A 110931-nucleotide genomic window follows, 5' to 3' on the forward strand; every position below is an offset into this window, starting at 1 on the left:
TAAAAACTCAGCTTTTTTATTTGCCCTATCATATTTATAATATTTCACCGGTGCATTATCAGCCATATAAGCAACGATCCAAGTTTTATCGTCTAGCGTCCTACTATTAATAATTAAATCACCGCGATCAATAGATTGCAAATATTTAATATCATCTTCAATATCTTTATCTAATATTTTATATGAGACTCTATCATAATCTATAGAGACTGCTTGCGGAGTTTGCTTTGTGGGATGAACTGTAAATAAGCCAATATCGGCTTTTGCATCTTCGGCTAATATTTCTTCACTACCTGTAGCTAGTGTTATAGCTTTAAGTGCGGAGGTATTACGATTACGTCCCTCTAGCATATATAAAGTTTCACCGCTAGCATCAAAACCAAGTATGGAAGTGTTAAAAGAATCTTCCATTGATATCTTAGTAAATAACTTTGGTTCTCCGTCTTTTAATTCATAATATTCAACAGCTCCGTCTTTATCTAGTAAGCTACCGAATCTTAAATTTAAATTTTCATCGGTTACATAATCAGTAAATCTATCATTTTTATAAATCAGTTCTTTTTCTAGAGTATCTAGATTTAATTTGTAAATATCAAAATATTCAGGATTACGCTCATTTAAATATATTAATATCTCATTTGGCTTCTTATGACTTGCTCCGGCTATTTTGGCTTTAACTCCTTTTGCGGGAGTAAGTAATTTTATCTCTTTTGTCTCTATGTTATAGCTATAAATTCGGTCATTTTCATCACCGTTAAAATCTTGGGTATATAAAATATTTTTATTATTATAAGCTTTAGCATAAGACCAAATACCGCGTCCGTTGTCATGGGTTATGGCTTCTGCTTTACTAATATCATCTGAGGGTGCTAGCCAAATGTTTAATACACCGTCTTTCGGTGCAACATATAGAATATATTTGCCGTCGTGGGTTAGAGAAACCCTTGCTTTATCAGGGTTACCGAATAAAACTTTTCTGGGGATTATTTGATTGTTATCCGTTATCGTTTGCGTTTGAAACATAAAAATACCGACACTTATTATTAATATAGTGCCAATAATATAGAAAATTTTACTCATTACTAATAGTTTGTTATTTAGTTTTGTAGTCTTTTGATGTCATTCCCACTTCCGCGGAAATGACATTCAGGTCATAAAATATAATTGCTACACTCTCTCAATATTGCTTAAAAACCAATCAACTTCTTTGGTATTAGCATTACGTGTAAATGTCCATTCTTCTTTTAAATCTTCGATTTTGTCAACTACATTTTTACCTTGAAATAGTAATTTAATAAATATGTTATTACCGAACATGTAAATTTCTGAATATTTTGCACTTAAAGCCGATGAGTCAAAAAAATCACCATAGGACGGTGTTATTTTTTCAAATTCTTCCAAGTATCTTTTATCTATCAGCTCAGATAATTCTTTAGCATCTTTTTTATAAGCAGCTTCTATAATCATTTGAAAAGCAGTTTTAGCATTATTTATGAATTTAACCGGATCAAAGGAGTAAAGGCGTTTATGGACTTGTTCCATTCCATCTACAACCGTAGTTATATTATGTTCTACTATTATATCTTTAAAAGCTTTAATATCTTGGGCTGTTGGAATATTTTTTTCTTCTTTATTAGATTTAACTGTACTGTAAGTTACGTCCTTAATAACCGGTTCGCCAAAATAAGATTTTTGCTTTGTCTGTTCCTCTTCTGAAGTAGAACCGAGAGTCGTAATTAATTTGTTGATAATGTAAAAGGCAATAACGGTAAAAATTAATAACTCTATTATTTGAGGAGACATTATTCTATTTATTTTTATTAAAAGATTATTCTTATATCTTAATATAAAAAAATAATCTTTTAAAGTTATTTAATAAAAATAAGGATTTATTTTTATTTGAGTTAAACTTAAAGTTTAAAAAATAACTAAAATATCTTGATTATTTTAATTATTATGATATTATCGTTTTGTAAACGATGTTTAAACTCCATCATTGCAAAACATTTATAGCCTTTAGTCCATTTATGCTAGGGGCCGTTGTACTAAAGCTTAATTTTTAAGCGTTTTTAGTATAACGGATAATTATTGTTTTCAATGATTGAGTTTATCCCCTAGCACCTATCTATCTATTCACTTTTAATTGACGAATGAACTGGCGAGCTGGTAATTCAATTATATAATACAAAATAGTAGCTATTGTAACCGAAGTAGCAAATTTAAGCCATAAAGGAGTTGGATAAATCCAAGTAATATGCTACAAAAAATTCTGTAGTTAAAGCAGAAAGGTATAAAGCATATGAAATTTGACCTAGAAAATATGTTATTGGATTATCGAAAATAAGTTTACTTAATCCTGAATCATTAGATGTTCCAATAATTATTAAGGATGAGCCAACTGCAGGCCGCCAAAGTGTTTCTGCATTAATTATAATAAAAATATAAGCAAAAACAGCAATTCCTACAAATGTAATAATATCATAAATAATATAATTAAGTTTCAAAGATTTTATATATTTTGTAATAAAAAATGTTATACAACCAAAAATCAATACACCTAAAAACATTATTAAGCTTTTACCGTAAGCAAATTGTACTCTTTCGTTACTCTAATATGGGTCTGCAGCCATTGAAAAGCATAAGGAGCAGAAATTATCCAATAAGATATAAATAACAAGATTATCAATAATTAAGTTATTGATAATCTTTGCATCAATGATATTAAAAAAGGAAATAATTAATATACAAACATTTCCGTACTTATTGAACATGAAGGTTGATTCCAAGATACTAAATCCGTGAACCCCCATGCTTGAATAAGGAACACATTAAGAAGAAAAGTATAAGAATTATCGGAGGGTGAAAGAATTTCTGGAAAAATCGACTCTGCATTAATACGCATAAAAACATAAATAAATGTAAGGGATAAACTCTGGCAATACGTGCAAATAAAAAACTTTTATAACTAACGGTATGCGTATAAAATCTAGTATTATATACATAACATAAAATAAAGCCGGATAACACAAAAAATATTACGACCCCAAGACCGCCAAGTCTTGCTATATTCATTCCAATTGAGTTACCTGGCCAATTTTATATGTGGCGTGTAAGAAGAATACCCATAATGCAGCATACCCGCGTAAACCTGTTAATCCTTTTATTTCTTTTAAGTTATCTATTTTATTATGCCATATTTAAGTTATAACATTACTGATTAAAATATGGCATGATACAATAACCTAAATATTAAAACAATTTATTAATAATAATTTTTTTAATAAATTATTAGATTCTTATATTCAGAGATCTTTTAATAAGTGTGCCACTTTTATAGCATTATCAAATCCGTGATCGTAATGAAATCTTATATCAGGCGAGAATTTCATATTTATTTTATTAGTAATAAAATTTCTGATAGCATTTTTAGAATTATTTAATGCATCCATAATTTCATCTATTGTTAGTTTAGTATTAAAAGGCAAGAAATAACAATTAGCTATTTTGAGATCAGCAGTAACTATAACTTTCGTAATAGTGAGAGGACAATCAAAAAGTCTGCTATCCAGCATTTTGCCACGCCTTAGAATTTCTATTAATGCTTCATTTATAATGCTTGCTAATTTTTGTTGTCTATGAGCATTAGTTTTGGTTAATTTTTTCATGAGTTAAAATATATACAATTCTAAGGCATAATAGCATGCTTTTGCCAAACAACCAATACCTAAAAATTTTAGAAATTTTGTTTTAAAAAAACCGGAGAATAAAGAAATAAAGCTTCCCCAAAAAGAAAATGCCATTAAGAAAATTATAAATATCTCATATTTATAATATAGTTTTGTTAAATTTTTATGTCTTAAAATATTTTGTGCATTTTTGGAAGCATAAAAGATATTTAAAACTATTCTTCCAAAAATATAATTGACTGTATTACCGCTAAGAGAAGCACAAATAGCTACTAACAGCATTATTAAACTATTATAGCCTCCGAACATTTTCATAGAATGAAATATTAATTCATTCTGAAAACCTATAACAAGATTTGAGACAAAACTATCAACAAATAATAAACTATATGCTTCAAATTGATTCATGAATGTAATATATTGAATTTTGATTAGGGGCATTAATCGTCATTGCGAGGAAAAACTGTAAGTTTTGACGAAGCAATCTCATGCCAAAATCCTGAGATTGCTACAACCCTTACTATCTAACACCAAAATAAAGTAACTGGCAATGAAAAAGCAAATTATTTATCCTGATTTTATAGCACGCATTTTTTCTACGGCACTTGATTTATCATTATTTGCCTTTATAGCAATCCCAATATCACAATTTTGTTCTTTTAATTTATTATGGTTGTTCTTTAATGATTATTTCCTTAGCATTAACATTAATCTTCATAATCCCAATGAAATGTTTAACTCGGTTATGAGTCAGGAATTTTATGAATATCTTAAAGCAGGAAATTTTAATAAATATATTTTGTTTAATATTTCAATTTTTGCTACTAATATATTAGTAATAGGCTCATATTTCATAACGCTTTGGTATTATAAAGGTGCAACGCTTAGTAAAATGTTTTTACGTATGAAAATCGTAGATGCCGTAACATTAAATCGTCCGACTTTAAAGCAGTTAATTAAAAGATTTTTAGGGTATATGACTTTTCCTATCGGTATTTTTTTCATACTTTTTTCTTCTAAAAAACAAGCATTACATGATAAAATAGCCGGAACCGTCGTTATTAAGTCTTAAATATACTCCTAAGTAATAGACGAAGTCTAATTTGGAAAAGAGCAAGGAGTATATAAGGCGAGGAGCGGAGCGTATACTTAATAGGTGAGTACCGAGTACTTATAATACGACGTAGCTCATTTTTCAAATTAAACGAGTATATTTATGAATGAAACAAATGATAATGATATAGATCAGCTAATTTATCTTTTTTCAAAATTACCCGGTCTTGGTAGTAGATCGGCAAGGCGTATAGCGCTTTACCTATTGCAAGATAAAGACGTAAGGTTAAAAAGCCTGATTAATAATCTTGTAGAGATAGATAAGAAAATAGTAAAATGCGAGATTTGCGGTAATATGGATACGGAAAATATTTGCCGTATTTGTTCTTCTGAATACAGAGATAAATCAATTATTGCTATTGTCGAAACTGTGGCTGAATTATGGGCAATGGAGCGCAGCGGTAATTTTAAAGGTTTATATCATGTACTCGGTCATAATCTATCGGCAGCTAGTAGACAAAACCCTAGCATATTTCGGTTACCTGAACTACTTAAAAGATGTTTTGCAGAAAATATTAAAGAAGTTATTATTGCTACTAATGCTACTTTAGAAGGTCAGACTACTGCTTATTTTATTACAGAATATTTAAAAGAGCATCCTGCTAAAATTTCTCGCCTTGCTAGCGGTATACCTATTGGAGGTGAACTTGATTATTTAGATGAGGGTACCGTGTCTGCCGCTATTAACCTACGCCAACCTTTTGAGTAAAAATTAATAATTTTATTAAAGTTATAGTGAATCTTGATGAAATTCTAGATGATATTCGCCGGCGAATTTTATTACATCATTATGATTTCCTTGATGATCAAAATGTATCAGTAATTCACCTTGTTCGTTTGAATGTAATATATTTGTAATAAACGCTGGTCACCATCAATCTTAATTTCAACTACTTTTTTACCGATAAATTTAACACCGTTATCCCCCTGTTGTCTATATATTATATCTTTCTTTAAGGCATTTATAAATTTATCACATTGATTCTTATCTAATTTTTCTTGTAATTTTTCGCTAATTCTTCCATAACATTCAAGTCCTTGATATTTGCCTAAAGCAGTAGTGTTATTAATTGTAATTTCTCCTTTCTGATTAACTTTCCAACTGCTGTAACAGGAATAACCTGCCCGATAGTATGAAGTAAATGTGCATTTTTTATTGATTGATAATATTCATGAATTTCTATAGGATTTTGATTTGCATACTGCTCTAGCTCTTCTTTAAGTGATAATCTTATTAATTTTTTCTATAGCTTGTGCTTGTGCAAAATTCAGGTTGCTAACAAGAGCTTCGATATGAATTTGGTTAATATATTCTTCAGGATTTAATAAAAATTCTATTGCCTGGAAGATATTACTGAGATATGGAGTTATTTTATTTTTAGGTATTTTTTGTATAAATTGTTTAGCTAATTCATATTGTTTGGTATATAAGGCTGTTGTAGATAGTAATATAACACCACCAATAGAGTTGCTAATTTCGATTCACTCATCCTTTAGGTTTTCTTCATTCACAATTTTCTCAGCAGCAGAATATTGATTGTATTTGGCAATATATTGAAAACATCGAAACTGCTCTTTACTATCTTTAGATAAATTGTCTTGGTTAATTAGATTTAATTTAGCTTCAGCAATTTCAGCTAAATTAAAACTCATTGCTGTCAAAATTTTGATATCTGTAGGAGCATTTTTGATTAAATTTTTTGTTTCTGTTGCCCTTTCGTTAAGTAAATAAATATTAAATAAGCTATAGATTGAATCGCTATCGTTTGGTCGATCCTTTAAAATGCGTAATAATTGCTCTTCGTCTAATGATAATTTTCCTGTATTATTATAGGCTACTGATAGATTATAACGGCAAAAATAGATGAATTTACTTTCCTGTTTTTGCTCATTGTTTACTAGATTCGCTAGTCGTGGTGCAAGTAATGTTATTATTACATCATATTTTTTGGTAGCAAGCAATATTTCAGAAAAAGAGCTTAGAATAGCAACATCTTCTATATTTGCTAATTGTTTAATAATATCAGGTTGAAATTCAGGTTTTACAAATAATAAAATTTAGATATTTTTGATACCATTCTCCTTGAGTTTTAAGTAAATTTAAAACTATAGGTGCTGATTTAAGTATATCTTTAGCTACTGCTTCCATTAATGAAATATTCTTTTCTATTACGGCTAAACGAAAAATATTTTCCTTAGCGATAAATTTATTGATAATCTTAGTGATAGGGTTAGAAGAATTGGAGCTAGGTTTGTATTCAAAAAATATTTCTACTTTAGAATTTTTATTAATTAAAGCATTATATTCACTAATCTCATTATCTTTAAATAACTCATGATTTTTAAGTTCTTTATAACTGTATTTTTTAATACACATTCCAATAGCTTTTTTGGGGGTTTTTACCTCTTTTATCTTCTTAATTGCTAAATTAGCAAATTCTGAAGCTAATTTTGAATTTTTTATTTCTTCAATAGTTCTTAAATAATTATTTTTTATATCAAAATCCTTAACTATTGCTGAGTACAATTCTAAGCTGTATTTAAGGTAATATTGCGAGTTTCAAGTGGCAACCATAAAATATGGTTATTTTCAGAAAAGTTAATAGAAGACTTTTTTGATTTTATATATGATGCCTAGTTATTTTTAACAAGGCATCATACATTAGTTTAATTCTTAGTCAAAAAATTATTAATATTTTTTAATAATTACCCACCGAATTGCTCTTTAATAATTCTATCTTCCAGCGTATGGTTTTTATTAAAGAGCAGTTTGATAGGCTTATCCTTAGTAGATTTAACGGTAACATTTGTGATATTATTAAACTCCTGAAAGTCGGCAGTAGCATTTACCGGTCGTTTATTTGTATTAAGTATTTCAAATTTAATCATAGCAGATGAAAGCAGTAAAGCACCGTGCCATCTACGCGGTCTAAACGAGCAGATAGGGGTTAGGCATAACATGTTTGACTCAAGCGGTAAAATAGGACCGCCGGCAGATAAATTATAAGCACTACTTCCGGCAGGTGTTGCAACTAAAGCTCCGTCTGCTACTAATTCGCTCATTCTCTCTATCCCGTTTACGTCTATTCTAAATTTAGCAGCTTGATTAGTTTTGCGAAATATCGATACTTCGTTAATAGCAAGTGCCGTATATATTTGACCGCTCGTATCTTCGACTTGCATAAGAAGAGGATTTAGGATAGAAACCGTACTTTCGTGTATATTTTGTAATAAATTTTTGGTATCTAAAGGATTCATTAAAAAGCCGAGGCTTCCTAAATTTACTCCGTAAAAAGGTATATTAAGATGCATATAGCGGTGAATATTATGTAGTAATTCTCCATCCCCGCCTATTACGATAATGACCTCCGCTTCCTCTATTTTACAATAATTATAGAGTTTTTTTATTTCCTCTATAATAGCTAAATGTTTGGAATTTTGGTTATAAATCAATGCTATTTTATTTATATTCATTATATGAATTTCTTTTTTAATATATAGACGCTTAACTAATTATAAGTTATAAGAATAAAGTAATAAAATAAATATTAAGTTAAATTATGTCATCATTCAACATCAAAAATCATAAAAATGATCTGCTATTTGTACCGCTAGGGGGATCTAATGAAATAGGTATGAATCTTAATCTTTACCATTATCAAGGTAAATGGTTAATGATTGATTGTGGTAGCGGTTTCGCCGATGATTATTTACCCGGTGTTGATATGATAATTGCTGATAGCAGCTTTATCGAGAAATATAAAAAAGATATAGTAGGTCTGATTTTAACTCATGCTCACGAGGATCATTTAGGTGGAGTCCAATATTTATGGAATAGCCTTAAATGTCCTATTTATACTACTACTTTTACAGCAAATTTTTTAAAAATTCGTTTAAATGAATATGATTTTGCTAAAAATATAAAAATTCATGAAGTAAAACCCGGTAGTAAAATAAATCTAGATCCTTTTTCCTTAGAGATGGTGCCACTGACTCACTCGGCTCCTGAAATGCAAGCAATTATGATCCGTACGGATGCAGGTAAGATTTTACATACGGGAGATTGGAAATTTGATAACGATCCGATACTTGGGAAAAAAGCCGATGAGGAGCTTTTAAAATCTTACGGAGATGAAGGGGTTCTTGCACTTGTTTGTGATTCAACTAACGTATTTAATAAAGGAAGCTCAGGTTCTGAAGGGGATGTTAGAAAAAGTTTAGTAGATATTATAGCCGGTTGTCCTCAAATGGTAGTAGTTTCAACCTTTGCCTCTAATTTAGCACGGCTTGATACAATAATTCATGCTGCAGGGTTTGCGGGTAGAAAAGTAGTCTTAACCGGTAGAAGTTTGCACCGTATGATGCTTGCTGCGCAGGAAAGCGGCTATTTGAAAGATATTGCTCCTCTAATTAGTGAACGTGATGTTAGCAGATTTAGAAGAGAAGAATTATTAGTAATTGCTACCGGTTGTCAAGGTGAGCCTATGGCTGCCACCGCAAAACTGGCTAGTAATTCTCACCCGTCTATAAAGCTTGTTCCTAAGGATACAATGATTTTTTCTTCAAAAATTATTCCGGGTAATGAAAAGAAAATATTCAGGCTATTTAATATATTTGTTAAAGCCGGTGTAGAAGTTATTACTGAGCGAGACCATTTTGTACATGTTTCAGGACATCCATCGATTGACGAACTACAAAAAATGTATTCTCTAATTAGACCGAATATTTGTATACCTGTTCACGGCGAGCCTGTACATATTCATGAACATGTTAAGCTTGCTAAGCAAAACGGCATAAAACAGGCAGTAGAGGTTGAAAACGGTAGTGTAGTACTGCTTGAACCTAATAATGCAAAAGTAATTTCAAAGGTTGAAAACGGTTATTTAGCTGTTGACGGTAATTATTTGCTGCCCGTTGAATCTCCGATTTTCAAAGCTAGAAGACGTATGCGTGAGTCGGGTATCGTGGTAGCATCAGTAGTCATTAATAAAAAAGGACTGCTTGCTGCAAACCCAATGCTGTCTATGCCCGGGTTGCTTGATCCGAAAGAGGATATGGCATTAGTTAACCTCATTAAAAACGACATTAAAGAACTTGTTACCATTCAAAATAAACAGGCTAAAAAAGCATTGTTGGATGAACAAGTAATCGAGGCAATAAAAGGAACAATCCGTAAAACCTTAAAACAAGAAATTAATAAGTCACCCGTTATAATAGTAAATCTTGAGAAAGCTGTGGAGTAGTGAAATTGTTATTGTGAGTAGGTATTGTTTTATGGTTCGAGAAATTCGCTCGATGTCATTCCCGCGGAAGCGGGAATCCAGAAAAACAACTTCAATATTGATACAGAAGTTACATATTTGATAAAAAAACCATATAAAAACAAGTTTTTATATGGTTTTACTGGATTCCCGCCTTCGTGAGAATGACATAAACAAGCCAAGCAAAACGATACCTACAAACCTGCAAGTGACAAAGAAAAAATAAGCACATGAACAAATTTAAAAATATTGCGGTTTATGGGGGAGGGAGTTTCGGTACTAGCCTTGCTTCTTTAGCAGCACAAAACTGTAATAACGTTACTTTATTTTTACGTGATGAAGCAATAGCAAAGGAAATTTTACATAACAAAACTAATGTAAAATATTTAGGGGATATTAAATTATCTGCTCATTTACAGGCTACTACAAACTTAGATATAATTAAGGATTTTGAACTAATTATTATTGCAGTGCCGTCTTACGCTTTTGATGACTCAATAAAATTATTAAAAACTCATAGCATTTCTAAAGATAATACTCTTCTAATTGCAACAAAAGGCTTTGCCCGTAATCCTACCGCATTATTTTCAGATAGGTTAAAAACTCTATTACCGCATAGCCCTACAGCGTTTTTTGTAGGTCCGAATCTAGCAAAAGAACTTGCTAAAAATTTACCTGCTTCGGCAAGTATTGCAAGTTTAGATATAGATATAGCAAATAAAATAGCTTATAACCTAAGTTCAAAAATTTTTACTACTAATGTGTCAAGCGATATTGTAACATTGCAGGTAGCAGGAGCTTTAAAAAATATTTTTGCTATTAAAAGCGGGATTGATTTAGCAAGAAAGCAGGGCCAAAATGCAAGAGCAACGCTTATAGTAGCTGCCTTAAAAGAAATTGCTATTTTATCGAAAGCTTTAGGTGGTATGCAAAAAAAATCTGATATTTTACTAGAGGGCGTAGTAGGCGATTTAGTGCTTACTTGTTATTCGTTAGGCTCACGTAATACAAAATTTGGTTATGAACTTGGAATTAGTAGCGATAAAAAGAAATTTTTACAGGAATATAAAGAGCTAGTAGAGGGAAGAGAAGCATTAAAATTAGTTTGGGATTTGATAAAAAAATATAATTTACATATGCCTATAATTTCTGAAGTAGCTTCGTGTGTTATTCCTTATGTCATTCCTGCAAAAGCAGGAATCCAGAAAAAAGTATAAATACAGCAAATTTTTGAAATTAAAAGCTCGATTCATCTCGCTTTATGCTGGATTCCTGCTTTCACAGGAATGACATAGGTATCCACGCAACAATGCCTCCGCGGGAATGACATATGACTCCACGCGAGCAATACCAATCAAGTATTACAGCAATCTCTTCATCTGTTCTTGCTCTAATTTTTCTTCTTTATCTAGTTTGTTTAAAAATTCTTTATAAAAACCGTTTGTTATATATACAAGTTCCATTTCGGTATTTAATTCAGAAGATTCAAGTATGATTACACATTCACCATCCTTGAAAGTAACCACTTTATCATTTTCTTCTTCTAAACTATATTTATCTTTTAAAATGTTATAAAACTCTTCAAATTTATTTTGATCTATAGTTAAAATAACGGCTTCTATTACATATCACTAAAGCTTTAGATATAGTTTTTGTATTTGGTTCTATATAATAATTATATCCTTGCCAATAATTAGGTTCTTTATTGATGATTTTGTATTTTTTTGTTAGATCTATATTAGTAGTTTTATTTAATTTTAGCCCAAGTGGTATAGGATTAGAATAGATATTTAAACAAAAAAATATAATGAATAAGGATAATAGATTTTGCATAAATAATATGAAAATTTCATATTAAATTAGACATCTTAAATAACATAAAATTTTTAAAGTTTCAATTAAAAATTTATTTTGGTCTGATGAAGTAAAAATCTTTACAAAATTTAGTGAAAAAAAATAAAACCTCATATATTATAAGTAATTATATCTTTAGCTCTTTAGCTCATTACATGATAATCTTTAGTATAGTTTTTTTTAAAACCGTTTCGGTATTATTAAGTGTAGTAATAGGATTTTTAGCAGGTAAATATTCAAATGTTGAAAGAGATAGTATCTCTTCGTTACTATTCTATTTTATATCGCCTATAGTATTTTTTACGATACCTGCTAGTACAACCTTAACACTTGCGGCATTAAGCGTTACGGTTGTAACATTTGTAATTGCAACACTCTTATCGCTCTTTTCTTATTATTTTTTTGGTAAATTTTGGCAGGATCATACACGTAATATTATAGCTTTGTCTGCAGGTACGGCAAATGGTGGGTATTTTATGTTGCCTATAGCTGCAGCACTTTTTGATGATTATACATTAAGTATTTACATGATGGCTGTCATAGGAGTGAATATTTATGAATGTTCCGTCGGCTTTTATATTTGTATGAGGAGCTTTGCTAATACCACCGATAGTATATTAAAAGTAGTAAAATTACCGATTTTAAACGCTTTTTTCTTGGGATGTTTATTTAGTTTTTGCGGTTTTACTTTACCGGATTTTTTAGATGATTTTATATATAATATGAAAGGCTCTTTTTCGATACTCGGTATGGTGATGGTGGGTCTTGCTCTTTCGTCTCTACAAAAATTTAAAGTCGATATCAAATTTACTCTTGCTACTTTTGCTGCTAAATTTCTATTCTATCCTTTGGGAGTAGGGTTATTTGTCATGTTTGATCATTTTGTAACAAAATGGTATAACAATGATTACTATAATGCCCTAAAACTACTTTCTACGGCACCACTCGCAGCAAATACTATAGTTATAGCGAATTTACAGAAATTTTACCCTGAAAAAGTTGCAGCTGCTGTGTTTTTATCTTTGCTTTTTGTAGTTATATATATGCCGACCATGGTCAGTATATTTTTAAGTGACTTAAATTAATAACATGATGTCAATTGATGACAATGATTTTTTTAAAATTTATTCTAAATTGGTATTAATAGGTTCATATGAAAATTAATTCAATAAAAATTGGTCCCTATATTAATTTATTACCTCTTCAATATATACCGAAACATAAAATTTCTTATGTGGAATTCGGTGATTCTAAAAATAGAAATATAATAGTATGTGCTCACGGTTTAACTAGAAATGCTCATGATTTTGATAAAATAGCTAAAGAGTTGAGTAAAAATTATAGAGTAATTGCAATAAATTATCCCGGTCGCAGTGATAGCGAAAATTTTAAAAAAGCTAATCATTATAACTATACGACTTATATTAAAGATACGTTATTTTTTTTAAAAAGGCTAAATATCAAAAATCCTATTTGGCTTGGTACTTCAATGGGCGGTATTATAGGTATGGTACTTGCCAGTAAATATAAAAATATTTTTAAAGCCTTAATATTAAATGATATAGGGGCATTTATTGATGCTGCTCCTTTAATTAAAATTGGAGGTTATGCTAAAAAAACGATGCTCTTAGATGATTTGGCTAGTGCAAAAGAACATTTAAAACTTATTTATGCACAAAGCGGTATTAAAGATGAAGAAGATTGGGATTATTTAACAAAATATAGTGTAATTTTTACATTCGGCGGAAAATATAAAATGAATTATGATCCTGCTATAACAAAAGGAATGAAAAATGCTAGTAACCAGGAAGATATTAAACTATGGTCTGTATGGAATAAAATAAAATGTAGAATATTAGTAATTCATGGGATGAAATCTCAAATTTTAACAAAATCTACTATTAAAAAGATGAAAGAAACAAAAGTTTTTGATCTTTATGAAATAAAATATGCCGGTCATGCTCCTTCTCTAATGAACCCTGAAGAAATTAACTATGTCAAATCTTGGTTAGAAAAGAAGTCTTAGATTGTGTGACCTTGTGTTGTACGAACGTTCAGGATGTCATTCCCGAGGAAGCGGGAATCCAGAAAAAATAACCTTAATCTTGGTACAAAAATTACATATTTAATAAAATAAACATATAAAAAAACTGTTTTTTATATGTTTTTCTGGATTCCTGCTTTCGTATGAATGACATAGGCATCATTTAAATTAATAAATAATAATTATGAAAATTACTACTAAAGTACTAATAATAGGTTCAGGACCTGCAGGCTTAAGTGCCGCTATTTATACAGCTAGAGCTGCTTTAAAACCAATATTAATAAATGGTATGCAGCCAGGCGGGCAGCTTACAATTACCACCGATGTTGAGAACTATCCAGGATTTGCGGAAACGGTGCAAGGACCTTGGCTTATGGAGCAGATGTCTATGCAGGCTAAAAATGTCGGTACGGAAATTGTTCGTGATTACGTAGAAAAGGTGGATTTATCAAAAAGACCTTTTAAAGTATTTACAGGAGCAGGAAATGAATATGACGCGGAGAGCATAATAATTTGTACCGGTGCGGAAGCAAAATGGCTTGGTATAGCTTCAGAGCAGAAATTTCGTGGTTTTGGTGTTTCGGCATGTGCTACTTGCGATGGTTTCTTTTTTAAGAATCAAGAAATAGTTGTAGTAGGGGGAGGAAATAGTGCAGTAGAAGAAGCTTTATACTTAACCAATCATGCTAGCAAAGTCACTATAGTGCATAGAAGAGATAGTTTTAGAGCTGAGAAAATATTACAGGATCGATTATTTAAAAATCCTAAAATATCAGTAATTTGGGATCATGTAGTAGATGAGATTGTAGGTAGCAATAAACCAAAATCCGTTACCGGAGTTAAAATTCAAAATGTTCACACCAAAGAGATTAGTTTATTGAATTGTAGCGGTGTATTTATAGCTATTGGGCATGCACCGAATACGGGGCTATTTATCGGACAAATTGTAATGGATGACGATAATTATATCATCACGAAGTCAGGCACTACTAGAACTAGTGTAGAAGGTGTTTTTGCTGCTGGTGACGTTCAGGATAAAATTTATAGACAAGCAGTAACTGCTGCAGGAACAGGCTGTATGGCGGCTCTTGAGGCTGAAAAATTTCTAAATAAATAATTTAGATTTTTTAGCTGTAAATTAACATATAAGTTAATAAAAAATTATTGCATTCAGTAAGACACTTATTATAGTCATTGTGTATTAATTTAATTAGGTACAAATATAATGACTTGGAACATAATAAATATACCACCACAAAAACAAAATATTGATACATATCCATTACTTATGAAATTTTTAGTTGGATGAGGTAATTTTAACATACAAAATTTAGAAACATTGAAAAATGCTAATTTAGAAATAGAGCTAGAAGAAGCCGCATTTTCACAAAAATTTTTAATATATTCTGCAATAAAATTTTACTTAAATCATTTTTATCCAAATAGCCAAAGTGAACAATTTACAGAGCTAGAAATAACCGGAGTTAGATATGATCAAGTGATAAAGGCTCCTGATATTAGGTTAGCTACTGATAAGCCTACAACTAATAATATATTTAAAAATTTTACTTTTGACTCAATGTTACATCAGAATTGGATTTTTAATGGAGATGACTCAAATGGTTGGCTGTTAGCAAATATAAATCTTAATAAAGGCGGTTATTTAATAACTTAGAAAAAGTATTTCTCTCAGCTGTGATCTCTTTAGAGTTACAATTAATAAATCCTAAGAAAAAATATTACTCTGATATTTCATCTGAGGTTATTGAGTATGCGTGGGGAAATATTAAAGGAGTTAAAGGTAATTATTTAGAGCCATTCAAGAATTTAATAGCTTTTGGCAAAGAAGAAATAAGTCCCTCTGAGTTATGGGTTAAAATAGCTGAGGCTATAAAGGTAGGTAAAGTATCAAATTTATTGTGAGAAAATATTCTAGAAGACTTAAACAAGGCAGGTGTATTACTTTATTATAATATAACTGAAAACTCTGCTATATTATCTGACATTGGATATAAATTTCCTCAAGAAATATTGAATCTTATATTAAACGCAATAGCTCCTGAAGATATCATTAATATTATAAAACATGCTAATTTGGAAAATATTTCTTATGATGTATTAGAAAGTCAAATGGGTGGTGAAGGTTCGGGTATAAATAATTCATTATAAATATTTCTCTTGCTAGTATTGCCGTATAATTTTAAGATAAGTTTGTAACACTTTTCTCGAGCCATGTAACAACGCCAATGTTCGCTTGCAATGACGATTTTAGTATCCACGCAGGTAATGAGAAATATATGAACTTACTTAAAAACATTACGGGAAAGAATTATATAAACGGTGAATTTATAGAGTTCGGGAAGCAAATGTCCGTTATTAATCCTGCGACCTTAAAAGAAATTGCTACAGTTCCGAATTTGGGATTGTCTGAGATTAATTCAGCGATTAATAATACGGTGACTAGTTTTTCTTTATGGTCACAAAGCGCATTTGAAGCGAGAATAGCGATTCTTAGAAGATGGTATAATTTAGTAATCGAAAATATTGAGGAGTTAAGTCATATATTAACCCTAGAGCAGGGTAAAGTACTTGCTGAATCAAAAAAAGAAATTTTATATGGAGCCTCTTTTATTGATTGGTATACATATGCTATACATAATATTCATTCGACTATCAAACCCGGTAAATAGTAAAACTCATAAAATTGTTACGCAATATGATCCTGTAGGACCGTCTGCTGCTATAACTCCTTGGAATTTTCCAAATGCAATGATTACTCGCAAGGTAGTACCTGCAATAGCTGCGGGTTGCAGCGTTATATTAAAACCGTCAAGTCTTACGCCTCTATCAGCTTTAGTACTTGCGAAATTTGCAAGCGATGCCGGTTTGCCTGCCGGAGTATTTAATGTAATTACAGGTAGTTCAGATATTATAGGTAAAGCTTTTTGTGAAGATTTTAGGCTTCGGGAATTATCATTTACCGGCTCTACAAATGTCGGTAAAATTCTATATCAAAATGCCGCAAATACTCTAAAACGTTTATCTTTGGAACTTGGAGGCAATGCTCCTTTCATTATAACGGCAGATAATAATTTAGAGAAAGTAGTAAGTGATTTAGTAATCGCTAAAACTAGAAATAGTGGACAGTCTTGTACTTCACCTAACAGAATATTTATAGAAGAATCTATATATGAAAAATTTATAGAAATTCTAAAGGCTAAATTTACTAAGCTTAAAGCCGGTGACGGATTTGATAAGGAATCGGATGTAGGTCCATTAATTAATTCTGCTGCCATAGAAAAAATACAAAAGTTACTCGCTGATGCACACAGTAAAGGAGCTAAATTAATTTGCGGCGGTAAAGCTGTTGATAATTTTATTGAGCCTACTATTATTATTGACTGTTTGGATAATATGGATATCTTTAGAACAGAAATATTCGGTCCGGTAGTTGCTTGTTATAAATTTAAAGATTTGGATGAAGTAATAGAACGTGCAAATAATACCGAATACGGCTTGCAAGGATATGTATATTCAAATAATATATCCGTGGCACAAATGATAGCGTCTAAGCTTGATTTTGGTATGGTATCGATTAACGACCCGTTACCTGCAAATGTAAAAGCACCTTTTGCAGGACGTAAAGCTTCAGGTTTTGGAGTTGAAGGCTCATTTGAAGGGATATTTGAATATCTAAATACGAAATATATAAATTTACAGAATTAAGAATACCCGCATGGTCCCTTTTATGTTATTCCTGCGAAAGCAGGAATCTAGTAAAGCATATAAAAAATTATTTTATATGCTTATTTTATAAAAAATATAATTCCTTGTAGCAGTATTAAGATTATTTTTTCTGGATTCCCGCTTTCGCGGGAATGACATAGAAAATATAATAATCTAAGTAATAAATAGTAAAAATTATGCTAGTGCTTGTAGATAATATTGAAGTACAAATTGAAAAAATTTATGAAGTATTTGATTTAATAGATAATGAAGGAGCTGATCTTTTGTTATGGGCAGTATCTGATTGTCTTGCCGAGCTATTAGATCAATATAAAGAATCGTTAACAATTGAATATGTTGATCCTTTGATGCAACTAATTAAAAGGTTTGAAGAGCAAAATACTATAATACCCAAAATGCTTAATAATGCTTTAAGCAATATATTATTAATCCTTGAAGATGGATGTAAATCTGAAGAATCAGAACTAATAGAAAATATAATTAATAGTTTAAATACTCTTAATATGTTAGGAGGACATGCATAGTAATCTTCCAAAAATCTCAATAGTTTTACCGGTTTATAATAGAAAGAAGCTATTACCTTTTGCTATTGAGAGCTGCCTTAATCAAAGCTTTAAAGACTTTGAGCTTATTATTATTGATGATTGCTCAAAAGATAATAGCGTTATAGTAGCTAGGACATATGCAGAGCAGGATTCACGTATTAAGGTAATAGTAAATGAGACCAATAAAAGATTACCGGCAAGTCTTAATATTGCTTTTAAAGAGGCCAAGGGGGAGTATTTTACTTGGACTTCAGATGATAATCTTTTCCATGAAAATGCTTTAGAAAAAATGGTTAAGATACTTGATAATTCACCTGAGATAGGGCTTGTATATACTGATTATACTTTGATCGATGACCACGGTAAAGTAGGAATAAGACTTTATCAAGAACCTCCTGAGTTTTTACCGATTAGAGATTGCGTCGGTGCATGTTTCTTATATAGAGCCGATTTAGCAAGGCACGTAGGTGGATATAATGAAAATATGCAGTTAGTGGATGATTATGAATATTGGCTAAGGTTTGGGCTTGTTACGAAATTTGCTTATATACCGGAATCTTTATATTTCTACCGAGTACATGATCAAAGCTTAACAATAGAGCGTAAAGTAGAAGCAAAACAGGCAAAAAGAGTTTTAAAAGAATTATTTAAAGATCAATATATTATTCCTGCTGAGATTAAACCTATAAATGATTTATATAATTGGTTTATTGAAGATAGAAATTTAAGCTCTTATTTTAGGTTATTTAAAATAATTATTTGTAGTCCGATAATTACTATTTCGTATATTATTAAAAATCTAAGAAGAATAAGGTGATATTTTAATGCTTTAATGTCATTCCCGCTTTTGCGGGAATGGCGTAGAGACATAGCACAACATCCTTAAAACAAATGCAAAATCAAGATTTCATATATACACTAAATCCAGAACAGCAAAAAGCAGTTCTTCACACTGAAGGACCGCTTTTATTGCTTGCAGGTGCAGGGACAGGTAAAACAAAGGTACTGACCTCAAGAATAGCTAATATTATTCACCAAAATTTAGCCTCACCTCAAAATATTCTAGCCGTTACTTTTACTAATAAAGCTGCTAAAGAAATGGCTGAAAGAGTTAATAGTCTAATTAATTGTTATGGTCTTAATATAGGCACTTTCCACTCAATGGCAGCTAGGATATTACGTGACCAGATTGAGCATTTAAATCTTGGTTTAAATAATAGATTTACTATTATTAGTCATGATGATCAATTAAAACTAGTGAAAGATATAGTAAAGCTAAAAGATATTGATACTAAAAAATATGCTCCTAAATTGATACATATCATAATTTCTAGATGGAAAGATCAAGGATTATTACCAACTAAACTATCAGTATCAGATACTAATTTACCGCTGCAGAGGGTTGCAAAACTTGTATACGAAGAATATCAGAAAAATTTACTTATTTCTAATGTTTTAGATTTTGGAGATTTGCTACTTTATAATAATGAGCTTTTTATTAAAAACCCTGAAATACTAAGATATTACCAAGAAAAATATCGATATATTTTAATCGATGAATATCAAGACACTAACGTTGTCCAGTATTTATGGGCAAGAATGCTCGCAAGTTTATATAAAAATATTTGCTGTGTAGGGGATGATGATCAATCTATTTATGGTTGGCGAGGAGCAGAAGTCGGGAATATATTACGTTTTGAAAAAGATTTTGCAGGTGCAACAATTATTAAATTAGAGCAGAATTATAGATCAACTTTGCCAATACTTGCCGCCGCTTCCAATATTATCAATAATAATAAAAACCGTCACGGTAAAACCTTATGGACGGATAGGGAAAGCGGTGAAAAGATAAAAATTATCTCTTGTTGGAGTGATAAAGAAGAAGCAAGATATATAGCCGGTGAAATAGATAAGTTAGTGCGAGAAAACCGGTATAATGCCGGCAATATTGCAATATTAGTACGAGCCGGATTTCAAACAAGAAGTTTTGAGGAAGCGTTTATAAATAGTGCTATGCCTTATAAAATTATAGGCGGTTTGCGGTTCTATGAACGTATGGAAATAAGAGACGTGCTTGCTTATATCCGTATATCTTTGAATCAAAATGACAATCTAGCACTTGAGCGTATTATAAATGTGCCGAAAAGGGCGATAGGTGCAGCTAGCTTAAATAAAATTAGAGTCTATGCACTTGAGCGAAATATTTCTAATTTCGCAGCCATTAAAGAAATGCTAGAAATAGGTGAGATTAAAGCAAAATCATATGAAACTCTAAAAGATTTGGTTACTAAAATCGATAATTGGTACGCAAGATTTAGTATAGATGCTCCAATAAACGTAGTTAAAGCAATACTTGATGATTCCGGTTATCTTGAAATGCTTCAAGAAGAAAAAACCGAAGAAGCATTCGGTAGAATCGAAAATATTAACGAAATGCTTAGAGCTATTGCTGAATTTAACGATGTTCATGATTTTATCGAACATTCAAGCTTAGTTATGGAAAATGAAGTGCTTGAAACCAATTACGGTGGCTCTGTTACTATAATGACCCTGCATGCAGCTAAAGGGCTTGAGTTTGACGTGGTATTTTTACCGGGCTGGGAAGAGGGGGTATTTCCGTCTCAAAGATCTCTAGACGAAGACGGCGAAAAAGGCTTAGAAGAAGAACGCCGCATTGCTTATGTCGGCATTACGAGAGCCAAGAAAGACCTCTACATTACTCATGCTGAAAGCAGAAAAATATTTTATGAAATAGTCCGTTCTTACCCTTCAAGGTTCATAACCGAAATCCCTGATGAAATTACGATCAGGACCTCTTCTATGAAAAAATACAATTCTTTTTATAAGTTTTAATTAATTTTCATTCATAAATTTTAAATTGGTTTGCATTCTTTAACTAATTATTATCTAATTTAATTAATAATAATTAATAGAGGAAGTGATATGGCTAAAGATGCTAATAAACCTGAAGGAAATCGTCAGGTTCATTAAGTACAGAAGAATTATATAATAAATTTTTAGGCAATATAAGTAGTATTGATAGTAAATTTAATACTCAAATTAAATTTTTTAAAGATACTTCTGCTCCTCTTAACTATGTTGCCGCTACTAGACAAAATATTTTTACTGCAATAGAATCGCAGTTTGCTCCTTTTAGTACTAATTATTTACCAAATGATGTAGTTCAATCTTTAACTGACACTATATATAACACTCATGATGAAGTAACTAAATTAATTTCGTCGGAAGAGGAAAAAGGAAAATATAGCGTTGCAAATGCTAAAAATGCAGCTGCTTTAAAAGGTTTTGCCAATAGATTTAAGTGAGTCTCAAGTAGAGCAGATGAACGACGAAAAACGTAATGGCTTAAGCGAAGATGAAGTGATGGATATTAAAAAACCATTAGAAAAAGCTATGTTAGAATTAGCTAACCAAAAAATATCTAAAGAACAATATAGAGAGAAATTAATAGATAACCTTAAAGAAAATGTTTCAGAAACAACATTAGGTAACTACAGAAAATTTCTTACTAAAAATACTACCCCTAAACTTGATAAACAAGAGCAAATTAATGATCCAAAACAAGTAGAAGCATTAACACAAGCAGCATTAAAGATAGCTGAATTTTTTAAAATTACTTTTCAAACAAATAAAAACGAAGCAAAAGCTTTATAGTCTATTAATGAGTTAGGAGTAAATGAGCCTAATATAATTAAAACTTTATTACCAGCGATTAGTAAACTACCGCCTGAAAAAATGATAGAGCAAGGTAAAGAAATTATCAAGAATTTTGCCCCATTACTTGAGAGCAGCAATCCTGCACTTTAACGGTACTAAAAGAGTATTAGCAGAGTTAAATCCTGGATATTTAAGGAACACGGATGGGGAGAAAGTATAGCATTAGAATTACAAAGAGTAACCAAACCTAAGCTATGGCAAAGAATAGTAGCAGTTTTTACCGGTACGGATTATGCTCAAAAAAATATAGATAAAGCATTTACTAACTTTGAAAAAAGTAATAGTCTACATATAGAAACGAAAAATTTGTCGGAAGAACTACAAGGAGAAAAACAAGCACCAAATATTGTAAAGCAAAATAAAACAATACCCCAAGGCTATAAGTCTTCTATATCAACCCCTATATCTCATGTTGAAAACCTTAATAAAAGTAGAGAGAGTGGACAATAGTCAGAGCATAGTAAGTAGTGATTTATATGATAATATAGTTGCAAATTTTTAAAAGGTTTGATAATTTAGTTCATTATATCAAATAACTTAATAATGAGTATTATATGGTAGAGATTATAACTAATATAGATGATACTATTAAAAAAAACGATGAGGTGACTGAGATATTGGCTGCAGTAAAAGCTAAAATAGTTGATATAAAAAACGTAGATAGTAGATTAGATACTTTGAATAAAAATATTGTTACTCCCGATCCTATTCAACAATATTTACAATCTGAAGAATATATCACTAGTACGCTTGAAGTACTTGCCAGTAAAATTATTAGTAAAGTTGTAGAAAATAAAGATATACAAAAATTAGTAGATAACTTGCATATCAATTTAGGACAAGATATAAAACTAATACCTAGTGTCGCAGATAAGCTAAAGTTTGATGTCGCAAGGGCTGAAGCAGCACTTAAGGGTTTTGTACTTCCTCTAAATAAAGGAGGACCTTTTGATGAATTATCATTGATGGGTATAGAAGATGAAGAAGAAATCTTTGCCAATCCTATAAGAGCAACTAAAGAAGCATTAATAGCCGTAAGCGGAAAGTCTATACCTAAAGAGCAATATGCACAGGCTGTAAAAGATCAAGCTATAGAAATCTTAAAACAAGATCCTAAAAACACTCCAGACAAACTTGAGAAATATGAAAAATTTATTATTCAAGGAGATCAAAACCAGAAATTTAATAAAGATAGTAAGCAGTTTATCCCAAGAGTAAATCAATTATCTCAAGTGGAATTTAAGGAATTACAAAAGGCAGCCACTTATACGGTGCAGCAGATTAGTAATAGATTAGAAAAAAATAATAAAATTAGTAAGCAATTAGAACAAACTATTATACTTACTAACTCATCAGGCATAAAGAATCCTGAAATAATAAGGGAATTAAATAAGTTAGATTCTACTTATCTAACTGAGAATAGTACTAAAATAGCCACTGAATTAAAAGATATTAATGATAGGGGTACTTCTTTATGGGAAAAATTTAAGCAGATATTTACAGGTAGAAACTATTTGGAAGAAAGATTAGGAAAAGTTGTAGATAAATATATTACTCTGAGTGATGGATATGTAGTGAAGACAATTAATGATAAAATCTTTTCAAGCGCTTTAACAAATTCTGAAATTACTGCAGGTCTAACAAAATTTTTAAATGAAAATAAAGATAAAGTAGCAACTAATCCTGAATTTAAAAATTTAATTTCTGTTACGGGTGAGCCTATTATAGTTCAACCGCAACAAGTTAATAATTTTAATTTAGCGGAACTCAGAAAAATCAATCCAATAGCATTTGATAAAACCATATTTGAAGATTCAATAAAACTAAGAAGTTCTAATATAAAACTTCCGCAAATCACTCCTAATACTTCTACTAAAAATCAAGAAGCAGTAAGAAGAAAGGGTTAAATTTTAATATAACTTCATCATTGTGAGGAGGCTTTGTTACATTGCTTCTATGTCATTCCCGCGAAAGCGGGAATCTAGATTTTTTAGAGTCACCCCGTGGCGTGACCACGGGGTCTTGTATCACCAGCTGAGTCCTAAGATACCGCGATCAAGTCGCGGTATGACATTAAAGGTTACTAGATTGCTGCTTTCGCAGAAATGACATCAGAACATAAAGATTTAGGTGAGATGCTTAAATACTCCTCTTTCCATAATTCATTATAAAGAATAGGATCGATATTACCGCCTGAGATTAGTACTAGTAATTTTTGAGGTTTGGATTGTGTTTTTAAAAAATTTACCACTGAAACCATGTTTATACTACTTGACGGCTCGCATATTACTTTAAGTAAATGAGTAAGCCACGCCGTCCAGTAATATATTTCATGTTCTTCTGCTAAATAAAAATCATCAAGTTTTTTCAGATATTCAAATGTACGAGCTGATATACTCAAGGTTTTAAGACCGTCCGCAATAGTATTCGGAGCATAGTTAAATCTATATGTTTTATTATCTTTAACAGATAAATAAGCATCATTGGCATTTAAAGGTTCTGAACCTATTAACAAGCTTGTCGGTGATATTAATTCCTTGGCAAGATATGCGCCGGAAATTAAACCACCGCCGCCGCAAGAGGCAAAAATAGCATCAGGACTAAAACCTAGCTGCTGTAATGCTTCATAGCATAACGTGCCTGCTCCTGCTATTGTAGAATCACTATCGGAAGGATGCATATAGTAAAATCCTTGCTTTTCATCTTCTTTTGCTTTTTCTTCCGCTTCTTGTCGAGTATATGTATATATAACTTCACCGCCGTAATAAAGAGCTGCTTGCTGTTTTACTTTTGAAGTATTTAACGGTAAATAAATCCTTGTTTTAATACCGAATAATTTACTCGCATAAGCAAGACCGATTCCATGGTTACCCGTACTATAACCGACTATTTTATCAGGTAATTTTCCTTGCTCTTTTAATTCTAATAAATGATTTAATACGCCTCTAACTTTAAATGCACCGGTTTTTTGTAATGATTCAACCTTAAAAAAAATCTCATGACCGAGCATCTCATTTAAGCTTTCAGAGTGAACGATCGGAGTTAAATGTAGATATTGTTTTATTCTATTATGTGCGGCTGCTATATTTTGAGGAGGTTGTAGTAATAAATTCATAAATATAATTAATAATGGTAGCTTGAAATCAGGTTGATACTATATTATATAGTTAATAATTAGAAATTTTAAAAGGTTTTAATTGATGAATAAAAAATCCCTTCCGTTAATGGCACTGAGAGATATGGTAGTATTCCCGGGAGTGATTGCTCCTATTTTTGTGGGTAGGCAAAAATCGCTGCAAGCACTCTCTCATACTACCATTTCTGAGGAGGATAATAGTAAATATATTTTAGTAACTTTACAGAAAAAATTTGATCAAGAAAACCCTAGTACACACGAACTTTATAACATAGCTATACTTGCCAAGATTATCCAAATAGTGAAGCTGCCTAATAATACGGCAAAAATCTTAATAGAAGCAGTAGCAAGAGTAAAGCTAAGCAATATCAAAGGCGAGGGAGCTTTTGAAGCAAATTACGAAATTATTCCGGATGAAGAAATATTTGACGTTAATAACATGCGTTCACTCGTTGATAATGCAGTACAACTATTTAGTCAATATGCGATTAATGATAAGAAAGTTAATGCAGAAATTATTGAAACTATCAATAAAGAAATAAGTAATAGTACTAATTTCATAGATATTATAAATATATTAGCCTCACATTTGATAACTTCACTTGAGGCAAAGCAGCATTTATTAGAAGAAACTAGTCCTTTTAAGCGTATCACTACGGTTATTAGTACGCTTACTTCCAATATAGTAAATTCAGAAACCGAGCAGGCATTGCAGCAAAGAGTAAGAAAGCAAATCGAAAAAACGCAGCGTGATTATTATCTGCACGAACAAATGAAAGCTATTCAAAAAGAGCTTGATGAAGATAAATCAGAACTTGCCGATATTGAGAAAAAAATTAAAAGTTTAAAATTATCAAAAGAAGCAAAAGAAAAAGCTGAGGCTGAACTTAAGAAACTCCGTACCATGAACCAAATGTCAGCGGAGTCGGGAGTAACGCGTAACTATCTTGAGACATTGCTTAGCCTACCTTGGGGTAAGTATAGTAATAGCAAAATAGATATTAACCAAGCAGAGAAAATTTTAAATCGTGACCATTTTGGACTCGAAAAAGTTAAAGAACGAATTATAGAATATTTAGCGGTATTACAGCGTTCAAGTAAAATTAGAGGACCTATATTATGTTTAATAGGTCCGCCAGGGGTCGGTAAAACTTCACTTGTAAAATCTATTGCCGAAGGAATGAGCAGAAAATATACTAAACTTGCGCTCGGCGGTGTTAGAGATGAAGCAGAAATCAGAGGGCATAGAAAAACTTACCTTGGATCAATGCCTGGTAAAATTTTAGGTCAACTTAAGAAAGTTAAGACTAGTAATCCTGTAATGCTGCTTGATGAAATCGATAAAATGAGTTCTGATTTTAGAGGTGATCCGGCATCCGCTTTGCTTGAGGTATTAGACCCTGAGCAGAATAGTCACTTTGTTGATCATTATCTAGAAGTAGAATATGATCTATCAAATGTAATATTTATTGCTACTGCTAACTCTCATGATTTACCTAGAGCTTTAAGTGATAGAATGGAAAAAATATATATTTCCGGTTATGTAGAGGAAGCAAAGCTCCAAATTGCCAGAAATTATTTAGTTCCAAAACAATTTAAAATGCATAAAATCAAAAAAGATGAAATTACTATATCCGAGACAGCAATTTTGGATTTAATTAGATATTATACCAAGGAATCAGGTGTAAGAGCTTTAGAGCGTGAAATAGGGGCATTAACTAGAAAAGCATTAAAGCAGATTTTAGCAGATAAAAGTGTTAAGCATATCGCCATAGATAGTAATAATCTTGAAGAATTTTTAGGAGCTAAGAAATATAATTTCGGGCTTGCCGAGACAGAAGATCAAATAGGAAGTACTACGGGACTTGCTTACACTGAAGTAGGCGGAGAGCTTTTAACTATAGAGGCTTTAGCATTTCCAGGGAAAGGTGAAATAAAGACCACCGGAAAACTTGGTGATGTTATGAAAGAATCGGCAATGGCTGCCTATAGTTGTTTTAGAAGCAGAGCAACAAATTTTGGATTAAAGTACGACAATTATAAAGATTTTGATATTCACATTCACGTACCAGCTGGAGCTATTCCAAAAGATGGACCGTCTGCCGGCTGTGCTTTGTTTACGACTATTGTTTCGTTGATGACTAAAATACCCGTACATCATACTGTAGCAATGACTGGTGAAATTACTTTAAGAGGCAATGTTTTACCTATAGGTGGTCTTAAAGAGAAGTTACTTGCTGCAAGTAGGGGAGGTATTAAAACCGTGTTGATTCCTGAAGAGAATGTCAAAGATTTGAAAGATATACCGCCAAATATAAAAGAAAGCCTAGAAATTATATCTGTATCAAATATTGATCAAGTACTTAAGCATGCTTTGGTAGGAATACCGATAAATAAATAGAGATTTGTTAATAGTCAAAATATCATATATTAAATTAATGCAAGCTATAGTAAAGTAATTCTTTTTGACTTTTCAATCAAAATGCGATTTTTCTTGCTTAATTCCTGACTATCTTTATTATAAGCTTTCTTCCTTACGCCTGTCACTAAATTGGGCTGAATTGACTATATTGTTGCGTGGATCAATTTCACCTCTGTCATCCCTGTGGCTTGACCACGGGATCCAGTTAAAAATACTAATAATTTTAGTATTCTTTATTGTTTTTATGGACCCCGCGTGGGGGGGGTGACACAGTAATGCTGCTACTACTGCGGCAGCTACTCAAAGCGGCTTATCCGAGGTAGTAAAATCCATGCCTACAATAAAAGACAAAACAGCTTAGTTTATCTTTCTGCTTTCCAACTTTCATTGAGAAATTCCTTTAACTTAATTCTAAATACATAATTAAATTTCTACACTACCAAGTAACAATATTTTTTTGGTACAGCATCGTTCAGAAAGCTTGATACAAGTGAATTTTCTGACATTCGCCTTTGCTCACGTACTTTTGTACGTTCCGCAGGCTCAGTCGTCAATTCATCTTGTCTAAAGCTTTCTGAATCTAGCTCTATCTGCTTCTATTTTATTGTTGTAAAAAAGTTGCTACAAATTATTAATTAAATGTATTGGGGTTAATATTAATGAAAGAATCAAAAATATTAAGAAAATTTTTAGCAACGGCATCATTACGCAGAACATTATTCACTAGCTCTAATACTGCAGGAGCAACAATTCCTAATCTCGGTAGCGTAAGCTTGAGTACCGGTGCTGGTCTTGTAGGAGGAGTATTGAATAATGGCAATATTATTCAAATAGCGGTTGGAGGGTTTGGAATTAAAATATCGGCAGATAAAGCAAATGCTGTTATTGGCGGGATAAATACATTAATAGCACTACCTGCTTTTGGTGGGGTTGAGGTAAGTCAAAATGTATCAATAGGTGCTCTTAGTGCAACAGTAGGTCTTACTCCTAATTTCGGTCCTCTTAAATTTATTAATAATAATGTTACGTCAATTATTACCGGAGTCGGTAATCAAACATTTAGTAATATAGATTTCGCCGGTAAGAATTCTACTTTACAAATTAATAACGGTCTAAATATTACAACTCAGATAGATAATACGGTAGCTGGCAATAACGGTACAATAACATTTGCAGGTACGGGTACTATATTAAATCACACAGGTCTAACTAACTCTCTTTCCGGAATAAATGTAGGAAACGGGGAAGCACAGATTTATATGCCCAGAGCAGGTAATATTACAATTAATGCTGCAAATATAAATCTTACTAACAATAACCCTATACTTACTCTTTTTGATAGTAATATAACAACGTTAACGGGTAATATAAATAATACTACCGGCATTGACGGTCAAGGGATACTAAATCTAGCTCATGATCTTGGTAGTAGTAACATAATAACAGGCGATATAGGTAATATAGGCTCATTAGCCGCAGTAAATGTTTTACTTGGGTCGGCAACACTTAATTCTACAATATTAAAAGCTACTAATATTAATTTACAATAGTAATACGTCCGTACTTAATTTAGATGACGACATAACGGTTACGGGTAATATAGACGGTGCTAACGGAGTAAACGGTACATTAAATTTTATAGGGAATGCTACACTTAACAGAAATATAAATAATTTCAATATACTTCAGTGTAATGGAGGTAATGGTAAGACTCTTGATTTACAAGGTAATACTACGGTAAATAGTATTGTTTTTGCAGATAGTGTTTTAGCTTCGGGAACTATAAGTGTTAACGGTCTATTAGATGTAGGAGGTATTACTTTTAATAATAGTAATGCTAGGCGGCGGTACTTTTTAATAATAAATACCGAAAATACAATCAATGTTGCATTATTAAACGCTATAAAAGCAAAAATACAAATAAATGCTAATTTAACAATCAATGATCCAAGTGCCGGAGATGTAGGTGATATTAGAATAGCGGATAATACGACATATACAATAGATGCAGCAAATGGGAATGTAAATTTGCTAAATAACGGTGCTAAGATAATATTTGAAGGACCAAATTCAGAATTAGATTTAGTGAATACTAGTAACATACATGATAGGCAATTTACCTTATATAATAATTTAAACAAATCTGGCAATGATGAATATGGAATAGTGAGAATAGGAGCAATCACAAAATACCTAACTATAGCAAATAACGGTGGACCTTATACTATAGGGCAGGATAATACCCATCGCCTTAAGAATTTCATAGTAGACGGAGCAGGTGATGTTGTAGTCGATAATACGGTATTTACGAAGTTACTTAGTATGAACAGCAGGTAACATTTAACCAAGCTTTAGACCTAGGAGCGGGTGGTAACATATTATTTAGAGCAGATGGTGAGTTAATAGTAAATGGTATGACCAGTTCAGTTACAACCTCTGCAAATAACCAAGGAACACTGACAATACAAAGCGGTAATGTTAACGGTATGATTGGAGCTAACGGCAGCAGCTTAAAATTCGTAAATATCGGAGTAAACCCCATTACGTTCTCAGCTAATGTATTTGTTCCCGTAGCTTTAAATAAGAATGGCTCTATCTTAGCTTTAGCAGATGGGGTTACGCTAACCGGAGCAGTGACAACTACTGCCGGAGACGGAAGCGGTAAGTTAATATTTGCAGGTGATGGAACGGTAACAGGTAGCGTAGGAGCAAATGGAGCAGTACTTAGCACCGGTGGTGTGAATTTTATAGGTGACGGTAATGTAACTCAAAATATAGGTACGGATGCTGCAAATAGCCCTGCTAATATAAATATCCCTAACTTTACTTAATTCAGTAATATCCATTGCGGCAATTAATTTTTGTGCTTCTGCGGTATTTTCTTTCTGTATAGTTCTTATTAATGCTTGATTTGAGGGTTGAAACCATCTAAACATAATTATTTTCTTATTAAATTCTATAAATTTTAATATTTTATTAAAAATGAGTTTATAGATAGAATCATAACAAGAAGTTTTAAGAAAACAATAGAAATTTAACTAAAAGTGCAAATAAATGAGTTGAGGTTGCTTTAAGGAATATACAAAGTTAGTTTTTTATAATATTTAAAATTCGGAATTTAAAAGAGTTTAATATAACAATTAAAATAAAAGGCGAATAAAAGGAGCATATGGATTTTTTAGAAAACGACGGGAAATCCCGAAACCCTGAAAGGGCTTGGCGAGAGCGACGGGACTCGAACCCGCGACCTTCTGCGTGACAGGCAGACGCTCTAACCAACTGAGCTACACCCCCTTATATACCCTTCTGCTTTTAAGAATTGCTCTTTCATTTTATCAAGGATTGCATCCTCATCTATTAAGTATAGGCTGCGGGTGCTCACCTCTCAAAATAAAATTCAATTCTTGAAATCATTTGAGGATACATAAAAGATAACAATGTATATAACAATTCTTCTATTTCTGCAAGAGTAAAATATCGTATTTTATCAAAAAATATACAGAACCTAACGTTTAGATTTTATAGCTTATTCCTTATATTATAATTACTAGATATCTCTATTAATCCAAATTAGTCACTACTAGTTGAAGCCTTGAAAATTATTATACTTTTTAAGGACTTTATTAAAAAAGAAAAACCTATTGGTTACATTTATATTAATAAAAATCCTACTTTATTAATAATTATTAGAGGTTTTATATGACTAAACCATATGTCATTAAATTAACTACTCCTTTTGAGCGTATTAAACTTTATAATCCTATACTTGATATTGCTCTTAGAAGTGCTATTATTATGCAGGCAATAATAGATGCAACTAATACTTCTACCAAGAAAGAGGCAACAAAAGCAGAATATAACGCTAAAAAATGGCTTTTTGAAAATAATGAAAATTTTAATGCTACCTGCCTAGAAATCGGCATTGAGCCTAATTATGTAAGAAAGACTGCTAAAAAACTAATTAAATCGCAACAAAATAAGGATAAGCGTCCTAAACTCTGCGGCTAAAGTTTAAATAAATTAATTTGTAATAAAACTTGAAATTACTCTAAATATAAATTAATTGTATAGGTGTTACTTAGTAACGCCTATATATTAATTATTTCAGATTATAAAGGTTATTTATGATTATTTCAGTTTCAGGTCAACATATTTCTATCGGTAATAATTTACAAGAATATTCAAAAGAGAGGGCTACGCAAGTCGTTAAAAAATATTTTACCGATATAATAAATATAGGTATACATTTTTCAAAAGAGGGAATTAACTTTAAATGTGATATTATAGTAAAATATGGCTTAGGTAAACATAATATAGTCAAAAGTAATGATAGTTGTAGCGATATATATGTAGCTTTTGATAAAGCTATGTCAAAACTAGAAAAACAGCTTAGAAAATATAAATCAAAATTCAAAAATCATCATGCGGGTAAAGTAAAAATATCAGAAATTGCTTACGAAGGTACCAAATATATTATTAATCCGCAATCTGATAGTGAAACCTCTAACGCCAAAGATAATGATAATCCAGCAATTATCGCTGAAAAGCCTGTAGAAATATTAAAATTATCAGTAAAAGAAGCGGTAATGAAAATGGATTTAGAAGATTTACCCGCAGTAGTATTTAAAAATATAAATAATGATCGTATCAATATAGTTTATTATCGTAAAGACGGTAATATTTCTTGGGTAGATTATAATTAATGCTCATTATCCCTTACAAAGGAGTTACGCCAAGAATCGATAAAAGTGCATATATTGCCGAAAGCAGCTCTTTAATAGGAGATGTTGGAATAGGTAGTAATTCAAGCATTTGGTTTAATACGGTTCTTAGAGGCGACGTTGAATCGATAAAAATAGGAAATAATACTAACTAACGTACAAGACGGTAGTGTAATTCATACTTCAAGATTTAACGGACCGGTAGAAATAGGCGATAATATAACTATCGGTCATCTCTCTCTTATTCATGCCTGTACAATACATAATAATGCTTTTATCGGTATGAGTGCTACGATAATGGATTATGCAGTAATAGAAGAATATGCTTTTATTGCTGCAGGAAGTCTTATCCCGCCAAAGAAGATAATTAAATCTCAAGAATTGTGGATGGGATCTCCTGCAAAATTTGTTAGATATTTAACCGATCAAGATTTAGAATATATGCAAGATAATGTAAGAAATTATGTAGAACTTGCAAATGTTTATAAGATACTCGTTTAATTTGAAAAATTGGCGTCGTCTATCTACTTTTCACTTATCAAGAGTATATAAGGAATCCTTAAATGCCTTAACCGTATTTTTAAGTAAAAATGCAATAGTCATCGGTCCGATGCCGCCTGGGACGGGAGTAATATATTTTACTTTAGACTGAACATTTTCAAAATCAACATCACCGATAATTTTATTGCCGCTAATTCTATTAATGCCTACATCAATTACTATAGATTCAGGATTAAAATATTCTGCAGTTAATTTTAAAGGTGAGCCTATTGCAGCAACGACAATATCGGCTTTAGAAGTAATAGAGCTTAAGTTATGTGTCTTAGAATGACAAATAGTAACGCTGCAATTTTCTTTTAACAGTAAAGCACTTAAAGGTTTTCCTACTATATTTGAGCGTCCAATAATTACAACGTTTTTACCGGTTAAATTAGGTTTGTATTTTTTTATAGCTGCAAGACAACCAAGAGCAGTGCAGGGAATAAAGCCTTGACTAATCCCGCTATGTAAGTAACCGACATTTAAAGGGTGGAAACCATCGATATCTTTAGAAGGTGATACTGCCGATAAAATTTTATTTTTATCTATGGAGCTTGGCAAAGGAAGCTGAACTATAATTCCTGAAATCTCGTTATCAAGGTTTAACTCATTGATTTTTGATATTAAATCATTAGTATGAATAGTAGTAGATAGATTTACTAATAAAGTATAAATTCCTATTTTATGTGCATTTTTTATTTTGTTTCTTACATAAATAATGCTTGCCGGATTATCGCCTACTAGGACTATAGCAAGCTTCGGTGAAGCGTTGGTTTGGCTTGTAAGTTCTTGAATTTCTAGCTTTAAGTCTGCTAGTATCTCATTGGCTAATGCTTTACCGTCAATTATATTATTCACTCTTATTTTTGTCTCCGTTCAGTTTTAACGTCATTGCGAGGAAATTACGTAAGTAATTGACAAAGCAATCTCAGGAGTTTGTTATTGTTTCATGAGATTGTCACGCTCTCTACGGTTACTTGCAATGACGATCTCTTTATTTAGTAACGCTCTTACTTCTTTTCCCCGTATTTGGTAGTAGAATACTCAAAATGTAGAGCCTTGCCGTCAAATACTCTACTATAAACATGATGAAGACTGCTTGCTGCTTCAGCAAAACCCGTAAGAATCAGCTTAAGCTTACCGACATAATGAGCAATATCGCCAATGGCGTAAATACCTTCTATATTAGTTTGATAATAGGAAGAGTCTACTTCAATATGGTGAAGCTTAACATTTAAACCCCAATTTGCTAAGCTACCTAAATCTTGTTTTAAACCAAAAAAAGGTAGTAATATATTGGCATCCAATTTGCGAGTATTATTTTGTAAATCTTTAACTATAACCGATTGAAGTTCACTATTATTACCATCTAAAGCATTTAATTGATAACCGGTTACTAACTCGATTTTATCGGTTTCTGCAATATGCCTTAATTGCCTTACGCTTTCAGGAGCTGCTGTAAATTTATCCCGCCTATGTACTAAATATATTTTATTTGCAATATCTGAAAGAGAAATAGCCCAGTCAACAGCCGAATCCCCGCCGCCTGCTATAACTATATTTTTACCCGCAAATTTGCTTTTATCATTGATGAAATAAAAAACCGACTTGCTTTCAAAATCTTCAATATTCGCAAGGGGCGGTTTGTTTGGACCGAATGAACCTGCTCCTGCTGCAATAATAATAACTTTGCTTTTAATAAGAGTGTTCTTTGAGGTTTTAATTTCAAAAAAATCATCTTGTTTATTTAGCTCTATAGCTTGCTGATTTAAATGATATATAGGGTTAAAAGGAGCTGCTTGAAGTTCTAACTGTTTTATTAGCTCTTCTGCTGCAATTTTAGGATATGCCGGTATATCGTAAATAGGCTTTTCAGGATATAAGGTAATACACTGACCGCCGATGACTTCTTGTGCATCAATAACATGACATTTCATGCCAAGCATTCCTGCTTGAAAAACTGCAAATAATCCAACCGGACCGGCACCTATTATTACAACATCAGTATTATACATACTTTTTATATTTAAATTTTAAAAAGGATTTTATTGGATATTGAGGAAATAATCAATGGTTATGTGAGTATATTTATAGAAATCCAACACTTTCGCAGGGGGATTTTTAAAAACTGTCGGATATTATACTAGACGAGATGCATTTAAAGGTTGTGCTGCATTCCACTTTTCTTCTACGGGTTCTTAATATATCCGCTTTTATCTCGGCTTTGTTTTTTAGCATACCGAATAATGAGATTTTTTAGTATTTATAGGTAATATTTGTGCTACTTCCCTATCTCTTTTGGTAATTATAATAGATTCTTTATCTGTTTGTAATTTTTCTATTATTGCAAGGCAATGAGATTTAAATTGACTGATTGCTATTTTAATAGTTATTTTATAACCTGCAAAAAATAAAAGTATCATTATACTATAATAGTCAAATAAAGTGGTCAATTATATTTCTATTTATAGCTAATTTGGGTTATATTCATTATATCTTAATGTAAAAAATAAAATTTAAAGAAAAACCAAAACAAATTCTGTGGGGAAAATATCATCAATTCATATTTAAATATAACCATTTCTTAAACTAGCCTTGTAAAATCGTTAAACTTTGTAAAAGATTAATAATAGAAATTAATTATTTTTATTATAAATTATGAAAATTAAGATTCTACGAAATATTATCGGTTTTATTATATTATCTTAACTATAAGTACGGGCAATAGTTTTGCCTCCTCCGCTAATGCTTTTTTCCTTGTTAGTGCGACGGTTTTACCGTCTTGTATAGTTACGGCTACTCCTTTAGCTTTCGGTACGTATGTTCCAACTGTCGACGCTCTGCAAACAAATACAATTATAATAAAGTGTACTTTAGGTACTAATTATACTGTGTCATTAAATGCCGGTACTGCACCTGCTGCTACAACTAGTACCCGTAAAATGACTGGTCTTGTTAACACTACTAGTTATTTACCTTATAATCTTTACTCCAATGCAGGGAGAACACAGAATTGGGGAAATCACAGTCAAGTGACTGGGTAATTGGAACAGGACTAGATCAAACGCTCACAATATACGGCAAAATACCTCAAGGAGCAAATGTTCCTTCCGATACTTATAATGATACAATTACAGTAACCCGTGGCATATTGATATTATGAAAAAATATTTTTTAAGATTTCTACCTATCCTATCTATATTCTTGACTTTTAATTCTTTTGCCAGTGCCACTATCGTACCTGTCAATATAGAGATAAACAAAGGTAATAGAATAGCAACTATGACGATGCAAAATAATAATTATGCACCTAAAAAGGTTCAATTAATTCTTTTAAAGCGTACATATAAAAATGGTATAGAAGAATATAAAGAAACTAAAGATTTAGTGGCAACTCCGGTAACATTTACCTTACATGATGGTAAAATACAATTGATACGGGTAGCTTTAAAAAACACACAGAATTATTCTACTAAAGCAAAAGACTATAGAATTTTTATAAAAGAATTACCTTGTAGAGTGAAGTTAGAGAATAGTATTACCTCCACCGTAGATCTTGTTGTTCAGCATAGTATACCTATAACAATATCAGGTTAAAAACCTTTAACACTAAATAAATTAAAGCAATGTGCTTTTTAAATACAATAATATCAGTTTTTATAGGTATTATTTTTTTATACCGGTGAGTTTTGCAGATGGAGTTATCTCTGAATCTCTTGGCGATACTTTGCCTTGAATCGCAGCGGATACAAACGTACATGAGGATCAGGAGTTAGGGTTATTGCCCCAATTACTTCTAGCAGTAGAATTTGAGAATAGCGCTAATGAAATTGCGGGTGAGAGTGAATTGATTGTTTCGTTAAAAGTTAATTATACCGAAACCGATATATTGCCGACTATAGTGCAAAACGCTCAAGGTCATTATTTAATTCCTCTTGAAGATATAGAACATTTTGATGTTCAAGAAGCTTATCTTAAGCAGGGTTTAGTGAATTATCATGATACTGCATATATTAATTTAGATTTGCTTGAGGGTACTAAATATGATTTAAACTTTGAGAATTTAGATTTAAATATTACTTTTCCAGCAGAAAAAATGCAACCTCAATCATTTGATGCTTCGGGTGGTCCTATGAAGAACGTCGATACTAAACTTATTAGTGGGGTATATTTAAACTATGATGTGACTCTTAGTCCAAATGATGATATTAATTATTTAGCCGGAGTAGAAGAACTCAATTATTTCACTGAAAACGGTGTATATAGTTATAGTTTCTTATTTCAAACTGAAGCCGTTAAATCAAATTTTTCTAAAATCACAAATACCACAAAAAACCAAAATAAATTTACACGTTTAGACACAAATTGGACATATGAGAATGTGGATAAGATGACTAATTGACGGGTAGGGGATAGCATAACTAAAGTGTCTTCTTGGTCTAATTCAACTAGATTTGCCGGTATTCAGTATGCTACTAATTTTGCAGTTAGACCGAATTTAGTTACCTATCCGTTACTGGATTTTAGAGGGAAATCAGAACTTCCAAGCAGTATAGAGATATTTTCAAATAGTATACCTATATATAATGCTAAAGCTCATATTGGGGATTTTGATATAACCAATATTCCAGTTATCACCGGTAGAGGTGATTTAATAGTTAAAACGCAAGATATAACCGGTAAAGTTCAGACAATTACTATTCCTTATTACGCATCATCGAGTTTATTACGTCCCGAGCTTTCACATTTCTCTTACGAAGCAGGTTTTCAAAGACAAGATTTTACTATATATAGCAATGCTTATAAATATTTAGTTCTAAATACTGATTATATGCTTGGTATGAATGATTATTTAACAAGCGGCGGACATTTTGAATTTTTAAAAAATAATGGAGTAGTAGGGGTAACTAATAATTTAAAAATCGAAAATTTTAGCATTATAGGCATTTCAGCTGCAAATAATATCAAAAATTTCGGTCGCTCTCAAAGAATTAATTGCGGCTATACTTATGAATCGGAATATTTTGATATTAATAGTAATTTAGATTGGAATAATAGTAATTATCAGGACGTATATAACTATCCCGATAAAATTTTCTCAAGTTTAAATTATCAGATTTCAGCTAGCTGCGGTAATACCGATTGGTTTCTTAAGTTTTACTATAGGTACCGATTTAAACAGTAAACGTAAAAATAATTTTGCCTATATACCCATTTAACTTAAATTTAGATTCCAATAAAAGCATTTCATTAACCGATTTATATCAAAATAAATATCATACGAAGCAACTTGGTGTTTCCTCGCCGATTACTTCAAATATGGGATGGGGATATAATGCTAACCTGATCAAGACTAAAGCTACAAATTACAATGTACAAGTTAACCGTAACGGTAAAAATAATGATATTGGAGTTTATCTGCAGAACAATGATACCGAAATAATGAAACAGTTTAATATCACAGGAGGAATTTTCTCTATTGATAAAAGCTATTATGCGACAAGACCGATTAACGGAGGTCTTGCTTTGATTAAAGTAAATAGTTTAAAGAATGTCGGGGTTTATAATAATAATCTATTAGCGGGTGATACCGATGATAAAGGTAAAATGCTTGTACCTAACTTAACACCGTATGTTCCTTCCGAAATAAGACTAGACGATGAAAATCTACCTCTTAATACAGAGTTTGAAGAAATTGCTTTGAAAGTTGCTCCAAAAACAAAATCAGCGGTATTATTAGACTTTAATATTAAAATAATTAAAAGCATTGAAATGACAGTATTTGATAGTAATAAACATTTTATTCCATTTGATAGTACGTGAGTATTGAAGGTTTAGATGAAGAAATATTTGTAGGCTATGACGGTAAGATATATATTAATGATATTAAAGTTAAACGGTTCTATTTGTGACGAGAATGAGGAGAATAATAAATGTTGTCATTTTAGCGTACCGGTTAATGGAGATTTGAATGACCCTGTAATTGATTTAGGCGAAGCAATATGCAAATGAAGACTTTATTGTTACTTCTGTGTGGACTAAAAAACGCTCCGTTGTCATACCATGGCTTGACCACAGTATGACAAATACTTTTTAAGCAATGTCAAGAAATCAATAATAATATTATTAATCAACATGATTATATCAGGAAATGCTATGGCGTTACTTGCAACATGTAATCCGTCAGTTCCAACCGTAAATTTCGGTAGTTTTAATGTCGGTGCCGTTAGCACAACTTCCGTTACTGCTTCAGTTACTTGTAGTGCTTTATTATCACTACTTGTTAGCTATACCGTAACTTTTAGTACGGGAGCTGCTAATATTTATAACCCAAGAAATATGATTAATGGGGTACGTAGGCTGAATTATAATTTGCATAAAGATACCGGTTTTACTTAAATCCTCAGTAACGGTACTAGTAGTACTGTAACATTTACCGATAGCTATATACACTGGGTCTTGAACCGGTCACAAAAAACTATACCGTATATGCACGCCTGTCGTCACAACCTCTTGCCGGCACGTTTCAAGACACTATTACCGTAACCCAGCCATAGCTATATAATAAAAAATCTTTAAAATCAAAATTCTTCAGCCTAGGTTCTAACTTTGTTGCTTGCATGGATTGACTCCTAGGATGCTAGACATTGCTGTCCGGTATTATGAAGCTGTATTTTTATTATAATATCAAAAACAATTTAAGTTTTATATTACTATAACTACATTTAGTATTTTGTAGTTACTTAATATTTTTAACTTAAATAAAGGTCGAATTTATGAAAAATGAAGAACAACACAATCAACCAACTCCAAAACATGGTCGAATAATATTCCCACTTTACACAATGGGAAAAGTTTGTGTAGATAAGAAGCCAATAGATGAAGAGTGGAAACTTAACGAATTTGAAACAGGGAAAGGGAGTGATGAGCGTTTTGGAAATGATGTCGCAGGGGAACCGCTACCACTAGATGGGCATATTCTTAATGGTGGGCGTACAAATGATACAGATTGGGTAAATGCTACTAATGAAGCAATAAGAGTGGAATTAAAAGATCCAACGTTTAACTGGATAAACTGTGCTATATCATTAGAGGGTGAGAAAAAACTTACAATAGAATGGGATTATACTGCGTCACATAAAACTCGCGGTTATATAGTGCAAATGACAAAGGCAGAGTTTACCTTTGAAAATAGACTGAAACACGATAATTTAGAAGAAATTTATAGTGAACTTTCTAATAAATTTCCTTACTGGGATCATACATTAGCTCCTTCTAAAATGATGGAAGTAACTTTTCCAGATAGAGAGCCAGGATATTATGTTGTAGAAGTTGATTGGATAGTAGCCGACACACCACGTTTATTGAATCGTTTATTGTTGAATATATAAGGATGAGGTTACACCGATAGGTCTTAATACGAATGATGGAGAATGTCTTTAACGTTATTCCCGCATAGATAAGGTCTTGTTGCATGGATCGGTTTTCTTTCTGTTACGCTGTGACTTGATCGTGAGATGACAGAGATGGAATCGATCCTTAAACTTATGTCTACGCGAAAATGCAACCGGGAACCACGCAACGTTGCCTTACTTCTGCAAGATAAGACTGCTTGTACCTTAAGAAAGCATAATATTTGTAAAAACAATTCTATATAGTAATCAAGAGTGATTTGTGTCAAGTCGAAAATCTAAAAAAAAATAAATATTTATATTGAATAAATTATTATTCTCGTGTCTACTTAGTGAAGATTCTATACCCTGAATATGGTGTCATTTTTTCAAAATAAGCATTATAAATAACGCCTACAACCCCATTAGTACCTATAATGAACACGCTTAAAAAAAATAAATTTCAAATAACTATAAACAACAACCATAACAATTTACTTACTCCTTTCGGTAAAGCTATTCTGCGAGATCGATATCTTATGAAAGGTGAGGATTTTCAAGATTTATTTGCAAGAGTTTCTAGTTATTATGCCGAAAATAAACAGCATGCTCAGAAGTTATATGAATATATGAGTAAAATGTGGTTTATGCCAGCAACACCAATCTTAAGTAACGGCGGAACGGATAGGGGACTTCCTATTTCATGCTTCTTGAATGAGACCGATGATAGCTTAGACGATATAGTAAATTTATGGATAGAAAATGTTTGGCTTGCTGCACGCGGTGGCGGGATTGGCAGTTATTGGGGTAATGTTCGTGCTATTAATGAAGGGATTCGTGATAAAGGTCATTCATCCGGTATTATACCGTTTATTAAAGTAATGGATTCTATGACTCTTGCTATTTCGCAAGGTTCTATTAGACGAGGTTCATCGGCTGTATATTTGCCTATTAATCACCCTGAAATTGAAGAATTTATCGATATAAGACGTCCGACAGGTGGGGATGTTAACCGTAAAGCTCTTAATATTCATCACGGTATAGCTATAACCGATGAATTTATGAAAGCAGTTGAAAACAATACGGATTTTGACCTTGTTAGTCCTGCTACCAAAAAAGTCGTAAATAAAGTTAGAGCAAGAGATTTATGGGTTAAGTTATTAACTACTAGAATAGAAACAGGTGAGCCTTACTTGTTATTTATCGATAGTGTTAATAAATCTCTCCCTGAGCATCATAAAAAATTAGGGCTTCAAGTTAAAATGTCTAATCTTTGTAGCGAAATTACATTGCCGACGGGAATTGACCATCTAGGAAAGTCAAGAACTGCTGTTTGCTGCCTTTCCTCTTTAAATTTAGAGTATTACGAAGAGTGGAAAGATGATAAAGAATTTATCCATTCTATTATGTTGTTCCTTGATAATGTTTTAGAAGACTTTATTAATAAAGCACCGGATACTATGGCAAGAGCTAAATATTCGGCTTTACGTGAGCGAAGCGTTGGACTTGGCGTAATGGGCTTCCACTCATTTTTGCAAATGAAAAAAGTACCGATAGAATCGGTTATGGCAAAAGTTTGGAATAAAAAAATATTTGAATATATATCTGCTGAAACTGATAAAGCCTCAATAGAAATCGGTAAAGAAAAGGGAGCATGTCCTGATGCTCTAGATGCAGGAAGTAATGAACGATTTAGCAATAAAACCGCAATAGCACCTACCGCCTCAATTTCGGTAATAGCAGGTAATGCCTCACCCGGAATAGAGCCGTTTGCCGCTAATAGCTTTGTACAAAAGACTTTAACCGGTTCTTTTAACGTGCGTAACAAACATTTAGAAAAGTTATTAGAGGAGAAAGGATTTAATAATGATCAAGTTTGGTCTTCGATTGCAACACATGAAGGATCAGTACAACATTTAACATTTTTATCCGAAGAAGAAAAACAGGTTTTCAAAACCGCTTACGAAATTGATCAGAATTGGCTAATTGAACTGGCAAGCGATCGTACTCCTTACATTACGCAAGCACAATCTTTAAATATCTTTTTACCGGGGAATGTTAGTAAGAAATATTTAAATAATATTCATTTTAAAGCCTGGACAAAAGGAGTAAAAAGTTTATATTACTGTAGATCGACATCAATACAGCGAGCCGATAAGGTCTCGCATGACGTATTAAAGGCCGATTTTAAAGATTTAGAGGAACAAAACGATAAGTTAGCAGAAGCCGGTAACTACGAAGAATGCTTAGCTTGTCAGTAAGTATAATATAACTATGCAAAGATATTTAGACCCAACAAATGATGTAGCATTTAAAAAATTGTTTACAGATAAAACAAGGTGACTAAGCTTTCAAAAGAAGAAATAGAAAAATTAAAAGAAGAAAAATTATGTCACTACTTGATGCAAGTCCAATTTATAAACCGTTTTCATATCCATGGGCATATGAAGCTTGGCACACTCAACAAAAAATTCATTGGCTACCGGAAGAAGTACCGCTTGCCGACGATGTTAAAGATTGGAAATATAACTTAACTCCAGGGGAAAAACATCTATTAACGCAAATATTTCGTTTTTTTACACAGGCAGATATTGAAGTGAATAATTGCTATATGAAGCATTATTCACGAGTATTTAAACCGACTGAAATATTAATGATGTTATCGGCATTTTCTAATATGGAAACGGTACATATCGCGGCATATTCACATTTACTTGATACGGTAGGTATGCCGGAAGTAGAATATTCAGCATTTCTTAAATATAAGGAAATGAAAGACAAGTATGATTATATGCAGCAATTCGGAGTGGATGCCAAAGAAGATATAGCAACTACACTCGCAGTATTTGGAGCTTTTACTGAAGGATTACAGCTATTTGCTTCTTTTGCGATCATGCTTAATTTCCCTCGTTTTAATAAAATGAAAGGTATGGGACAGATTATTGCTTGGTCAGTGCGTGATGAAACACTTCATACTAACTCAATTATTACTCTGTTTAAGACTTTTGTAAGAGAAAACCCTGAAGTTTGGACAGAAACTTTACGTAAACGTATTTATGAAGCTTGTACGACTATTGTGCATTTTGAAGATGCCTTTATTGAACTTGCTTTTGAAGTTGGCGGTATTGAGGGATTAACGGCATATGAAGTAAGACAATATATTCGTTATATTGCCGACCGTCGTTTAATGCAGCTAGGACTCAAAGATGTATATTTGGTAAATCATAACCCCCTTCCTTGGCTTGATGAAATGCTAAACGGAGTCGAACATACGAACTTTTTTGAAAATAGAGCAACTGAATATTCAAAAGCAGCGACTACCGGTTCTTGGGAAGAAGTATTCACTGAGATGGATGCCAAAAGCGGAGGCTAAATAATATACTCAGATAGCACTTGAAAAATTGGCAGCCATGTCTTTGTAAGTCCTTGGATGTTGCACATGTTGTGTCGAAGTATACATATTAACAACAATAACAAAAAATTAAAAATACCTGATCTTTATTTTTAAAAATTTTTTAAAATAGATTTAGAATATTTAAAAATTTCGAGTAATTTTATGGCTGTTATAAATAATAAAAACTATCAAAAAGTTGTAGAAAAAGTTTTATCTTCTTCTAAAGCTAATAAAGCACTAAAGAGTGCAATTAAGGACTTATCATCTTCAAAGAGTATAAGCTTAAGAACTATGTTACTCGGAGCAAGATTTGTTTTAACTAATCCTGTAAATACTTATAATCTTGTTAAGCTTGCTAACTCTTCTAAGATATATCTTGATCCGGAATTTCAAAAATCACTTCTTGAAAAATCTCCAATATGGGAATTTTTAAAAAAACATTCGGATGATTTGCCTAAAATAGGTCAAATCTTAGCAAATGCAGGCTTTAGAGAATTTCAAGATAAGAGTGCTTTAGATGAAAAGGGACTCGAAATACTAAAAGAATGTTTTAAAAATGAACAAGTACTTAAAAAATTTCAAGAAATTGCAGTTGAAGTAAAGCAAGAGCTACCGGACTGGAATAAAGTGACTTCTAGAACTTTAGATATGCTGGTTACCGATAAAAACTTCCAAAAATTCTTTAACGAAAAGAGTGAAGATATTACGAAATACATACGTACAGGAGCAACTGAAATACTTCCAAGCGATTATATAAAAACTTTTGATGATATATTACAAAAATCCGAAAAGAAAAATTTATTAAAAATATTTAATGAACATCCTGATTTTAAGCAAGAACTGGCTAAAAATATAAACAATCCTAATACTCTAAAAAGATTTAATAAGTTATCCCCTGAAAAACAAATAATTATTGAAAATTTCTTAGAAGAAGCAAAAGAACAAACTACACCTTTCTTAAAAGAACATTTTGAAACCTACAAAATTGATCTTAAAATTTTAGATATTATTCCTACTTTATTAAATAAAATGCCTGAGACAAAAGAGATTTTTGATATTCTTAATGCTCCAAATCAAGGTGTAATGATATCTCTTGAGAAATCCTTAGAAATGGTAGCTGGTGATGATAAATTAAAAAGTTTTTTTGCTAATAATAAAACAATCTTACCAAATATTGCTTTAGGTATTATTGAAAATACTCCTAGCGTACAAAGCATAACAAAAGAATATAATTTTGATAAACAAATGCTTAGTATTGTAGGCGAAGTTATGTCAAAACCGGAAATTGCCCATGAGATTATTGCAGACTTAAATAAAGGCGATTATATGAGTTTAACCGGTAATATAATCTCCGCCCTTAATGATCCTTCATTTAAATTAAAAGATATATTAGTAGAGCAAAGTAAAGAAGGTCTATTTGATAATTTAATTACAGGAGTTTTAGAACAAGATGCAAAAAATAGCCAAACTATAAAACAACAACTTATAAATTATGGTCTGGAAGCGAGTGATGTTACAAAACTAACGAGCATAATACCTATATTACTTGATAAATCTGAATCATTAAAAAAGGTTTTTCGAGATTTTATTAAAGGTGATTATACGGGAATGGCAAAAGAGTTAATAGCTTTAACTAAAGACAATCCTGAAATTAAAAAATATTTAAACAATAATAGAGAAATATTTGCAAGTATTTTAGATAAAACTTTAGTAGAAATACCAGGTATAAATAACCTTGATAAGAAAGAATTATATAATGTACTTCCATCAATGTTAAACCATCCTAATGAATTAGTTAAAGTTATAGAAGAGGTTGAAAAAAGTAATTATCGTGGGGCTGCTAGTGCTATATATAATCTAGCTCAAAAAACAAATTATTTGGAAGGGCAATTGCCGAATATTATAAAAGCAGGTTTTAGCTATGCTACTGAAAAAGTAAAAGACGTATTTAGTCCATCACAAGATTTTAAAGATAAAACTATAGATGAAATTACTCTTAGAAATAATTTACATAAAATACAAAATGGAAAATTCAGCTTAGAGGGAGCTATATTAGTAGGTAATTTATCTAATATCGACTTCTCAGGCGTATCATTAAAAAATGCAGATTTAACTAAAGTAACTTCTTTAAAAGATTGTAATTTTAAAAATATTAATTTAGCAGAGGCTAAATTACCTGATAATTTAATGCTACTTACTGATACTTACAATCTTGATAAGGCTATCCCTCCTTTAGTACCTAAACTAATTAAAGAACAACAAGCAAAATTAATTGATAAGGCAATTGATAAAGTATTTTTACAAATACAAGCTGAAGGAAAAAGAAATGTACTTAGTAAAAAAAAATTTGCTCAACAAGTAAAAAGATTATATGAAAAAAATCAAACGATTAAAGACTATATTATAGAAAAACTAAATTCACTACCTATGAATATGGTTACTAACCTAGCTACTCCTAAAACAAATCAATATAAACATATTACAAATCATGTAAATTCTCCATTACAAATATTGAACCCTTTATATGAAAATATTGCAAATAAACAAAATATTAAGAGTAATTTATTGGCAAATATTTTAAGCGAGAAAATATCACAAAAACTTTTTGATAAAGGTGATAATAGAGGTAAAGATTTTTACATGATGAATCAGATGCTAAAACCTATCGTTTCTGAATATTCTAAAGAAAATCCTGATAATATAAATAATTTTTTAGAGCCACAAAATCTAGAAAAGTTAGCAAGTAATATTGCCTCTACTTTAAATTCTAAATCTAAATATACTGGGGTAGGCACTATTACCGGTGGAATTTATTTACCAAAAGAAATCTTCAATGAACAGTTAAAAGATAACTTTAAAAATGAGTTTGAAAATATTAATAAATTAAATATTTTACAAGAAGCAAAAAATATAGTTTCAAATTTAGATAGTAAAGTGCATATAGTAGATAATCACGATAAGTCACATACTTACGCATCATTACCTACAAAAAGTAAACAAATACACAGATAACTCCATAAATCTTAGATCAAATTGATTTAATTACCATATTATGTAATATAAATTAAAATATTTAAGTAGTGCTTAATTTATTTCTTTGAATCAATTTTAAGATAATTTAATGTTTATGTAATTAAATATATTGCATTATTTTTATGGCAGTTACAAATTCCATTAAAGATATTAAATTAAAGAATTTTAATAAAACTGTTAAAAGGACATTATCTTCTCCTGATGCAGCAAGGCATTGATAAGCTTTATTTATGACCTTGCATCTCCAAAGAAAAAAATATTACCAGTTAGTATAGAAGCATTATTAAAAGGTGCGAAGTTTGCCTTCAGTAATCCCGTAAATAGTTATAATTTTGTTAAACTTGCAAGCTCCTCTGATATATATCTTGATTCAAAGTTTCAAAAATCTGTTCTTGAAAAATCCGAAATATAGGATTTTCTAAAAAAGCATGCTGATGATTTACCAAAAATAGGACAAATCTTAGCAAAAGCAGGTTTTAGAGAATTTCAAGAAGGTAGTTTTCTAGATCACAAGGGTCTTACAACATTAAAAGAATGTTTTAAAAATGATGCTGTACTTAAAAGCCTTCAAGAAATTGCACTTGAGATAAAGCAAGAAGTACCGGACTATAATAAAGTAACTTCCTAAAACATTAGGAATGTTATCCACGGATAAAAATTGCTTAAAATTTTTTAATGAAAAAGGTAACGATATTGGGAATTACATAACTGCAATACTTCCAAGCGACTATATAAAAGCTTTTGATGATATATTACAAAAACCTCAAAGTAATGACACATATGCAAAAGTTATAAAAATATTTAATGAACATCCTGAGTTTAAACAAGAGCTGGCTGAAAATATAAACAATCCTAATGCTCTAAAAAGGTTTAATAAATTATCTCCTGAAAAATAAATAATTATAGAAGGTTTCTTAATAGAAACTAAAGAACAAGCTAAACCTTTCTTAAAAGAATATTTTGAAAGCTATAAAGTTGATCTGAGTATTGTAGATACTATTCCTACTTTATTAAATAAAATGCCTGAAACAACAGAGATTTTTGATACTCTGAATACAAATCAAGGAGTAATGGTGGCTCTTGAGAAATCTTTAGAAATGGTAGCGGGTGACGATAAATTAAAAAGTTTTTTTTCTGATAATAAAACAGTCTTGCCAGATATTGCCTCAGCTATTATTGAAAATACTCCGAATATACAAAGCATGACGAAAGAATATAATTTCGATAAACTAATGTTTAGTATAGTAGGTGAAGTTATGTCAAAACCGGAAATTGCACATGCTATTATTACAGATATAAATAAAGGCGATGATATAACCGTAACAAGCCATGTAATTACTGCTTTTAACGAACCTTCATTTAAGTTAAAATATATTAGTAGAGCAAAGTAAAGAGGGTTTATTCGATAATTTAATTAAAGATATTTAAGAGCAAGATGAAAAAAATAGCCAAACTATAAAACAGCAGCTTGAAAATTATGGACTAGAAACAAAAGATACTACAAAACTTACGAACGTAATGCCTATATTACTTGATAATCCTGAATCATTAAAAAAGGTTTTTGATGGATTTGTTAAAGGTGATTATACGGGAATAGCTAAAGAATTGGTAATGTTAACTAAAGATAATCCCGAGATCAAAAAATATTTAAACGATAATAAGGAAATATTTACAGGTATTTTAGATAAAACTTTAAAAGATGTACCCGGTATAAATAAGCTCGATAAGAAAGATAGTATACTAACACCTATGCTCAATCAACCGGATAAGCTGATTCAAATCTTAGAAAAAAATAAAAAATATATTAATGTTGCTACTAGTATATGTAGTTTAGTTTGGAAAGAAGGGCAAGCACTGAATATTATTAAACAAATACTAAATGTTGTTAAAGCGGGAGTTGGTTATTTTAATCAAAAATCTGATAAGAAACCAGAATTAGAAAATAAAGTTCCGGCTGATGTATTAAAAGAAGCACAAAGTATCGTCTCAAATTTAAATAGTAAGATTAATATTGTAGGACCTAAGACAAATACACTTTCCATTACTCCTATTTCCAATAATAAAAAGAAAGAAGAAATACGTAGATAAGCTATATAGTTAAGGGTTTTTTAAAGTTTGAGTAAATTCTTCTTGGTTAGCATATTCCAATGTGATTTTATCTTGTATCTGATTTTTAAACCAAGTAACTTGTCTTTTAGCATACTGGCGGGTTCGTATTTGAGCTGCATTTAAAGCCTCATCTAAAGTGAGATTGCCGTTTAAGTAAGCTAAAATTTCTTTTATCCCTACAGCTTTCAAATTCGTATAATTTTTAGGAGCAAATTGCTTTTTTATTAAAGCTATTTCGTCAATTGCCCCTTCTTTAAATATCTTATCTAAACGCTCATCACATGTTTTATATAAAAATTTTCGCTCAGGATTTAAGAAAATAATTTTGAAATTAAAATCAGACAAGATTTGTTCTTTTGGCAAAGTTTGAAAAGAAAAAATAGATTTACCGGTTTGCATGAATACTTCATAAGCTCTAATTAAACGCTGAGTATCATTTTGGTTTATTTTAGAAGCAGCAAGCGGATCAAGCTTCTCTAATTTACCCCATAATTCTATATTGCCTATTTTAACATGTAAGTTTCTTACCTGTTCTCGTAAATCTTCTGATATATCAGGAATATTATTATAGCCAAAAACTAAAGAATTGATATATAAACCCGTTCCACCTATTAATATAGGTAGCTTACCCCTGTCGGTTATTTCTTTTATTTTTTCTGTCGCAAGTTTTAGATATTTTATTACCGAGAAATCTTCTGTCATTGATAAGAAGTTATATAAGTGATACAAGATTTCAGTTTTGTAGCTTTGCGGAGGGGAGGCAGTAATAATAGGAATTTCCTTATAAACCTGCATTGAGTCGATATTAATGATTTCGCCGTTATAAGCTTTAGCCAGTTCATGACCTAAATAAGACTTCCCGCTAGCAGTCGGCCCGCATAATATAATTATACTCTTCTGCTTTGAAGAGTTGTTTCTGCAAAACTTCGGATCACCTATTAAATATAGGCTGTGCGTACTCGCCCCTCGTTTTACATTCCCATTCTCCAAATCATTTGAGTATATTTCTTTCTTTGTCACTTGTTTAACTAATAAATACAAACTTGTATCGTCATTGCGAGCCAGCATTTATGATGGCGTGGCAATCTCAAGAGTTTTTTTATATTATCTTATGAGATTGTCGCGTCGTTGCTAACGCAACTCCTCGCAATGACGGAAAAACCTATCCATGTAACAACGCCTCGCAGGAATGACCTCATACCCTTAAACGGTTTCATCAGTATTAATAGTATTGCCTAAAGTCTCAGTATTAGCATTACTATCTGCTGGTCCACTAAATGTTATTGTACCAAGTTTGTTGTTATAACTAATAGTTGGACCACTAAATAAGCCTGCATCACTGTAGTCAATGGTTAGACTATTTAAACCGTTAGAGATGCGGCTACGTCACTGTTAAGTTTAAAAATGAGAGGATTATCAGTAGGCTCAAGGTCTTTATGTTTTATTACTAATGGTGCCTCAATGTTAATATTTAATGTAAGAAAAATATATAAAATAATATTTTAGAAAGCAATAATGTTTTAATAATTAATTAATAACCCGTATTTTTCAAGATATTTATTAATTATAGTGATTATTTCCTCTAAACCATTCTTACTATCTGATTCAGCCCTTGCAACTATAATAGATTCGGTATTAGAGCTACGCAAGAGCCACCAACCATGTGCAGTATTTACCCGTACACCGTCTATATCATTAAACTCTATTTTCTCTTCTAATGATTTTTCTTTAATCTCTTTAATAATTTGTAATTTTAACTCTGAAGGAACAAAAATTTTAATTTCCGGTGTACTATAGCTTTTTGGTACATCCTCTATTATCTCATCTAGAGTTTTACTTGATCTACTAAGTAAATCTAAAAATCTAAGAGCTGCATAAATTGCATCGTCAAAACCAAAATATTTATCGGCAAAGAATATATGCCCGCTCATTTCGCCAGCGAGTAAAGCCTTTGTCTCAAGCATTTTGCTTTTAATAAAAGGATGACCTGTTCGCCATATTATAGGATGTCCTCCATATGATTTTATTTTAGCGACTATAAATTGGCTGACTTTTACATCAACTATTATAGTTGCGTTTGGATTTTCCTTTAAAATATCCTCAGCAAAAATGCATAAAATTTGATCACCGAATAATATTTTACCGCTTGAGCTTATAATGCCGATTCTATCACCGTCACCGTCAAAAGCTATACCAAGGTAACAATTTTGTTCTTTAACCACTTTTATTAGCTCCTGCAAATTAACAGGATTTGTAGGATCAGGATGATGGCTTGGAAAATTCCCGTCAATCTTACTATGTATGATTATATTCTTGTTTGAGAGATGCTTTTTAAGTTCTTCAACAATATCACCGGTTGCTCCATTGCCGCAATCCCAAGCTACTTTTAATTTTGGATTAATGTTTATTCCATCTAAAATACGTTTTAGGTATTTAGATTGTATATTATGGATTCCTGCTTTCGCAGGAATGACATAAGGGAATGCTGGTGTGGTATTGGAGTAGTTATCCAAAATCTTAGTCAATAACTCCTGTATCTGATCACCGAAAAAAGGTTTACTGTTTTGTAGTATTTTAAAGCCGTTATCGTCACGAGGATTGTGTGACCCCGTGACCATAATACTACCGGCGGGCGTAAAGTGTTTATCGGCAAAATATAAAACTGGCGTTGGAACTACGCCAATATTTATGATTTCAGCCCCTGCATTAGTTAATCCTAGTTCTAAAGCTTTACAAAGGGTAGGGGAACTAAGCCGACCGTCTAAACCGACACAGATTTTATCGTTATCTTTCGTTATAGTCATCTCGGCAAAACCAAAGCCGATTTTATAAGCTACTTCTTCCGTTAAATCTTTAAGGCTATTGCCTCTTATATCATAAGCCCTAAAAATTTCTTTGTTAATTTGCATAGAAAACTGTTTTGAATATTATTACATGGCTCTTATGTCATTCCTACAAAAGAGCCTTATTGCATGGCTCGGAAAACCTACTCTATGTCATACCTGCGTAGGCGGGGATCCAGAAAAATAACTTCAATAATAGAAGCTACATAGTGTGATAAAATAAACCTATAAAAAACAAGTTTTCATAGGTTTTACTGGATTCCCGCCTACGCGGGTATGACAATAAAACAATCCATGCAACAACACCTGCAAGTCGCCCGCAATGACGAACTTGCATAGTCTAGAAACTAAAGCTCTCACCTAAATACACTTCCTTAACTTTCTTGCTATTTGCTATTTCCTTAGCACTTCCTTCTAATAATACTTTACCTTCAAAAATAACATAAGCACGGTCGACTATATCTAGAGTATCACGTACGTTATGGTCGGTAATTAATATACCTATATTAAATTCACGTAAATAAGTAATTAGATTTTTGATATCAGAAATAGCAAGCGGGTCAATACCGGCAAGCGGTTCATCAAGCATGATAAATTTAGGTTCTATTGCAAGTGCACGTGCAATCTCAAGCCTACGCCTTTCACCGCCTGATAAGCTAGCAGCGGATAAATCTTTTAAATGAACTATCGAAAACTTCTCTAACAAATTATGGGTTTTTTGTTCAATTACTTCTTTATCATTGTCAGATATCTCAACTACAGCCTTAATATTATCTTCAACCGACAATTCCCGAAATATCGAAGGTTCTTGAAGAAGATAGCCGAGTCCAAGCCTTGCTCGTAAATAAATAGGCAAGTTGGTAATATTTATATCATTTAAAAGTAATTGCCCTGAGTCCAGTTTCATTAAACCGATAATAATGTTAAAGCAAGTTGTTTTACCGGCTCCATTTGGACCGAATAAACCAACTATCTCTCCTTGTTTTATATTCAGAGATATATCAGTTAATATATTCCTTTTTTTGTAGGATTTTGATATATTTTTAACGTGTAAGCTGTCCATCTTTTTTATTTGTTAAGATTTTGTTGCGTGGATTAATTTTCAACGTCATTGTGAGAAAATTACGTAAGTAATTGACGAAGCAATCCAGTTAAAAATACTAATCTTTAGCATTTTTTTAATTATTTTCTGGATTGTCACACTTCTTGCAATCGCTTACAATGACGTACCAACGGTAAATAGCTCTATTTCTTAATAATATCTACATAATAGATTAGTTTATTAGTTTTTAAAACATTATCGTCACGCTGTAATATTACATTACCAAGTAGCATAAGTTGTTTATTATCGCAAAAATATTTAGCACTATCTGCAAGTAATAATTCATTATTTATTTTTCTTTCTACAGTCAATTTAGTAGGGACAACTATATGATCAATAGTTTGCTTTTCATCTATTGTTTTATAAAAAATATATAATTCTTTCGTTCTAAGTATCGCATTATCGAAGTAAACAATAACATTTCCAAGATATGCTGCTTTTTGTTTGGTTCTATCAATAATTAAACTATCAGATGTGATATGTAAATTTGAAATATTTTTATCATTAGCATATATTATGGTACTAATTATAAGAAGTAAAACAAGTTTAATAATAGACATCTTTCCAAACTTCGCTTCTAGAGGGAATTTAGACGTCGAATCGGTACTCGTACCCTCACGTACTTCTTTGTACGCTGCGGTGCTGCGTTCTATGTCTCCTTTAAATTCCTCTCTATAAGCTGGTTTGGAAAGATGTCTAATCCGATAAATCGATGATTGTAGAGACATTGCCTTTAAAAATTATAATATTATTTTCATCTTTTGTATTAAAACTATCCGAAGTAATTGAAGAGTTTTTGTAAAGTAACTTAGCAGGGGAATGACCGGTTATATTCTTATTTACTAAATCAATCCTTGCATCGTTAGTGTGAAATATGATCTCATCAAAAAAAAGTTTTACATCGTTTTTTAAATCTAATATGTTTGATTCTTCATCTAAAAAGCCTTCTTTCGCATTGATAATAAGAGTTTGGTCTTGATTTACGTTATAAATAGCATTTATTATATCTAGTTTATATTTGTTATTCGACTCTTTTATAGCTTGTTCAGTTTTAATCTTATACGCATTTAAATTTTTATTTACTCCTTCAAAAATTGAATCTTTCAATATAATATTATACTTTAAATCAAAATTTTTATTATCTTTTAAACTTTTTTTTGTAACGTTAATATTGTTTTCTTCATTAATATAACCGCTTTTAATTAAAATATATCCTATATACAAAATTCCAACTGTTATTAAAAGATATACAGATTTCCAAATTTTTTTTCGCCATTTATAAGAAGAGGGCATAGATTTTAGCTAACCCCTATACGTAGTAAATCATGAATATGAATAATGCCTATAATAATATTATCATCAACAATCGGTATATTAGTGATATTCTTGGCTTTCATTAAATTTAAAGCCTCTTTTGCAAATATTTCCGATGAGATATGAATAGGGTTTTTGGTCATAATGCTTGATGCTGTTTTTAAGTGGATTTGATCGTTAATATGATGACGTAAATCCCCATTGGTTATAATTCCCACCAAATTTTGGTTTTTATCTGTTACAAGCGTACAACCTAAACGTTTTTTATTCATAATAATTATAGTTTCGGCAAAGGAAGTATCTTCATATACTAAAGGTATTTCATCACCGCTACGCATTAGGTTTTTAATTTTTGTTAAATTAGCACCGATTGTACCTCCCGGATGATAAATTTTAAAATCATCTTTAGTAAAGCCTCGTTTTTCATGTATAACAGTCATTAAAGCATCACCGAGTGATAGCATGATTAAAGATGATATAGTAGGAGCTCCAATTACAGAAGCTTCCGGGTATTCAGGTACTATTAATAAAAAATCGCTTCTTTTAGCTAAAGTAGAATTTTTATTCATTGTCATTGCAGCAATTTTTATGGAAGAGTTCTTGCAATATTCAATTATATTAAATAGTTCTTTAGTTTCGCCGGAATTAGATAACATAATTACTAGATCATTTCTCGTCACCATACCTAAATCGCCGTGACTTGCTTCTGCCGGATGTAAATAAAAAGCAGGCATACCGGTTGAAGAAAAGCTAGCAGCTATTTTTCTTGCAATATAACCGCTTTTGCCTATGCCGGTTAGGATTATCCGTCCTTTGAAAGATAGTAAAAATTCTATAATTCTGTTAAAGTCTTCAGGGATATTTTCGGATAATTTTTCTAAAGCACTTGCTTCACTAGAAATAACCCTCTTTGCGATGATTCGGTAATTATTTGTGTTGGTCATTTATTTACTCATTGTTATACCGTGGCTTGTCCACGGTATCCAGCAAATTATTAGTATTATGAGCTATTTTTGTGGATACCCGAACCGTCATTGCGAGCAGCCGTAGGCTGCACGGCAATCTCATGAAATAATAACAGACTCCTGAGATTGCTTCGTCAATTACTTCGTAATTTCCTCGCAATGACGATTAAGCTTCATATCAATTAAAATACTTACGTTCTGTAATTACTTCAGCAGTTTCAGCATTATTATCTTCATTCCAAGCTCGTTTTTTACTAGAATCACGTCGCTGCTCAGGTTCTGAATTGTCCTTAGCATTATTAACATTAGTTTTTGGCTCTGTATTATTTGAAGATTTATCTTTATCGGCATTTTTAATAGTTAATTTTGCTTTGCCTTTATTATCAAAGCCTATTAGCTTAACTTTTACTATATCGCCTTGTTTTAAAACACTGCTAACCGTTTCTATTCTTTCTTCTGAAACTTCACTAATATGAACAAAGCCGTCTTTATTACCTAAATAATTAATAAAAGCACCGGAATCTAAGACTTTCATTACCGTACCGTTAAATATTGCACCGATTTCAGGTTCAACGGCAATAGCTTTAATTTTATCTAAGGCAACTTTTAGCTTATCTCTATCTGAAGCATAAACAGACACCGTACCGTCATCGCTTATATCTATTTTAGCACCGCTAGTTTCACAAATTTCCTTTATTACTTTACCGCCCGGTCCTATAATATCTCTAATTTTATCCTTATCTATTTTTATAGTAGTAGTAGAAGGAGCATTTTTACTTAGTTCGTTATTTGGTTTACTGATAACTTTATTCATTTGCTCCAATATATGCAAACGACCGAGTCGTGCTTGCTCTAAAGCTACTTCCATTATTTTAAAATCTACTCCGGATATTTTGATATCCATTTGTAATGCAGTAATCCCTTCGTTAGTTCCTGCAACCTTAAAGTCCATATCACCGAAATAATCTTCATCGCCGAGAATATCCGATAATACGGCAAATTTTTTGCCTTCCTTAACAAGTCCCATAGCAATACCCGCAACCGGTGCTTTTATCGGTACGCCGGCATACATTAAAGCAAGAGAACTACCGCAAACAGTTGCCATTGAAGAAGAACCATTAGACTCCGTAGTTTCGGCAACTACTCTAATAGAATAAGGAAATTGTACTTTATTAGGTAATATTGGATTAATAGCACGCCATGCGAGTTTACCGTGTCCGACTTCACGACGACTAGGTGCTTTCATCGGCATTGCTTCATTTACAGAGTAGGGCGGAAAGATATAATTGAGCATAAAACGCTCTTTATACTCACCCTCTAAACTGTCAACTATCTGCTCATCTAAACTAGTACCGAATGTAGTACTAACTAAGCTTTGCGTTTCACCTCTAGTAAATAAAGCTGAACCATGTGCGGAAGGTAGTAAACCTATTTCACAAGCAATGTGTCTTATATCCGTGGTACTTCTTCCATCGATACGTCTATTTTTTTCTAAAATCTCGTTACGTAATATATCTGATTCAATAGCTTTTAAAGCTGATTCGATTTGATAATTACTATATTTTTTATTTTCTATGTTGCTTACAAAATGTGTAAGAACTTTTTCAGGTATTAAATCTAAATTAGTGCTACGTTCTTGTTTAGATTTAATTGCAAAAGCTTGTTCAATTTCTTTTACAAATAACTTCTCAATTTCTTTCTTTAATGAAGCAGGATATAAATCTTGCATTTCAAGTTTTGGTTTTTTAGCTTCTTCTGCTAGTTCTTTAATTATCTTTATTACCGGCTGAAAGCTTTCAAATCCAAATTTTATGGCTTCTAACATTTGTTCTTCAGAGAGTAAATGAGCTTCCGATTCAACCATCATTACTGAATCTGATATTCCTGCAACTACTAAATCAAGCTGACTTGTTTTTAATAATTCAAGTGTCGGATTTAAAACAAATTCACCATTGATTAAACCTACTTTACTTGCCGCAACTATTTCTAGATAAGGAGCAGGGGATAGGCTAAGTGCAGCCGATGCACCGATAATTGCAAGTATATCTACCGGAGTTTCAGGATCATATGAAAGAACACTGCAAGTTACATGCGTTTCATTCACAAAAGCCGGATGAAATAATGGTCTAATCGGTCTATCTATTAAACGAGATACTAAAACTTCTCTATCTGATGCTTTTCCCTCATGTTTAAAAAATCCCCCTGGTATCTTACCGGCAGCATATGCCATTTCTCTATAATTAATTGTTAAAGGAAAAAAACCTATGCCCTCTTTTGCTTTGTTAGCTACTACTGCCGTACATAATAAAACGGAATTACCCATTTTTACCGTAACTGCCCCATCAGCTTGCCTTGCTATTTTACCTGTACTAAGCTCAAGAACTTTCCCGTTCCATGTAACACTCTTAGTTATTTCGTTAAACATCTATTTATCTCATTTCATAATTTATATTATATTGTATTCTACCACGTCATTGCGAGGAAAATTACGAAGTAATCGCGGGATATTTGATGAGATTGCCACGCAGCCTACGGCTGCGCGCAATGACGATTATCCAACTACTTAATCTTTCTAATTCCTAGCTTACTTATTAAATCTAAATATTTGCTAACATTATTCTTTTTAATATAGTTAAGTAATCTGCGGCGACGCCCGACTAAAATTAATAATCCGCGTCTTGACGTATGATCTTTATGGTTAGATTTAAAATGCTCGGTTAAATTATTGATTCTTTCAGTTAAGATAGCACATTGCACTGCACTTGAACCGGTATCATTTTCCGTTATAGCATATTCTTTAATTAATTGTTGTTTACGTTCTGTAGTAATCGACATCGATAATTTCTCCTTAAATATATAGACTTCCAGTTTTAAAAGAAGTCTTGTGTTAAATTAAATACTCGTAAAGAATTAAAGCAACTCTTGTTTAAGCTACCTATTGCAAGCAAAGTGCCTTTATAGCGAACCCATAAAAGATCAACAGACATCTTGCCAAACTCTACTTCTAGAGGTAATTTGTATGTCAATCCGGTATTCGCATCCTCACGTACTAAAGTGTACGCTGTGGTGCTGCGTTCCATGTTTCCTTCAAATTCCTCTCTATAAGCAAATTTGGCAAGATGTCTAAAGTCTTTTTCATAATTAAATAAACATTTCTGTCCATATTTAATTTGCTGTGCTTGGCTGTCAGTTGCATCAAGAACCAGGATGTCGTCCAGTATTGCTTCTATCTTTATACTTTTTTCCTCTAGGGAATTTTTGGTAATTTCATCAGGCGATTTAATTCGGATAGCATTTTCTTCTTTAAATATTCCAACCTGAGTACGGCGTAATTCTATCACAAATCCTAAACTTTGCAAGGACAATGCCAAATCTTCTGCTAAAGTCCTTATATAAGTACCTTTTGAGCATTCCGTATAGTATGTAGCGGTAGCATTTTTCTCATCAAAATTTAAACATTTTAGATCATAAATAGTTATATTCCGTGGCTTTAATTCTACTTTTTTCCCCTCTCTAGCCAATTTATAAGCTCTTACACCGTTAACTTTAAGAGCTGAAAAAGCCGGCGGTATTTGTGTTACGTTACCGATAAATTGAGAACATACAGCATAAGCTTCTTCTTGAGAAGGGATACAATCTTTCGTTGCTATTACTTTACCGGCATAATCGCCGCTATTGGTTTGCGTTCCGAATTTTACGGTAAAAATATAGGTTTTTCTAGCATCAATTAGCATATGTATCAGTTTTGTAGCTTCACCTACGGCAAGCGGTAATATTCCTTCCGCTTCTACGTCTAAAGTACCGGCATGTCCTATCTTGGTTTTACCGAGTATTTTTTTTACTATGCTAACAAGTTGAGCAGAACTTATACCTCTTGGTTTATAAATATTTAACCAATAATTACTCATTTTAATTTGATTTTAACTTGACTTAAATTTAGAAAATCTTTAACATATAACTCTAGCCAATAGCAAGATAGGTTAGACCAAATAATGACGATTAACCCCAGTAATATAAAAAATTCTTCCTCTAAAATCAATAGCTGTTTTTCCAAACTTACCGATTATATCTGGCCTATAAAACGCCATGAAGTTTCTAAATTTTTATTCATCACTTTATTAATGTTCTGTATTTTATTTATCCAAAATCTAATCAGAGCTTTAAAAGATAGTATTGTTACTACTATGGTCGGTGCCGAGATTATCTCGTTTTTGAAGTTTTGGGGAGTGATGCCGTCAGCTTTTTTAATGACTGCTATATATGTAAAGCTTGTTAATAAGATGAAAGCAGAAAATATATTTTATCTTATTATATCAATATTTTTAACATTCTTTGCTCTTTTTGCTTACGTTATTTTTCCAAATCATGAAATGCTGCATTTAAGCCCTGTAACCGTTCAAAATTTAACGGTAAGTTTACCTAATTTAAAATGGTTTATATTGCTTTTATCAAAATGGAGTTTTTCGTTATTTTATATAATAGCCGAATTATGGCCAAACGTAGTTTTCGCATTACTTTTTTGGCAGTTTGTTAATAATATTACTACAGTAGAAGAATCTAAAAGATTTTATCCGTTATTCGGTTTACTTAGTCAAACAGGTATTTATTTAGCAGGGCAGTTTTTAGAAAACCTAAGTAATATTAATGATTACGTAACTAATAAATTTGCATTGCAATCGTCTTTTCATACACTTTCTATACAAATTATACTAACTATAGTATTAATTTTAGGAATAATAGCTATTAAAACTTTTTGGTTGCTTAACCATAAAGTACTAGACAAAGAGCATATGGCGTTACTCAGATTTAAAGCAAAGAAAAAATCTATGACTATTGCTGAAAGTTTTCAGATGCTTCTATCATCAAGACATATTAGATTAATTGCAACTTTGCTTATCTGCTATGGCATTGCCATTAATTTAGTAGAAGGTCCTTGGAAAGCAGCAGCTACTAAAATTTATAAAACTCCAACCGAATATGCAGCTTTTATAGGAAGTTATTTGAGCTATACCGGAGTATTTGCTATTTTATTTGTCGTACTTGGTTCAAATATAGTTAGAAGACTTGGCTGGTTTACGGCGGCTGTTATCACCCCTTTAATAGTTTTTATTACCGGTATATTATTTTTTGCCGTTAATAATTTTGAAAGATTTGCCGGCTTAATAATAGCAAATTTTATTCTAACCGATCCTGCTTTAATTGCTATAACAATAGGTGCTATTCAAAATGTGCTTAGTAAATCAAGCAAATATACCTTATTTGATTCAACAAAAGAAATGGCCTATGTTCCTTTAGATCCGGAAATAAAAATAAAAGGCAAAGCTGCTGCCGACGTGATAGGTACAAAACTCGGTAAATCTGGTAGTGCATTTTTACAATCATTGGTATTTATAATATTACCTTCCGCTAGTTATCAATCTATTTCCATCTGTTTAATGATTATATTTATAATTACTTGCTTAACCTGGCTTTGGGCAACTAAAGCACTCAATAAAGAATATAAAAATTCTATTAAATTTTCTCAATAATAATATTAGTTTTTTCTTGATATTACTAAAATAAATCTCTATATACTAATCCTTGACAGTATAACACAAACTGTGAAAAAGGATATGTTATGTCATCCCCGCGTAGGCGGGAATCCAGAAAAAAGCGAAATAAATCGAGCTTTTAATTTAAAAATCTAGTGTGCTTAGACTTTTTAGTGACTGGATGCCCGCCTACGCGGGAATGACATAGAGGGTAAAGATCAACGTAACAACATCGGCTTGACTACTCATCACTTACAGTTTATGCTAATTAATTTTTGGTTAAATGAGAGGTTTTATGAGTAAAGACGGTAACCTAGATACAAGTGAATTTGATCCTTTAGCAAATAAGGAATATACAGAAGAACAAAAGCAAAAAGAATTTTTATCTCAAACTACAACCCCAGAACTAGAAGCTGACGATGGTTTTATCGTTACTTCTGCATCTTCTGCTCAATCTACCCCTTCAATTAGTGCTTTATCGGGCAATATCTCTCCTGCCAGTCAGACATCAGACCCAATAACCACGGCTGTAAGAGAAACAATTATACAACCGCAAAAAGATAATTTAATAGAACAAATATTAAAAGACCTGGCAGCCCTTACAGACCGTGATTTAGCTGAACAAAAAAGAAAAGAAATAGAAGAAGAAAAAGATAAAACATTCAGTACTTTTTTCGGTAATCCGGCTAATAGAGAATTTATTGATAAGGCTTTAGAAAATCCTGAGCTTAAACAGAAATTAGAATCAATAGAAATAGCCGGCTATAAAAATGTTCATAATACATTTAGTGCCGCTAGTGGATACCCTGGTGGATTTAAACCAGTACAGTGGGAAAATCAAGTAAGTGCAAGCGATCTTAGAGCAACAGTAGTTAAAAATGATGCAGGTGATGAACTCTGTACCTTAAATGAAACAACTGTTAAAACTAAGCCTTTTACTTTAGCTAAACAAGACGGTACTCAGGTTCAGATCAGCTCATATAGAGAAATAGATTTTCCTATAAAACTTGATAAAGCCGATGGGTCAATGCATTTATCGATGGTAGCATTAAAAGCTGATGGCACAAAGCCCTACAAAGATAAAGCCGTATATTTCACTGCCCACTACGAAGAAGGACCAAATGGTAAACCTCAACTTAAAGAAATAAGCTCACCAAAACCTTTAAAATTTGCCGGAACCGGAGATGACGCAATAGCTTATATAGAGCATGGTGGAGAAATTTATACACTTGCGGTAACACACGGTAAATATAAAGAAATGATGAAAGAGGTAGAACTAAACCAAGGGCAGAGCGTTGATTTATCGCAAGCTGAAGATATTATAATAGGACAAGGACAAAGTAAGAAACAACCGCTAATAACTCCACAGCAAACAGCAAGTTCATCGGTTGAACCACCTCAGTATAAACAACAAGTACCGCCAATTACTCCTACTAACCAACCACTGCAACCTGAGACTTCACAAATGCTACAGTCGCAACAAGTGAATCCAAACCTTCTTAATGCAGCTACGGCTGGTAGCATGCAAGATTTATTAAATTATGTAAATGCAGGTTTAACAAAAGAAATTGATAGCAATAAACAAATTGATTTAATTAAAGAAACAGCCACGGCAATTCTTAATAATGCGAAAAGTGATATTGCTGAAAAGCAGGCTAATATCATTGCTTTAGCTGAAAATACGGTCAATAATAAAAACCTCACACCGGATGCAAAAGTAGCTGGAGTCAATGCAGTGTTAGAAACCATAAAAAATGATCAGAATACCCCAGACCTAGAAAAATCAAAAATGCTTGAAGCTACAGTAGCTATCGCTTTAAATTCAGAGAATCTTGAGCCGGAGCAAAAACAGCAGATGTTAGAAAAGGCAGTAGATGTCGGTTTAAGTCTTAAAGATGATGCAAGTAGAGCTGCAGCAATTGACGGTATTACTACGGATGCTGTAATAAAAAGTAACCTTTCTATTGAAGATAAAGGGACAATGCTTATGGCAGTAGGTGATAAGGTTAATGTCTCTGAATTAAGCAATGCAGAAAAACAAAAATTATTAGGTTCTGTATTAAAGAAAGGTGTAGAAGCCCAAGTTCTCAGTCCGGCACAACAACAATTGATGCAGCAGAATTTAGATAAGATTACGGCGGAACAAACTAAAAAAGATACAATAAAAAAAGTAAATGATATTTTGTTTGATCCTCTAAGTAATACTGAATTAAAAACAACAAACATACAAGCCATTACGTCTAATGTTTTAGATGGTCCGGCTACAGCAGAAGTCAAAGGCAAAATAATTCAAGAAATTACTAACACAGTTGCAGGAAGCTCGCTTGAAGCTCAAGACAAAGCAGCGATTGTTAAAGGGATAGGCGAGACTATAGCTACTCATAGTGATACCTCTTTATCCTTACCTAATAAAGCACTTATTATGGCATCAGCGGAAAAAGGTATTGCAGAAAGTAAGACCAAATTACCTGATAGAGAGCTAATAACTAAAGGGTTAGTAGACGGTATTTATGAAGGCAAAGGAGGTCTTGCAATAACTAAGGCAGTTTCTAGCGGGATCGATAATAGTAATATTAATGACTCTGAGAAAGAGGCACTTAAAAAAGCTAAAGATGCAGCGAGTGAGGCAGCCTTAGATAGAGAAACGCAAAATTTAACTGAAGGGTTAAAAGGACAGAATATAGAAGAACACGAGCCTCGCGATGATATATATAACAAAGCTCAGGAGGTAATTAACGCTATTAATCCTGTTATAGAAGCATTAGAAAAATCTAAAGAACCGGTAGTGTCGGCAGAAGAAAGAATTGTACAAGAAACTTCTAGTATATTAAATAATATCTCTAAGCTTGCAATTGAGAAAGTCAATAATTTTCGTGCTATGCTTTCTCCAAATGGTAACCTTAAAATTCTTGAAGAAAAAAAAGAGGAATCAATAAAAAAAGTAGATGAGCTGGTAAAGGCATTTAGTACTAAATCTTCTACTGAAGAACAGCAAAGTTTTATTAAAGCTAATTTAATTGATGATAAAACTTTATCTAAAGAGGTACGTTTACAAACTATAGATAAGTTATTACAAGAACAAAAACGAGCAGAAGCAATTGAAAATCCTAGTGTTAAAACGGAAGATGTAAGGGTAGTATCAGGAAAGTCTAAATTAAAACCTATAAGTAAAGATGAGCCGGATATTGAAAAAGCTAAAATGGTAGTAGGAAGAGATAGAGTTAATATCAAAGATAATATAAAAATTATGGGAGCATTAATGAATGCAAGAAATAGCATTCAGTCGGAAAATTTAAATAAATTAACACCTATTAAAAGAGAGTCTTCCCCTCCACAACGCTGATCAAGATTTGTATTCTGTATAATTATCACAAGGCAAGCAATGTTATTCCCGCTTCTGCGGGGATGACATAAATGATATCACAACATAATCAGGATGGCAGCTTGCCTTTATGCATTAGTTTTTAGTTTTTCTTTCCAGCTAAACATTTTACTAAATTATTAACGGCTTGTTGTTCTTCTGTGCTATTAATTTTCATAAAATTTCTTGAAACTTCAATGCACATACGTTGATGTTGAGTATGTACGGGCTGCGGTTTATTAGCTTCTTCTAAACCTTCAAAGAAATAATCAATATTCCTATCTAAAGCTTCTGCGATTAGTACTAGCCTTCCTACAGAAATTCTATTAATTGCTTTTTCATATTTTTGTAATTGTTGATGCGTAACATCAATTACTTCAGCCAGTTGTTGACGAGACAACCCCTTAGCGAGTCTTAAAGAATAAATTTTCTTGCCGATAAAACTATCGATTTTTTGTATAATATCGTTTTTTCTACCCATTATCCTCTCCTTGGTTACTAATTATATCTATATTTAAAAATTTTCTTTGAACAAAAATGATATTATCCTATATTGTTATAAAACATGTGGTTATTAATAATTTAATACCATCAAACTTATCCAAGTGTAAGTAGAAATAATACCATAAATTAATATTATAAGCAACTATAAACTAACATTTTTTAAGTTTTTTGTAATCATTTGGTAAATAATTATTAAAGAATAAAGTTATTTCTTATCAAATAAAAATATCATAAGAACTTTAAAATTATTTTTAAAATATGAATACCTTATGTTTTAAAAACTTATTTACTGAAGCATAAATTACAATTTATAAAAAAATAAAATTTTGGTGTATTATAGAAAAATTTAAAATTAATGCAAGGAAAATTAATGCAAGGAAAAATTTCATTTCTATATTAATATTTCAAATCAAGGATAAAGCATAGTTTCATTTTAATTATAAATTAATTATTTACAGCGAACTTATTTAAGATTAAATATAAAATTAATAATAACAACTTAGCTTTTATAATGAGAAAAATTTTTAATTGTCTTTACGTAGCCTTATTTAGAACAATAGAAGATGATGGCGTTGAACATTCGGGATATATGTCATTCATGATACTTTTATCTATTTTCCCTTTCCTAGTATTCTTATTAGCTTTAACAAGCTTTTTAGGAGCTTCAGAGCTTGGTCAAAATTTTATACAAATTTTTCTAGAGAGTCTTCCGGAACAAGCAATGGAATCAATAGAAAAAAGAATACGAGAATTACTAAGTGTTCCTCCTCAAAGTTTAATGAATCTTGCCATAGTAGGCAGTATTTGGACTGCTTCTTCTTTTGTAGAATGTTTAAGGACTATTTTAAATCGTGTATATCAAATAAAATCTCCACCCCCTTATATAAGAAGAAGATTACTTAGTATTATACAGTTTCTTATAATTAGTGCCTTGATTACCTTTACTATGTTTCTTTTAGTGGTGATTCCAATATTATTTACAAAAATTCCGATAATATTAGAGACCATTGAAAAATATAAGATCATTTTAAATTTTATAAGATATTCTTTAATTTTAATTTTATTATTTTTAGGTGCCTCGTCTTTGTATTATATATTACCTAATGTAAAACTAAATTTTATTGATGTATTTCCAGGGGCTTTATTAACTGTGATATTATGGATAATAAGCGGCTATTTGCTCTCAACTTATATAGTCTACTATAATCAATTAAATCTAATGTATGGTTCCCTTGGTAGTATAATAGTTACATTAATATTCTTCTATATTATAAATATGATATTTATCTATGGTGCGGAATTTAATTATCTAATGAAAAATTATGAAAATATAGAGTGAAGTGCAGCTTAAAGCACTTTATCAGTATTTAGTTTTACAAAAATAAAATAATTAATTGAAACAATTTCGGCAGTTTTATATTTAATATTTTATATCAATCTTTATTTTAGTTGTAAAAAACAATTATTGTTTAGTTTTTAGGTTTTGTAAACAAAATACAAATTATTTAAAAAAATCCGGTTTAAATAACATAAAGCTCTCCTGAGATGATGTCGGTAATGGAGTTAAATTATATTGTGGATCGAAAGCATTCCCGTAAATTTTTTCTATTGTTTGGAGCGAACTTGGAGATTTTAAAGCCAACAATATTGACTTTAAAATAGTAAAAATTGCTATATATGGATCGGTTTCGGGGGAAGATAAGCGATGTTCTAAACGTTTGGGAAAAGCATTTGGAGTTCGTACGGCTACGCTTCTATTATTTCCACCGTACGATATATGCGTAGGAGCCATAAATTTTTTATTTATCCGTGAATAATCTAGAGTAGTAGGCATAAAAGCGAGTAGGGTGTCTAACATATAGTGACATAGCCCTTGTGCTGCTAAAATTATATAATAATCATTGAACTCGGAATTAAAATTAATATGAAAATGCATACTATTACCATAATCATCTAAAAACGGCTTAGGCGAAAAATCTATATAACCGTTTAACTGCTGTGCCATTTTTTTTAAAATAGTTTTAACCTCTAATATATTTTTTATATATTGTATTAAGTTTACAGAAGGGGGAAGATCTATTTCAAATTGGTTATTGCCTTTTTCTTTTTTTATTTTGGCAATTTTAAATCTAGCTAAGTATTTTCTTGAAAGTATTTCAAATTTAGCGATATCAATATTGTGACTTAAATAAAACTCTATTTCTACACCAATAATAGGGATTAGGTTATAGTCTTGATGAAATTGTGCTATTATTTTTTCTAGCTGTTTATTTTTTTGTAAACGACCGGATAAAGTATTAATAAAACTATTATAATTAATATGGGGTATTTTCATGGAAGGATTAATAAACGGATCAGTTTATTATAAAATTTTTGATAAAACATTCAATAATTCTAGTCATAGATATATAAAAAAAAATAACTCTATAAATGAAACAGAAATAGTTGAAAACAAAAAATCTATTACTACTTATTTTAAAGCACAAGATATTTTAATTTTAAACCAAGTACATGGCAATCAAATTGTTAATGCTGATGAGTCCATAATTGCCGTACCTGAAGCAGATGGCAGCATTACAACTAAGAAAAATTTAGTATTAGCGGTACAATCGGCAGATTGTATACCGGTATTACTTGCAAGCGGCGATGGTAAAATAATCGGAGCGGCACATGCAGGTTGGAAAGGAAGTATAAATAATATTATTAGTAATATAGTTACTAAAATAACAGAAAAAGGAGCAAAGAATTTAATAGCAGTGATAGGTCCTGCTATAGCTCAAAGTTCATATGAAGTTGATGATGAATATTATAAAGCTTTCTTAAGTAAGGATATTAATAATAAACAGTTTTTTATAAACTCTATAAAAGAAAATCATTATATGTTTGATTTACCGGCTTTTGTAGAGTTAAAACTTAAAGAAGCAGGCGTCAAAGATATAAAAAATATTGCTGAAGATACTTACACAAATCCGTTAAAATATCCAAGTAAAAGACGCTCATATCATTTGCAAGAACCTTATAATCAGAATATATTATCAGCTATCGTAATGAAATAATGGCATTGCTAAATAAATATTGATGGTTTAAAAAAGCTACACCATTACAAGGAAGCGTTGTTGCATGGACACTGAGTCATCATTGTGAGCAGCCATAGGCTGCGTGGCAATCTAGAAAATAATTAAAAAAATTCTGTAAATTAGAATTTTTTACTGGATTGCTTCGTCAATTACTTTGTAATTTCCTCGCAATGACGGGAAAACCGGTCTACGCAACAATGCTCGCTCGCAATAACGATATCTATCTTTATTTAGCAATGCAAAAATAACTCTTCATTTATCGGAGTATATTAATGAATCAAGATAAACCTTACTATCAAATAGTTTATGCACCAAACGATATTTTTAAAAAACAAGCAGAATATATAGACATTGTTGATGATAATATTCGTACTATTATCGATAAAATGCTTCAGAATTTACATATAGAAAGGGCAGTGGGCTTGGGTGCTAATATGGTAGGAATATTAAAGCGTATAGCGGTAGTTGACCTACATGAAAATAATAAATCATCGCCTATAGTTTTTATTAATCCGGACATAACTTATTTTTCGGAAGAAAAACAAACTTTTATTGAGAGTTCTTTATCGTTTCCAGGCATTGAAGCATCTATTACACGATCAAAAGCAATCAAGGTAAAATATCTTGATTATAACGGTAATAAGCAAGAACTAGCAGCAGAAGGCTTTTTAGCAACTGTAATTCAGCATGAAATAGATTATTTAAACGGCAAAACTTTCTTAGATTATTTATCAAAACTTAAGCGTGATACACTACTTAAAAAGATGCTAAAGCATATAAAACTCCATCCTCCACATATTCACGGTAGCGGTTGTAGGCATTAGACATTTTCTTAAACTTCGCTTCTAGAGGTAATTTATACATCAAGCCTAGACTTCACGTACTAGTGTGTACGCTGCGGTGACAAGTGCTTCCGTGTCTCCTTTAAATTCCTCTCTGCTAGTAAAGGTGAAGAAATTTTAATTACTAAAAGAGGGAAAGCTGCTGCAAAAATTGTGCCTATTGATTCTCATAATAATATTGAAATAGCAAAGATTGCAGCTCTTAGACTTCGAAAACTTGCAAAAGAAATTAATTTACAACCATTGGATTTAGAAGTATGGCTAAATTACAAAAATGAGGGTAAGAAGTAAAAAATGGATTAACACTTTATGATGCCTAGCTATTTAGAGCTAGCATTACGCTGTGGGTTACCAATAGCAACACTTGATAAATCCTTAAAACAAGCAAGTAAAGCTGCTGGGGTCGTAGTATTGTGATCACATCTTCACAAGTTGTAGCCAAGCTGCCCAGTCACGTTTGTCTAAATCTTCTTCAAACGATAATAAGTCTTTTACCGTCTGCTTACATATTTCTACGGAAGGGATTATAAGCTCTTGTTCTTTTATAGGATTTAGTAGGCATTGCGTTTTTCAAGCTTGTTCTAAATGGTAAGTATAAAACATAGCTTCATGAATAGTTTTGCCGCAGGTAATAGCACCGTAATTACGAAGTAACATCACATAATTCTGTTTAAGGTCAGTAACAAGTCTACTACTCTGTTTGTCGGCATCTAGTACTAGAGAATTATAATTATGATATGATATTCTGTCGTAAAAATGTAATGCCCATTGACTGATCGGTAAAAGCCCGCATTTTAAAGCAGAAACGGCAATAGCTGCAGGAGTATGATAATGAAAAATGGCAGAAATATCAGAGCGTGTTTTATAAATACTACCATGAATAAAGTAACCGGTTTTATTATATTGATATTCTTCCCCTTCTAAAATTTGTCCGTCTAAACTAACTTTTAAAAGATTCTCTGTAGTTACTTCTTCAAATCTTAGTCCAAAAGGATAAATATAGTAAAAATCGGCATTTTTAGGTCTTGCGGATAGATGCGTATAAGTATGATCATCCAGCGATAAATACGCCATTATTCGGTAAGCGGCAGCTAAATTATATTTTATATCCATAATTGTTAAAAATCTATATTGGTTTTATGTTATTCTCGCGTGATGTTGTTGCGTGAATCAGCTTTCCCGTCTGAGCTACGGAAATTGCATAGCAATTGACGAAGCAATCTCAGAAGTCTGTTATTATTTTATGAGATTGCCACGCAAGTACTACAACTGCTCGCAATGATGGGGTAATATCTACACAACAAGACCACACAGGAATGACATAGGAGCTGTGCAACAAATCCTCAACGCTATTTAAAAGGAGCGTATACCGCTTCTTCCTTTGTTTCTATAATCGCTTCTTTAGGAGCTTTTATGCATTCTTGTAAGGATTTCTTACCTAAATACGGTACTAGATTATAATTTAATATATAACATTGTAAATTATCTTTCTTACCGCTAAAGTTAAATTCAATTTTATTGCCTTGCTCCAATAGCTTTTTAACTTCTGTTGTTTGCTGGATAAAATTCTTTTGTTCTAAGTTTAAGTGTTTGATTCTTAGTATATTTTTTACTACAGAAAACGTAGAAACAGCAAGAAGCAGAAGGAATATAAATAACTCTTTATTACTTTGCTTGTGTAAGAAAATACTATTTTTAACATACGAAGCTGCCATCATTCCAATAGCTATAACATAACATCCAAGATATCTAAGTAACGATGCCCCTCTAATTGCCTCTTCATAACTAAAGTTAAAGAAATATAAATATAACCGCCACAAAGCAAAAATTATAAAACACGCAAACGTACTTATCAGGAAAAATTTATATTCTTTCAGCAAATCCGGTTTATATTTACGAATTCCGTACCATGCAGCTATACAAATGGTATATACAACTAAACTTCCTTCTTTTAATAAGAATAACAAGAGAAATTTACCGTAATTTAGTAATAATGATCTATGCTGTTCATTAAAATTTTCAGCAATATATACTAAATTGCTAAAACTATGTTCGCATCTGTCAAAAAAATCATGGGTATTTTTAAAATAACTCATCCAAATAAAATTACACAAAATAGGTAAAGTAAGTAAAATCAGATACGTAATATAATCACTTGATTTTTTAGGCTTTTTATAAAAAATTGTATAATGAGCTATAAGAATTATCGAAGCAAAACTAGCAAGCCATGTTCCAATTTCTCGGAAAGAGGCAAGTAATATCGTAATAGGTAAAATAAGCAATAATGCTTTTTTCTTGTCTTCCGCAAGGATATAAATTGCAAAAATAGCTCCGAACATTAAGCCAATAGTACTATCGTTATATATTGAACGAATTCCGGTCGTATATAATACTACGCTGCAAAGTAAAAGTGAAAACAACATTCCGGTTTGCCACAATTTCTTATTTGCGGCTAAAGGAGCTAGAAATGCTAAATGTAATAAGAAATGAGCAAATAATACGTTACCGTCCGAATAACCTGAAAGTAGCAGCATAAAATAATGATAAATGGCAGCTCCTCTTGGATAATGGGCATGAGTAGTAATAATGGCAGTTAACGAAGACTGATTTTCAAAAACACCGAAATATAACAGTTCTTTAGTAAATATTCCCCAATGTGAGAAATCATCATAAGCATGCAGCGATGCATCTCTGGTATAAAGAAAAAACAAAAGAATCAATAAAGTAAATACAATGATTTCAATTATATTTTTTCTAGATTCCTGCTTCCACAGAAATGACATGAAGGAGGTATTATTGCGTAGATCAAGAAATGCGTGCGGTGTCATACTGTGGCTTGACCACGGTATCCAAAAATATAACTTAAAAATACTAAACATTTTTAACTGGATCCCGCGATCAAGTCGCGGGATGACAGGAGCGGAGCCAACCCCTACAACAACGCCTATGAAATGCAGGAATGACATGAAAGCTAAAAATATACCGATGAAATAACATATATATGTTGCAGCCGGTAATAGCTTTAACATAGCAAAACAATATAAAATCGGTACTAATATGCTGATTGTTACGGGAATAGCGAAAGTCAATTTTGTTTTGAAATATTTGGCAAAAAAAGACGAAAACCCAAAAATGCTTAATATCGGTATTATGATCATATTAATTTGTAAATAATTTTTTGGTCATTGCGTGGACCGGTAAAACCCACTGTGTCACCCCGTGGCTTGACCACGAGGTCCAAAAAACAATAAAAAATACTAATAATTTTAGTATTTTTAACTGGATCCCGTGGTCAAGCCACGGGATGACAGAGATGAAATTGATTCACTCAACAAGGCCACGCGGGAATGACATGGAACGAAAATGTCCGGTACTATAGGTATCAATACCCGCTCGCAACAACGCCTTTATCACCCGTGTTTAATTTTAGCTTGTGCTGCAGCGATTCTTGCTATAGGGATACGGTATGGAGAACAAGAAACATAGTTTAAATTCATTCTATGAAAAAATTCTATAGAGGCAGGGTTCCCTGCATGTTCTCCGCAAGCTCCGAGTTTCAAATTAGCATTACTGCTTTTTCCGCGTTTTATAGCAATTTCAATTAATTCTCCTACTCCTTCTTCATCGAGAGTAGTAAATGGATCGGATTCAAAAATCTTTTCTTCTAAATAATATGGAAGAAAAGAGGCAATATCATCTCTAGAAATTCCATATGTAGTCTGAGTTAAATCATTAGTACCAAAACTAAAATAGTCAACTTCCTTAGCTATTTTCTTACTGCCGAGTGCTGCCCTGGGTAGTTCTATCATAGTACCGAGCGTAAAGGAAAACTTATATCTACAACGTTGCTCTAATGCCTCTATTACCGCATAAATATCCATTTTAAGCTTTTTTATTTCACCTACATTGCTAATTAAAGGAATCATTAATTCTAAGTTACATTCTATATGTTCTTTTTTATGTAGCTCAAAAATAGCTGTAAAAATTGCTTCAATTTGCATTTGATAAATTTCCGGCGAACATATACCAAGTCTACATCCACGGTGACCGAGCATAGGATTTACTTCATGCATAGCATGAAGACGTTGATTAATCATGGATAAAGGTAGATTTAAGCTATTGGCCAAATTCTTTTTATCTTCTTCGGTGGTAGGCAAAAACTCATGTAACGGCGGATCAAGTAATCTAATATTTACCGGTTTATCTTTCATTACTCTGAATAAAGCTTTAAAATCCTCAGTTTGCAGAGGTAATAATTTCTGCACAGCAAACTTTCTCCGTTCTATATCAGGAGCAATAATTATATCTCTTACTAAAGGAATTTTATTTTTATCAAAAAACATATGTTCGCTACGACACAAACCTATACCTTGAGCTCCAAACTTTATAGATACTAAAGCATCGTTAACTGTTTCAGCATTTGCACGAACTTTTAAGCTACTAATCTCGTCTGCCCAATCTAAAATTAATTTTGATTCCTCACTGAAAGTAGGTTGAATTAACGGCATTTCACCTAAGAAGATTTTACCGCTACCTCCGTCAATCGTTATAATATCACCTTGTTTAATAACTATGTCACCTGCTGTTAATATTTGCTTTTTCTCATCTATAGATAAATTACTTGTACCGCAAACACAAGGCTTCCCCATACCTCTTGCCACAACTGCGGCATGTGAAGTCATCCCCCCTCTAATAGTTAAAATACCTGAAGAAACATGCATTCCGTTAATATCCTCAGGACTAGTATCATGGCGTACTAAAATTACTTTATGATGATGAGATAATTTTTCGGCATCATAAGGTGAGAATACTGCAATACCTGTTGCAGCCCCAGGAGAAGCAGGTAGCCCCTCAGCAATAGAAGTAATCCCCTTACTGTAATCAATTCTTGTATGTAATAATTGATTTAATGATTCCGGATCGATTCGCATTAAGGCTTGTTCTTTAGAAATAAGCTTTTCTTCTACCATTTGTACGGCAATATTAATAGCAGCGATGGCTGTTCGTTTTGCAGTACGTGTTTGCAAAATATATAGCTTATTATTTTCTATAGTGAATTCTATATCCTGCATATCTAAGTAATGTTCTTCAAGCTTTTGCGCAATTTGTGATAACTCCTTAAACACTTCCGGCATCATTGCTTGCATAGAATTTGAATCATTTGCAATAATAGGCATAGGTGTTCTAGTTCCCGATACTATGTCTTCACCTTGAGCATTTATTAAAAACTCTCCAAAGAGCTTTTTTTCTCCTGTAGAAGGTGATCTAGTAAAAGCAACTCCCGTAGCTGAAGTTTTACCTAAATTACCGAAAACCATTGTTTGGATATTAATAGCCGTACCAAAATCCTCCGAAATATTATTGATTTTTCTATATACAACCGCTCTATTACTCATCCAAGAATGTAGCACCGCTTTAATTGCCGATTCTAACTGTTCATAAGGATCATTAATTAGTTGCTTAGTATACTTAATATGCAACCGTTTGAAATCATCAATAATTTTTTCTAATAATTCTACGGTAATATCGCTATCTTTATGAATATCGGCTTGCATCTTGTGCTTTTCGTAAATTTGTTCAAATAGATCACTAGGTATAGATAATACCGTTGAACCGTACATTTCTAAAAATCTTTTGTAACTATCAAGAGCAAATCGTTTATCACCGCAGGAATCCGCAAGAGCATTACACACTTCGTTATTCATTCCAAGATTAAGGATAGTATCCATCATTCCAGGCATTGAAATCGTAGAGCCCGAACGCACCGATAATAACAAAGGATTGCTTGTACTGCCGAAAATTTTACCGGTAGTTATTTCAAGTTCGGTGATAGCTTTTTTTAAGTCGCTTTGAAAGTTTTTAGGAAAGTTATTATTATGGGTATAAAAGTAATTACATAGCTCTGTAGTTATTGTAAAACCATCAGGAATAGGTAGTTTGAGGTTAGACATTTCGGCAAGACCAGCACCTTTGTTACCAAGTATATTTTTCATGCTAGCGTTTCCATCACTACCATTACTGCCAAAATAATAAATTAATTTTTTCATATCATATATCAAAATTTGCTAACAATTTATGTGTTTAGGAGCATTAAATACATATTTATACAGTATGAAAAAAATAGTAGCAACGTTAAATTAAGAATATCTTTAATAAAATAGTTGAAATTTTAAATTTGTTATTATACTTGCTAATTTAATTATATTCTGTGTACAAAAGTCAAATTTTCAAAAAAATCTTATTAATTTTCGCTAAAAAATATCTCAAAATAGCAAATCAATTAGAAACCTTCACAGAACCTAATAAGTTAATTGAACTTATTCTAAATGTTATTGACTAATTTAAGAAAATTGACCATAATTCTAAATGGTCGTGCAGTTGCGTGATGATATAGCAAAGCTATAGATCACGAGGAAAGTCCGGACTCTATAGAGGTATGGTGCCGGTTAACCTCCGGCAGAGTATTATTACTTTAGGGACAGTACCACAGAAAATACACCGCCAAGTATGAATACGAAGATCAACTTCAAAAAGCGCTAGGAGTTCACAAGACGAGGAATGGAGCGTATACTTAATACGTGAGTACCTGTAGTACTTGTGGAATGACGCAGCCAATTTTTGAAGTTGATCGAGTATTTTTGGTAAGGGTGAAAAGGTACGGTAAGAGCGTACCGGTAAGTTGGTAACAAATTACGCATGGTAAACCCCACCAAGAGCAAGATCAAATAGGCGTTACAGAACTTATCAAGTTCCCGGGTTATCTCTAGCCGGCTTGTAATGCGGGTAGATCGCTTGAGGTAAACGGTAACGTTTATCCTAGATAAATAACTGCAATGAATTTATATTCATACAGAATCCGGCTTATAGACCTTATTGTCATCCCGCGACTTGATCGCGGGAGCTTAGAAAACAGCTTAATAAATATTGATAGATCCTGCGATCAAGTCGCGGAATGACTAGGACTATAACACAATTTAATGAAAAAGTTATATCATAATCCTATTTGTCCTCTTTCAAGACAAGCCCGTGTCTTCTTAAAAGAATTAGATATAGAATTTACTACGATTAAAGAAGATTATTGGCAATTCAATAAAGATTTCTTAAAAATAAATCCTGCCGGGACTTTACCTATTTTAGCAGAATCATACGGCTTATTTGTGGTAGGTGTTTATCCTTTTGTTGAATATCTTAATAGCAAATATCCGAATTTTAATTTTTTAGATGAAGATATTGATATTTGTTGCGAAATTAGACGATTATTCTTTTGGTTTAACGATAAATTTTATCGTGAAGTTACTAAGATTATTATCGATGAAAAAGTTATAAGATCAATTGCTAAAATGAGCAGCCCACGAACCGAGTTTTTACGTGCTGCAAAAAATAATTTAAATTATCACTTAGAATATATAACTTCTTTACTAGAAAAAAGAAGTTATCTTGTATCGGATTCACTAACTATTGCCGATATTGCCGCAAGTTGTCACTTATCGGTACTCGATTATTTCGGTGAGATTTATTGGGATAAATGGGCGCTTATCAAACATTGGTATTCACTAATTAAATCAAGACCGGCTTTTAGGTTATTACTACAAGATAGAATCCCTGGCTTTACCCCTCCAAACTATTATACAGATTTAGATTTTTGAACAGACTTCTTCGGAAACTCTACTTCTAGAAGTAATTTGTGCGTCAATTCGCTGCTCGCATCCTCTCACGTACTTCTTATGTACGCTGCGGTGCTGTGCTGCGTGTTTCCTACAAATTCCTCTCTATAAGCGCGTTTCCGAAGAAGTCTAATATATAATTTAATAATTTGATTCTTTCCGTATCATGAGCTTTTAGTATTTTATGAATATTATTAAGAGATTGATTTTTTATGAGTGCAGGCTCATATTCAAGATGAACTCCACTTAAAATAGCTGTCCCGTCGCCGTAAGTACATTTTATTATTGCAGCCTGAGAATCCTCATAACTTGCTATTATTTCAGTATCTTTGGTATTTTCTGTATCAATAAAATATCCGCCGCCATTATAAAAAGCATAACAATCCTTAATATTTAAATTAAGTGTTGGATTTATTTTTAGATAAGCGGCTCTTGCTCCTTTATGTGAGTTGTAATAATAAGGAGCAAGCAATGGTCCTCTAACCGTTCCATTGAAAATCTTTAATTCTCTTTTACCTATAACCTCTATATTTGTTCCTTTAGCGAATTCTACATAGTTACCGCTGTAGTAACTGCCTGCACATATCCCAAGAAAATTACCACCGTTTTTAATATAATTCTTTATATTAGCATTTCCTTTGCCTTGCAATTTTTGTACATAGTATAAATCTCTTCCACCGAGTAAAATAAGTAATAAGGTGTTTTGAACCCACTTTTCGTCTATAATTTCTTGTGCAGTAATATAATCTATGTTATGCTTTGGAGCATAAAGTCTTAAGGTATGCACGCAATGCTTAATACTTTCTTTTGAAACTCCTAGATCATTATAAATTTTTATTTTCATTTTTATATTCTTGACAAGGACATTATATAATTCTATTTAGTGTAATTACTTAAAAATAAATCATGTTGTAATTTTATGCAACTTAATTCAATCTCACTACCGTTAACCACAAGGCAAGCAATAGAAATAGTTTTAGGAGTGGCATTACTTACTATTTGTTCACAAATAGTAATACCTATAAAGCCTATATTTATTTCATTGCAAACCGTTGCAGTGATATTCATCGGACTTACATATAATAAGACTACTGCACCTTTAACAATATTATCTTTCATAACTCTTGGAGCAATGGGAATCCCTGTGTTCGGAGAATTTTCAAGCGGTTTACGAATATTATTCGGTCCTACCGGAGGATATCTAGCAGGTTTTGTAATTGCCGTATATGTTATGGCTAGCTTAAAAGATAAAATTTTTACTTCTAATAAATGGTTAAATCAGATATCTTTATGTTTGATCGGTAATATAATTATTATGAGTTTAGGCTGGATGTGGCTCTCTACACTCTTAGGAGCAAGCGGTGCATTTTACGGCGGCGTATTACCTTTTATAATACCAGGAATAATTAAATCAGTATTATTAATTGGACTTATCAAGGCAGTAAAACCAAAAACTCGATGAACTTCAGTATTGCCTAAAAACAGTTGATCTAAAGTTTCGATGTCATTCCCGCGCAAACGGGAATCAGTTACTTTTAAGCTTTTTAAAAGCTCGATTTATCTCGCTTTACCCTGGATTCCCACTTGCGCGGGAATGATAATGATATCGAGTAGATTTTTCGAACCATACAAAAACACCACCTTTGCAGGAATGGCATCGATCTTTAAGTTGACAACAAATATGGTATAACTCTATCATTCATGAAAAAAATCAATAACAATGCTAATGCCGCATTTTCCAGTGCCGACCTGGAAAAATAACATTAAATATGATCTTGAAAATATAGCAAGACTTTTAAGAGCCTTAGGTAACTCTCATTTAAGGCTTCCTCCCGTCATACATATAGCAGGTACAAACGGTAAAGGTTCAAGCAGTGCTATGCTTAAAAGCATCTTTACGCTTGCCGGTTATAAGGTACATTGCTATACATCTCCTCATTTATTAGAATTTAATGAACGAATCGTAGTAGCAGGTGAGAAAATCTCGGATAATGAATTATGGCAGGTTTGTGAGCAGGTGAGGGTAGCAAGCGAAAAATTTAATATTGAACCTAGCTTCTTTGAAGGTACTACGGCAGCAGCGTTTCTAGCATTTGAGAAAACAAAAGCCGATATATTAATTTTAGAGACGGGACTAGGCGGTCGGTTAGACGCAACAAATATAGTAGAACAACCGTTAATTACTTTAATTACACCTATTGCATATGATCATATGCATATGCTGGGTAATACATTACCCCTAATAGCAGTTGAGAAAGCTGGTATTATGAAGTCTTGCGTTCCTTGCGTTATAAGTATGCAAGCTTTGGAAGTTTATGAAACATTATTTGCAAAGGCTGAAGAGTTAGAAGTACCGAGTTTCTATTATGAATATGATTTCGGTATTAAAAAGACGGACAACGGATTTATTTATTCATCACGAAATTTTACCTATGAGTTCCCGACTCCTTCGCTACTTGGTGATCATCAATTAATAAATGCTGCAAGCGTTATTGCCTTGATAAGCCTTATTAACAAACAATTTAATATTAATAATGAGGTTATTGCTAAAGGATTACAAAATACTATTTGGCCTGCTAGAATCGAAAAAATAGAACCGAAAAAATATTCTAAATTAATAGGTGATAATGTTCAAATTTGGATAGACGCAGCTCACAATAATAGCGGAGCTCAAGTTTTGGCAAATTGGATGCGTGATAATTTAAAATCATCGATATATTTAATACTCGGTATGACTAAAAATAGGAATATCAAGGAATTTTGCTCTTACTTTAAGGGTTTGACAATTAAAGGTTACGGCGTTAAAGTTTTATCCGAACCGCTAAGCCATAGTGCAGAAACAATAAATTTGGAAGGCAGAAAGAGTGGTATTGATTTTAGCGAAAGCTACTCACTCGAAGAAGCGATTAGTGATATAAAGAAGATAAACGGCGATAATAAAGCAAATATTATAATAACCGGATCGCTTTATTTAGCTTCCGATTTTTATAAGTTACTATGATGTCATTCCTGCGTGGATACTAAATCGTCATTGCGAGCAACTGCAAGGAGCGTGGCAATCTCATAAAGTAGGACTCCTGAGATTGCTTCGTCAAAATTTTCAATTTTTCCTCGCAATGACGTATTGATTCTCGCTATAAATATATAAAAACCAACATAGGAGAAAATAACATGACCTATTGCAACAAATCTAATCAAACCTCATATCCTTTTATCTTACCTGATTTACCTTATGAGAAAGAAAGTTTTAAACCACATTTTACTCTCGAGACTTTTGATTATCATCATGGTAAGCATCATAATACTTATGTACAAAATCTAAACAATTTACTCAAAGATAAAGAAGAATTACAAAAAAAAGATTTAGAAGAAATAATAGAATGGTCATCACAAAACTCAAATGCGGCTATTTTTAATAACGCAGCCCAAATATGGAATCATACCTTTTTTTGGCATTCAATAAAGCCGCAGGGCGGAGGTAAGCCAGGCGGTAAAATATTAGAACAAATTAATAAAGATTTCGGTAGTTTTGAAGAGTTTTGCGAACAGTTTAAGCAAGAGGCAGTAGGGCAGTTCGGTAGCGGCTGGGCATGGCTTGTATATCACGATAATAGGTTACAAATTATAAAAACCGCTAATGCCGGTACACCTATAGCAAACGGTATGAAGCCGCTTCTTGCATGTGATGTATGGGAACATGCTTATTATATTGATTATCGTAACAAACGACCTGATTATGTTGACATATTTATTAAGCATATGATTAACTGGAAGTTTGTAGCAGATAACTTAATAAAATAAAACTATGGCTGATATAAAGGTAAGAAAACATCCTATTATTAATAATCTGAATCTGAAGCAAGAGTCAAAAACTCCTGTAGTTAATGAGCAATCTGATATATTAGAGGAGTTAAAAGACCTAAAAAAATTCAACAATCTTCTAGCAATCAAACAAAAACATTGCAGGAGTTAGAGCAAGCACAGAAAGCTCCTATCGAATATATAGCTTTTAGTGGAGGAGGAGCTAAGGGAGCAATATATTCCGGAGCTTACGAGGCAACAAAAAAAGCTGGTATTTTAGATAATGTCAAGGCGGTAGCAGGTTCTTCCGCTGGTGCTATAACTGCCACAGTGGTAGCTCTTGGGACACCGCCTGAGCGATTTGAAGAAATTTCTAAAAATACAAATCTGCAAACTTTACTTGGCAAAAAAGGATTTTCTGCGGATATAGTACAGTTAAATAAAGACGGTAAACCTTTATATGCTCTATTAGAACTTGTTATTAAAGAAAATATAGGAAATTTTTTACAGAGATCAGATATAGTAAATGTTAAAGATGATAAAGTTCTTGATGAATTAAGAGAAAGATACAACCAAAAAGACGGTAAAATATATTTTAAGGATATAGCGTTACTGCGAAAATACGATCCAGTGCAGTATAAGGATTTAGTAATTACGGCAACTCAGCAAGAGACAAGTGAACTAACTATTTTCAATAGCTTTGATATGCCAAATGTTGAAATTGCTTTAGCTTGCCGTGCTTCTGCTTCTATACCACTTGTTTTTAAGCCGGTAGAAATTGACAGTAAAAAATATATCGACGGTGGATATAGAGATAATATACCGACAAAATATTTTAAGGGCAATGAATCGGAATTTGATACAAAAGCAGTAACTGATAATGAAGGAAGATTACCTTAGCTAAAAAGCAAGGTAGAACTCTAGCTATGGCTTTTGGTATGGGTATGGAAGCTGATGCAAATATTGCTAAGTTTAAATTTACTAAACAAGATTTAGAAAGCTTTATAACTAAGAGTAAAAAATTCAAAGCAAACATAGTGTAGCTACAAGTCATGTCAGTAGGGGGTGAGTTAGGTGTTTTTATGTCATTCCCGCTTTCGCGGGAATGACATCGAGCGGGTTTTTCGAGCCATGCAACAAAGCTCGCCTTTCCTCGCAATGACGACTACTAAAAAAAATGAATATCGGTAAATTTAAACTAATTGTTTTTGACAAGCTAGACAGTACAAACTCTGAGGCTATGAAAATGGCTCAGAATGCTAAAGTTGATTCAAACTATGCAGTACTTGCCAAATCTCAAACTAATGGACATGGTAGAAGCGGCAAAAACTGGCAGTCTAGGTCAGGTAACTTACATGTAAGTTTACTAATAAAGCCTGATAAAGAGCTAGAATTATTGCCGCAATTATCTTTTGTTACGGCACTTAGCGTTTATGATAGTATAACCTCTTTATGTCACTCCCATAGTTTTCTATGTCATTCCCGCGAAAGCGGGAATGACATCAGGAACGAAAATAACATTATACAACTAAAATGGCCTAATGATGTATTAATTAACGGTCAGAAAATTGCCGGTATACTTCTTGAATCTGTTAAAGTAGAAAATAATTATTACCTTATTATCGGTATCGGCATTAATATTACCTATCACCCTGATAATATCGACCAACCTACTACTAGCTTAATAAGCGAAAATCTACCGCCTATAGAACCGCAAGCTTTACTTGAGATATTAATAGAAAATTTTGAAGAATATTATCAAATTTGGCATAATAACGGTTTTCCTTTTATTAGAAAAAAATGGTTAGAACATGCTTATAAGTTATATGAAAATATTAGCGTTAAATATCAAAATGATATAGTAACCGGTCTTTTTAAAGATATCGATAATACCGGCAGAATAATATTGCAACTACCTTCCAAAAAAATAATCTCTTTTTCCACTGCTGAACTTTTTTTTAGCAAAAATATTACTAAATTTAAATTGTAGATTTAATTTTTGTTAACTTCTACTTAAGCTCCAATTTAACAAGGTAATAAATATATGCCCCAAGAGAATAACAACCCAAGTTATCTGTCTCAAGCGTTTTTAACAAATGCATATGAGCAATTAAACGAATTTAAAAAACTTTCTTCTAATAACATTCGTACATTAATGCAAGATTTTTATAAAATTGAAAAAGCTTTTAAATGTACATTATTTACGGGTAATAATAACGCATGTGAAGGTTTAGTAGAATTATATGACGAAGTAATAAAAAAAATGCCTAATTATGAACTTCAAAATATAAATATAACACAATTTAGAGATATTATGGTCTCAGTCGGAAGAGAACTTAAGCATGAAAAATGTATAAATACCTCCTTATTGTCAGTAAATATTAATGAAAAATTTCTTAAACCAAGTGTTGTTACACACGTAAAAACTATTAAAATATGTCAACAGCAAAATAGTGAAGATCCTTTCGCAATTAACGAGTCAGAAATATTTAATCAAAAATGCAAGGTTAAGCAGTACGGAATTTGAGCAATTTAATAGCTTTTTTAAAGCAAGACGTGGAAGTAATTTTGCTTTGAGATTTAGGAATTATGCAGATTATAGAGGAATTAACGAGGTTATTGCTAAAGGGGACGGTAATTTAAATAAATTTCAGCTAAGGAAGATATATAGCGATCCTATTGCTCCTTACGAACGAGTTATCACTAAACCGGTTAATAATAGTGTAATTCTATATATTAATAATGTAAGAACTATGGGCATTGTAGATTACAACGATGGTATAGTGACCTTACCAAATCCCTTAGGTCAAGATGTAATTTTAACTGCTGATTTTACTTTTGACGTAGCAGTTAGATTTAGTATAGATAGTTTTGAATATTCTTATTGTAATGACGGTTCTATAGCGTTATCCAACATAAAGTTAGTGGAGGTGATTATATGAGTATTGCGATTGAAGAGGTAATTACAAAGCTTACGAATTTTATTTATTGTTTTCAAATTAAGCGAGCTAGCGGTGAGGAATTAAACTTAACAAATAGCGATCATGCTATAAAAAGTGCAGAGAGAGTTTTTTTACCGAATTCCGGTTTAGATTTAAAAGAAGCGGAATTTAACGATTCCGCACAAAACCATATAATCATTGAAGGTATTTTTGAGGAAAACGGCATTACAACGACAATGGATTTAAATAATGCTATTGTTAAAATAATAATATATACTGACAAGGTTTTTGAGCATTTCGTTACATATTATTGCACTTTATATACCAAAATACGATTTAAACTTGTAAATACATTTAAAACCCGAAACGGTAAAATATAATCAGACTATAATTAATCGATATAGCAAAACATGTAGAGCAGTTTTCGGAGATAGTCAATGTAAAATAGATAAAGCTTTATATAGTGGCATATATAATAGTGGCATATATAAGGTTCAAGAAATGCTCAAGGAAAGTTTAAGAATACTAGATTTAGATAAAGAAAACGGCTATTATAACGACGGTCAAATTATATTCAGCGAAAATCGTTTTAACAGTATAAGTTCTAAGCAATTTCGGTGATTTGATTATATTAGAGGATATTATACCGGATTATGTTAAAGATGCCGAGGAAGTAAAAATTACTGCCGGATGTGATAAAAATTTTATAACCTGTTGCAATAAATTTAATAATGCTATAAATTTTAGGGGCGAACCGCTAATACCAAAAACAGATTTTATAAATTTAGTATAATCAATGAAACAAAGTTTTATAAAACTAGTATATGCAGAGCTAAAGAATATAATAAATATGAAAAGCTCCAAACAACAGCAACAAAAAGAAACGCAATTAATTGATTATTTTAAAATAGTTGAAAGTAATATATTATATACATTTCAAAAAATAAAAAAGGAATATGAAAGAGACTAAACGTTTTTTTAACAAAAATAATAGATTAAATAAAGGTTATGCTAAGACTTTTAGTGTAAACGAACCTGATAATAATTTTTACCGTAAAAAATTTGAACATATATTACCGCCAATTGATTTAATCAGTGAGTATGAGAGTATTTATCCCGGTACTTTACAGGAATTAATACATATGGCACAACAAGAACAAGCTCATAAGCATGCTATAGACCTAAAAAACTTGAAAATACAGGCAAGAGTCGCTAAATTAACACGAATCTGTTTATTAATATTTGGAATTTGCCTTGTAGTTTCAATTTTTTTTAAAACTTTCTAAATAAAATTAAAGATAAAATATTTTATTTACTTGTAATTTTAAATAAAATAAGTTAAATGCAATATATATTTATTTATAAACATAATACGGAGAAATTTTATTTCTAAAAATAATTTTCCTAAGGCTAATAGAGAAATCAGAGCTAGAGAAGTTCGTTTAGTAGGCGAAAACGGCGAAATGCACGGCGTCATAAATATTAGAGAAGCATTAGATATGGCGGAAAGAGCCGGTCTTGACTTAGTCGAGATATCACCGAATGCTGTACCCCCTGTCTGTAAAATTCTAGATTTTGGTAAGTTTAAGTACGAAAGCAAAAAACGTTTGCATGAAGCACGCAAAAAGCAAAAAATCGTCGTACTTAAAGAAATGAAATTTAAACCTAATATTAGTATAGGTGATTTTGAAACTAAGTTAAGAAAAATAAAAGAATTTTTAAAAGACGGAGATAAAGTAAAAATTTCTTTATGGTTTAAGGGACGAGAGATTCTTCATAAAGAGGTCGGTCAAGAACTATTTAAACGTATAGAAGTAGGGCTCGAAGGACTCGTTAAAATCGATCAGCATGCTAAAATGGAAGGTAAGCAGATGATAATGATCGTTAGCCCTGATATTAAGGTGCAATAGCTACTCAAATCGTCATTGCGCGCGAACGTAGAGAGTGTAGCAATCTCAGGAATTTTACTGTTTCATGAGATTGCCGCGTCGAGGCTTTGCCTCTCCTTGCAATGACGTGTAATAACAACAATAAAAAATCAAATCAAAATAAGTTATGCCGATTAAAATTTTAATGCCTGCTTTATCTCCAACTATGACGGAAGGAAATCTAGCTAGGTGGTTAAAAAAAGAAGGGGACAAAGTTAATCCTGGAGAAGTAATTGCTGAAATTGAAACCGATAAAGCAACGATGGAAGTAGAAGCAGTAGACGAAGGTATACTTGCCAAAATAGTTATCCCACAAAATAGTCAAAATGTACCTGTTAACTCTTTAATTGCCGTGTTAAGTGAAGAGGGAGAAGAAAAAACGGACATTGATGCGTTTATTGCAAAAAATAATAGTGTATCACCGTCACCGAAAACAGATGCTAATCTTCCGAAACCCCACGAGAATATAGCTAATGTAGAAGAACAGGTAACAGTTATAAAACATGATGCTAGTAAAATATTCGCCTCACCGCTTGCAAAAAGACTTGCAAAAATGGGAAATATTAGATTTGAGAGCGTGAAAGGTAGCGGTCCGCACGGTAGAATAGTCAAACAAGATATCTTATCATATACTCCTAGCACTGCTCATAATAAAATAGTTAGCAGAAATCCTGAAGAATATCGTTTAGTACCAAATAATAATATCCGCAAGATTATAGCCAAGCGTCTGCTTGAATCTAAACAAACAGTTCCACATTTTTATTTATCTATAGAATGTAATGTCGATAAATTGTTAGATATAAGAGAAGACATTAATAAATCTTTTTCTGAAGATAAATCAACAAGGATATCGGTTAATGATTTTATTATTTTAGCAGTAGCCAAAGCTTTACAAGAAGTGCCAAGTGCCAATGCTAGCTGGGGAGAAGATGCAATTAGATATTACAGTAATGTCGATATTTCAGTAGCGGTAGCGATTGAGAACGGGCTTGTTACGCCGATAGTTAAAAATGCCAATCAAAAAAACATTCTAGAACTATCTCGTGAAATGAAAGAATTAATAAAGAAAGCAAAAGATAATAAATTAACCCCTGAAGAATTTCAGGGCGGAGGGTTTACCATTTCTAACCTCGGTATGTACGGTATTAAGAATTTCAATGCTATAATTAACCCACCGCAAAGTTGTATAATGGGTGTCGGAGCTAGTGCAAAACGTGCTATAGTCAAGAATGATCAAATAACTATAGCAACAATTATGGACGTAACTCTTTCTGCCGATCACCGAGTAGTAGACGGAGCGGTCGGTGCTGAGTTCTTGGCAGCATTTAAAAAGTTTATAGAGAGTCCCGCTTTGATGTTGATATAAGTCGTCATTACGAGCAGCCATAGGCTGCGTGGCAATCTCGTCAAATATCCTGAGATTGCTGCGTCGAAACTTTCAGTTTCTTCTCGCAATAACGTTGAAATCTCAACCCATAAACAAATCACAATAAAATAACATGCGTTTTTCAGATAATTTAGCAAAAATTTTAGATAAATACGAAAATTTAGGCAACAAACTATCTTCTGGCATTATGGGAGACGAGTTTGTTAAGGCATCTAAAGAATATGCAGAACTTGAAGATGTTGTAGCAAAAATTAAAGAATATAATAAGGCTAAATCTGAGCTTGAAGAAGCAAATAATTTTAAGCTAGAAGTGGGACTTGATAATGCCACTTTAGAAATGATTGAAGACGAAATACACACTCTTGAAAATTCGTTACCAAAACTTGAAAGAGCCGTAAAAATTGCTTTATTACCGAAAGATGATGCGGATAGTAAAAGTGCTATTATTGAAGTTAGAGCAGGAAGCGGCGGAGAAGAAGCTGCACTTTTTGCTGCCGTACTTTTTAATATGTATCAAAGATATGCTGAGTTAAAAGGATGGCGTTTTGAGATATTAGCAATTTCCGATACGGGAATAGGCGGTTATAAAGAAGCATCGGCGTCACTAAAAGGCAAAGATGTATTCTCTAAGCTCAAATTTGAGTCAGGCGTTCATAGAGTACAGAGAGTACCGGAAACGGAATCACAAGGACGTATTCATACTTCGGCAGCAACGGTTGCAGTACTTCCTGAGGCTGAAGAGGTTGATATTAAAATTGAAGATAAAGACTTAAGAATCGATACTTATAGAGCTTCAGGGGCTGGTGGACAGCACGTTAATACTACCGATTCTGCCGTACGTATAACTCATATCCCTACCGGTATTACCGTAGCCTTGCAAGATGAGAAGTCACAGCATAAAAATAAAGCAAAGGCGTTAAAAATTCTACGTGCTAGAATTTATGAAGAAGAACGACGTAAAAAGGAACAAGAAAGAGCCGATAGCAGAAGAGGGCAGGTAGGTTCGGGAGATCGTTCGGAACGGATACGTACTTATAATTTCCCACAGGGAAGAGTATCCGACCATAGAATAAACTTAACACTTTATAAGATAGACGAAGTAGTTAAAAACGGACAATTAGATGAGTTTGTTGAAGCTTTAATTGCGGATGATGAAGCTAAAAAACTTTTGGAGATATAAGTATATATCGTCATTGTGAGTAGGCATTGTTGCGTGGATCAATTTCACCTCTGTCAAGCCACGGGGGGTGACAGAGGTGAAATTGATCCACGCAACAATGCCTACTCACAATGACGATATACAGCAAAAATACAGCCTAATAAACAAATGAAACCACAAGCATCTATAAACGGTAAAATCTGGCAGCAGAAACTGATTAACGAAGATATAGTCACCGAGTTATGTCGTAGTTTCAAAATTAGTGATTTACTTGCTAGGATAGTATCATTAAGAGTAAATAATCTAGAGGAAGTAGAAAATTTCTTGACACCGAAAATCAAAAATTTATTACCTGACCCTTTTCATCTACTTGATATGGAAAAAGCTGTAGATAGAACCGTTACAGCTATTTTAAATAACCAAAAAATATGTATCTTTGCCGATTATGATGTAGACGGTGCTACTTCAGCCGCTTTACTTAAAAATATTTTTAGAGATTTAAATATACTATGTGATATTTATGTTCCTGATCGTATAGCTGAAGGATATGGTCCAACTCCTTTTGCTATACAAAAAATTAAAGATAACGGCACAGAATTATTAATTACGGCTGATTGCGGTGCTATGGCACATGAAGCCCTAAAATACGCAAAAGACGTTAACCTCGATGTTATAGTAATCGATCATCATATAGCTACGGAAATATTACCGGATGCAGTAGCTATAGTAAATCCAAATCGCATTGATGAAAAAAGCGAATATAAACATTTGGCAGCCGTAGGAGTTGCTTTCTTATTTGCAACTGCAATATTATCGAATTTAAAGAAGCAAAATTATTTCACGCAAACGATGCTTCAGCCTAATCTAATGAAGTATCTAGATTTAGTGGCTCTTGGTACTGTTTGCGATATGATGAAATTAACAGGCTTAAATCGTGCATTTGTTGCAAGCGGATTGAAAGTAATGCAACAAAGACAAAATATAGGGATTAAAACATTATATGATATGGCAGGGCTTAATGAAATACCAAAATGTTATCATTTAGGGTTTATTCTAGGTCCGCGTATCAATGCGGGCGGTAGAGTAGGAAAGTCAAGTTTAGGGGCTAATCTCCTATCTACTAGTTGTTCTAATGAAGCAAATAAATTAGCTGAAGAACTTGAAAAACATAATAATGAGCGTAAAGTAATTGAGTTATTAATGATAGAAGAAGCGATGGAAATTGCTTTGACACAACAAGATAGTAGTTTATTATTTATCGTAAAAGAAGGATGGCATCCAGGCGTTATAGGAATTGTTGCCGGCAAATTAAAAGAAAAATTTGATAAGCCGGTGGCAGTTATAGCTTTAAATGATGGGATTGGTAAAGCTTCATGCCGTTCTATTTTAGGTATTGATTTTGGTGCTGAAATTATCAATGCTAAAAGCAAAGATTTGCTAATAACAGGCGGAGGTCATGCTATGGCGGCAGGTTTTACCGTAACTGCTGAAAAATTACAAGAATTGCAGAATTTTTTTAATAATGCTTTTAGAATTAGTATAAATAAACTAGAAAATTATAAGCATGCAGAATATGATATTGATTTAACGGTTAATAGTGTGAATTTCCCTTTAATGGAGGAATTAAACACTTTAGAGCCTTTCGGTCAAGGAAATCATGAGCCTATATTTAAATTCGATGATTTATTTGTATTAAAAGCGGATATCGTTGGAAGTAAGCATATTAAATGTATGCTTGTTCCAAATAAGCGAGGCTTTGGTAATAAAGCCTTATCTGCTATTGCTTTTAATTCGGTAGGAACTGCATTTGAAGATGTTTTATTAAGCCCTAAAGCAAAAAATATTGCCGCAATAGGAACATTAAAAACTAATAATTGGCAAGGTAATTATACTATTCAATTAATTATAAAAGATATACTTCTAAGAGAATAGATAGACAAGTATATATAATAATAACTTAAAAAATAATAATTTATGAGCAATTTAAAGAAAACAAAAAATACTACAATTTCTAAAGACTTAGCAGAAGTACAAGAGTATTATCAAGATTATCCTTATCCTTTCAGAGACCCAAATCAAGAAAAAGAATGTTTACTTGCAATATGCGGTGAGTTCTTAGGAGAATTAAACCATTTTCTATATCAAGGAAAAGAAAATTTTAATAATAATTTTAGATGCTTAATAGCAGGTGGCGGCACCGGTGATTCGACTATTTATCTTGCCGAACAGTTAAAAGATAAAAATGCCGAAATAATATATCTAGATTTCAGCAAACCTAGCATGGAAGTAGCACAAAAACGTGCGGAAGTACGAGGTCTTAAAAATATTAAATGGATTAATGATTCAATATTAAATATACCTAATCTAAAACTTGGAAAATTCGATTATATAAATTGTACCGGCGTGCTTCATCATTTAGCAAATCCTGATGAAGGTTTAAAAAATCTAAAAGATTCTTTAAAACCGACCGGTGGTATGGGTTTAATGGTATATGCTAAATACGGACGTACCGGTGTTTATCAAATTCAGGATTTAATGAAAATGATAAATAAAGATACTAAAAGTCGTGTCGAAGAAGTAATGAACGGGAAGCTAATTCTAGATAATTTGCCTGCTACTAACTGGTATAAAAGAGGTTGGGAGTTATTTTCAGATTACCAAAATTTCGGTGACATCGGAGTTTATGATATGTTCCTGCACAAACAGGATAGAGCCTATTCCGTTCCTGAGTTATATGAATTCGTAGAAAAAGCAAGCTTAAATTTTGTTGATTATCTTGATCCTTTAGAGAAAATTTTATTAAGACCGGAAAATTATATAAAAGATTTTTCACTTCTACAAAAAGTTAAAAAGATGGATAAAGTAACTAGAGAAGCAATTTCCGAAATACTTACCGGTAATATTATTAAACATTCATTTTACGTATCAAATCAAAAAGATAGTGTAGCCTCTCTTGATGACCTTGATAATATACCGTACTTCCATAATATTGCCAATTTTGCTAAACAAATTTATGAGCATTTGGAATCTAATCCTTCAGCAGTAAATAATGCTATTAATTTTACTATTAATAATGGGATATTAAATAATGTTAATATCTCAATGTCGATATTTAGAAGCACTAAATATATTTTTAAATATATGGTAGAAGAGAAAAGTTTAAGAGAAATATTTGATGCGGTACGCAGCGAATTAAACCAAGAAATAAGCAATGAGGCCTTATTAAATGAAGTTAAAAACATATGCATGCCATTACTTAATACAAATGTGTTATTGTTAAAATCAAAGGATTGCTAGAGTTATGTGGATTGATTTATCCGTCATTGCGAGAAGAGGTTACCAGGGGCGTCATGAGCTACGCAGCCGTAAGCTGTGCAGCAGCAATCTCATGAAATAATAATAAACTTCCAAGATTGCTTCGTAATTTTCTCACAATGACCATTTACCGATTACCTGCTCGCAATGACGATTTGGGTTGACAATGTGCTATTAACGTTGTTAGTATGCTTTTACATATATAGCCAGCTCTTATAAGCTAACAAGATAAATAATTCTTCAAACCGCAAGAATAAATAAAACTTTCTAAAAATCTAATTTGATTCCTAACTTAAATAAGTATATTACTTACCTTTAAACTTAATTGCTAACTCAACTTTTCAATTATAATCTATTAATAATAAAATAATGAACACAACTAATAAAGAATCCACAGCAGAACTTAACAATACCGAATCCAATAACAATTATAATAATTTTGCAGAGAACGGTAATATTATTAATTTAAAACAATTAAAACGTAAATTACCGGAGGAACTACAAGCTCAAGCGGAAGAATTAAAAATTGAAAATATTAATTCATTACTTAAACAAGAATTAGTTTTTGCAATTTTGAAAAAATCCGTAGAGCAGGGAGGTTTAATAGTGGGAGAGGGGGTACTTGAAGTACTACCTGACGGGTTTGGTTTTTTACGTTCGCCGGAAGTAAACTACTTAGCAGGCCCTGATGATATTTATATTTCTCCTAGTCAGATTCGTCGCTTTGGTCTGCGTACCGGTGATACTGTAGAAGGTCAGATCAGAGCTCCAAAAGCCGGAGAACGTTATTTTGCCTTACTGAAAGTCAATAGAATAAATTTTGAAGACCCTTCTAAAGCTTATCATCGTGTTCATTTTGATAATTTAACCCCCTTATATCCTGATGAAAAATTAGGATTAGAACTTGAAAATAATAGTAAAGATAGTAAGGATTTTAGTACACGGGTTATTGAACTTGTTGCCCCTATGGGTAAAGGACAACGCGCATTAATAGTAGCACCGCCTCGTACAGGTAAAACCGTATTATTACAAAATATAGCACATGCAATTACAACCAATAATCCGGAAGTATTTTTAATAGTACTGTTAATAGACGAAAGACCTGAAGAAGTAACCGATATGCAACGTTCCGTGCGTGGGGAGGTTGTTAGCTCTACTTTCGATGAACCGGCAAGTAGGCACGTGCAGCTTGCAGAAATGGTTATCAAAAAAGCAAAGCGTTTAGTAGAACATAAAAAAGACGTGGTAATTTTAGTAGATGCGATAACACGTTTAGCTCGTGCTTATAATACCGTAGTGCCGTCATCAGGCAAAGTATTAACGGGCGGTGTTGATGCTAATGCTCTTCAGAGACCTAAAAGATTTTTCGGAGCAGCAAGAAATATTGAAAACGGCGGTTCGCTTACTATAATCGGTACGGCTTTAATTGAAACTGGTTCTCGTATGGATGAGGTAATTTTTGAGGAGTTTAAAGGTACAGGTAATTCCGAGATAGTTCTAGATCGTAAGATTGCCGATAAGCGTATTTATCCGGCTATTGATATAACTAGATCAGGAACTAGAAAAGAAGATTTATTAGTAGATAAAATAATATTAAATAAAATGTGGGTTCTTCGTCGTATTATCGATCCGATGGGTAGCAGTGAAGCAATAGAATTTTTACTCAAAAAACTTGACAATACTAAAACTAACGGTGAGTTTTTTGAGATGATGAAGAGTCCTGAACGTCCTAAGAACGGTCTATAGTCAATTGATACCTATATTGTGCTTCGTTGTTCATCGGCTCGCCTATTTATTATAGGCTTCGCTCCTCACGCCTGTCACAGTATAGGTCTGAATTGACTATAGTATTCTAAAAAAGTATATAAGATCATGAGTATAACACTTGATTATTTAATTGAAAGAAGACAAATAAAATCTCGTTTGTTAATTTGGAAGCTAGTAGCTATTATTTTAATTGCGATCGTATTCTTACTAGTCGGTAAAGATTTTGCTCCAAAAGAGGTTTTACCTATTAATAGTAATGAAGACTATATAGCTTCCGTATTAATAGACGGAATAATTCTTGAAGACGAAAAGCGTGACAAAAAGCTCAAAAAAATAATCGATGATTCTCATATTAAAGCATTAATAGTTAACGTAAATTCTCCCGGCGGTACGGTAGTCGGCTCTGAAAAAATTTATAATATTCTGCGTAAAATATCCGCAAAAAAGCCGGTAGTGATAGTTATGGGAACAATGGCTGCAAGCGGCGGTTATTTAATCTCTCTTGGAGGTGATTATATTATCAGCCATAACGGAACTATTACGGGTTCAATCGGTGTAATACTACAAACAGCCGAGGTAACGGAGCTTGCTCAAAAATTGGGTATTAAGTTTAATAATTTCAAATCGGGTGAATTAAAAGCTGTCCCAAATCCTACCGAAAAACTGACGGAAGCAGTGCGGGTAACCATTATGGAAAATATAGAAGATACTTATAATTTCTTCCTTGAACTTGTTTCAGAGAGGCGTAATCTTCCTATAGAAGAAGTAAAAAAGCTCGCAGACGGACGAGTATATTCAGGTCGTCAGGCTTTAAAGTTAAAGCTTGTGGATGCTATAGGCTCGGAAGATACTGCATTAAAATGGTTACAGGAAGTTCAGAAAATTAATGTTAATCTACTAGTTAAAGATTATCAATTAAAACCAAAATTAATGGACATAATACTTGAAGATTTTGATAGTATAGCACCTAGTTTTTTTAAAAATAGTTTTAACGGAATCAAAGCGATTTTTTAATAATGATTACTAAGAATTATTTAATAGATAAAATACATGATAAGCTGAATTATCTTTCTAAAGAAGATGTTAAAGATTCAGTAGATTTAATTTTAGATTATTTAAACGAATCTCTTAAAGAACAAAAGCGTATCGAAATCAGAAATTTCGGTAATTTCTCTATCCGCAAACACAAATTTCCTGAAAGCAAAAAATTCTATAATACGGTTTATTACAGAATGCCTAAAAATTTATTTAAGGAGTAAATAAGTTATGGAATGGGCTAAATATAGTACTAATAGAGAAGTGGCAAATAATAAAAAGCATGGTACTACATAATAATATTTTTTCCATGGCTCTTCATATTGAAGATTTAGAACTCTTCAAAAAAATATTATCGATAGATGGGAAGCTGATTATTCAAGCACTTAATATAGACTCTTTTATATATCACGATATTATAGGTAATGGGAAATATGATTCTTTTTTTGAAGCATTATATAATTACTTAAATGATAGTAAACCAACAATCATGCCTTTAGTATCTGAATAAGAAAGAATATTATCCTATTGTTGAAGAATTATGTAATGAATCTTTAAAGGAAAAAACATCATCAATAATGCTATATTTAGAAAAAGAATCTGATAATCACCCTCTACCTAGATGGGAATATGAAGAAACTTTAGAATATTATTTAAAAACTAGAAAAAATTATGATAAGCTTAAACCTGAACCCGAAATAGAAAGAAGCAAAGATGAACCTAATTTAAATTAGGCAAAATTAGATTTAAAATATTATGAAGAATCTTTAGACTATTACTGAAAGGTTATAGGGTAGGGTAATAAAATTTACCTCTCACTTGACATTATAATAATAGGCAGCTATCTTAAGTGTAAAATTAAAACAGGGTATTTATGATAAGATGTTTAATAATTTTATTTGCTTCTATAGCTTTAATTGGCTGTACCGGTCAAAAAACTACGAAACCCAAAGAAGTAGTAGAGCTTGACGTTGATCCAAGCTATGCAATTATGCAAACAATCGATAGTACTAACAGAAATATCGCTAGCACTACTTCATCTCTTCCGAGTACTCCGGCTAGATAGAAATGCTTGCTATTATTTCTTCTGCTAAAACTCTAAATTTCGAGAAGTTAGCTCCCAAGACGGAGCTGACGACTCCAATTTCCCTTATGTTAACTAATCAACTACTTTCTACACTCCAAAGCTATTCTGAGAATCAATTATCGAAAATAATGAATATAAGTGCAAAACTTGCACATACAAATAAAGAAAGATTTAAGGATTTTGATAATCAAGATAGTAAAGCGGCTATTTTTTCTTATGCAGGAGATGTTTTTATACATATATAGAAATTAATTAATCATGAATTAAATTTCCTGCAATCACATTTGCTTATTATATCAGGACTTTACGGAGTCTTAAAACCGCTAGATACTATTAAGCCGTATAGATTAGAAATGGCAACAAAATTAAATGAAATAAATTTAACAAACTTTTGGCAAGATGAAGTCACTAATTATATTAATAAAATTCTTGCTAAACAGGAAAATAAATATTTACTCAACCTAGCATCACAAGAATATTCATCTGTAATAAACTTAAATATCAATTAGTTAACGTTCATTTTAAAGAAAATAGGAACGGTAAATTATCAACAATCGGTATAAATGCTAAAAAAACTCGAGGGGCGATGGTCAAGGTTATTGCTAACAACCTAATTGACTCACCTGAGCTACTTAAGAATTTCTCATATTTAGGTTATGCATTTAGTACTCAACACTCATCCGATAACGAATTGGTGTTTATTAAGAGTTAAAATAGCAGAGGTGAAATACCAATAGAAATGCTTTAAGTTATTAACCTTAATTAAAAAATTAGTATTTTCTTTGCAAAATAGTGGATTTACTTTATAATACATGCCTATTTATTAATAAGTATTTATTATGATAAAAAATCCTAAATCTTCAGCAGTCTCAAAATTTAATCCTATAGCATAGTCACACAATAAAATAATAGAGTTTAAATCAAAAAAGTCTTTAATTGTAGCGGAGGAATGAATAGAACCATTAAAAAATGTAAAAAGTTCTATAGATGCCAGTGCAGAAATAGCAACAACTCTTTTAAACTCTTTAGATAGCAAAACAACAAAAAAATTGGGTATTCCACAAGTAACAAGCCTAAAACTTAATACACTAAAAACTTTATTTGATAATTATGAATATAAAAATATTCAAGAACATAAAGTGCTGAAAGAAGCCTTAAGCAAATATCATGTTGCATTAAAAGCGAATAAAGAAATTAGCATTTTTATAAGCCCCAAAACTTATAGTATTCCTATTGTAAATAAAGAACCCGAAACTATTAATTTTATAAATATTTTTCTTCAACTTCAAGGGATGATCACTGCTATACATTGCAGTATAATGAATAACCCATGTGGAAGTAGCAGAAAAATTATTTATAGATATATTGTCAAAAGCAAATATAGATTTAAATTTAATATATTCCCAATACGAATTTCAAATTCATAAAGCTTATACCAATACTTTATTTGAGTTAGTCAATCAGTTTATATCAATGGAGTATGGAGATAAAATTATTAAAGATTTAACACCTCATATAAAGCATTATTACAATATTACATATACGCTCTCTACCATGTTAATGAATAATAATCACTTAGATGAAGCTAAAGAATTGCTTACGGCAGCACTTAGCAATATCACTATAGATGATCAAGTAAATGCCAAAGATATATAGGTTGGTGTCAGTATAACTTAGGGGTTGTTTATTATAAAACTGGTCAGTTAGAACTTGCTATAAAATATTATAATAGTGCAATAGATAGGTTACCTGAAGAGGAAGAAATCATATATAATTTATGGACTATCTATGGTTATCACTCTGATTCAAAAAATATAGAAAATTTACTAAATAAAATGCCTGAAGGTAGCATTAAAGCTTTACTAAAATTAGGTCGAGGCTTAAATAATATCACCAATGAAAAATTAGAGACAATGAATTCTAAAAATTTATTACCTTACCACGTTCAAAGTTTTGAGCTTTATAAATATACTGCTAAATATAATGCTCTTTCAGATGAGAGAAAAACTGCACAAAAAATACGTTTAGCAAAGGATTTAAATATAATAATTTAAAAAACTGATGTCAATAATGAGTTACTTGTACTTTCGGTTGCCATTTATACAAAACAATTGGATATAGCACGTAATATATTAAATAACATTCCTAACAACGATATTGCTATTTATAAAAGTTAAAATTTATCTACTTTAGCAGCTTTTCCTGATCCACATTCTATAATTTATAATGCAAATACATTAAAAAAAGAAGAAATAACAGCAGTCCTTAATGCTGCCAGCATCTCGCTAATGGCAGAAGATACAAAAGAATTTGTTTCTAAAAATGCTCAAAACGTTTTACAAAATGTAGAGAAAGTTTTAGAAGACGCCCCTCAAAATGAAGAAACTTTAGAAATTGGAATAAATGCTGCTTTACTTAATAATGACATAAATAAAGCTAAGGAATATGCAAACCAATTAAGTACGGAAAAACAAGAAGAAATTTTTACAAATGATTTTGGAGAGGTTAATGACGCAGAGGATTTAGATCAATTATTTAAGCAATATGATGAAAATTCATCAGTATTATCAGCTTAAAAAAAACAACAGCTTCATATATTAAGTCATCAAATTACTCATTATATCACTTCATGGAATATTCCAGAGAAAGGGTATATTAAAAATACTGAAGCTACTTATATAGGTAAATATAAAGATCAAGATTGTTATAGTATTATTGATGAAAAAATAAAGAAAGCTGTTGATTCTTTACTGCCACGATTTGAGAAAGCTATGGAGAAAGGAATAATACATATCAATATTGGAATAAATGGAGTTAAATTTTTGAAGAAGAATGCTGTTGCAATAAAAATTAACGCCGGTAAACGTATATTAACGGATAAAATTTATGCAAACACAAGAAAAGAGTTATTAATAAATTTTGATTATGAGACCACCCCTAAAGAAGCTGAAGTATTTATTAACGGTCACCATTTGGAGATTTGCTCTACCGAAGGTTTATAAATTCTATCCTGAATTGATTTATCTATCTAATTGATATTCTCTAACCTTTCTTTGAACACTGAAAAGCCTCTACTTTATGCTGCGTTCGCCGTTTGATACCTTTGTAGAAATACCAAAAGATGGAGAATGGTGAGTGATAGTGGGCTCGAACCACCGACCTTTACGATGTCAACGTAATGCTCTAACCAACTGAGCTAATCACCCTTATAATTTTTTTAATCTTTATGTAGTTTTGGCTTTATCGAATTATGGGCCTTATAATATTTACAATTAAGATAAGTGTCAATTGATTAGTTTAAGTTATATGTTAAAAAGATTATATTGATAAAAAATAGTTGTATAATATATCAAATTTGATATATTATACATATGACAAAGTGGATTATAAAATTTATCAATAATGCTGCAGAGAAAAAAGTACAGAAGCTTACTTATGATCTACAAGCTGATTTTTTACATCTATGTGAACTGCTTATTGAGTTTAGTCCACATAACGTAGGGATGCCCCACACAAAAAATATAGAAGGCAAACTTTGGGAACTATTATTTAGCTATGGATAAAAAAATAGTTATATTGCATACATTTTATTAAAAAAACAGAAAAAACTCCTAAAACAGCTATTGCAATAGCTAAAACTTAAGATTAAAGGAAGGTTTTAATGAAAAACTTTGATGAATTTAAAAAAGAGTTATTATCAAACCCTGAAGTAAAAAAAGCTTATGAAGAACGAAAAATGGAATTTGAGATAGCAAGCACTTTAATAAAGGCTCGTCTTGCATCTAATATGACTCAGGCAGATGTTGCTAAAAAAATGTCTACTTCTCAAGCTCAAATAGCAAGAATGGAAAGCGGACATCATATTCCTAATTTCTTAAGCCTTCAAAAATACGCTAAAGCTGTAAATCAAAAAATTAATTTGTTGATTACCCCATAGGGTGTACTACTAAATCTATATGTAGTTTTTAACCCTTGTTTTTTTAAAAAATTCATTAATGTACTAGATTTCAAGCTTTATTTCCATTATTTATAATATTTTATTATTTAGTCTATAATTTTATGGTGGATTTAAAAACTAAAGCCTTTGATATTTCTCAAAATTTCACTATTTCTCTTGACGGTCCTGCTGCTTCAGGTAAAGGGACTATCGGTTTAATACTGGCCAAGAAATTTTCTCTTAAATATTTTCAGTCAAGTATTGTTTATAGGCAGCTTGCGTTTGACTGTATTAGTCAAAAAATAGATGTCACTGATATAGATGCGGTAATTGCTTTATCTAAAGAATTAAAACTCGACAATAATTTTGACTTAGAGAATGAGAATATAGGAAATATAGCATCGCAAATTGCCGTAATAAGTGAAATTAGAAATAATCTAAACAAATACCTGATTAATCTAGTAAAAACAACACCTAGAATGATTATGGAGGGTAGGGATATAGGCACCATTGTTGCACCTGACGCCGATTTAAAGATTTTTATAACCGCGAATCCTCAAATTAGGGCTGAAAGACGATATAAGCAGTTGCAAGCAAAAGGAAAAACATGTATACTCGATGAGATTTTATGGCAAATAATTTTGCGAGATAAAAGAGATAAAGAGCGAAAAGCTGCACCGTTATTACCGGCTTCAGATGCTTTAATTATCGATACTTCAAAGCTTTCGGCTATGGAAGTCGTAGAAGAAGTAACAAATTATATAAAGAATAAAATAACTTGAAAAAGTGCTATGTTATTTTATTCCATTTTATGGCGTTGTTGCATGGCTAGTATGTCATGCCTGCGTAGGCGGGGATTCAGTAACTAAAAGGTAAAAACACACTGGATTTTTAATATTAAAAGCTCAAATAGTTTTGCTTTTCTGGATTCCCGCCTACGCGGGAATGACATAGAACGCTTTTTTTAGCCATGCAAGAGCATCCAATTTTATTAACCTTTCAAAAAAATTTTATTAGCCTAGGCACTTTAGCTAATATTACGAGAAGAATATGTCAATAAAACTAAAACAACGATTTGTTCCACAACTTGCAGCAATGAATCACGAATTTGAAGAAGATTTCTCTAAAATACTTGAAACCGTTGATACAAGTCATATAAAAGAAAAAACGGTAGTTAAAGGTCAAGTAATCGAAATAAAAAACGATATAATTATTGTTGACGTTGGATTAAAAAATGAAGGTAGAATACCTAAGTCTGAATTCTTAGCTTTACCTGAAGTTGGGGACGTAGTTGAAGTTTTCATCGAGAAAATTGAAGGACGTAACGGCAGAACGATATTGAGCCGTGAAAAAGCAGTTAAAGAAGAATTATGGGGACAACTAGAAATCATGTGTTCCAAGGGCGAATTTGTCGATGGTGCGATTTTCGGGCGTGTAAAAGGAGGCTTTACCGTGGATTTATCCGGTGTAGTAGCATTCTTACCGGGAAGCCACGTTGACGTTAGACCTATTAAAGATCCTACTTCTATAATGAATATCAAGCAACCGTTTAAAATTTTAAGTATGGATAAAAAGCTTGGTAATATAGTAGTTTCAAGAAGAGCTATTTTAGAAGAATCACGTTCCGAAGCTAGAGATGAGATGCTATCTAAAATTAAAGAAGGCATGGTATTAGAAGGAACCGTAAAAAATATTACTGATTACGGTGCGTTTATCGATCTTGGAAGTGTTGACGGTTTATTACATTTAACCGATATTTCTTGGGGAAGAGTTAACCATCCTTCAGAAGTGTTAGAATTTAACCAAAAGGTTAAAGTAATGGTTATTAAGTTTGATGAAAAAACCAAAAGAATATCACTCGGTATAAAACAACTTGATTCTAACCCATGGGAAGCAATTAAAGCAGAATTCCCCGTCGGTAAACAAATGACCGGTAAAGTTACAAATTTTGCTGACTACGGCGTATTTATAGAATTAAAAGACGGGCTTGAGGGACTTGTTCATTCAAGCGAAATTAGTTGGTTAAAATCTAATCAAAATCCTAGAAAAACGCTAACTATAGGGCAAGAAGCAGAATTTGTAGTTTTAGAGGTCGATACTGAAAAGCATCGTGTTTCTTTAAGTATTAAACAATGCCAAGAAAATCCTTTAACAAAGTTCGCTGAAAATAATCCTGTCGGTACTATAATTAAAGCACCGATTAGAAATATTACGGATTTCGGTATTTTTGTTGCACTCGGTAATAATATGGACGGCATGATTCATGAAGGTGATATTAGCTGGGAAGATAAAGGAACGGATCTATTAAAATCATACAAAAAAGGTGACGAAATAGAATGCAAAGTTCTAGCCATTAATATTGAAAAAGAACAAGTTAGTTTAGGTATAAAACAATTGTCGCCGAATCCATATCAAGAAATCAGTGATGAATATAAAAAAGGCACAATAGTTAAAGCCCTTATAACAGAAGTTAAAGATGAGGGACTCGAAGTATTATTAAACAATAAAGTAGCAGGTTTTATTAAAAGAACTGAACTATCGGATGAAAAAGACGAGCAGAAGCCTGAAATGTTTCAAATAGACGAAGAAATAGAAGCAAAAGTTGTTTCTATCGAGAAATCAATCGGTAGAATTTTATTATCGGTAAAAGCTCATAAAATAGCAGAACGTCAAAAAGCTCTCAAAGAATATGGTTCTAGTGAGAATACTACCAATATGGGAGATATACTTGCTAATGCTTTAGAAGATAAGAAGTAATAATCTATAAGTCATTGCTAGGAGCAACTGTAAGTTTCAATGAAGCAATCTCAGGAGTTCTATGCTACTTCATGAGATTGCCACGTCGGTTATTAAAATAACCTCCTCGTAATGACGAAAAACTATTTAATTCATCAATTTCAGGAGAAAATGTTAATGTCGTATGTACCGATAGTAATTGAACCAACATCACGCGGTGAACGTGCTTATGATATATATTCAAGATTGCTAAAAGAACGTATAATCTTTGTATGTAGTACTGTTGAAGATCATATGGCAAACTTAATTGTTGCACAATTATTGTTTCTTGAAGCAGAAAACCCTAAAAAAGATATATATATGTATATCAATTCCCCCGGAGGAGTTGTAACCGCAGGTCTTGCGATTTATGACACAATGCAATATATAAAACCTAAAGTGGCTACATTATGCATAGGTCAAGCTTGTTCTATGGGTTCACTTTTACTGTGCGGGGGCGAGCAGGGGATGCGTTATAGTTTACCTCACAGTCGTATTATGATCCATCAACCGTCAGGAGGTTATAAAGGGCAAGCTACTGATATAGAAATCCACGCTCAAGAAACCCTAAAAATCAAAAGGTTACTTAACGAAGTGTATAGTAAACATACTGGACAAGAGTTAAAACATATCGAAAAAAGTATGGAACGTGATAATTTCATGTCACCGGAAGAAGCAAAAAAATTTGGATTAGTAGATAATATAATGTCTTCTAGAGAAGCTATGGCATTGTTAGCAAAATAAAGATTAAATTTTATAGATTTAGTTTTATTATTATAGTATAAGAGAATTAATTTGTTATAGTCAAGTCAGTGGGATTTGCACACCAGGAGCGAGGAGTTAAGCCTAACTAATAGGAGAACGACGAGTGACGATGCAGGCGAGTCCAAATCAATTGACTATATTGGGGTCATAGCTCAGTTGGTAGAGTGTTTGAATGGCATTCAAAAGGTCGGGGGTTCGACTCCCCCTGGCTCCACCATGTCTTATTGCTATTTCAATTTATAAATACTTCACACAGTAAACATATTATAAACTAAGGACTTTTTGCTTTTCAAAAAAAGTTAGATAATATTCAATCTTATCATAATTCCTTTTTAGATTAGTTTTAACTTACTTAGTGAATTAATAAGAGGCTATAAAATGCATAAAGTAATTACACAATTATCAGAAATTAAATTAATTGGTATTAACAGCTCGCACCTCAAACGCTGCAGAAATGAACGCTGATACTGCAAAAATAGGAATAACAATGCAGCGATTTTTTGCAGACAAGCTACAAGACAAAATCCTAAATAGAAAAACTCCGAAAAAAGTTTTTTCAGTTTATACAAATTATGAGAGTGATGCTACCGGGGAATATACTTACTTTCTTGGAGAAGAAGTTACTTCTTTTGAGAATATAGCTAAAGAATTTTCAACTCTTACTATTCCAGTACAAACTTATGCAAAATTTACATCCGATCCTGATCAAAGGCCTAAAGTTGTTATTGATATGTGGCAAAAAATATGGCATATAGATGCGGCAATGTTAGGAGGGGAAAGAGCTTACATAGCTGACTTTGAAATATATGATGAAAGAAGTAGTGATCCACATAATGCAATAGTTGATATTTATATTGGCATTAAATTAAACTAGGCTATATGCTTTATCGGCAAGTTTTAACAATAACTCATTTTCTATTCCATCCTCAAGATTCCAACAGATAGCTAAAATAAGCTGGACAAAATACCAGCTTCTAACCTCTTGTAATTTAAAGCCAAAATAATTTGCTGCAAATTCTGTGTCTTGCTCAGTATTCATGGCAAAAATCCATACTTCATTTATAGGATATCTAATTACTCCTTTAGGGTCAATGACTACCCATTGCTTATCATTTTGTAATATATTCTCATGATGTAAATCACCGTGAAGTAAAATTTGAGGTTCAGGATTTTGAAGAAGTTTATCTCTCAATTTTCTTGCCTTTTGTAAGTAAGTTTTAGGCAAATCCCATTCTTTATCCAAAGCTTTCAGCTGATCCTTGCTATTAGGGAATTAGTGCATTTTTGGTATAGATGCTCTGTGCAACTTGCTCATAACAGAACAAGCTATAGCAATTTTGTTATCTGATGAATATTCTTTTAAGGAAATACCGGATACCGCTCTCTCAAGTAATAAAGCATTATCTTTTTGGGCTAGAATAGTTGCAGCATCAAACCCTGAAAAAACTTTTAAAGCTTCCGTTTCGTTTGTTAGGTCTTTAGCAGCACAGCTTAGTTTCAATATAATAGGCTTATTATTTTGATATCCTGATAGAACATAATTGAAAGATAAATTATCTATAGGTGCAAGGACATAATTATAATTGGATAGCATCTGACCCTCTTGATTCTTTTGATGAAGATTTTGACGATTATGAAATCGTCCTGCCAAAAGCTTATAGACTTAAAGGTGATACTGTTCTTGGTAATGATGTTGGGATAGGTGCCGAAAGTATGATTATGCCAGGGATTAAAATTGCTGATGGTGCAAGTAGTAGGAGCAAGAAGCTTAGTAACAAAAAATATCGGAGCTTATGAAATTTGGGGCGGTAATCCTGCTAAATTAATTAAAAAAATTAAAAAGCGTTTTTCTGATGATGATATAGCAAAATTATTGCAAATTAAATGGTGGGATTGGAGCGTTGACAAGATAAAGCAAAATCTATCGTTGCTACGTAATTCTGATGTAGATGCTTTATGGCAGAAATTTGAGACCGGGTTATAACAAATTTCATACGATTTAATAGTTTTTGTTTATTTTTTTGTATAACAGGGTTATTAGGATCTAACTCAATAGCTAAATTAAATTTACCTAATATCTCTAATACCACTCCTTTATTAATATATGCACTTGAATCGTTAGGGTTTAATTTAATTGCTTCATGAAATGCTTCAAGAGTTTGTTCATATTGACCTGACTTATATAAATAAAACCCTTTATTATAATAATCTGCAGCCTCTAATGCCCAAATTATGTTAGTTTGAAAAATAATTAGCAATAAGCTAAATAATAAACAATATTTTTTCATAATTATTTCTCTATTTTTGATATGAAAATATAGTAACAAAAAACTATTTGCAATTGATTATAAGATAATTTTATGCTATTTAAGCAATTATTTATAATGAATGTAGATATATTACAAATAATTTTCCAATTCCTAAAATTAAAATAGATTATGAAACCTTTAAATGTTATTCTCTTAAGCTTAATTTGTTTATCTTATAACTGCTTCGCTGGAATCATCCCTACTTAATGACTTTGAATTAATAGAAGAGTATGCAAATAAAGCTGATAAAGATACTTTAGTTATTTTTGATGTGGACTAAGTATTGGTTATACCGACCGATGAATTTGCCTTTAATGCTCCAATTAGAAAAGAACTAACTAAGCAACTAAAAGCAAAATATTCCGAAGATGAACTTAAATACTTATTCAGCCCCATTTTTAAAATTCGCAGAGTTCAGCCTGTTAATTCAAATATGAAAGACTTAATTAACCACCTAGGACAACGAAATATCCCGGCAATTGCTTTAACGGGATGGTGGACCGGTAAACATGGTTATATAACCGAAATGGAAAAATTTAGATTTAAAGACCTACAACAAGTAGATATTTCTTTTATCAATACTTCACCTTTTAAAGAAGATATGATTTTTCTGGAATTTAAAAACAAAGACGGTATTCCTATGTTAAAATCAGGAGTTATTTTAACCGCCTCTGCAGATAAAGGTTTAGTGCTTAAAACTGTTCTTGAAAAATCAAATTTACCTTTTAAAAAGATTATTTTTATTGATGATAGTTTAAAAATTCCTTGAATCGGTTGAAAAAATTTGCCATGAACTGAATATTGATTTTCAGGGTATTCATTACGGAGCTGCTAAAATAGCCTCCTTGCCTATTCTTGATAAAGAAAAAGAACATATTTAGCTTTTAGATAAGGAACGTGAAGAAAGATTTAAAAGTAAATAAACTACTTTGATAAGTTTATACATAAATATATTTTTTCTAAAAATTACTTATGGGACGATTTATTATATCATAATTGAGATTAGTTAAATATGAATCAAGTTATAATAATCAACGGTCCTTCTTGTGCAGGTAAAACAACAATAGCCAAAGAAATTTGTAGGCAATCTAATAATAAATTTATTCATTTATAAATTGATAAAGCCGGAGCGTTTTATAGTACGATTTTTCCTACAGAATTTAAGTTTGCAGAAAATGAAGCCGGCACTGAAAACAATGATGATAGACTAAAAGGTCTTTTTAATAATAATAGGTTAGCAAGAAGAAAAATTGTTGCGTTGATAATGCTTACAACCGCAAAAGCATTATTAGATAAAAATTTTAATATTGTAATCGATACGGCACTAGATGGTCCGGATGCTCAAGAACTTGCTAAATTTTATCTTAAATATCTAAATGGTTACAAAATAACCTTTTTAGGAATCTTTTGTCCGGTTGAAGAACGATTAAAAACTAGAACTGACAACCTCTTCTTAACGGAAGATTTTGTAAGATTACAGAGTGGACAATATGATGTTTTTGAATCTTGTAGAAACTTCTATAATACTTGGTTCTATAGCTCAAAGTTATGGGCTATAGAAAATTGCCTCTAAAATATTATCTATTTAATAGGAAAGCCCGGGACGGGTAAATATACTATAGCGAAAGAGCTTAGCAAAAGCGGTTATGTTATATGTGATAATTAGTTAATTAATAATCCTATTTTTGCTTTGCTTGGATATGATGGTTTTAAGAAGATTCCAGAATTTGCATGGGATACAATCGGACGTATTAGAGATCATGTTTTTGAGTTTATCGTGCAAGAACCTTTTAATAGTTATATATTAACCAATGTCTTAGAAGATAATCAAGGTGATCATAAGCTTTTTAAGCAAGTAGAAAATATGGCCTTGCAGCGTGACTCTCTTGTTGTACCGGTAAAACTACTTATTTCAGTAGAGGAAAATAATAAACGAATACAAAGGCCCGATAGAGTTTTGCGTTATAAATCTTTGAGTATTGAAGGAAACGCAGAGTTAATTAATATAACGCATCCTCATTTGTTAGAAATAGATGTTAGTGATCTAACAGCAAGTACTTTAGCAGAGAAGATTTTAGAGCATACAAATAATATTGAGTAAATGAATAATATTTTAGATTACAAATCATACTACGATTTAATTGAGAATCTGAAGCTAGAAATCAAGCAAACACGAATTCGTGCACATTTAAGTGTAAATAAAGAATTGATAAAACTATATTGAAATATTGGTTTTTAAATAATTAAACGTCAAAAGCTTGAGAAGTGGGGAGCAAAAGTTATAGAAAATATTTCTAAAGACTTATTAAAAGAATTTCCTGAAATGAAAAGATTATCTTATCAAAATATTTCTTATATGAGGCAATTTGCTGAAGAATATAACGATGAACAAATCCTCCAACAGCCTGTTGGAGAAATTCCCTGGGGATATCGTATAGTCATTTTCTCAAAAGTTAAAAATCATACTGAAAGGCTTTAGTATGCACACAAAACTATAGAAAACGGTTGGTCACGTAACGTACTAACCTTGCAAATTAAAAGCAATTTATGCGCAAGATCAGGAAAAAGTATAAATAATTTTGGACATACTTTACCGGCAATGCAGTCTGATTTAGCAAGATCAATTATAAAAAATCCTTATAATTTAGAATTTCTAGATATTAAAGAAAATATTTTAGAACGGGAACTAGAAAATAAGCTAATAGATAATATTAAGGATTTTTTATTAGAACTCGGTCAAGATTTTGCATTTATAGGTAATCAATACCATATAGAATTAGAAGAAGAGGATTATTACTTAGATTTAGTTTTTTATCATGTTAAACTTAAATGCTATGTTGTTATTGAATTAAAAGCAGGTAAATTTAAACCGGAATATGCAGAAAAACTAAATTTTTATTTAAATTTAGTAGATCATAAAATTAAAGATGAAACTGATAATCCTACAATTGGAATAATTCTATGTGAAGAAAAACGCAATATTATAGTAGAATACGCTATAGAAAGCTTGCAAAAACCTATAGGAATAGCACAATTTAAATTAACCAATTACCTACGAAATTAAAAAGCTATTTACCTAGTCCAAAAGATTTAGCTAGGTTAAAGAAACGAAGAGAAAAAGGATAATTATGAGTAGTGTAAATATTAGTTTAGCAACTCCTGATAATATTACAAATATTTTACCTTTGATGGCTCAACTTGGCTATCCTTCTAGTTCAGAAGAATTAACAGCACGTTTTAAGAATTTTATAAATCGTGAGGGGTATGGTGTTGCTTTAGCTAGTTTAGATAATAAAATAGTGGGATTTATTGCTTGGTCTAAATCGCTGCTTTTCGTCTCAGATAAAACTAGAATTCATATTGAAGCTTTAGTTATTGATGAGAATTATCGGGGAAAGCAAATAGGTAAAAAGCTTATGGAATATTTAGAAGAAATAGCAAAAAATATAGCCCCGTAATCGTTGATCTTACTTCTGGTTATCGACGTGCTAAAGACAGTATGCATATATTTTATGAAGTGCTAGGTTATCATAATTCCGGAGAAATGGCTAAATTATATTTAAGAAAAGAGTTATGAAGAATGAATCTGTAAAGAATATACGTTTAACCACTGCAACCGTTGCTGATTACCCTCTAATCCAAAATATGGTACGGTTTTATATATATGATATATCGCGTTATTGTGGGTTTGAATCAGATGAATATGATTGGACATTGCCACGAGATGGTTTATATGAAGCTGATGATTACAAAAAATATTTTATAGAAACGGATAGGAAAGCCTATTGAATTAAAGTAAATGACGAAATAGCAGGTTTTATATTGCTTAATAAGGTTGGAACGCATTATAAAATCGATTGGAATATGGGGGAATTTTTTATTATAGCAAGATTTCAAAATAAAGGAGTTGGTAGGCAAGTAGCTAAGCAAATTTGGCAAATGCATAAAGGATTATGGGAAGTTGCGGTTATTCCTGAAAATAAACCGGCATTAATATTTTGGCGGAAAGTCATTAACGAATTTACCAAAGGTAATTTATCTTGAAGAAGTTAACCTTGTTCAAATGATTGGATTATAAGGCCGAAAGAGTTATTTTTGAATTTGGTGCCAATATATTATGAATATAAATTTTACTACAACCTAATCTCTGCTTTTGCTAAATCTTTTAAAGTGCGTGATCCGGTGCATAGCATGGTAATTTTAAGCTGCTCGATTATCAATTGTATCTCTTCGGAAAGCAAGCTTTCAGAAGTATCTGCTGCTTTTAAAAATTGACCGGCAAGTCCAAAAATGTTAGCTCCTATACGAATTGCTTTTGCACCGTCAATACCGGATTTTAACCCGCCACTGGTAATAATTGGAATATCTTTTGAAACTTCCCGCACCATTTTTAGAGAATCTAAAGTCGGGATTCCCCAGTTAATAAAGCTACTAGCTATACGGTTTTGTAACGAATTTGTAGCACGATAAGCCTCTACTTGACTCCAAGATGTCCCACCGCTTCCTGCAATATCAAGAACCTTAACCCCTGCGTCAATAAGACTCTCAGCAACTTTTTTAGATAAACCGTATCCTACTTCCTTAACAATTACCGGAATAGAGAGGTAATTAATCACTTCTCTTATCTTAGGTAACAGCTTTTCCCAGTTTCTATTACCTTCCGGCTGAGTCAGTTCCTGTAACACGTTTAAGTGTAAAATTAAGGCATCGGCTTTAATAGCATCCACTAAATACTGACATTCTTTAGGTGTCACTCCGTAATTAAGCTGTACTGCACCGATATTGGCTAGTAAAGGGATATCGGGAGCTATATGCCTTACTGCAAATGTCTTGATTGTATCCGGTTCCGTTAACAAAACCCGCATAGAGCCAAGCCCCATAGCAATACCGGCTTTTTGAGCGACCTGTGCAAGTCTATAGTTAATATCTCTAGCTCTAGTCGTGCCTCCGGTCATACTAGAAATTAGGATAGGTGCTTGTAAAGATTTTCCGAGGAAAGTAGTAGTTGTATTTACGCTATCGTAGTTAATTTCCGGTAATGCATTGTGAATAAATTGAATAGATTCAAAACCGCTTTTAAGTGTAGATTCAACGTTTTTCGTAAGATTAATTTCAATATGGTCTTGCTTTCTTTCTATATCTAAATTCTGATCTTTTAGCATTTTCTCACTAATTCTTTTTACACTTAATCTATATTAATATATCTAGGTTCTGTGAAGATTTCTAATTGATTTTTTATTTTGAAGTATTTTTTAGCGAAAATTAATAAGATTTTTGAAGGAATAGTTATTCATATTTCAAAAAAACTTATAATTTGCAGCAAAAAAGAGTCATAATTATGATTATTCTATTAAATGTCCACAGAACCCTAAGCATTAAAGAAATAATCAAGTGCTGCAAGTTTTGAAGGTAAGTTTATTAATGGGTCTGAACGCTCAAAATCATAAGCATTGTAAATTTGGATGTATCCTATAGGAGTACAGTCTGCTTCTATAATGTAAGCGTGTATATTTTTAGGCTCATTATTTTCTAGCTTATACCCTCTAACATAGCTTGAGTATTTTTGTTCGATCAATTCTAAACTCCATTCTATATCCTTATCCCACCATAGTTTTATATGTGGCATTTCTAGCCATTTTAAAAAAAGCAAAAAATGAGAAGTAGAAAGTGGGGTAAAGCTTATGTTAACATATTTCTTATCATTAAATAACTTGTATTACCTTTAAAATGCCCCGCTTTGAACTTTATATGCTCCGACCTGTTTAAAGCCGGCTTTACTATAAACATGTATAGCTCGTGGATTATTTTCATCAGGATCAATAAAGAAAGTATCGCTTAGTGGATCAATATATTTGTGGTAAAATTTTATAAAAGCTGCTAAAATAGAGCTAGCAAGCCCTTGGCCTAAGAAGTTTTTATTAACTATACCGAAATCAAGAGTTATCGTATGACCTGATTTAGACAAGTATTTTCGTTGAATATCAGATAAATTGTGGTCTTTTTCAAGGCTATCCGATAATATAAAACAAAACGGTTCATTATTTATAAAACCAATCCAATAATTAGTTGTCCCGCAAAAATAATGCTGTTTTCTGCCGGTAATAAAATTCAAAATGTCATTCTTATGTTCTTGACTATTGTCCCAAAATTCTTTTATATGAGGCTCTTCTAACCAATTAAAAATAATTTCTTTATGAGTTAAATTAGCTTGCTCGAAATGTCTATTCATATATAATCTATAATGTGGATAGATTTAGAAAAAATATAATTAGTATATATAAAGAGCAAGGGGAAATCTGGCTTGAAAAATTACCTGAAATTGTAGCAGAATTAGCTAGAGAATGGAACCTATCTAAGCTTGCGTTCCACCCATCATAAATTTAACGCCAGTAGTAATTGAGCAAAACTTGCCTATAACAAGCTTATCAATTTCATCAGACTTATAGCGATTATCCTCTGCATCTAAGTACATAACGTAATCATCAAATGCAGTGCCGTGATAATAACCTGAATAATAAGAATAATCGCCTGCGAGGGTGTCAGGAAGTTTGTGTAAGTTGTAAAAATAGTTAAGAATAAAATTAATTAATAAAAACAACTTACATGGAGCTAATATGAAAAATAAGAGCAAAGTATCAAATCCCACTATAGAAAAACTAGTATCAGAAATATTATCCCAAAATGATACATCTGAAATTTTTGGTAAAGAAGGAATATTTCAGGAATTTAAAAAACAGATAGTAAATAAGATTTTAGAAAAAGAGATGGAATCTCATATAGGTTATGA

General features: G+C 31.9%; 115 protein-coding genes, 3 tRNA genes, 1 other RNA gene and 19 pseudogenes. 96 read left to right on the forward strand and 42 right to left on the reverse strand.

Going from position 1 to position 110931, the window contains the following annotated elements:
• The 6 genes and pseudogenes from O6R16_RS04865 to O6R16_RS04890 form a co-directional block, all read right to left on the reverse strand.
• Positions 1-1080 (reverse strand): TolB family protein (locus tag O6R16_RS04865; RefSeq protein WP_499680245.1); only part of this gene is annotated, 1080 nt, incomplete at its 3' end.
• A gap of 87 nt (positions 1081-1167) precedes the next feature.
• Positions 1168-1803, reverse strand: a complete 636-nt coding sequence (locus O6R16_RS04870; protein ID WP_499680246.1) for a Tim44/TimA family putative adaptor protein — start codon at positions 1801-1803, stop codon at positions 1168-1170.
• Positions 1804-2219: 416 nt separating this feature from the next.
• Positions 2220-2504, reverse strand: coding sequence for a hypothetical protein (locus tag O6R16_RS04875; protein WP_499680247.1), 285 nt, complete (start codon positions 2502-2504; stop codon positions 2220-2222).
• 397 nt (positions 2505-2901) lie between these two features.
• Positions 2902-3126 (reverse strand): annotated as a pseudogene (locus O6R16_RS04880) (hypothetical protein); the annotation flags it as partial.
• Between the two features lie 176 nt (positions 3127-3302).
• Positions 3303-3665, reverse strand: a complete 363-nt coding sequence (rbfA, locus tag O6R16_RS04885; protein WP_064463889.1) for a 30S ribosome-binding factor RbfA — start codon at positions 3663-3665, stop codon at positions 3303-3305.
• 3 nt (positions 3666-3668) lie between these two features.
• On the reverse strand, positions 3669-4094 hold the full coding sequence (locus O6R16_RS04890) for a YqaA family protein (protein WP_499680342.1): 426 nt from the start codon (positions 4092-4094) through the stop codon (positions 3669-3671).
• 142 nt (positions 4095-4236) lie between these two features.
• Between O6R16_RS04890 and O6R16_RS04895 the strand changes: the two genes are divergently transcribed.
• Together O6R16_RS04895 and recR are read left to right on the forward strand one after the other, a co-directional pair.
• Positions 4237-4758, forward strand: a complete 522-nt coding sequence (locus O6R16_RS04895; RefSeq protein WP_499680248.1) for an RDD family protein — start codon at positions 4237-4239, stop codon at positions 4756-4758.
• 144 nt (positions 4759-4902) lie between these two features.
• On the forward strand, positions 4903-5508 hold the full coding sequence (gene recR / locus O6R16_RS04900) for a recombination mediator RecR (protein ID WP_499680249.1): 606 nt from the start codon (positions 4903-4905) through the stop codon (positions 5506-5508).
• A gap of 773 nt (positions 5509-6281) precedes the next feature.
• On the opposite strand, the gene O6R16_RS04905 is transcribed toward recR, so the two are convergent.
• From O6R16_RS04905 to O6R16_RS04915, 3 genes are all read right to left on the reverse strand, one after another.
• Entirely contained in the window at positions 6282-6761 is a 480-nt protein-coding gene (locus O6R16_RS04905) for a hypothetical protein (protein ID WP_499680351.1), read from the reverse strand.
• A 73-nt stretch (positions 6762-6834) separates the two neighbouring features.
• Positions 6835-7326: a hypothetical protein gene (locus tag O6R16_RS04910; protein ID WP_499680250.1), complete on the reverse strand. Its 492-nt coding sequence runs from the start codon at positions 7324-7326 to the stop codon at positions 6835-6837.
• A gap of 179 nt (positions 7327-7505) precedes the next feature.
• On the reverse strand, positions 7506-8273 hold the full coding sequence (locus tag O6R16_RS04915; RefSeq protein ID WP_499680251.1) for an NAD kinase: 768 nt from the start codon (positions 8271-8273) through the stop codon (positions 7506-7508).
• A gap of 86 nt (positions 8274-8359) precedes the next feature.
• On the opposite strand from O6R16_RS04915, the gene O6R16_RS04920 reads away from it, so the two are divergent.
• Positions 8360-10042 (forward strand): ribonuclease J, encoded by a 1683-nt coding sequence (locus O6R16_RS04920; RefSeq protein ID WP_499680252.1) that lies wholly within the window; start codon positions 8360-8362, stop codon positions 10040-10042.
• Between the two features lie 248 nt (positions 10043-10290).
• Positions 10291-11277 (forward strand): NAD(P)H-dependent glycerol-3-phosphate dehydrogenase, encoded by a 987-nt coding sequence (locus O6R16_RS04925; protein ID WP_499680253.1) that lies wholly within the window; start codon positions 10291-10293, stop codon positions 11275-11277.
• A 144-nt stretch (positions 11278-11421) separates the two neighbouring features.
• Here O6R16_RS04925 and O6R16_RS04930 read toward each other — a convergent pair whose 3' ends face one another.
• Together O6R16_RS04930 and O6R16_RS04935 are read right to left on the reverse strand one after the other, a co-directional pair.
• A complete protein-coding gene (locus tag O6R16_RS04930; RefSeq protein ID WP_499680254.1) occupies positions 11422-11586 on the reverse strand; it encodes a hypothetical protein in 165 nt (54 codons plus the stop codon).
• 61 nt (positions 11587-11647) lie between these two features.
• Positions 11648-11893: a hypothetical protein gene (locus tag O6R16_RS04935; RefSeq protein WP_499680255.1), complete on the reverse strand. Its 246-nt coding sequence runs from the start codon at positions 11891-11893 to the stop codon at positions 11648-11650.
• A gap of 176 nt (positions 11894-12069) precedes the next feature.
• Here O6R16_RS04935 and O6R16_RS04940 point away from each other — a divergent pair, with 176 nt between their 5' ends.
• From O6R16_RS04940 to O6R16_RS05000, 13 genes and pseudogenes are all read left to right on the forward strand, one after another.
• Positions 12070-12999, forward strand: a complete 930-nt coding sequence (locus tag O6R16_RS04940; RefSeq protein ID WP_499680343.1) for an AEC family transporter — start codon at positions 12070-12072, stop codon at positions 12997-12999.
• 68 nt (positions 13000-13067) lie between these two features.
• Positions 13068-13940, forward strand: a complete 873-nt coding sequence (locus tag O6R16_RS04945) for an alpha/beta fold hydrolase (protein WP_499680256.1) — start codon at positions 13068-13070, stop codon at positions 13938-13940.
• Positions 13941-14142: 202 nt separating this feature from the next.
• Positions 14143-15075: a thioredoxin-disulfide reductase gene (trxB, locus tag O6R16_RS04950; RefSeq protein WP_499680257.1), complete on the forward strand. Its 933-nt coding sequence runs from the start codon at positions 14143-14145 to the stop codon at positions 15073-15075.
• A gap of 222 nt (positions 15076-15297) precedes the next feature.
• Positions 15298-15633: a hypothetical protein gene (locus tag O6R16_RS04955; protein WP_499680258.1), complete on the forward strand. Its 336-nt coding sequence runs from the start codon at positions 15298-15300 to the stop codon at positions 15631-15633.
• Positions 15634-15653: 20 nt separating this feature from the next.
• On the forward strand, positions 15654-15881 hold the full coding sequence (locus tag O6R16_RS04960; protein WP_499680259.1) for a hypothetical protein: 228 nt from the start codon (positions 15654-15656) through the stop codon (positions 15879-15881).
• A 108-nt stretch (positions 15882-15989) separates the two neighbouring features.
• Complete coding sequence (locus tag O6R16_RS04965) at positions 15990-16127, forward strand: hypothetical protein (RefSeq protein WP_499680260.1); 138 nt, start codon at positions 15990-15992, stop codon at positions 16125-16127.
• A 128-nt stretch (positions 16128-16255) separates the two neighbouring features.
• Positions 16256-17684 (forward strand): annotated as a pseudogene (locus O6R16_RS04970) (NAD-dependent succinate-semialdehyde dehydrogenase).
• Between the two features lie 197 nt (positions 17685-17881).
• On the forward strand, positions 17882-18229 hold the full coding sequence (locus O6R16_RS04975; protein ID WP_499680261.1) for a hypothetical protein: 348 nt from the start codon (positions 17882-17884) through the stop codon (positions 18227-18229).
• Positions 18222-19067 (forward strand): glycosyltransferase, encoded by an 846-nt coding sequence (locus tag O6R16_RS04980; protein ID WP_499680262.1) that lies wholly within the window; start codon positions 18222-18224, stop codon positions 19065-19067. Before O6R16_RS04975 ends, O6R16_RS04980 begins: the two co-directional genes overlap by 8 nt.
• A 74-nt stretch (positions 19068-19141) precedes the next feature.
• Positions 19142-21103, forward strand: a complete 1962-nt coding sequence (gene pcrA / locus O6R16_RS04985; RefSeq protein ID WP_499680263.1) for a DNA helicase PcrA — start codon at positions 19142-19144, stop codon at positions 21101-21103.
• A gap of 453 nt (positions 21104-21556) precedes the next feature.
• Entirely contained in the window at positions 21557-21925 is a 369-nt protein-coding gene (locus O6R16_RS04990; RefSeq protein ID WP_499680264.1) for a hypothetical protein, read from the forward strand.
• Between the two features lie 369 nt (positions 21926-22294).
• Positions 22295-22438, forward strand: a complete 144-nt coding sequence (locus tag O6R16_RS04995) for a hypothetical protein (protein ID WP_499680265.1) — start codon at positions 22295-22297, stop codon at positions 22436-22438.
• Between the two features lie 104 nt (positions 22439-22542).
• Positions 22543-23895 carry a hypothetical protein gene (locus O6R16_RS05000; protein ID WP_499680266.1) on the forward strand — a complete coding sequence of 451 codons (1353 nt, stop codon included), beginning with the start codon at positions 22543-22545 and terminating at the stop codon, positions 23893-23895.
• A gap of 176 nt (positions 23896-24071) precedes the next feature.
• Here O6R16_RS05000 and O6R16_RS05005 read toward each other — a convergent pair whose 3' ends face one another.
• On the reverse strand, positions 24072-25103 hold the full coding sequence (locus tag O6R16_RS05005) for a serine/threonine dehydratase (RefSeq protein ID WP_499680267.1): 1032 nt from the start codon (positions 25101-25103) through the stop codon (positions 24072-24074).
• Positions 25104-25188: 85 nt separating this feature from the next.
• Here O6R16_RS05005 and lon point away from each other — a divergent pair, with 85 nt between their 5' ends.
• From lon to O6R16_RS05025, 4 genes are all read left to right on the forward strand, one after another.
• Positions 25189-27525, forward strand: a complete 2337-nt coding sequence (lon, locus tag O6R16_RS05010) for an endopeptidase La (protein ID WP_499680268.1) — start codon at positions 25189-25191, stop codon at positions 27523-27525.
• Positions 27526-28205: 680 nt separating this feature from the next.
• Positions 28206-29096: a hypothetical protein gene (locus O6R16_RS05015; protein ID WP_499680269.1), complete on the forward strand. Its 891-nt coding sequence runs from the start codon at positions 28206-28208 to the stop codon at positions 29094-29096.
• A 478-nt stretch (positions 29097-29574) separates the two neighbouring features.
• Entirely contained in the window at positions 29575-29883 is a 309-nt protein-coding gene (locus O6R16_RS05020) for a hypothetical protein (protein WP_499680270.1), read from the forward strand.
• A gap of 77 nt (positions 29884-29960) precedes the next feature.
• Positions 29961-30377: a hypothetical protein gene (locus O6R16_RS05025; protein WP_499680271.1), complete on the forward strand. Its 417-nt coding sequence runs from the start codon at positions 29961-29963 to the stop codon at positions 30375-30377.
• Between the two features lie 386 nt (positions 30378-30763).
• Here O6R16_RS05025 and O6R16_RS05030 read toward each other — a convergent pair.
• Positions 30764-30840, reverse strand: a tRNA-Asp gene (locus tag O6R16_RS05030).
• Positions 30841-31245: 405 nt separating this feature from the next.
• On the opposite strand from O6R16_RS05030, the gene O6R16_RS05035 reads away from it, so the two are divergent.
• The 3 genes and pseudogenes from O6R16_RS05035 to O6R16_RS05045 all read left to right on the forward strand — a co-directional run bounded on the left by O6R16_RS05035 (position 31246) and on the right by O6R16_RS05045 (position 32768).
• The gene (locus O6R16_RS05035) at positions 31246-31554 is read left to right on the forward strand and encodes a hypothetical protein (protein WP_499680272.1); all 309 of its coding nucleotides are present in this window, start codon (positions 31246-31248) and stop codon (positions 31552-31554) included.
• A gap of 116 nt (positions 31555-31670) precedes the next feature.
• On the forward strand, positions 31671-32249 hold the full coding sequence (gene hpf / locus O6R16_RS05040; protein ID WP_499680273.1) for a ribosome hibernation-promoting factor, HPF/YfiA family: 579 nt from the start codon (positions 31671-31673) through the stop codon (positions 32247-32249).
• Positions 32249-32768, forward strand: a pseudogene (locus O6R16_RS05045) (gamma carbonic anhydrase family protein). The gene hpf and the pseudogene O6R16_RS05045 overlap by 1 nt, the downstream one beginning before the upstream one ends.
• A 30-nt stretch (positions 32769-32798) precedes the next feature.
• Here the strand turns inward: O6R16_RS05045 and folD are convergent.
• The 3 genes and pseudogenes from folD to O6R16_RS05060 all read right to left on the reverse strand — a co-directional run bounded on the left by folD (position 32799) and on the right by O6R16_RS05060 (position 35200).
• On the reverse strand, positions 32799-33665 hold the full coding sequence (gene folD, locus O6R16_RS05050; RefSeq protein WP_499680274.1) for a bifunctional methylenetetrahydrofolate dehydrogenase/methenyltetrahydrofolate cyclohydrolase FolD: 867 nt from the start codon (positions 33663-33665) through the stop codon (positions 32799-32801).
• A gap of 152 nt (positions 33666-33817) precedes the next feature.
• Complete coding sequence (locus tag O6R16_RS05055; RefSeq protein WP_499680275.1) at positions 33818-34822, reverse strand: NAD(P)/FAD-dependent oxidoreductase; 1005 nt, start codon at positions 34820-34822, stop codon at positions 33818-33820.
• A gap of 123 nt (positions 34823-34945) precedes the next feature.
• Positions 34946-35200, reverse strand: a pseudogene (locus tag O6R16_RS05060) (type II toxin-antitoxin system Phd/YefM family antitoxin).
• A gap of 393 nt (positions 35201-35593) precedes the next feature.
• Between O6R16_RS05060 and O6R16_RS05065 the strand changes: the two are divergent.
• From O6R16_RS05065 to O6R16_RS05135, 15 genes and pseudogenes are all read left to right on the forward strand, one after another.
• Positions 35594-35970: pseudogene (locus O6R16_RS05065) on the forward strand (Csu type fimbrial protein).
• A gap of 119 nt (positions 35971-36089) precedes the next feature.
• Entirely contained in the window at positions 36090-36404 is a 315-nt protein-coding gene (locus tag O6R16_RS05070) for a fimbria/pilus periplasmic chaperone (RefSeq protein WP_499680344.1), read from the forward strand.
• A gap of 184 nt (positions 36405-36588) precedes the next feature.
• On the forward strand, positions 36589-37209 hold the full coding sequence (locus tag O6R16_RS05075; RefSeq protein ID WP_499680276.1) for a hypothetical protein: 621 nt from the start codon (positions 36589-36591) through the stop codon (positions 37207-37209).
• Between the two features lie 24 nt (positions 37210-37233).
• Entirely contained in the window at positions 37234-37992 is a 759-nt protein-coding gene (locus O6R16_RS05080) for a fimbria/pilus outer membrane usher protein (protein WP_499680277.1), read from the forward strand.
• A gap of 14 nt (positions 37993-38006) precedes the next feature.
• Complete coding sequence (locus O6R16_RS05085; RefSeq protein ID WP_499680278.1) at positions 38007-38630, forward strand: fimbria/pilus outer membrane usher protein; 624 nt, start codon at positions 38007-38009, stop codon at positions 38628-38630.
• 36 nt (positions 38631-38666) lie between these two features.
• Complete coding sequence (locus O6R16_RS05090) at positions 38667-38819, forward strand: hypothetical protein (RefSeq protein ID WP_499680279.1); 153 nt, start codon at positions 38667-38669, stop codon at positions 38817-38819.
• Between the two features lie 123 nt (positions 38820-38942).
• Positions 38943-39436: pseudogene (locus tag O6R16_RS05095) on the forward strand (spore coat protein U domain-containing protein).
• Positions 39437-39583: 147 nt separating this feature from the next.
• Complete coding sequence (locus O6R16_RS05100; protein WP_499680280.1) at positions 39584-40198, forward strand: lytic polysaccharide monooxygenase; 615 nt, start codon at positions 39584-39586, stop codon at positions 40196-40198.
• A 437-nt stretch (positions 40199-40635) separates the two neighbouring features.
• Complete coding sequence (locus O6R16_RS05105; protein WP_499680281.1) at positions 40636-42459, forward strand: ribonucleoside-diphosphate reductase subunit alpha; 1824 nt, start codon at positions 40636-40638, stop codon at positions 42457-42459.
• A 128-nt stretch (positions 42460-42587) separates the two neighbouring features.
• Complete coding sequence (locus O6R16_RS05110; RefSeq protein ID WP_032074220.1) at positions 42588-43571, forward strand: ribonucleotide-diphosphate reductase subunit beta; 984 nt, start codon at positions 42588-42590, stop codon at positions 43569-43571.
• Positions 43572-43754: 183 nt separating this feature from the next.
• The gene (locus tag O6R16_RS05115; RefSeq protein ID WP_499680282.1) at positions 43755-46604 is read left to right on the forward strand and encodes a pentapeptide repeat-containing protein; all 2850 of its coding nucleotides are present in this window, start codon (positions 43755-43757) and stop codon (positions 46602-46604) included.
• A gap of 235 nt (positions 46605-46839) precedes the next feature.
• Complete coding sequence (locus O6R16_RS05120) at positions 46840-47037, forward strand: hypothetical protein (RefSeq protein ID WP_499680283.1); 198 nt, start codon at positions 46840-46842, stop codon at positions 47035-47037.
• Positions 47038-47263: 226 nt separating this feature from the next.
• Complete coding sequence (locus O6R16_RS05125) at positions 47264-47521, forward strand: hypothetical protein (protein ID WP_499680284.1); 258 nt, start codon at positions 47264-47266, stop codon at positions 47519-47521.
• Between the two features lie 123 nt (positions 47522-47644).
• Complete coding sequence (locus O6R16_RS05130; RefSeq protein WP_499680285.1) at positions 47645-48016, forward strand: hypothetical protein; 372 nt, start codon at positions 47645-47647, stop codon at positions 48014-48016.
• A gap of 220 nt (positions 48017-48236) precedes the next feature.
• A complete protein-coding gene (locus O6R16_RS05135) occupies positions 48237-48713 on the forward strand; it encodes a hypothetical protein (RefSeq protein WP_499680345.1) in 477 nt (158 codons plus the stop codon).
• Positions 48714-48722: 9 nt separating this feature from the next.
• Here the strand turns inward: O6R16_RS05135 and miaA are convergent, their stop codons facing one another.
• The 11 genes and pseudogenes from miaA to truB all read right to left on the reverse strand — a co-directional run bounded on the left by miaA (position 48723) and on the right by truB (position 58866).
• On the reverse strand, positions 48723-49802 hold the full coding sequence (gene miaA, locus O6R16_RS05140; RefSeq protein ID WP_499680286.1) for a tRNA (adenosine(37)-N6)-dimethylallyltransferase MiaA: 1080 nt from the start codon (positions 49800-49802) through the stop codon (positions 48723-48725).
• Positions 49803-49937: 135 nt separating this feature from the next.
• Positions 49938-50212 (reverse strand): annotated as a pseudogene (locus O6R16_RS05145) (hypothetical protein); the annotation flags it as partial.
• A 42-nt stretch (positions 50213-50254) separates the two neighbouring features.
• The gene (locus O6R16_RS05150) at positions 50255-51643 is read right to left on the reverse strand and encodes a phosphomannomutase/phosphoglucomutase (protein ID WP_499680287.1); all 1389 of its coding nucleotides are present in this window, start codon (positions 51641-51643) and stop codon (positions 50255-50257) included.
• A gap of 136 nt (positions 51644-51779) precedes the next feature.
• Positions 51780-51914 carry a hypothetical protein gene (locus O6R16_RS05155; protein WP_499680288.1) on the reverse strand — a complete coding sequence of 45 codons (135 nt, stop codon included), beginning with the start codon at positions 51912-51914 and terminating at the stop codon, positions 51780-51782.
• Between the two features lie 3 nt (positions 51915-51917).
• Positions 51918-52640 (reverse strand): LPS export ABC transporter ATP-binding protein, encoded by a 723-nt coding sequence (lptB, locus tag O6R16_RS05160; RefSeq protein ID WP_014014342.1) that lies wholly within the window; start codon positions 52638-52640, stop codon positions 51918-51920.
• 182 nt (positions 52641-52822) lie between these two features.
• Positions 52823-53239 (reverse strand): LptA/OstA family protein, encoded by a 417-nt coding sequence (locus O6R16_RS05165; RefSeq protein WP_499680346.1) that lies wholly within the window; start codon positions 53237-53239, stop codon positions 52823-52825.
• A 136-nt stretch (positions 53240-53375) separates the two neighbouring features.
• Positions 53376-53972: an LPS export ABC transporter periplasmic protein LptC gene (gene lptC, locus O6R16_RS05170; RefSeq protein WP_499680289.1), complete on the reverse strand. Its 597-nt coding sequence runs from the start codon at positions 53970-53972 to the stop codon at positions 53376-53378.
• 5 nt (positions 53973-53977) lie between these two features.
• The gene (locus O6R16_RS05175; protein ID WP_499680290.1) at positions 53978-54937 is read right to left on the reverse strand and encodes a KpsF/GutQ family sugar-phosphate isomerase; all 960 of its coding nucleotides are present in this window, start codon (positions 54935-54937) and stop codon (positions 53978-53980) included.
• Between the two features lie 199 nt (positions 54938-55136).
• Positions 55137-57383, reverse strand: coding sequence for a polyribonucleotide nucleotidyltransferase (pnp, locus tag O6R16_RS05180; protein WP_499680291.1), 2247 nt, complete (start codon positions 57381-57383; stop codon positions 55137-55139).
• A 134-nt stretch (positions 57384-57517) separates the two neighbouring features.
• On the reverse strand, positions 57518-57793 hold the full coding sequence (gene rpsO, locus O6R16_RS05185) for a 30S ribosomal protein S15 (RefSeq protein WP_004995678.1): 276 nt from the start codon (positions 57791-57793) through the stop codon (positions 57518-57520).
• Between the two features lie 35 nt (positions 57794-57828).
• The gene (truB, locus tag O6R16_RS05190) at positions 57829-58866 is read right to left on the reverse strand and encodes a tRNA pseudouridine(55) synthase TruB (RefSeq protein ID WP_499680292.1); all 1038 of its coding nucleotides are present in this window, start codon (positions 58864-58866) and stop codon (positions 57829-57831) included.
• A gap of 84 nt (positions 58867-58950) precedes the next feature.
• Here truB and tlc4 point away from each other — a divergent pair, with 84 nt between their 5' ends.
• A complete protein-coding gene (tlc4, locus tag O6R16_RS05195) occupies positions 58951-60486 on the forward strand; it encodes an NTP/NDP exchange transporter Tlc4 (RefSeq protein WP_499680293.1) in 1536 nt (511 codons plus the stop codon).
• A gap of 298 nt (positions 60487-60784) precedes the next feature.
• Positions 60785-63832: a Sca4 family spreading effector gene (locus O6R16_RS05200; RefSeq protein ID WP_499680294.1), complete on the forward strand. Its 3048-nt coding sequence runs from the start codon at positions 60785-60787 to the stop codon at positions 63830-63832.
• A 121-nt stretch (positions 63833-63953) separates the two neighbouring features.
• On the opposite strand, the gene O6R16_RS05205 is transcribed toward O6R16_RS05200, so the two are convergent.
• Positions 63954-64331: a helix-turn-helix domain-containing protein gene (locus O6R16_RS05205; RefSeq protein WP_010977292.1), complete on the reverse strand. Its 378-nt coding sequence runs from the start codon at positions 64329-64331 to the stop codon at positions 63954-63956.
• 534 nt (positions 64332-64865) lie between these two features.
• Between O6R16_RS05205 and O6R16_RS05210 the strand changes: the two genes are divergently transcribed.
• Positions 64866-65693, forward strand: a complete 828-nt coding sequence (locus O6R16_RS05210; protein ID WP_499680295.1) for a YihY/virulence factor BrkB family protein — start codon at positions 64866-64868, stop codon at positions 65691-65693.
• 162 nt (positions 65694-65855) lie between these two features.
• On the opposite strand, the gene O6R16_RS05215 is transcribed toward O6R16_RS05210, so the two are convergent.
• Positions 65856-66689 carry a type I glutamate--ammonia ligase gene (locus tag O6R16_RS05215; RefSeq protein WP_499680296.1) on the reverse strand — a complete coding sequence of 278 codons (834 nt, stop codon included), beginning with the start codon at positions 66687-66689 and terminating at the stop codon, positions 65856-65858.
• On the opposite strand from O6R16_RS05215, the gene pgeF reads away from it, so the two are divergent.
• The 5 genes and pseudogenes from pgeF to O6R16_RS05240 all read left to right on the forward strand — a co-directional run.
• Positions 66688-67410: a peptidoglycan editing factor PgeF gene (gene pgeF / locus O6R16_RS05220; protein WP_499680297.1), complete on the forward strand. Its 723-nt coding sequence runs from the start codon at positions 66688-66690 to the stop codon at positions 67408-67410. The genes O6R16_RS05215 and pgeF overlap by 2 nt on opposite strands.
• A gap of 71 nt (positions 67411-67481) precedes the next feature.
• A pseudogene (locus tag O6R16_RS05225) lies at positions 67482-67615 on the forward strand (lytic transglycosylase domain-containing protein); the annotation flags it as partial.
• 88 nt (positions 67616-67703) lie between these two features.
• Positions 67704-68255: a peptide deformylase gene (gene def, locus O6R16_RS05230; RefSeq protein ID WP_499680298.1), complete on the forward strand. Its 552-nt coding sequence runs from the start codon at positions 67704-67706 to the stop codon at positions 68253-68255.
• A 117-nt stretch (positions 68256-68372) separates the two neighbouring features.
• Positions 68373-68564 (forward strand): annotated as a pseudogene (locus O6R16_RS05235) (type II toxin-antitoxin system Phd/YefM family antitoxin); the annotation flags it as partial.
• Positions 68561-68690: pseudogene (locus tag O6R16_RS05240) on the forward strand (type II toxin-antitoxin system VapC family toxin); the annotation flags it as partial. The pseudogenes O6R16_RS05235 and O6R16_RS05240, both read left to right, overlap by 4 nt.
• Here the strand turns inward: O6R16_RS05240 and O6R16_RS05245 are convergent.
• Positions 68691-69386 (reverse strand): annotated as a pseudogene (locus O6R16_RS05245) (class II aldolase/adducin family protein).
• Positions 69387-69622: 236 nt separating this feature from the next.
• A complete protein-coding gene (locus O6R16_RS05250) occupies positions 69623-71302 on the reverse strand; it encodes a hypothetical protein (protein ID WP_499680299.1) in 1680 nt (559 codons plus the stop codon).
• A 28-nt stretch (positions 71303-71330) separates the two neighbouring features.
• On the opposite strand from O6R16_RS05250, the gene O6R16_RS05255 reads away from it, so the two are divergent.
• A complete protein-coding gene (locus tag O6R16_RS05255) occupies positions 71331-71447 on the forward strand; it encodes a hypothetical protein (RefSeq protein WP_014408648.1) in 117 nt (38 codons plus the stop codon).
• A 236-nt stretch (positions 71448-71683) separates the two neighbouring features.
• Here O6R16_RS05255 and ppdK read toward each other — a convergent pair whose 3' ends face one another.
• Positions 71684-74320 carry a pyruvate, phosphate dikinase gene (ppdK, locus tag O6R16_RS05260; protein WP_499680300.1) on the reverse strand — a complete coding sequence of 879 codons (2637 nt, stop codon included), beginning with the start codon at positions 74318-74320 and terminating at the stop codon, positions 71684-71686.
• A 315-nt stretch (positions 74321-74635) separates the two neighbouring features.
• On the opposite strand from ppdK, the gene rnpB reads away from it, so the two are divergent.
• Together rnpB and O6R16_RS05270 are read left to right on the forward strand one after the other, a co-directional pair.
• An RNA gene (gene rnpB, locus O6R16_RS05265) (RNase P RNA component class A) lies at positions 74636-75153 on the forward strand.
• 97 nt (positions 75154-75250) lie between these two features.
• Positions 75251-75919, forward strand: coding sequence for a glutathione S-transferase family protein (locus O6R16_RS05270; protein ID WP_499680301.1), 669 nt, complete (start codon positions 75251-75253; stop codon positions 75917-75919).
• Here the strand turns inward: O6R16_RS05270 and O6R16_RS05275 are convergent.
• A pseudogene (locus tag O6R16_RS05275) lies at positions 75907-76086 on the reverse strand (palindromic element RPE1 domain-containing protein); the annotation flags it as partial. The gene O6R16_RS05270 and the pseudogene O6R16_RS05275 overlap by 13 nt on opposite strands.
• A complete protein-coding gene (locus tag O6R16_RS05280) occupies positions 76029-76781 on the reverse strand; it encodes a BPL-N domain-containing protein (protein WP_499680302.1) in 753 nt (250 codons plus the stop codon). The gene O6R16_RS05280 and the pseudogene O6R16_RS05275, both read right to left, overlap by 58 nt.
• Positions 76782-76856: 75 nt before the next feature.
• Between O6R16_RS05280 and O6R16_RS05285 the strand changes: the two genes are divergently transcribed.
• From O6R16_RS05285 to O6R16_RS05395, 23 genes and pseudogenes are all read left to right on the forward strand, one after another.
• The gene (locus tag O6R16_RS05285; RefSeq protein WP_499680303.1) at positions 76857-77399 is read left to right on the forward strand and encodes a biotin transporter BioY; all 543 of its coding nucleotides are present in this window, start codon (positions 76857-76859) and stop codon (positions 77397-77399) included.
• Between the two features lie 258 nt (positions 77400-77657).
• Positions 77658-78938: a folylpolyglutamate synthase/dihydrofolate synthase family protein gene (locus O6R16_RS05290; RefSeq protein WP_499680304.1), complete on the forward strand. Its 1281-nt coding sequence runs from the start codon at positions 77658-77660 to the stop codon at positions 78936-78938.
• A gap of 170 nt (positions 78939-79108) precedes the next feature.
• Positions 79109-79738, forward strand: a complete 630-nt coding sequence (locus tag O6R16_RS05295) for a superoxide dismutase (RefSeq protein WP_499680305.1) — start codon at positions 79109-79111, stop codon at positions 79736-79738.
• Positions 79739-79742: 4 nt separating this feature from the next.
• Positions 79743-80751: pseudogene (locus tag O6R16_RS05300) on the forward strand (patatin-like phospholipase family protein); the annotation flags it as partial.
• A gap of 164 nt (positions 80752-80915) precedes the next feature.
• On the forward strand, positions 80916-81728 hold the full coding sequence (locus O6R16_RS05305; RefSeq protein WP_499680306.1) for a biotin--[acetyl-CoA-carboxylase] ligase: 813 nt from the start codon (positions 80916-80918) through the stop codon (positions 81726-81728).
• 54 nt (positions 81729-81782) lie between these two features.
• Positions 81783-82265: a hypothetical protein gene (locus O6R16_RS05310; protein WP_499680307.1), complete on the forward strand. Its 483-nt coding sequence runs from the start codon at positions 81783-81785 to the stop codon at positions 82263-82265.
• A complete protein-coding gene (locus O6R16_RS05315; RefSeq protein ID WP_499680308.1) occupies positions 82192-82680 on the forward strand; it encodes a phage distal tail protein, Rcc01695 family in 489 nt (162 codons plus the stop codon). The genes O6R16_RS05310 and O6R16_RS05315 overlap by 74 nt, the downstream gene beginning before the upstream one ends.
• Positions 82677-82904, forward strand: a pseudogene (locus tag O6R16_RS05320) (baseplate hub domain-containing protein); the annotation flags it as partial. The gene O6R16_RS05315 and the pseudogene O6R16_RS05320, both read left to right, overlap by 4 nt.
• Positions 82905-83302: 398 nt before the next feature.
• A complete protein-coding gene (locus tag O6R16_RS05325; RefSeq protein WP_016916830.1) occupies positions 83303-83473 on the forward strand; it encodes a phage BR0599 family protein in 171 nt (56 codons plus the stop codon).
• Positions 83474-83476: 3 nt separating this feature from the next.
• Positions 83477-83650, forward strand: a complete 174-nt coding sequence (locus O6R16_RS05330; protein ID WP_499680309.1) for a hypothetical protein — start codon at positions 83477-83479, stop codon at positions 83648-83650.
• Positions 83637-83966 carry a DUF2335 domain-containing protein gene (locus O6R16_RS05335; RefSeq protein WP_499680310.1) on the forward strand — a complete coding sequence of 110 codons (330 nt, stop codon included), beginning with the start codon at positions 83637-83639 and terminating at the stop codon, positions 83964-83966. The genes O6R16_RS05330 and O6R16_RS05335 overlap by 14 nt, the downstream gene beginning before the upstream one ends.
• A gap of 135 nt (positions 83967-84101) precedes the next feature.
• Positions 84102-84590 (forward strand): translation initiation factor IF-3, encoded by a 489-nt coding sequence (gene infC, locus O6R16_RS05340; protein WP_499680347.1) that lies wholly within the window; start codon positions 84102-84104, stop codon positions 84588-84590.
• 145 nt (positions 84591-84735) lie between these two features.
• Entirely contained in the window at positions 84736-85974 is a 1239-nt protein-coding gene (locus tag O6R16_RS05345) for a pyruvate dehydrogenase complex dihydrolipoamide acetyltransferase (RefSeq protein WP_499680311.1), read from the forward strand.
• 133 nt (positions 85975-86107) lie between these two features.
• Positions 86108-87175, forward strand: a complete 1068-nt coding sequence (gene prfA, locus O6R16_RS05350) for a peptide chain release factor 1 (protein ID WP_499680312.1) — start codon at positions 86108-86110, stop codon at positions 87173-87175.
• Between the two features lie 147 nt (positions 87176-87322).
• A complete protein-coding gene (gene recJ, locus O6R16_RS05355; RefSeq protein ID WP_499680313.1) occupies positions 87323-89086 on the forward strand; it encodes a single-stranded-DNA-specific exonuclease RecJ in 1764 nt (587 codons plus the stop codon).
• A 42-nt stretch (positions 89087-89128) separates the two neighbouring features.
• On the forward strand, positions 89129-90451 hold the full coding sequence (locus tag O6R16_RS05360; RefSeq protein WP_499680314.1) for a class I SAM-dependent methyltransferase: 1323 nt from the start codon (positions 89129-89131) through the stop codon (positions 90449-90451).
• A 387-nt stretch (positions 90452-90838) separates the two neighbouring features.
• Complete coding sequence (rho, locus tag O6R16_RS05365; protein ID WP_499680315.1) at positions 90839-92215, forward strand: transcription termination factor Rho; 1377 nt, start codon at positions 90839-90841, stop codon at positions 92213-92215.
• A 126-nt stretch (positions 92216-92341) separates the two neighbouring features.
• Positions 92342-93250 (forward strand): signal peptide peptidase SppA, encoded by a 909-nt coding sequence (gene sppA / locus O6R16_RS05370; protein WP_499680316.1) that lies wholly within the window; start codon positions 92342-92344, stop codon positions 93248-93250.
• A 2-nt stretch (positions 93251-93252) separates the two neighbouring features.
• Positions 93253-93495, forward strand: a complete 243-nt coding sequence (locus O6R16_RS05375; protein ID WP_499680317.1) for an HU family DNA-binding protein — start codon at positions 93253-93255, stop codon at positions 93493-93495.
• Between the two features lie 86 nt (positions 93496-93581).
• Positions 93582-93782, forward strand: a complete 201-nt coding sequence (locus O6R16_RS05380; protein ID WP_499680318.1) for a hypothetical protein — start codon at positions 93582-93584, stop codon at positions 93780-93782.
• Between the two features lie 67 nt (positions 93783-93849).
• A complete protein-coding gene (locus tag O6R16_RS05385; protein ID WP_499680319.1) occupies positions 93850-94005 on the forward strand; it encodes a hypothetical protein in 156 nt (51 codons plus the stop codon).
• A 140-nt stretch (positions 94006-94145) separates the two neighbouring features.
• A complete protein-coding gene (locus tag O6R16_RS05390) occupies positions 94146-94337 on the forward strand; it encodes a hypothetical protein (protein ID WP_499680320.1) in 192 nt (63 codons plus the stop codon).
• A 2-nt stretch (positions 94338-94339) separates the two neighbouring features.
• Positions 94340-95070, forward strand: a pseudogene (locus O6R16_RS05395) (YaaA family protein).
• A gap of 111 nt (positions 95071-95181) precedes the next feature.
• Here O6R16_RS05395 and O6R16_RS05400 read toward each other — a convergent pair.
• Positions 95182-95394, reverse strand: a complete 213-nt coding sequence (locus O6R16_RS05400; RefSeq protein ID WP_499680321.1) for a hypothetical protein — start codon at positions 95392-95394, stop codon at positions 95182-95184.
• Positions 95395-95690: 296 nt separating this feature from the next.
• Here O6R16_RS05400 and O6R16_RS05405 point away from each other — a divergent pair, with 296 nt between their 5' ends.
• From O6R16_RS05405 to O6R16_RS05425, 5 genes and pseudogenes are all read left to right on the forward strand, one after another.
• Complete coding sequence (locus tag O6R16_RS05405; RefSeq protein WP_499680322.1) at positions 95691-96014, forward strand: hypothetical protein; 324 nt, start codon at positions 95691-95693, stop codon at positions 96012-96014.
• Positions 96011-96100: pseudogene (locus O6R16_RS05410) on the forward strand (tetratricopeptide repeat protein); the annotation flags it as partial. The gene O6R16_RS05405 and the pseudogene O6R16_RS05410, both read left to right, overlap by 4 nt.
• Positions 96101-96193: 93 nt before the next feature.
• On the forward strand, positions 96194-96412 hold the full coding sequence (locus O6R16_RS05415; protein WP_499680323.1) for a hypothetical protein: 219 nt from the start codon (positions 96194-96196) through the stop codon (positions 96410-96412).
• 234 nt (positions 96413-96646) lie between these two features.
• Positions 96647-96934: a hypothetical protein gene (locus tag O6R16_RS05420; protein ID WP_499680324.1), complete on the forward strand. Its 288-nt coding sequence runs from the start codon at positions 96647-96649 to the stop codon at positions 96932-96934.
• A 246-nt stretch (positions 96935-97180) separates the two neighbouring features.
• Entirely contained in the window at positions 97181-97360 is a 180-nt protein-coding gene (locus tag O6R16_RS05425; protein WP_499680325.1) for a hypothetical protein, read from the forward strand.
• A gap of 127 nt (positions 97361-97487) precedes the next feature.
• On the opposite strand, the gene O6R16_RS05430 is transcribed toward O6R16_RS05425, so the two are convergent.
• Positions 97488-97564, reverse strand: a tRNA-Val gene (locus tag O6R16_RS05430).
• Positions 97565-97729: 165 nt separating this feature from the next.
• Between O6R16_RS05430 and O6R16_RS05435 the strand changes: the two genes are divergently transcribed.
• The 7 genes from O6R16_RS05435 (at position 97730) to O6R16_RS05465 (ending at position 102709) form a co-directional block, all read left to right on the forward strand.
• Positions 97730-97921 (forward strand): hypothetical protein, encoded by a 192-nt coding sequence (locus O6R16_RS05435; protein ID WP_499680326.1) that lies wholly within the window; start codon positions 97730-97732, stop codon positions 97919-97921.
• Between the two features lie 98 nt (positions 97922-98019).
• Positions 98020-98295 (forward strand): helix-turn-helix domain-containing protein, encoded by a 276-nt coding sequence (locus tag O6R16_RS05440; protein ID WP_032073378.1) that lies wholly within the window; start codon positions 98020-98022, stop codon positions 98293-98295.
• Positions 98296-98417: 122 nt separating this feature from the next.
• Positions 98418-99077, forward strand: a complete 660-nt coding sequence (gene cmk, locus O6R16_RS05445) for a (d)CMP kinase (protein ID WP_499680327.1) — start codon at positions 98418-98420, stop codon at positions 99075-99077.
• Positions 99078-99345: 268 nt separating this feature from the next.
• The gene (locus O6R16_RS05450) at positions 99346-101052 is read left to right on the forward strand and encodes a 30S ribosomal protein S1 (RefSeq protein ID WP_499680328.1); all 1707 of its coding nucleotides are present in this window, start codon (positions 99346-99348) and stop codon (positions 101050-101052) included.
• 156 nt (positions 101053-101208) lie between these two features.
• A complete protein-coding gene (clpP, locus tag O6R16_RS05455) occupies positions 101209-101814 on the forward strand; it encodes an ATP-dependent Clp endopeptidase proteolytic subunit ClpP (RefSeq protein WP_499680348.1) in 606 nt (201 codons plus the stop codon).
• A gap of 162 nt (positions 101815-101976) precedes the next feature.
• Positions 101977-102052 (forward strand) — tRNA-Ala (locus tag O6R16_RS05460).
• 237 nt (positions 102053-102289) lie between these two features.
• Positions 102290-102709: a GyrI-like domain-containing protein gene (locus tag O6R16_RS05465; protein WP_499680329.1), complete on the forward strand. Its 420-nt coding sequence runs from the start codon at positions 102290-102292 to the stop codon at positions 102707-102709.
• Here O6R16_RS05465 and O6R16_RS05470 read toward each other — a convergent pair.
• Positions 102701-103429 (reverse strand): annotated as a pseudogene (locus O6R16_RS05470) (aminoglycoside phosphotransferase family protein). The gene O6R16_RS05465 and the pseudogene O6R16_RS05470 overlap by 9 nt on opposite strands.
• Between O6R16_RS05470 and O6R16_RS05475 the strand changes: the two are divergent.
• Positions 103399-103632, forward strand: a complete 234-nt coding sequence (locus O6R16_RS05475; protein ID WP_499680330.1) for an LbetaH domain-containing protein — start codon at positions 103399-103401, stop codon at positions 103630-103632. The pseudogene O6R16_RS05470 and the gene O6R16_RS05475 overlap by 31 nt on opposite strands.
• A gap of 83 nt (positions 103633-103715) precedes the next feature.
• Here O6R16_RS05475 and O6R16_RS05480 read toward each other — a convergent pair whose 3' ends face one another.
• Positions 103716-104123, reverse strand: coding sequence for a tetratricopeptide repeat protein (locus tag O6R16_RS05480; RefSeq protein ID WP_499680331.1), 408 nt, complete (start codon positions 104121-104123; stop codon positions 103716-103718).
• A gap of 304 nt (positions 104124-104427) precedes the next feature.
• Between O6R16_RS05480 and O6R16_RS05485 the strand changes: the two genes are divergently transcribed.
• From O6R16_RS05485 to O6R16_RS05525, 9 genes and pseudogenes are all read left to right on the forward strand, one after another.
• Positions 104428-104913 carry a DUF2608 domain-containing protein gene (locus O6R16_RS05485; RefSeq protein WP_499680332.1) on the forward strand — a complete coding sequence of 162 codons (486 nt, stop codon included), beginning with the start codon at positions 104428-104430 and terminating at the stop codon, positions 104911-104913.
• A gap of 243 nt (positions 104914-105156) precedes the next feature.
• Positions 105157-105258 carry a phosphotransferase-like protein gene (locus O6R16_RS05490; RefSeq protein WP_499680333.1) on the forward strand — a complete coding sequence of 34 codons (102 nt, stop codon included), beginning with the start codon at positions 105157-105159 and terminating at the stop codon, positions 105256-105258.
• A gap of 150 nt (positions 105259-105408) precedes the next feature.
• Complete coding sequence (locus O6R16_RS05495) at positions 105409-105717, forward strand: hypothetical protein (protein ID WP_499680334.1); 309 nt, start codon at positions 105409-105411, stop codon at positions 105715-105717.
• A 291-nt stretch (positions 105718-106008) separates the two neighbouring features.
• Positions 106009-106245, forward strand: coding sequence for a hypothetical protein (locus O6R16_RS05500; RefSeq protein ID WP_499680349.1), 237 nt, complete (start codon positions 106009-106011; stop codon positions 106243-106245).
• A 189-nt stretch (positions 106246-106434) separates the two neighbouring features.
• Positions 106435-106623, forward strand: a complete 189-nt coding sequence (locus tag O6R16_RS05505) for a DUF1016 N-terminal domain-containing protein (protein ID WP_499680350.1) — start codon at positions 106435-106437, stop codon at positions 106621-106623.
• Positions 106624-106671: 48 nt separating this feature from the next.
• The gene (locus tag O6R16_RS05510) at positions 106672-107208 is read left to right on the forward strand and encodes a PDDEXK nuclease domain-containing protein (protein ID WP_499680335.1); all 537 of its coding nucleotides are present in this window, start codon (positions 106672-106674) and stop codon (positions 107206-107208) included.
• A gap of 64 nt (positions 107209-107272) precedes the next feature.
• Positions 107273-107721 (forward strand): annotated as a pseudogene (locus O6R16_RS05515) (GNAT family N-acetyltransferase).
• Positions 107718-107933: a hypothetical protein gene (locus tag O6R16_RS05520; RefSeq protein ID WP_499680336.1), complete on the forward strand. Its 216-nt coding sequence runs from the start codon at positions 107718-107720 to the stop codon at positions 107931-107933. The pseudogene O6R16_RS05515 and the gene O6R16_RS05520 overlap by 4 nt, the downstream one beginning before the upstream one ends.
• 33 nt (positions 107934-107966) lie before the next feature.
• Positions 107967-108188: an acetyltransferase gene (locus tag O6R16_RS05525; protein WP_499680337.1), complete on the forward strand. Its 222-nt coding sequence runs from the start codon at positions 107967-107969 to the stop codon at positions 108186-108188.
• Between the two features lie 89 nt (positions 108189-108277).
• On the opposite strand, the gene fni is transcribed toward O6R16_RS05525, so the two are convergent.
• From fni to O6R16_RS05540, 3 genes are all read right to left on the reverse strand, one after another.
• Positions 108278-109306, reverse strand: coding sequence for a type 2 isopentenyl-diphosphate Delta-isomerase (gene fni, locus O6R16_RS05530; protein WP_499680338.1), 1029 nt, complete (start codon positions 109304-109306; stop codon positions 108278-108280).
• Positions 109307-109512: 206 nt separating this feature from the next.
• Positions 109513-109770, reverse strand: a complete 258-nt coding sequence (locus O6R16_RS05535; RefSeq protein ID WP_499680339.1) for a GNAT family protein — start codon at positions 109768-109770, stop codon at positions 109513-109515.
• A gap of 96 nt (positions 109771-109866) precedes the next feature.
• The gene (locus O6R16_RS05540) at positions 109867-110373 is read right to left on the reverse strand and encodes a GNAT family N-acetyltransferase (protein WP_499680340.1); all 507 of its coding nucleotides are present in this window, start codon (positions 110371-110373) and stop codon (positions 109867-109869) included.
• Positions 110374-110387: 14 nt separating this feature from the next.
• Here O6R16_RS05540 and O6R16_RS05545 point away from each other — a divergent pair, with 14 nt between their 5' ends.
• Positions 110388-110522: a hypothetical protein gene (locus O6R16_RS05545; protein ID WP_499680341.1), complete on the forward strand. Its 135-nt coding sequence runs from the start codon at positions 110388-110390 to the stop codon at positions 110520-110522.
• Here O6R16_RS05545 and O6R16_RS05550 read toward each other — a convergent pair.
• Positions 110503-110742: pseudogene (locus O6R16_RS05550) on the reverse strand (acetyltransferase); the annotation flags it as partial. The gene O6R16_RS05545 and the pseudogene O6R16_RS05550 sit on opposite strands and share 20 nt — an antisense overlap.
• Positions 110743-110931 lie beyond the last annotated feature (189 nt).

Source organism: Candidatus Rickettsia tasmaniensis (assembly GCF_036857515.1).
Taxonomy (GTDB): Bacteria; Pseudomonadota; Alphaproteobacteria; order Rickettsiales; family Rickettsiaceae; genus Rickettsia; species Rickettsia rickettsii.

Coding starts and splice junctions, on each gene's coding strand:
- O6R16_RS04870 (WP_499680246.1), bottom strand. CDS start 1,803: ATGTCTCCTCAAATAATAGAGTTATTAATTTTTACCGTTATTGCCTTT.
- rbfA (WP_064463889.1), bottom strand. CDS start 3,665: ATGAAAAAATTAACCAAAACTAATGCTCATAGACAACAAAAATTAGCA.
- O6R16_RS04890 (WP_499680342.1), bottom strand. CDS start 4,094: ATGAATCAATTTGAAGCATATAGTTTATTATTTGTTGATAGTTTTGTC.
- O6R16_RS04895 (WP_499680248.1), top strand. CDS start 4,237: ATGAAAAAGCAAATTATTTATCCTGATTTTATAGCACGCATTTTTTCT.
- recR (WP_499680249.1), top strand. CDS start 4,903: ATGAATGAAACAAATGATAATGATATAGATCAGCTAATTTATCTTTTT.
- O6R16_RS04915 (WP_499680251.1), bottom strand. CDS start 8,273: ATGAATATAAATAAAATAGCATTGATTTATAACCAAAATTCCAAACAT.
- O6R16_RS04920 (WP_499680252.1), top strand. CDS start 8,360: ATGTCATCATTCAACATCAAAAATCATAAAAATGATCTGCTATTTGTA.
- O6R16_RS04925 (WP_499680253.1), top strand. CDS start 10,291: ATGAACAAATTTAAAAATATTGCGGTTTATGGGGGAGGGAGTTTCGGT.
- O6R16_RS04935 (WP_499680255.1), bottom strand. CDS start 11,893: ATGCAAAATCTATTATCCTTATTCATTATATTTTTTTGTTTAAATATC.
- O6R16_RS04940 (WP_499680343.1), top strand. CDS start 12,070: ATGATAATCTTTAGTATAGTTTTTTTTAAAACCGTTTCGGTATTATTA.
- O6R16_RS04945 (WP_499680256.1), top strand. CDS start 13,068: ATGAAAATTAATTCAATAAAAATTGGTCCCTATATTAATTTATTACCT.
- trxB (WP_499680257.1), top strand. CDS start 14,143: ATGAAAATTACTACTAAAGTACTAATAATAGGTTCAGGACCTGCAGGC.
- O6R16_RS04975 (WP_499680261.1), top strand. CDS start 17,882: ATGCTAGTGCTTGTAGATAATATTGAAGTACAAATTGAAAAAATTTAT.
- O6R16_RS04980 (WP_499680262.1), top strand. CDS start 18,222: ATGCATAGTAATCTTCCAAAAATCTCAATAGTTTTACCGGTTTATAAT.
- pcrA (WP_499680263.1), top strand. CDS start 19,142: ATGCAAAATCAAGATTTCATATATACACTAAATCCAGAACAGCAAAAA.
- O6R16_RS05000 (WP_499680266.1), top strand. CDS start 22,543: ATGGTAGAGATTATAACTAATATAGATGATACTATTAAAAAAAACGAT.
- O6R16_RS05005 (WP_499680267.1), bottom strand. CDS start 25,103: ATGAATTTATTACTACAACCTCCTCAAAATATAGCAGCCGCACATAAT.
- lon (WP_499680268.1), top strand. CDS start 25,189: ATGAATAAAAAATCCCTTCCGTTAATGGCACTGAGAGATATGGTAGTA.
- O6R16_RS05015 (WP_499680269.1), top strand. CDS start 28,206: ATGAAAGAATCAAAAATATTAAGAAAATTTTTAGCAACGGCATCATTA.
- O6R16_RS05025 (WP_499680271.1), top strand. CDS start 29,961: ATGACCAGTTCAGTTACAACCTCTGCAAATAACCAAGGAACACTGACA.
- O6R16_RS05035 (WP_499680272.1), top strand. CDS start 31,246: ATGACTAAACCATATGTCATTAAATTAACTACTCCTTTTGAGCGTATT.
- hpf (WP_499680273.1), top strand. CDS start 31,671: ATGATTATTTCAGTTTCAGGTCAACATATTTCTATCGGTAATAATTTA.
- O6R16_RS05055 (WP_499680275.1), bottom strand. CDS start 34,822: ATGTATAATACTGATGTTGTAATAATAGGTGCCGGTCCGGTTGGATTA.
- O6R16_RS05070 (WP_499680344.1), top strand. CDS start 36,090: ATGACGATGCAAAATAATAATTATGCACCTAAAAAGGTTCAATTAATT.
- O6R16_RS05090 (WP_499680279.1), top strand. CDS start 38,667: ATGACGGTAAGATATATATTAATGATATTAAAGTTAAACGGTTCTATT.
- O6R16_RS05100 (WP_499680280.1), top strand. CDS start 39,584: ATGAAAAATGAAGAACAACACAATCAACCAACTCCAAAACATGGTCGA.
- O6R16_RS05105 (WP_499680281.1), top strand. CDS start 40,636: ATGAACACGCTTAAAAAAAATAAATTTCAAATAACTATAAACAACAAC.
- O6R16_RS05110 (WP_032074220.1), top strand. CDS start 42,588: ATGTCACTACTTGATGCAAGTCCAATTTATAAACCGTTTTCATATCCA.
- O6R16_RS05115 (WP_499680282.1), top strand. CDS start 43,755: ATGGCTGTTATAAATAATAAAAACTATCAAAAAGTTGTAGAAAAAGTT.
- O6R16_RS05125 (WP_499680284.1), top strand. CDS start 47,264: ATGTTATCCACGGATAAAAATTGCTTAAAATTTTTTAATGAAAAAGGT.
- O6R16_RS05130 (WP_499680285.1), top strand. CDS start 47,645: ATGCCTGAAACAACAGAGATTTTTGATACTCTGAATACAAATCAAGGA.
- O6R16_RS05135 (WP_499680345.1), top strand. CDS start 48,237: ATGTTAACTAAAGATAATCCCGAGATCAAAAAATATTTAAACGATAAT.
- miaA (WP_499680286.1), bottom strand. CDS start 49,802: ATGCTGGCTCGCAATGACGATACAAGTTTGTATTTATTAGTTAAACAA.
- O6R16_RS05150 (WP_499680287.1), bottom strand. CDS start 51,643: ATGCAAATTAACAAAGAAATTTTTAGGGCTTATGATATAAGAGGCAAT.
- O6R16_RS05155 (WP_499680288.1), bottom strand. CDS start 51,914: ATGCAAGTTCGTCATTGCGGGCGACTTGCAGGTGTTGTTGCATGGATT.
- lptB (WP_014014342.1), bottom strand. CDS start 52,640: ATGGACAGCTTACACGTTAAAAATATATCAAAATCCTACAAAAAAAGG.
- O6R16_RS05165 (WP_499680346.1), bottom strand. CDS start 53,239: ATGTCTATTATTAAACTTGTTTTACTTCTTATAATTAGTACCATAATA.
- lptC (WP_499680289.1), bottom strand. CDS start 53,972: ATGCCCTCTTCTTATAAATGGCGAAAAAAAATTTGGAAATCTGTATAT.
- O6R16_RS05175 (WP_499680290.1), bottom strand. CDS start 54,937: ATGACCAACACAAATAATTACCGAATCATCGCAAAGAGGGTTATTTCT.
- pnp (WP_499680291.1), bottom strand. CDS start 57,383: ATGTTTAACGAAATAACTAAGAGTGTTACATGGAACGGGAAAGTTCTT.
- rpsO (WP_004995678.1), bottom strand. CDS start 57,793: ATGTCGATTACTACAGAACGTAAACAACAATTAATTAAAGAATATGCT.
- truB (WP_499680292.1), bottom strand. CDS start 58,866: ATGAGTAATTATTGGTTAAATATTTATAAACCAAGAGGTATAAGTTCT.
- tlc4 (WP_499680293.1), top strand. CDS start 58,951: ATGACGATTAACCCCAGTAATATAAAAAATTCTTCCTCTAAAATCAAT.
- O6R16_RS05200 (WP_499680294.1), top strand. CDS start 60,785: ATGAGTAAAGACGGTAACCTAGATACAAGTGAATTTGATCCTTTAGCA.
- O6R16_RS05205 (WP_010977292.1), bottom strand. CDS start 64,331: ATGGGTAGAAAAAACGATATTATACAAAAAATCGATAGTTTTATCGGC.
- O6R16_RS05210 (WP_499680295.1), top strand. CDS start 64,866: ATGAGAAAAATTTTTAATTGTCTTTACGTAGCCTTATTTAGAACAATA.
- pgeF (WP_499680297.1), top strand. CDS start 66,688: ATGGAAGGATTAATAAACGGATCAGTTTATTATAAAATTTTTGATAAA.
- O6R16_RS05215 (WP_499680296.1), bottom strand. CDS start 66,689: ATGAAAATACCCCATATTAATTATAATAGTTTTATTAATACTTTATCC.
- def (WP_499680298.1), top strand. CDS start 67,704: ATGAATCAAGATAAACCTTACTATCAAATAGTTTATGCACCAAACGAT.
- O6R16_RS05250 (WP_499680299.1), bottom strand. CDS start 71,302: ATGTTAAAGCTATTACCGGCTGCAACATATATATGTTATTTCATCGGT.
- O6R16_RS05255 (WP_014408648.1), top strand. CDS start 71,331: ATGCTGATTGTTACGGGAATAGCGAAAGTCAATTTTGTTTTGAAATAT.
- ppdK (WP_499680300.1), bottom strand. CDS start 74,320: ATGAAAAAATTAATTTATTATTTTGGCAGTAATGGTAGTGATGGAAAC.
- O6R16_RS05270 (WP_499680301.1), top strand. CDS start 75,251: ATGAAAAAGTTATATCATAATCCTATTTGTCCTCTTTCAAGACAAGCC.
- O6R16_RS05280 (WP_499680302.1), bottom strand. CDS start 76,781: ATGAAAATAAAAATTTATAATGATCTAGGAGTTTCAAAAGAAAGTATT.
- O6R16_RS05285 (WP_499680303.1), top strand. CDS start 76,857: ATGCAACTTAATTCAATCTCACTACCGTTAACCACAAGGCAAGCAATA.
- O6R16_RS05290 (WP_499680304.1), top strand. CDS start 77,658: ATGCTAATGCCGCATTTTCCAGTGCCGACCTGGAAAAATAACATTAAA.
- O6R16_RS05295 (WP_499680305.1), top strand. CDS start 79,109: ATGACCTATTGCAACAAATCTAATCAAACCTCATATCCTTTTATCTTA.
- O6R16_RS05305 (WP_499680306.1), top strand. CDS start 80,916: ATGAATATCGGTAAATTTAAACTAATTGTTTTTGACAAGCTAGACAGT.
- O6R16_RS05310 (WP_499680307.1), top strand. CDS start 81,783: ATGCCCCAAGAGAATAACAACCCAAGTTATCTGTCTCAAGCGTTTTTA.
- O6R16_RS05330 (WP_499680309.1), top strand. CDS start 83,477: ATGAAACAAAGTTTTATAAAACTAGTATATGCAGAGCTAAAGAATATA.
- O6R16_RS05335 (WP_499680310.1), top strand. CDS start 83,637: ATGAAAGAGACTAAACGTTTTTTTAACAAAAATAATAGATTAAATAAA.
- O6R16_RS05345 (WP_499680311.1), top strand. CDS start 84,736: ATGCCGATTAAAATTTTAATGCCTGCTTTATCTCCAACTATGACGGAA.
- prfA (WP_499680312.1), top strand. CDS start 86,108: ATGCGTTTTTCAGATAATTTAGCAAAAATTTTAGATAAATACGAAAAT.
- recJ (WP_499680313.1), top strand. CDS start 87,323: ATGAAACCACAAGCATCTATAAACGGTAAAATCTGGCAGCAGAAACTG.
- O6R16_RS05360 (WP_499680314.1), top strand. CDS start 89,129: ATGAGCAATTTAAAGAAAACAAAAAATACTACAATTTCTAAAGACTTA.
- rho (WP_499680315.1), top strand. CDS start 90,839: ATGAACACAACTAATAAAGAATCCACAGCAGAACTTAACAATACCGAA.
- sppA (WP_499680316.1), top strand. CDS start 92,342: ATGAGTATAACACTTGATTATTTAATTGAAAGAAGACAAATAAAATCT.
- O6R16_RS05375 (WP_499680317.1), top strand. CDS start 93,253: ATGATTACTAAGAATTATTTAATAGATAAAATACATGATAAGCTGAAT.
- O6R16_RS05380 (WP_499680318.1), top strand. CDS start 93,582: ATGGCTCTTCATATTGAAGATTTAGAACTCTTCAAAAAAATATTATCG.
- O6R16_RS05385 (WP_499680319.1), top strand. CDS start 93,850: ATGCTATATTTAGAAAAAGAATCTGATAATCACCCTCTACCTAGATGG.
- O6R16_RS05390 (WP_499680320.1), top strand. CDS start 94,146: ATGATAAGATGTTTAATAATTTTATTTGCTTCTATAGCTTTAATTGGC.
- O6R16_RS05415 (WP_499680323.1), top strand. CDS start 96,194: ATGCCTGAAGGTAGCATTAAAGCTTTACTAAAATTAGGTCGAGGCTTA.
- O6R16_RS05420 (WP_499680324.1), top strand. CDS start 96,647: ATGGCAGAAGATACAAAAGAATTTGTTTCTAAAAATGCTCAAAACGTT.
- O6R16_RS05435 (WP_499680326.1), top strand. CDS start 97,730: ATGACAAAGTGGATTATAAAATTTATCAATAATGCTGCAGAGAAAAAA.
- O6R16_RS05440 (WP_032073378.1), top strand. CDS start 98,020: ATGAAAAACTTTGATGAATTTAAAAAAGAGTTATTATCAAACCCTGAA.
- cmk (WP_499680327.1), top strand. CDS start 98,418: ATGGTGGATTTAAAAACTAAAGCCTTTGATATTTCTCAAAATTTCACT.
- O6R16_RS05450 (WP_499680328.1), top strand. CDS start 99,346: ATGTCAATAAAACTAAAACAACGATTTGTTCCACAACTTGCAGCAATG.
- clpP (WP_499680348.1), top strand. CDS start 101,209: ATGTCGTATGTACCGATAGTAATTGAACCAACATCACGCGGTGAACGT.
- O6R16_RS05465 (WP_499680329.1), top strand. CDS start 102,290: ATGAACGCTGATACTGCAAAAATAGGAATAACAATGCAGCGATTTTTT.
- O6R16_RS05480 (WP_499680331.1), bottom strand. CDS start 104,123: ATGAAAAAATATTGTTTATTATTTAGCTTATTGCTAATTATTTTTCAA.
- O6R16_RS05490 (WP_499680333.1), top strand. CDS start 105,157: ATGAATCAAGTTATAATAATCAACGGTCCTTCTTGTGCAGGTAAAACA.
- O6R16_RS05495 (WP_499680334.1), top strand. CDS start 105,409: ATGCTTACAACCGCAAAAGCATTATTAGATAAAAATTTTAATATTGTA.
- O6R16_RS05500 (WP_499680349.1), top strand. CDS start 106,009: ATGGCCTTGCAGCGTGACTCTCTTGTTGTACCGGTAAAACTACTTATT.
- O6R16_RS05520 (WP_499680336.1), top strand. CDS start 107,718: ATGAAGAATGAATCTGTAAAGAATATACGTTTAACCACTGCAACCGTT.
- fni (WP_499680338.1), bottom strand. CDS start 109,306: ATGCTAAAAGATCAGAATTTAGATATAGAAAGAAAGCAAGACCATATT.
- O6R16_RS05535 (WP_499680339.1), bottom strand. CDS start 109,770: ATGCCACATATAAAACTATGGTGGGATAAGGATATAGAATGGAGTTTA.
- O6R16_RS05540 (WP_499680340.1), bottom strand. CDS start 110,373: ATGAATAGACATTTCGAGCAAGCTAATTTAACTCATAAAGAAATTATT.